This window comes from Pseudomonas sp. VEM90 (assembly GCF_054611535.1).
This window is the reverse complement of the sequence record NZ_JBTRAR010000013.1, coordinates 53,798-167,671: the sequence shown is the minus strand read 5'-3', so window position 1 is coordinate 167,671 and position 113,874 is coordinate 53,798. Positions and strand designations below refer to the sequence as shown.

Genomic DNA, 113,874 nt, shown 5'->3' with positions numbered 1-113,874 from the left:
ATATCCTTGATCATTCACCGTCGCAGCCGCCACCGCATTCGCGGGCAAGCCCGCTCCTACATCGACCGGTGGTGTCGCCACGTTGTAGGAGCGGGTTTACCCGCGAATAGGCCGGACCTGCCGGCCAATATCCTTGATCATTCACCGTCACAGCCGCCACCGCATTCGCGGGCAAGCCCGCTCCTACATCGACCGGTGGTGTCGCCACGTTGTAGGAGCGGGTTTACCCGCGAATAGGCCGGACCTGCCGGCCAATATCCTTGATCATTCACCGTCGCAGCCGCCACCGCATTCGCGGGCAAGCCCGCTCCTACATCGACCGGTGGTGTCGCCACGTTGTAGGAGCGGGTTTACCCGCGAATAGGCCGGACCTGCCGGCCACTATCCCTGGTCATTCACCGTCACAGCCGCCACCGCATTCGCGGGCAAGCCCGCTCCTACATCGACCGGTGGTGTCGCCACGTTGTAGGAGCGGGTTTACCCGCGAATAGGCCGGACCTGCCGGCCACTATCCCTGGTCATTCACCGTCACAGCCGCCACCGCATTAGCGGGCAGCTTGCCCGCGAACACCGGCGCAGCCGGTTTCATCCAACTCAGCGACCATCGACCTGTACGCAAACGTCTCTGCCATCGATTGCCATGCATGGCCAATTGTCGTTGATGTAATGATCCGGCTTAAAGCACACCCGTTCATCGTTGACCCAGAACATCTGCCAACCGGAGCCCGAGATCCTGAGCTTCGGGCACGACCAGTAGTCCTTTGCCGAAAGCGTGGCTGTGGTCAGCGCAATCATTGTCGGAGCAACGATAACCATCAGCACAACTGTCAGTTGCAGCGAGCGTAGCTGGAGCCCTTGCAGCCAAGAGGTTTTCGGTGGGTCAAACTTCCGACCGGTCCATGCGGCGATCAGGCTGGCAACGATCAGGCAAGGCCCCAGGGGAATGAATGCAATCATGAAGAAAGCTTTGAGTGGTGTTTCCACGACCGGGGCATTACGGTAGATCCGGCCGTAGAGGGGCACGATATCTGTCCATAAGGCGTACACCGCCAGTGCTCCCATGGCGAGCATGGACAGCATCAGACCGATGGCCGTAAGCCGGAAAAGAATAGGGGACCTTACGTAGAGTTCGGGATGGTCTTTCATGTGTGCCTGAGCATTCCCTGGCTGCCGCGGATCAAACCGGCATGGCTGAGCAACAGGTTCAGCACGTTATCACAGGACCAGGCACTGGACCTTTGCCGATGCCATGGTGCGCTGGTACCGGCAGGGTGAAAACCGCGTCAACGGCCGTTGCTTCGACATCGGCAATGTCACCCGCGCAGCCTTGGAAGGCTGAGAGGCCCAGGGGGCCTGACTGGATGGGCATCATCAAGGCCTCGACCGCAGGCAATGGTATCGTTGATACGCCAATGGCTCCGTTACCCAATTCATTCTCAAAGAAATCCCATGATCGATCTAAGAAGCTCAAACGCATTGCTGGCCGACTACGTGCGACGTTATGCGCATCTGTCGCCGGAGCCCTCCCGGCCGTTGCAGCAGCGGATGGACTCCACCTTGCAGCCTGATACGCCGGCGGCGCCGGCGGTCAAGCCAAGCTGGCTGCATTCCAGAGCCTGCACATTGACCGCGGAGCAGGCACTGGACCGCGCCAGGGGCGCGCTGCTTGGCCTGGCCATCGGCGATGCGGTCGGCACCACGCTCGAGTTCCAGGCCCGCGACAGGGGGCAGGTGAGCGACATGGTCGGGGGTGGCCCGTTCAACCTTGTTGCGGGTGAGTGGACTGATGACACCAGCATGGCGCTGTGCCTGGCAGACACGTATGTGAGCAAGGGCAAGTTCGATTACGCCACCTACGCAGATGCCTTGGTCCGCTGGTACCGGCGCGGGGAAAACAGTGCCAACGGTCGTTGTTTCGATATCGGCAATGCCACGCGCAATGCCCTTGAAGGCTGGCTGCGCGAGGGTATTACCTGGCAAGGCAACTATGACCCCTCGACGGCTGGCAATGGCTCCATCATCCGCCTTGCGCCTACGGCAATCTTCCGCCGGCACTCGCTGTCGGCAAGCTGGTGGGAAAGCGTCACGCAAAGCAGCGTGACCCACAACGCCGACGAGGCAGTGAACTGCTGTCAGCTGTTTGCGGCACAGCTGCATCTGGCGCTCAACGGTGCAGACAAGGAAGAGGCCCTGGCCCCAGCGGTGCGTTCGTTGCGGCCTCGCCCGATGATCATCAATGCGGGCGAGTACAGGCAAAAGAGCCGCGAACAGATCCGCTCCTCCGGCTACGTCATCGATACCTTGGAAGCGGCACTGTGGGCCGTATGGAACACCGACAACTTCAAGGACGCGATCCTCCTGGCCGCCAACCTTGCCGATGATGCCGACAGTGTCGCGGCCACCGCCGGCCAGTTGGCGGGTGCGCTGTACGGCGTGTCCGGCATGCCGCCGGAGTGGGTGGAGAAGATTGCGTGGTCGCAACATATCCAGGAACTGGCAGCCAAGCTCTTCGATCTCTCGCCGCAGCATGATGAACTGGACGCATTGCTTTATTGCCAGCCTTGACGGTTCGGGTAGAAACTGTGAAGTACGCCACGAATCGAAACCAGAGGAGCGCTTCGCGTCACGTACCTGAGGCAGGAGCCGTATGCGGTAGTTCCGCACGTACGGATCTGTGCGGGGGGTGGCAGCGAATCTTCTGCTTGACTGTTTCGGTGTTCATGGTCAGTCCTGATTGGGGTAAGGAACTGCACCACTTCACCGCAGCGTAAGAGGGCGCCACTCATTTGTTGGTAGGGTCAAACGGTCATGCAGTGTCGGATTTCGTCAGCATTTATCTATGTGGCACTAGATGGCCGTGCCCCGATTTTTTCCCGGCTTGATGATTAATAATTCATCAAGTTGTCTTTTGCGGCATTTTATCACGAAAGCCAGCGCCGCATCAGGATCATCCATGAAGGCATTAAATGTAGCTGGAGCAATGGCGTAATACTCTTCGTAGTCAACCATGCCGTTGCTGACGGGGAACGAAACGTAATACTGACTAGCGTCTTCTTCGATGCCGATTGAGTACATGTGCTGACGACTGATGAAAAGATCTTTGAATTTCATAGGGGGCCTTCAAAAAAGGGAGCGGTATTGAACCTCTTGGCGGCAATACTCGCCGCGTCTATGACGACTTCACTGTTGCCGTCAGGTAGCTTGCCACCAGGGATCCAGAATTCGTTAGCACCGGCTTCATTTCCCGATGGAATCCGCAGATTCAACTGCTTCGGATCAGGGATGTCTACCGGGACCAGTGCATTGGTATCAAGGAAATTCTCAGGCTAGCCAAGGGCTTGCTCCAACGCGAGCTTGTCACCTGCTGTCTTGGCAAGTAGTTCGGTTGCTTCGTGGCCTGGCATTATGAACGACGTACCATCTCTCTGTGCGATGCCGTAGTTCTCAAGGTTGGTCTGGGTCATGAAGCGTGAGGCGCCATTTTGGAATTGGGCCAAGTGTTGCGCGACATAATCTGGATCTAGATAGGTGGTGGGGGTCGGGCCTTTCGCCTTTGGCGATCGCAAGAATATCCTCTTCGGTGAATCTAGGTTTGTATCTGGGTTCTGGCGGCTCAACAGCCTTGTGCGATAGCTCGCGAGAGCGTTCGTTGGCAAGTAGTGGTTCAGTCTCTGCACGCCTGGCGCGCCTTGAGCTTGTGCAGGGTAGGGGGCTCGCCCCCGGACAGCTCGATACGAAACTCGGCGAAGGCGTGCTCGAGATCGGCATACTGCTGCAGCCCTTCTTCGGTGAACAGATAGCTTCCGGGGATGTCACGCCATTCCATCGGGGTGCGGATCCGCTGCTGCTTTGCCGCGTTCAACAAGAGCGTCAGCTCTACACTCAACTTCATGGCGGCCGGGTCGTGTGACTTCAGCCGGTCAATGATGACACGCAGCGCTATCGATTTTTGCCGGAGTGCGTAAATGTCCATCGTGGCTCAGTCTGCTGGGTGTAGGGTTTATAGCTTTCGTCAGTGACTGCGCCCGATGTTCAGTGGCTGGCCTGATCGAACGTCGGCAATCAATCGGGCAGTTGAATTTTGAGGCCACGAGCCGATTGGATGGCTACGTAATAGGCGTCTTTCAGTGCTCTGGCCAACTCGGGGTCATTTTCTTCGAATTCTTTCGAGGCAATGGCACCGATACTGAGTTGGTGGAGTTTCGATTTATCTTGCTCACGCCCTTCGAACACGGCTTTCACATAGTCAAGTTGGTTTAGTAGCATGCCATAAATGGGGTAAGCGGGGCAGGCCTTGTTCCGCTGCGCGGTTATGTCGATAGCCTTCTGTACATAGCCGAGGGGGGGTGGGTTTCATAATGCACCTGGTGTTATCAGTTTGAAGAGCTCGCGTTGGCCAGAGGTCATCTGCCGAGCACCGCCAATGGCGTTATAGGGTTGGGAAGGAACGGACCAGGTATCCAGTACCGGTGCCGAGGTGCTCCTCAGCAGCGTGACCTTCTCAGTGCTCTGATAGACGTTCACGATCTTGGGCACGATGGTTTCCGTTTTATAGATCTGGCCAAGCGGGTTGATCCCCAGTTGCCCTGGCACCACGTCAGGGGTAGGAGAGTACCGCATGCCTTGCCGGCCGCCGGGCATCTGGAATTGCCAAAGTGTCTTGCCCCGGTTGATTGTTTCCGTGAAGACTGGTTGAGTGAAGCCCAAGCCGTTCATGTAGCCTTCGTAGTCGGCAGGCTTATAGCCCTGTGACTTGAAGAAGTTTACAGCAGTATTTGCTCCATCTTTCTCTAATCGTGTTTTTTATTTTTGGCTTGGAATTTCTTAAAGGAACTCCACTCCTCTCCATCAATCAATGCCATGTAAAATTCTGCAAATAACTGACTGAGATTACGATCGTCCTGTAAGTTGGTTTCCGGTAAGTAGCGGTAACCAGGTATGTCTCTAGCCTCCATGGGGGCATGAATTTTTCCATTTTCAGCTTTTAATAAGAGGCCGCGTAGGGTGTTGAGCATCAGCTTCGCATCGGAATTTTGATCTTCGAGAGCCTCAAGTTTTTCACGAAGCGCTGTAGCGGTAGCCCTCAGTGTGTGCGTGTTCATTGTCTATCCTAGTTATCAATAGTGCCTATGAGCTTGGTGGCCGACCACTCATTACGGTTAGGGGTAAGATATTGAAGTGCGCCACCCACCCTGTCAATGTTACCTCCAAATTCGGTGGTAGGCGCGATCTTGCTGACAAAAACCTCTGTTGGTTTAAGTGGCGTCATTTCAAAAATTGAATATTTTGTAGCCTCACTGCCCAGCGGTAACCCTAGGCTATCAGCCAGGGTTCGGCTTCCCTGCGCAGCAGACTGCAGCTCCTCCATAGTGGTGAAAAATGGAGAGTAACGGCTTGGCTCTTGTCCCACTGGCACGATTTTCACGAGGGGCGAATCTATGATGGACAGTTTTGGAGTGTTACTGCCCGAGCCTATCTGGGAGATGGCTCGGCTGAAAATGTCCATGTCTGATGCTTTGGGGTCTGCGGCACGTAGCTTTTGCAGATATAGCTCACCATCAGGGGTGTCGAGATACTCATTAATCTGTTTGTTGCTAAGGCCTCGGGGTGCAAAAGTCTCTGCATATTTTAGTTGTTGATCGTGCGCTACAAAGTCAGGGTCCTGTTTCGCATAAAATTCTCGCAAGCTCTTTGGCTCGACCTGGCTGATGGGAGATGGTTCTTTAACTTGCAACTCCGGCTGCGCCAACAGCTTCTGCTCATTCTTCGCCAACCAGGCCGCCAGCTGCTTGTTGGACATTTCCGCCTGCAGCCGGGCACTGCGTATGGCGGGCGTTTCCATATTCCTCTGAATGCCCGCCTTTATCTGCCCGCGGGTCAGGTAGGTTACAATGGCCGTCAGCAGCAGCAACACCAGTTGCTCCTGGCCGCGGGCCAGTTGGCGCGCCGCACGCTCGACACGCTCCTGGGCCTGCGCCGCGGAACCGCCGCTCGGGTCCAGGCCAACGGGCTTGAGGCCATCCTCGGCGAACCAGGCCGTGGCCATGCCTTGCTGAAGGGTCGACAGGCAGGCCGGCAGGCCCTGATAAAAATACTCGGCGATGGCGGACAGCCCCAGGCCCATGAGGATCAGGTTGCCGACCTGCAGGCCAATGCCGGCGCCGGCCACCGCGCCCGGCGCCGCGCCGACGCCAAAGGCGAACGCCCCGGCCACGCCACCGGCGAGCGAGCCAACCGCCACACTGCCACCGAGGATCATCGACACCTCTTTGACCAGTTGCAGCAGTACCGGCAGGATTTGCTCGATACCTATCGAGGACCACTTGCGCTTGAGGTTGTCCTGAATGATCGGGTAGGACAGGGCCATGGCCTGGCGCACGTTGTCGATACGCTGGCCACCGAGGTAGCCATAGGCCTGGTTGGCGCCATTGCTCACTCGGCGGCTGAAACCGTCCCAGGCCTCATGGGCGCTGTTCAGGCCGCTGTCGACGCTCTGGTTGAGCTCGCTGAATTTCTGCTCGAGATTGCGTTCGATGTCTCCCCAACTGGGGATGTTGGCTAAAAGATCCATTTTCGCTTCACTGTCCATGGAAGTGGCGGCGCTCGGCGGCGAGCGCAGCATGTCGCGTCAGACCTCAGGATGGGTGTGAAGTCCGGCGGAGAGCCCATTGTTCTCATGACAGGCGTGCGCGGCAATGATGGCAATTGAGCATCGCTGCACGGCTTTGTGGCTGACCGCATCCCGCAAGTGCTATTACGGCCGCGTTCGCAATGGCCATTTGCCGGAATTGGCCAGTGGCGAAAAATTTGAACCAATCCACGTTATGAAACATTTTTCTCCGCCAGTGGACCTGATGCATCAGGTAGCGAGACAGTTCGAGTGGGAGCTGTCAGGCATGGGCGCTGATCGACACCTCAAGAACCTTCTGCGACGGGCCGTTCTGCGATTGTCGGGGGCGCTTCCGGGCGCCAGTGAGGAAGATGAGGGATGGCGATATGACATTGCCTTGCAGGGCTGTATTGCCCGGTTTTCCTAGGCCTGTAGTGAGTTGACAGGGCAGCTTTTGCCGGTGTTTCCTTTGGGCCTTTCTGCCTGCCTGGCATTCGGAAATGTGAACCCTGTCGCATTTATTTCAATGCATGATGGCACTTTCCTTTCTGCAGGCAGTCGCATGATTCCGCAAGCACGCGCGTTATGCGCGCATGCAGAATACGCCCGCAAGATCAGGGTTGCAGCTGAGCATCGCAAGCGCGTGCTGGCCGTGTTTTCAAGGAGATTTCGCATGATCATGGACTTGGCCTCCGCGCTGCTGTCGCCACAGAACCGCCGCCTGTTCAAGTTTCACAACCTGGCCAACCCCGAGCAGGAGCTGCTGCTGGAAACCTTCAAGGGCACAGAAGCCCTGTCGCGGGCGTTCAACTACGAACTGCTGCTGGTCTGCGAAGACTCCGGCGTGCCGCTCAAATCCATGATGGGCCAGCACGTCAGCATCGAGATCGAACTGGCCGAAGGCGGCCCGCGGTACATAACCGGCTACCTCACACGCTTTGCCAGCATCGGCAGCGACGGCGGCATGGCGCGCTATACCGCTACCCTCAACCCTTGGTTCTCGATGCTGAAGAACCGCTTCGACACGCGGATCTTCCAGGGCAACACGGTCGAGGAAGTGGTCACCGAAGTGTTTGCCCTGTGCCCGGCGTTTTCCCGCCACGAGTTTCGCCTGACCCGGCCACAGAAGCGCTACACCTACATCACCCAGTACCGCGAAACCGACTTCAACTTCGTCCAGCGCCTGCTGGAGGAAGAGGGGATGTTCTACTACTTCGAGCACACCGCCGAAGGCCACACCATGATCATCTGCGATGACTCCAGCACGCTGGTGGCCATCCCCGAGCAACCGCAAATCCGCTTCCACAGCGCCTCGGTCACCGAGACCGCCGACTCCATCACCCAGTGGAGCGGCAACCGTCAACTGCAATCCGGCAAGATGGCCACGCAAACCTTTGACTACCGCCAACCGAACAACCGCCTGCCGGTGGCGCTGAACAGCGTGAACAAGCAGGGCGATGTCGAGAACTTCGAGATCTACGACTTCCCCGGCCAGTACACCCACGGTACCTATGACGAAGGCGAAACCCTGCTGCGCCTGCGCATTGAGGCGCTGGAGCTGCGCGGCAAAAAGTTTGAAGGCGCCAGCAACTGCCGGGCCATGAAGCCGGGCTACACCTTCGAACTGCTGCAGCACTACATCCACGACCAGGGGCCGGTAGAAGACCGTCAGTTCCTGCTGATGAGCGTGGAAAGCGAAGGCCACAACAACTACCTTACCGGCCAGCAGGCCAGCTACTTCAACACCTTCAGTTGCGTGCGCAAGAAGATCCCGTTCCGCCCGCAGCTGAGTACGCCCAAACCGACCATTGCCGGCCCGCAGACCGCGATCATCGTCGGTCCACCGGGTGAGGAGATCTTCACCGACGAACTGGGCCGGGTGAAGATCCAGTTCCACTGGGACCGCAATGGCAAATACAACGATCACAGCTCTTGCTGGGTACGTGTCGCCCAATCCGGTGCCAGCGGTGGCTTCGGCAGCATCCAGATCCCACGTGTAGGCGACGAAGTGGTGGTGGTGTTCCTTGATGGCAACCCGGACCGGCCGCTGATCATGGGCAGCCTGTACAACAGCACCAACACCCCGCCATGGTCGCTGCCGGCGAACAAGACCCAGAGTGGGTTCCTGACGCGGTCGATGAAGGGCGACGGCGGTACCGCCAACTTCTTCCGCTTCGAGGACAAGGCCGGCGCCGAGCAGATCATCATGCATGCCGAGCGCAACATGGATACCGAGATCGAGCTGGATGAGACCCACGATGTGGGGAACAACCGCTCGATTACTGTTGGCGGTACGCACACCGAAACGGTCAAGAAAGACACCGTGGTGCAAGTGACCGAAGGTTCCTACACCCTGCAGGTCGACAACCAGTTCATCCAGGTGGCCGCCAAGCAGCACATCATCCTGCAGGTGGGCGACAGCAGCATCACGCTGACCCCGGAAGGCATCGAGATCAAAGGCAAGGTCATCGTGACCACCAGTACCGACACCACCCAGATCACCGGCGCCGCAGTGCGGATCAACGACTGAGGCAAGGTTTATGTACAAGCCCTCGATCTACGACCGCATCTCCGCCAGGCGCGAAGCGCAAGAGGAGGCTGTGCGGCTGGCCAGTCTGGCGGAAGCTGCTCATGTGCCGGAGCCTGTGCCCGAGCCGGAACCGGTGCCAGCCGTGTTGCAGGATGTCGCCAGCGCTTTCACCTTCGCAGGGTTCTCCTTGCAGTTTCCGCTCGGCTTTCGTTTTCGCGACATCCAGACCACCCTCGAGCATGAAGGCGAGCCGGTCAGCCTCAGCATCCGCCGCCGTGATGTACGCGCCAGGCAGCCGCTGGAGCAACTGTTCCAGAGCGCAGTCGAGGCTTTGCGCGAATTGAACCCGCAACTGCGCGTGATTCGCCAACGTGACTGCCTCCTGGCTGGGAACCCGGCCAAGGTCGTGGACTTTCACTTCAATGCCGGCCACGAGCCTCGGCACGGTCGCCTGGTCGGCGCACTGGTGCCCATCGCCGGCAGCGATTCGCTGCAATGGCTGGATATCTCCAGCGTGATCGACCCCAGCAAGCCCGGCCTGAGCCAGTGGCTGGCCGAGTTCGACCGCATGCTCGATGGCTTCGCGCAGGGCTGACCCCGATTTTTTCGCTATCAGGAATTTTCATCGCATGGATTACGAATTACAGGAAGGCGGCATTGCGCTGCCGGCAGGTTTCGAGGACCGCACGGTCAACATGTTCGTCTTGGGTGCCAGTGTTCCAGCACCCTTGAGCATCACCATCTCGCGTGACACCTTGCTGCCGGACGAAGCGCTGCAGGCCTATGTCGATCGCCAGGTCAAGCTGCTCACCTCCAAGCTGCGCGGCTACACCCGCATGGGCAACAAGGCCGTCACGCTCTCGGTTACCGCACCCATTGCCGGCATCCAGATCGACGCCTATTACATGAACCAGGGCCGCCCGCTGTACCAGCGCCAGGCCGCCTTCATCATCAGCCCCGGGCGTGCCCTGATCTTCTCCACCACTGCACAGGCCGACTTCAGTGCCCAGCAGAACCAGGACTGGGACAACCTGTTGGCCAGCTTCACCCCGCGTGCCCCGTCCGAGACCAGCGCCGAGTCCGGCGAACAGGAGTAACCCCTCATGTTCGAAGCGGCCAGGTTCGGCGACGAGATAGCGCACACCAGCGCGCTGGGGGGCTTCCTGATCGGGGCCGCCCTGGGGATTGCGCTGGTGGCCACGGTGGCCATCGCCACGTTCACCTGCGGGTTCGGCGTGGCCTTGCTGGCCGGCCTCGCAGCCGGCATCGGGGGCAGCTTGCTGACCGCCGCCGGAGAGGCGATAGGCAGTATGTTCTCGTCCCCCTCAGGGACGATAACCACTGCCTCACCCAACGTGTTCATCAACAGCCGCAAGGCCGCCCGCGTCGAAAAAAGCATCGGTGCCTGCGACAAGCACCCAGGGCCGGTGCAGATTGCCGAAGGCTCGACCAACGTCTTCATCAACAGCGTCGCCGCCGCGCGCAAGGGCGACAAGCTGACCTGCGGCGCCACCATTTCCGGTGGTTCGGACAACGTCATCATCGGCGGCGGCACCTACCGTTACCTGCCCGTGGACGATGAAGTCCCGGAGTGGCTGCGCACCACCGTGGATGTGCTGATGGCCATCGCCGGTGCCGCAGGCGGTATCGCCCAGCTGATCAAGGCGGGTACCCAGGCCGGCATGAAAGCCGTCATGCCTTGCGCCCTGAAGTTCACGGCCGGCTTCGTCGCCGGTGAGGTGGCCAGCCGTTACGTAGTCGAGCCCGTGGCCCGCAAGGCTATCGGCGGCCTGGTCGGCAACCCGGTCGACCTCACGACGGGCCGCAAGCTGATCCCCGATGAAATCGACTTCAGCCTGCCGGGTCTGATGCCGATCGAGTGGTCGCGCTTCTACGCCAGCGACCTGACGGTCGACAGCGTACTCGGCCGCGGCTGGGTGCTGCCCTGGGAGCAGAGCCTGCGCCGCCAGGGGACATTCATCTACCTCACCGACAACCAGGGCCGCGAAGTCCCGTTCGTGACCCTGCAACCGGGGCAGCGCATCTACAACCCGCACGAGCAGGTGTACCTGGTGTGCACCGAGGGCGGCCACTACATCCTGCAGACCCTCGACAACCTGTTCTTCTACTTCGGCGAAGTGCCAGACACCAACACCGAAGTACCGCTGCAGCGAATCGAGAACGTCCTCGGCCACTTCCTGCACTTCACCCGCACGCCCGACGGCACACTGACCGACATCAGCGCCACCGGCGGCACCCGCGTGCATCTGCACTACGATAACCCGCTGGGTCGCCTGACCGACATCAAGCGCGTGGTGAACAACGAAGCGGTGGAAACGCTTACCCAGTACCGCTACGACGAACACGGCCAGCTGAGCGCGGTGATCAACCGCAACGGCGACACCGTGCGCAGCTTCAGCTACGCAGACGGCCTGATGGTGACCCACAGCAACGCGCTGGGGCTGGGCTGCCACTACCGTTGGCAAACCCAGGGCGACAGGCCACGCGTAGTCGAACACTGGACCAGCGACGGCGAGCACTACCACTTCCGCTACGACCTCGATAGCCGCACCAGCTGGGCCACCGACGTACTTGGCCGCGAGTTGGAAGTGCAGTACAACGCCGACCACCGCGTGGTCGCCAGCCGCGACTATGGCGGCGAGCGTTACGCCATCGAGCTTGACGAACACGGCAATATGGTTGGCCTGACCTTGCCGGACAGTAACCGCCTGCAATTCAAGTACGACGAATTCTCCCGACTGCTCGAAGAGACCGACCCGCTGGGGCGCAAGACCGTTTACGAGTATCACCACCTGACCACGCTGGTGACTCAGGTCAGCTACCCGGATGGCAGCACTTGGCGAGCGCGCTACGACGACAAGGGCAACCTGCTCGCCGAATTCGATGCCCTCGGCCAGATGACCGAGTACCTGAACAGCGATGACGGCCTGCCGCACACGATCATCGATGCGACCTACAAGTCCAAGTACCTGTGGTGGAACACCCTGGCCCAGGTCGAGCGCTACCAGGACTGCTCGGGCAAGAGCACGTACTACCGCTATGACGAACGCCAGCACCTGGTGGCGGTGACCGATGCGCTGAACCAGACCACCACGCTGGCGCGCAAGCCCGACGGTGAAGTGCTGCGCATCAACCACCCGGACGGCACCACGGAAAGCTTTGCCTACAACGTCTACGGCCAGGTGCTCAGCCACACCGACGGCAAGGGCCAGACCACCCGCCTGATGCGCACCGCCCGTGGCCTGCCGAGCAGCCGCCAGGATGCCAAGGGCCAGCGGGTTCGCTACGAGTACGACAAGGCCATTCGCCTGACCGCGCTGGTCAACGAGAACAACGCCACGTACAGCTTTGCCTACGACGCTTCGGACCGGCTGAGCGAAGAAGTGCGGGTGGATAACCTGACCCGGCGTTTCAGCTACAACGTCGGTGGTCATCTCACACGACTGGATGAGATTGGCTATGGCGAAAATGCCGAACGGCCAGAGCGCCATACGCTGTTCGAGCGTGATGCCATTGGCCGCTTGGTCGCCAAGATCAATCGTGATGCGAGCCAGACATTCGCATACGACGACGGTGACCGCTTGCTGAGCATCGAGCGGCAACCAACCGAGATCGGCAAGCAGCTTGGGATCACGGAAGAAAAGCTTGAGTACACCTACGATCTGCTCGGCCGGCTGACCCAAGAAATCACCCCCGATGGGACGCTAGCCTACGAGTACGACCCACTCAGCAACCTAACCACGCTGACCCTGCCGGATGGCCGCAAGGTCAACCACCTGTACTACGGCAGTGGGCACCTGCACCAGTTGAACCTGGACGGCCAGGTCATCAGTGACATGGAGCGCGATGACCTGCACCGTGAGGTGTACCGCACTCAAGGCAAGCTCACCAGTTGCTTCGGTTATGACGCCATGGGGCGCAAGGCCTGGCAGTTTGCCTCGACCTTGCCGGCCGACAAGCTTTCGCAGGTGCACAACACCGGCATCAATACCTCGTTGCTGGTCGAGCACGCCTACAACCCGATCCACCGCCGTTACCAGTACGACCCGGCCGGTGAACTGGTGCGTACCCTCGACAAGCTACGCGGCGAGATCAAGTACGAGTACGAAGCCAACGGCCAATTGCGCAGTCGTGATACCGGCTCGTTGATCGGCAGCGAGGAATTCCGCTACGACCCGGCAGCCAACCGCCTGGACTTCAATGCGCGGCAGTTCGACAAGGTCAAGGACAACCGGATCAAACAGTGGCGGGATCAGGAGTACCGCTACGACCCGTGGGGCAATCTGGTCGAGAAACGCTCGGGGCACAGCAAGCTGCAGCACTTCAGCTATGACTGTGAGAACCGGCTGGTGCGGGCGGAGACGTTGGTCAATGGCAAGCTGGAAAGCCAAGGCGAGTATCGTTACGACAGCTTGGGGAGGCGAATAGCCAAGCAGGCTGAAATCAATGGCGAGGTCGAGCAGAAGCGCTTTCTCTGGCAAGGGCTAAGGATGCTGCGGGAGGAAACGCCTGGGCAGAGCATCTTGTACCTGTACGAGCCGGGTAGCTATGCGCCGTTGGCGCGGGTTGATCAGGTTGAAGGGGAAGAGCAGAAGGTCTATTACTTCCATACTGATCAGATTGGTACGCCGCTGGAGCTGACGGACAGCCTGGGTGAGGTTGTTTGGCAGGCGACGTACCGCTCTTGGGGGGCGGTAGAGCAACTGTCTGCTAGTAAGATTGAGCAGAACTTACGCTTTCAGGGTCAGTACTTCGATGGCGAAACGGGGCTTAACTACAACATCTACCGATTTTATGATTCTGAATCAGGTCGCTTTATTACTCAAGACCCGATCGGGCTAACGGGTAGTTTGAATCTATATCAGTACGCAGTGAATCCTATGATATGGATTGATCCTTGGGGATTGACATGCTCGACTGATGCTAAAGCACTTAGGGCTAATATGGTGGCAGCGGGTAAGTCCGAGCCTGCGTTTAAGAACTCGGCGCACCATATTGTCATGTCTAACTCGAGTGATGTGAGAATGGTGGCGCTTCAAACTAAAATGGAGCGCTTGAGGATAGATATCAATGCTGCGGAAAATGGCATTTTCCTACCCTCGAATAGTAAAGTTAAGCTTCCTCCTGGCAGCACCTTGCCCAATCATGCAAGCATTCACACCAATGCTTATAAGCAGAAGGTCTTTGATCGCTTGGGCGATATAAATAACAGTGGTGACTTCTTGAGTGAGTTGAACAAGATCAACTCTGAAATTGCCCTCGGAATATTCTAGGCTGGATAAAAGCATGAATAACTTAAAAGATCTTGAAAGAAAATATCTAGAAATTGAATCGCGAGCTGAGGAGGTCCTGTCTTCTTGTTTGTCTGAGGCTTTATACAGATCGAGAAGAATAGTAATAAGCAAGGGGCCGCTATATAACGTCAGCCCATATGAAATCGAGCGGGCCGGATTTAAAAAAGGAAAAGCCTTGAAGAAAATTCCAGCTCATATAAAAAATACTCATCTGTATCATTTGGATGAGTATGACAAAGTGGTTTTTGTGGAGATTTATGGGCAGTCTGAAAAAATTATCAATAAGGAATTCTACCGCTATAGCGGCGGAGGTATTGAGCGGGTCCATTTTACCAGCACCGGAAAACTTAGGAATATCTCGATTTCATTGCTTGAAGAGGGAGCGGTGGTGAAAGATATGAATTGGGGTCAGTACGGATGCAGTGAGTCAAATTATGTCTACGCTGATAATCGCCTAGAAAAAATACATGTTCGGCAAAAAGAGCATATTGAATCTGCATTTAGTGACTTTGAAGTGAGCTTTAAATATGAGTCCGGCGAGTTGGTGAGTATAATAAATGTCTTCCCTAATGGTTATGAAGAACAGCGATTTCCTTGACGTAAATGCAAGGTCCAGACCTCACGGTTGCAGTGTAGTTCGCGTGAACAGCCGCCAGCACGCCAAGAGCCAGTGGATTCGCTACTAGCATGACAAAGCGCAGCGCCTGACCGCACTGGTCAACGAAAACAACGCCACGTGCAGCTTTGCCTACGACGCTTCGGACCGGCTGAGCGAAGAAGTGCGGGTGGATAACCTGACCCGGCGTTTCAGCTACAACGTCGGTGGCCATCTCACACGACTGGATGAGATTGGCTATGGCGAAAATACCGAGCGGCCCGAGCGCCATACGCTGTTCGAGCGTGATGCCATTGGGCGTTTGGTTGCCAAGATCAACCGTGATGCGAGCCAGACATTCGCATACGACGACGGCGACCGGTTGCTGAGCATCGAGCGGCAACCGAGCGGGATCGGCAAGCAGCTTGGGATCACGGAAGAAAAGCTTGAGTACACCTACGATCTGCTCGGCCGTCTGACCAAAGAAATCAGCCCTGCCGGCACGCTCGGCTACGAGTACGACCCACTCAGCAACCTGACCACGCTGACCCTCCCGGATGGGCGCAAGGTCAATCACCTTTATTACGGCAGTGGCCACCTGCACCAGTTGAACCTGGACGGCCAGGTCATCAGTGACATGGAGCGCGATGACCTGCACCGCGAGGTGTACCGGACCCAAGGCAAGCTCACCAGTTGCTTCGGTTATGACGCCATGGGGCGCAAGGCGTGGCAGTTTGCGTCGACCTTGCCGGCCGACAAGCTCTCGCAAGTGCACAACACCGGCATCAATACCTCGTTGCTGGTCGAGCACGCCTACAACCCGATCCACCGCCGTTACCAGTACGACCCGGCCGGTGAACTGGTGCGTACCCTTGACAAGCTACGCGGGGAGATCAAGTACGAATACGAAGCCAACGGCCAGTTGCGCAGTCGTGATACCGGCTCGTTGATCGGCAGCGAGGAGTTCCGCTACGACCCGGCAGCCAACCGCCTGGACTTCAATGCGCGGCAGTTCGACAAGGTCAAGGACAACCGCATCAAACAGTGGCGGGACCAGGAGTACCGCTACGATCCGTGGGGCAACCTGATCGAGAAGCGCTCTGGGCACAGCAAGCTGCAGAGCTTTAGCTATGACTGCGAGAACCGGCTGGTGCGGGCGGAGACGTTGGTCAATGGCAAGCTGGAAAGCCAAGGCGAGTATCGTTACGACAGCTTGGGGAGGCGAATAGCCAAGCAGGCTGAAATCAATGGCGAGGTCGAGCAGAAGCGCTTCCTCTGGCAGGGGCTGAGGATGCTGCGGGAGGAAACGCCTAGGCAGAGCATCTTGTACCTGTACGAGCCGGGTAGCTATGCGCCGTTGGCGCGGGTTGATCAGGTTGAAGGGGAAGGGCAGAAGGTCTATTACTTCCATACGGACCAGATTGGGACGCCGCTTGAGCTGACGGATAGCGAGGGTGAGATTGTTTGGCAGGCAACGTATCGCTCGTGGGGGGCGGTAGAGCAACTGCCCGTTAGTAAGGTTGAGCAGAATCTGCGCTTCCAAGGCCAATACTTTGATCAAGAAACAGGGCTGCATTACAATACGTTTCGCTACTACGATTGTGAGCTTGGGCGCTTTGTTACACAAGATCCGATAGGTTTGGATGGAGGATTCAATCTCTATCGCTATGTTTCCAGCCCCTTCACAGGAGTTGATCCTTGGGGTTGGTGCGAGAAGAAAGGTATGGGGGTGAGCAAATCTGGACATCATGTGCCATCGGTGCGAAAGTCGAAAGGTAGACCTTTCGCCGTTTCTAGATCTGATAAAACGCGGCCAACACTATTCCCTAAAGGTGAAAACCCAGAGCATGAACATTGGCTTCTACATGAGGCAGAAAGAGGACCGGTCGGGCCTCGGCAAGGCGATTTCCCAGGTACAGATGATCAACTTTTTGCGGCATATCGTGAGGCTTATAAAGATTTGGATCATATCAAAGTTGATGTCGTTTCGCCGAACGGAGCCCATGTTCTTGGTGAAAATGTGACGCCGCGCGCAGCGGTCGATTTAATAGAAAATTGGCTTAAAGAGGGTGGGCTAAGATGAAAATAGACTCTTTGGATGATTTGAAGTGCATAATTCAGCGGGATGGTTTTTTTGAGGCTGTTGTGTCTAGTGTGAATGATTGGGATGAAGCATTAGATAGGCGTGATGACGATGTCTTCGACTCCGCATGGATCGCTGCATTTGAGGAGTTAAAAAAAATCGAGTACTCATCTGAAAGCGATGAAGAGGGTGTAAGTGATATACGAGAGTATGTGTTTAAGAAAGTATACGGGTTGGTTAATAGCTCGGATGTTGCAGGATATGTTTCGGATGATATAGGGCTGGTGGCTGAGTCGATATCTAAGGTGTGTGATTTTGAGTGGGTGAAAAAGTTATTTGATATTTATTGCGCTGGAGAATTCCCTAATTAACTGATTCTTGAGGCTTTGCGCGTTTTTTCGTTAAAAATCGGAGCGTGGAGGAACGGGTTGGCCAGCACCTGGTCGCGGTAACAGACGCGCTGAACCAGACCACCACGCTGGAGCGCAAGCCCGACGGCGAAGTGCTGCGCATCAGCCACCCGGACGGCACCACGGAAAGCTTCACCTACAACGTCTACGGGCAGGTGCTCAGCCACACCGACGGCAAGGGCCAGACCACCCGCCTGATGCGCACGGCCCGTGGCCTGCCGAGCAGCCGCCAGGATGCCAAGGGCCAGCGGGTTCGCTACGAGTACGACAAGGCCATTCGCCTGACCGCGCTGGTCAACGAGAACAACGCCACGTACAGCTTTGCCTACGACGTGTCGGACCGGCTGAGCGAAGAAGTGCGGGTGGATAACCTGACCCGGCGTTTCAGCTACAACGTCGGTGGCCATCTCACACGACTGGATGAGATTGGCTATGGCGAGAATGCCGAGCGGCCAGAGCGCCATACGCTCTTTGAGCGTGATGCCATTGGCCGTTTGATTGCCAAGCTCAATAGCGATGCGCGGCAAGACTTCGTCTACGACGACGGCGACCGGCTGCTGAGCATCGAGCGGCAACCGACCGGGATCGGCAAGCAGCTTGGGATCACAGAAGAAAAGCTTAAGTACACCTACGATCTGCTCGGCCGTCTGACCAAAGAAATCAGCCCTGACGGCACGCTTGGCTACGAGTACGACCCGCTCAGCAACCTGACCACGCTGACCCTCCCGGATGGGCGCAAGGTCAATCACCTGTACTACGGCAGCGGTCACCTGCACCAGTTGAACCTGGACGGCCAGGTCATCAGTGACATGGAGCGCGATGACCTGCACCGCGAGGTGTACCGGACCCAGGGCAAGCTCACCAGTTGCTTCGGTTATGACGCCATGGGGCGCAAGGCCTGGCAGTTTGCCTCGACCTTGCCGGCCGACAAGCTTTCGCAGGTGCACAACACCGGCATAATAAAAAATCTGTAGAAGCTGCCCTTTGGAGCCCGGGAGGTAAGCATGAAATGTTTCCTGTCTCTATAGCGGCGAAGGCAAAAGAACTAGGTTTTTACCGCTCAGGAGCTTAAGGAAATGACGGTGCCGACTAAAGATATTACTTTTGTGGGTGTAACAGACAAACATGGTAATCCTGTACCGGACGGTCCGCACCATGGTAGTAGAGCGGGAAGGCTGTTCTATAATAAGTTAATTGAAGATTTGAATGGCGCGCAAAGCAAAGCAAAGCAAAGCTCAAGCGCTTAGCGTGATCGATTCACATCACGGCAAGCACATGAAACTAGGAGCATGCTAAATGGATTCTTATGATATTGAGCGGTATGAAAAAGTTCATGTTTGGGTAGGTACAAATTTCTCTTCGGAGGATGACTATCTGCAGTATTTTGAGTTGGACTATTCTGTGGATTTGGATGATCCAGCATATAAGGTTTGTGGGTTTTGCAGAGATATTGGTGTGAGATGGTATGACGAGGATTTCATAGGGATTATACCAAGGAAAGCGGAGGAGGTGAGTCTAGATGAAATCTTGATTGAGTCTGCGGTTGATTTTAGTTGTATTGGAAATTTAAAGGCGGAGTGTTTGAGGCTTGGCATTACTAAGGCTAATGCAATTTTTTGGTATTCCGATGGTGGTACGAATATTTCCAAGCCTCTAAAATCGAATTATAATGGCTTGAAGTATGTGGGATTATATGAGGGTGAATGATAAGCTCGGCATAGGTCCCGAGGAGTTTGGGGTTGGCGTTCTGTGTCAGATTTTTTAGTGTTCGGATCTGATTTCGGATGTGCGGTCATGTATTTTTAACTTAAAGCCCTATTGCAGGCGTTAGATGCTAAAATCTGATCTTTAATAACTAATTGGTTAATTGCTAAGCTACGAGCCGAACTTCCAGGGGTTGAGTGAAGTGGCAAATATTTCAAAAGGAGCAAAGTATTTCACCGAGTGGGAGCTGTACAAGAAGGGGGATATTTTTGTTGGTCCGGCGTTTCGTTCTGCCATGGTAGATAAGGGCGCTAAATTAGAGCCGGAATTACAGCAATATATCAATGGTTTGCTTTTGGGCTATTGAGGTGATATGAAGATGAAATGGTCTGATTCTTTAAGGCTGCGTATTACAAGCGAGCTAAAGGGTTATGATGTGTATTTTTCAGTTGACGATGTTCCTCTTGAAGTCGACTTTCCCAAGCAGTGGCTTGGGTTTGGTTTTCTAGATGGTGAAAAAAGACATATTCCTGTGGAGTGGGCTGATTTTTCTGAGTTTTTGCCTTGGGTAAGCGCGTGGCTCGACAAATGTGTGCTAGGAACTGTTTTGGCAGTGAGTGATAGGCCGTATCTCATGTATGTATATGGCGAGGGTGGTGATTTGTATTTCTATATGGGCGGGGCTCCGCTAGGTGTTGAAGGGTCAGATCTCGATAGTTATCCCAGCCTTCCTACGAGCTTTAGGCAGTTTTATTCAAGATTGCATAATGGCTTTGGGTTTTATATTGGTTGTACTATGGGGCCATCAAGGTTGGAAGATTTTGTTCCAATCAAGGATTTGTGCGATGAAGATTATCCGACGCTTCCTGATATGCTAGGAGTTTTTTCTAGCGGGGCTGGTGATTATTTGGCTTTGGGTGAAGGCCCATTCAAAGGCGAGGCTTTTATCTGGTGGCATGAAAAGCCAGAAAGTCCCACAGAAGGAATCGATTTATGGAATGTGATGGACTCATGGATGTCAATTTTTTTGGAGAACTCTGACTCTAACGAGTATTGTTAGGTATAAATTTTTGCGAGAAGATTGAATACAGGCAGTGCATGCCGTAAGCCAGCGAGCCCAGGGGAAGCGGCTTTGCGCGAAACTTTCAGGTTAGGTGATGATTCGAAGACTATTTCTCGGCTAGCAGTTTCCAGTCGATTTCGTTTTCGCGACCTGATCGATAGAGCATGAGGGCGAGACGATGAATGAGGTTGGTATGTTCTCTAAAGGTGACTTATTGCAGTCCTTTTCTAGTGTAGATGAATTCGCTGGTTGCTATTTTTTTCAGCATAAGCTTCCCAAGGTGGTTTACGAGTATTGCTTGAAAAGCTCAGATGAGAAAGACCTGCTGGTTATATCTGAAGGCTTAAGTGACAGGGCATTTTCGGTGGAGGTTGTTGAGCAAGCGCCTCGCTCTTTGGGTCAGGGCGAAGTTATTATCTTCAATATTTCGCAAAATAAATATGGATTTACTCATGCGTTGGTAGTGCCCAATACATATCATGGCAGCCTGAAAGGACGACTGGAGTCCAAGCGAGATAATCTATTTCTTTGTATTCCGATCCATCGATGTGAGTTTTCGGGAGGAGAGTCTGAGGCTGAATTTAAAGAGATGATTCGGCGAAGCATTCCGGTCTTTCGTTGGGATAGAAACGTTTGCCCTAAAGTTAAAGTATATTTTGACAATCCTGGGGCCGAAGCAGGTACAGAAGAAGCAGGCGTGCTGATGAAGTACCCTACTCTGCTGTCAGAGATAGAGAGCCTCAATGGTGTGGTTAGTGGGTTTATTGAGATAACGAACTACAGAGGGGGTGTGGTGGAGGTCCTTTCACCAAAAAAAGAAGTATTCACTCTGATTCGCAATCGGAAAGATGAGCAGGTGCTCACTCACTCTCGATTGGTCGAGGCAGTGCACGATTTTGTTTTCGCTGGAAATTGAAACTGTTAGGTAGAGTTTCGCTCGCTAAACGGCATACCCTAAGCAACGACCGCTGGCTTTGAGGCGGTCGTATATTTTATTTTGCTCCAACACCGAGCTTGCCAGATCGCTAGTGACTCCTTCGTACCGCTCAAATCCATACTGGGCCAGCACGTCAGCATCGAGATCGAACTGGCCGAAGGCGGCCCGTGCTATACACCTATGTTGGGCAGCATGGCGTCTAGCCCAGCCACCCCGACGGCACCACGGAAAGCTTCACCTACAACGTCTACGGTCAGGTGCTCAGCCACACCAACGGCAAGGGCCAGACCACCCGCCTGATGCGCACGGCCCGCGGCCTGCCGAGCAGCCGCCAGGATGCCAAGGGCCAGCGGGTTCGCTACGAGTACGACAAGGCCGCCTGACCGCACTATTCAACGAAAACAACGCCACGTACAGCTTTACCTACGACTCCAACTCCACACCCATTCCGCTTCTCCCCCCCGACTGGTTCCGCTGGGCGGAACCACATTCGTTTGTGATCCCGCGTCACTCGCGTTTATCTGTGAGCCAAGCACGACCTGCCTCACCTGTCGTGACCTGAAGGCGAACAACAAGAACGGGAAACCACCCGCGCGAGGAGACTCCACATGTCCCGACATCAGCATATCCAGGCCTGGCTCGCCGACGTGGCCAGCGACCTGCACGCGATCCGTCACGATATCCACGCTCACCCGGAACTGGGCTTTGAAGAAAGCCGCACCTCGGCATTGGTCGCCCGACTGCTGGAGGAATGGGGCTATGAAGTGCACACCGGTATCGGCAAGACCGGCGTGGTCGGCGTGCTGCGCAATGGCAGCAGCCCCCGCCGGCTGGGCCTGCGCGCCGACATGGACGCGCTGCCCATCCACGAAGCCACGGGTGCGGCATACAGCAGCCAGCACCCAGGCTGCATGCACGCCTGTGGTCATGACGGGCACACTACCATGCTGCTTGGCGCCGCGCGCTACCTGGCGGCAACCCGGCAGTTCGACGGCACGCTGACACTGATCTTCCAGCCGGCCGAGGAGGGCCAGGGCGGTGCCGAGGCGATGCTGGCCGACGGCCTGTTGGAGCGCTTCCCATGTGATGCGCTATTCGGCATGCACAACATGCCAGGGCTGCCGGCCGGACACCTGGGGTTTCGTGAAGGGCCGATGATGGCTTCGCAGGACCTGCTGACGGTGACCCTGGACGGGGTGGGTGGCCATGGCTCGATGCCGCACCTGACCGTCGACCCGCTGGTGGCGGCCGCCAGTGTGGTGATGGCGCTGCAAACCGTGGTGGCGCGCAATATCGATGCGCAGGAGGCAGCAGTGGTCACCGTCGGCGCATTGCAGGCCGGCGAAGCGGCCAACGTGATCCCGCAACAGGCGCTGTTGCGCCTTAGCCTGCGCGCACTGAACGCCGAGGTGCGGGCGCAGGCCCTTGAGCGGGTGCGGGCAATCATCGTCAGTCAGGCCGAGAGCTTTGGCTGCCGCGCCAGCATCGAGCACCGCCCGGCCTACCCGGTGCTGGTCAACCATGCCGCTGAAAACGCCTTTGCCACCCAGGTAGGGGTCGAGTTGCTGGGCGCCCAGGCTGTGGATGGCAACACCCGCAAGCTGATGGGCAGCGAAGACTTCGCCTGGATGCTGCAGCGCTGCCCGGGGGCCTACCTGTTCATCGGCAATGGTGTATCGCGGCCGATGGTGCACAACCCGGCCTACGACTTCAACGACGACATCCTGCTGACCGGCGCCGCCTACTGGGGCGCGCTGGCAGAGCGCTGGCTGGCACCTGCCTGATTGTCCCTTTTTGACCACTGCCGCTGGAACCCGGGCGCGACTGCGCCTGGGCGATCACCCAATCATTGTGTGGAGTGTTCCCTATGCAGACTTCGAGCACCGGCGTGTCGCGTACCCGGCAAGTGGTGGCCGCCGTTATCGGCAACGCCCTGGAATGGTATGACTTTATCGTGTATGGCTTTCTGGCCAGCATCATCGCCCGGCAGTTCTTCCCGTCCGACGACGAGTACGCCTCGCTGCTGATGGCCCTTGCCACCTTCGGCGTCGGGTTTTTCATGCGCCCAGTGGGCGGCGTGCTGCTGGGCATGTATTCCGACCGCAAGGGCCGTAAGGCGGCCATGCAGATGATCATCCGCCTGATGACCGTGTCCATCGCCATGATCGCCTTCGCGCCCGACTACCTGGCCATCGGCATGGCTGCGCCGCTGCTGATCGTGGTGGCGCGCATGCTGCAGGGCTTTGCCACCGGTGGTGAATACGCCAGCGCCACGGCATTTCTGGTGGAAAGCGCACCTGCCCACCGCAAGGGCCTGTATGGTTCGTGGCAATTGGTAGGGCAGTGCCTGGCGGTGTTTTCCGGGGCGGCAATGGTGGCGTTGGTTACCCACCTGTGCTCGCCTGAGGCGCTGGACAGCTGGGGCTGGCGCATCCCGTTCGTGCTGGGCCTGCTGATCGGGCCGGTCGGGCTGTGGATTCGCAAGCATATGGAGGAGCCTGAGGCGTTTGTCGAGGCGCGTCGCCATGCCAAGGGCCAGTCGCCCGGCCTGTGGCAGGTGCTGCGTGAACACCGGCGCAGCCTGCTGGTGTCGATGGGGTTGGCCTGCGGCGCGACGGTATCATTCTACGTGGTGCTGGTGAACATGCCGACCTTCGCCCACAAAAGCCTAGGCCTGCCGCTGGACCAGGTGCTGCTGGTGCAGATGCTCGCCGTGGGGCTGATGACCCTCCTGATTCCGTTGTCCGGGGCGCTGTCTGACCGGCTGGGGCGGCGCCCGGTGCTGATGGCCTTCACCCTGGCGTTCTTCGTGATGGTCTACCCACTGTATGTGTGGATGGCCGCTGCGCCTTCCCTGGAGCGCCTGTTGGTCATGCAACTGCTGTTGTGCACGGCCATCGGTGGTTTCTTCGGCCCGGCACCTACTGCCCTGGCCGAACAGTTCCCGGTCCAGGTGCGTTCCACCGGCGTGTCGGTGGCCTACAACGTGGCGGTGATGGTGTTCGGTGGCTTTGCCCCGTTGATCGTGACCTGGCTCACCCAGGTGCTTGGCACCCCGGTGGCGCCGGCGTTCTATGTGCTGTTTGCCTGCCTGCTGACATTGCTGGGCACCTATTGCCTGAAAGAAGCACCGCGGGCAGTCAAACCTGCCGCCTTCAACCTTGGAGTAAAACCGTGAAGCCGCTAGCCATCGACCCCATTGTTGCCCTCGATGCCGAGGCACTGTCCCAGGCCATCCATGCCCGCCAGTTGTCATGCCGGGAGGTGATGCAGGCCTACCTGGGGCATATCGAGCGCTTCAATCGGCAGGTCAATGCACTGGTCTCGCTGCGCCCGGCCGAAGTGCTGCTGGCCGAGGCCGAGACGCGTGACCGCGAACTGGCCCGTGGCCACTCGCGCGGCTGGATGCATGGCATGCCGCAGGCAATCAAGGACCTCGCCGCCACGGCAGGGCTGCGTACCACGCTCGGCTCGCCGCTGTTTGCCGAGCAGGTACCCGAGCAGGATGCGATCAGCGTGGCGCGGGTGCGGGCGAGCGGGGCATTGATCATGGGCAAGAGCAATGTGCCCGAGTTTGGCCTGGGTTCGCAAAGCTACAACCCCTTGTTTGGCACCACCACCAACGCCTACGACCCGTCGCGGGTGGCGGGTGGCAGCAGCGGTGGGGCTGCAGCGGCGCTGGCCATGCGCTTGCTGCCGGTGGCCGACGGCAGCGACATGATGGGCTCGCTGCGCAACCCGGCGGCGTTCAATAACCTGTTCGGCCTGCGCCCATCGCAGGGCCGCGTGCCACATGGGCCGGCGCCCGAGCTGTTCGTGCAGCAGCTGGCCACAGAAGGGCCGATGGGCCGCAGTGTGGTCGACGTGGCGCGGCTGCTGTCGATACAGGCGGGTGTTGATGCCCGGGCGCCGCTGTCGCTAAGCGAAGGCCGGCGCGATTTTGCCGTTGGCTTGCCGCGTGATTTTCGCGGTGTACGGGTGGGCTGGCTGGGCGACTACAACGGCTATCTGCCGATGGATGACGGGGTAATGAGCCTGTGCGAGTCGGCGCTGGCCGACTTTGCCGAGCTGGGCTGCCGGGTCGAGGCCTGCCAGCCGGCATTCGACCTGGCGCGCTTGTGGCAATGCTGGCTGACCCACCGCCACTTCCTGGTGCATGGCAACCTCGGCGCAGCCTATGCCGACCCCGGCAAGCGCGCATTGCTCAAGCCCGAAGCACAGTGGGAGGTGGAAGGTGGCTTGCAGCTAAGTGCGGCGGCGCTGTACCAGGCTTCGTTGGACCGCAGTGACTGGTACCGCGCCATGGGCAAGCTGTTCGAGCGTTACGACTTCCTGCTGTTGCCCTCGGCTCAGGTGTTCCCTTTCGATGCACGCCAGCCATGGCCGACGGTGGTCGGGGGGCGGCCAATGGACACCTACCACCGCTGGATGGAAGTGGTGATCGGGCCGACCCTGGCCGGTTTGCCGAGCATCAGCGTGCCGGTGGGGTTCAATGCCGCCGGGTTGCCCATGGGCCTGCAAATCATAGGCCCGGCGCAGGCCGACCATGCCGTGCTGCAGCTGGCGTATGCCCATGAACAGCTCACCCGCTGGGTGGTGCGCTGCCCGCCACAACGCCTGCTTACGCCATGAAAGCATGGGCAGGCGCGGATCTTGCTGGCTATCCTGACCATCCCGCTACAAGGAGGTCATACCCATGGGCATCACGGCAGACAGCGGCGGCGTGCGTTCAGTGGAGCGGGCGCTGGCCATCGTCGACCTGCTGGGCGAACACCAGGCGTTGGGCCTGGAAGAACTGCACTACCTGACGGCGCTGCCCAAGGCCACGGTGTCGCGCATGATCGCCACCTTGCAGGCGCAAGGCTGGGTGTACCGCGGCCTTGCCGACCGGCGCTACCGGCTGTGCGCGCGACGCCTGTTCGGTGACCGCCAGTTGCGTTTCAAGCGGCGCCTGGTGGAAAGCGCAGCGCCCATGCTGCTGGAGCTGAGTGAGCGCACCGGGCTGGTCGCTGACCTGTCGTGTTTCGACGGCCAGCGGCTGGAGGTGATGGAAAGCGCCATTCCCCAGGTGCTGCGCAAGCGCTACCCGCACACCTGTCAGATCGTCGGGCAGCATGCCAGCCTGTTTCATTCGGCGATGGGGCGGGCGTGCCTGGGGGAGCTGGCGGTGGACGAAGTGCAGCGCCTGGCGGCCCATGAGCGGCTGGGTGACGACGGGTTGTTGCGCGATATCGAAGAACAAGCGCACAAGGGCTTTGGTCAGCGCACCGAAGGCTACTGGGAATACCCGGTGCGCCTGCCGTTCCTGATCCGCGCCATTGCCTTGCCGGTACATGCCGAAGGGCGCCTGGCCGGCAGCATTGCCTTGCAATGGCCGCTGGATCAGGCGCCGGTGGAGCGGGTGTCGAGCCTGCACCTGAGCAGCTTGGCGACCACTGTGAGTGAAGTGCAGCGGGCCTTGGCACCATGAGTGCTTCTGCACGGGCCTTTTAACAGCACGAGGCTGCTCCAGGCATGGCCACTCTTGACGCTCGGCAGGGGGGGCGAGAGGTACGACCTAGAGTTCGTGTTTGTGTCGAGACCGGGCGCCGCCCCTGCGGCACTCAGTCTCAAACACATCCCACATCTCAAGCCATACGCTCGATCAACGCCCACAACGCCGCATCATTGAAATCATCGACAACCAGCCTGGCGCCCGCTGCCAGCAACCGCTCCGGGGTCTGCGTCGTGGCCACGCCCACGGTAAAGATCCCCGCGCCACTGGCCGCGGCCGTCCCCGGCAATGAGTCCTCGAAGGCCAGCGCTTGCCCGGCCTCGGCACCCAGCCGCTGCAGGCCGGTGAGGTAGGGCAGCGGGTCCGGTTTGGGCCGTGCCAGCTCTTCGGCCACCAGCACATGTTCAAAGTGCTGGCCAAGGCCCATGGCGTTCAGCATGTGCTCGGCGTTCAGCCGCGGTGCGTTGGTCACCACACACATGCCGATGTCATGGGCCTGGGCATGCTCCAGCAGGCGCAACAGGCCCGGCATCGGTTCAAGCGACGGCGACATCGCGCGGAACAGCGCTTCCTTGCGGTCGGCCAACGCCTGGCACTGTTCGACACTGGCGCCGCTGAACAGCTCGGCGAACAGCTCGCCGTTGGCGCGGCCGCTGACCTGGGCATCGAACTGCGCCTGGCTCAGCTCGCGGCCGTCGTGTTCACGCAGCAGTTGGCGAAAGGCCTGCAGGTGCAGGGTGTCAGTGTCGGTGAGGGTACCGTCAAGGTCGAACAGCAGGGCGGTCAGCATGGGATATCCAGATGAAAAAACACAAGCCAGGGGATCATAACCAAAGCTGACGACGAAGGGGGCTGTTCAGCGTGCTCCGAAAAGAGTACAAATGTGCTCCATGGACACTCTTACCCCCAAACGCCGCGCCATTTTCGAATTCATCCGTGAGCGCATTGCCGAGCATGGTCAGCCGCCGAGCCTGGCCGATATCGCCACGCGCTTCGGTTTTGCCTCGCGCAGCGTTGCACGCAAGCACATCACCGCCCTGTGCCAGGCCGGTTACATCGATGTCACGCCAAACCAGGCCCGGGGCATACGCCTGGCCGAGCCGCTGCGCCGGCCGGAAATCCTCGAAATACCCGTGCTGGGCCAGGTGGCGGCGGGTGCCCCCATCGGCCCGGACCTGGACATCCACGAGCAGTTGCTGCTCGACCCCAGCCTGTTCCGCCGTACCCCCGACTACCTGCTGAAGGTACGGGGCGACTCGATGATCGACGACGGCATCTTTGACGGTGACCTGGTCGGCATCCTGCAACAGGCCGACGCCCGCGACGGGCAAATCGTGGTTGCGCGCCTGGACGGCGAAGTGACCATCAAACGCCTGCAACGCCAAGGCGGCACTTACCGGCTGTTGCCACGCAACCCGGCCTATGCGCCGATCGATGTGCAGCCCGAACAGGACTTTTTCATCGAAGGCGTGTTCTGCGGCTTGCTGAGGCGCGACTGATGGGCGCCGTGGTCGACCTCGACAGGCTGCTGGAGCAGCGCCGGGTATGGCGCGGCCGGCAGGCCCAGGCGCGGCCACTCGGGCTGCAGCCCACCGGCCATGCGGCCCTCGACGAACGTTTGCCGGAAGGTGGCTGGCCGGCGGCAGCACTGAGTGAGCTGTTGCTGGCCAACCCCGGCTGTGGCGAATTGCAGTTGCTGTGGCCAACCCTGGCCCGGCTGAGTGCAGAAGCCAGCAGAGTGGTGCTGGTGGCTCCACCCTTCATCCCTTTTGCACCGGCCTGGCAGGCAGCGGGGGTGGACCTGCGCTGGCTGGTACAGGTGGATGCCGAGCCTGCCGATGCCCTGTGGGCTGCGGAACAGTGCCTGCGCTCGGGCAGTTGCGCGGCGGTGCTGTGCTGGCCGGAACGTGCCGATGACCGCGCCCTGCGGCGCTTGCAGGTAGCGGCCGAAACCGGGCAGGCACTGGCGTTCGCCTGCAGGCCGCAGCAGGCGTCGCACAACCCTTCACCCGCAGCGCTGCGCATTGCAGTCGACACGCGCCCGGCGCAATGGCGCGTGCTGAAAAGCCGGGGGGGCATGCCTCCAGCGCTGCCTATTCCCTGCCCGGGGCGGGGCTGATGCACCATGCTCTGGGCCTGCATCCTGCTCCCGCAGCTTGCGTTGGACACCGTCCTGCGGGAGCGTGACGACCCTGACACACCCTTGGTGCTGATTGGCGGGCCGACCCAGCGTCGCGTGTTGCAGGCAGTCAACCCGGCGGCCGCCGCACTTGGCCTGCGGGCCGGGCAAACCCTTACCGCTGCGCGTGCCTTGGCCGATGGCTTCACCTGTGTCGAAGCCGACCCCAAACGCATCGATCAGGTGCAACAGCTGCTGGCGGCCTGGGCCTACCGCTTCAGTGCCCAGGTCAGCCTGCATTACCCACGGGCGCTGCTGCTGGAAGTGGGCTCCAGCCTGCAACTGTTCGGGCCCTGGCCTTTGTTCGAGGCGCGTCTGCGTCAGGAATTGGCAGAACTCGGCCTGCGCCAACGCATTGTCCTGGCCAGCAACCCGGTGGCTGCTCGCATGCTCGCCAATGGCCACGATGGCCTGGCCGTGGGCGATGTCGACGCCACCCGAGCGGCGCTGCTTGGCATGCCCATCACGCGCGTCGGCCTGCCGGCAGAGGCGGCCGAAGCGTTTGCCCGCATGGGCTTGCACCAGCTGGGCCAGGTATTGGCCTTGCCGCGCGATACCTTGGCCAGGCGCTTTGCGGCCCAGGTGCAGCTGCACCTCGACCAGTTGCTCGGCCTGCGCAACCTGGGGCTGGACTTCTACCAGCCACCGGACCGTTTCGAAACCCGGCTGGAACTCAATTTCGACGTCGAGTCGCACCAGGCGCTGTTGTTCCCGCTGCGGCGCATGCTCAACGACCTTGCTGCATTTCTGGCCGGGCGAGACTGTGGCGTGCAGCGCTTCTGTCTGCATCTGGAGCACGCCGAGGGGCCGGATACCCTGCTCAAGGTGGGCCTGCTGGCGGCCGAACGCGATGCTGCGATGCTGTTCGAGCTGGCCCGTGGGCGCCTTGAGCCGCTGCGCATACCCGCACCGGTGCGCAACCTGCGGCTGGTTGCCGAAGACTTGCCACCCTTCGTGCCACAGCATCAGGCGTTGTTCGACCCGCGGGCGCAACAGGCGCAACCCTGGGCGCAATTGCGCGAGCGGCTGCGCGCCCGGCTGGGGGATGAGGCCGTCAAGGGGCTTGGTGCAGCCGCCGATCACCGCCCCGAATGCGCCTGGCAGTTGGCGGAGCAGGGGGCCCAAGGCAACATGCCCGTTGCACCGGGCAGCCGCCCGGGGTGGCTGTTGTCGGCACCGATCGCGCTGGATGACGCCGCCTACCAGGTGCAGGGCTACGCCGAACGCATCGAATCAGGTTGGTGGGATGGCGGCGATGTGCGTCGCGACTACTACCGCATCGAAACCCGTGACGGCCTGCGCGGCTGGGCCTACCGCGACCTGAGCCAGGCCGGCCCGCTTTGGCTGCAGGGTTGGTTCGCATGAACACCCCGGGTTATGCCGAGCTGCATTGCCTTTCCAACTTCAGCTTCCAGCGCGGTGCATCGAGCGCCGACGAGCTGTTCCGGCGTGCGCGCGAGCAGGGCTACCAGGCTTTGGCGATCACTGACGAATGCACGCTGGCCGGTATCGTGCGCGCCTGGCAGGCAGCCAAGGTGCACCAGTTGCGGCTGATCGTTGGCAGCGAGGTGCAATTGTGCGACGGGCCCAAACTGGTGCTGTTGGTCGAAAACCTGACGGGTTACCAGAACCTGTGCGCCCTGATCACCCGTGCCCGGCGGCGGGCAGAGAAGGGGGCGTACCAGCTGTTTCGTGATGACTTGCTGCTGCACCACCAAGGCCTGCTGGCCCTGTGGGTGGCCGCTGACAGTGGCGATATCGCTACCGGCGCGTGGCTGCGCAGTGTGTTCGCTGAGCGCCTGTGGCTGGCCGTGCACCTGCATCGGGGCAGTGACGATGCCGTGCACCTGCAACGGCTGCGGGTACTGGCGGCTGATGTAGGCATTCGCACCGTGGCCTGTGGCGACGTGCACATGCACGTGCGTGGTCGCCGTGCCTTGCAGGACTGCATGACTGCCATCCGCCAGCATTGCCAGGTGAGCGAGGCCGGGCGCTTTCTGTTTGCCAATGGCGAACGGCACCTGCGCAGCCAGGCGCAACTGGGCGAGCTGTATCCGCTCGACCTGCTGGCCGAGACCCTGGTCATTGCCCGGCGCTGCCAGTTTGACCTGAGCGAACTGAACTACCAGTACCCACGCGAACTGGTGCCCGAGGGGCATACCCCGGCAAGCTGGTTGCGCGAATTGTGCGAGCAAGGCCTGCCGCTGCGCTGGCCAGGCGGGCCGAGTGGCAAGGTGCGGGATGTGCTTGCCAAGGAACTGGGGCTGATCGAAGAGCTGGGCTACGAAAGCTACTTTCTGACGGTGCACGACATTGTCGCCTTCGCCCGCAGCCAGCGCATTCTATGCCAGGGCCGGGGGTCGGCAGCCAACTCGGTGGTGTGCTTCGTGCTGGGCATCACCGAGCTTGACCCCATGAAACACCACCTGCTGTTCGAGCGCTTCCTGTCGCGCGAGCGCAACGAGCCACCGGACATTGACGTGGACTTCGAGCACGACCGGCGCGAGGAGGTGATCCAGTATGTGTTCCGTCGCTATGGCCGGCACCGGGCGGCGCTCACTGCGGTAGTCAACACCTACCATGCCGCCGGTGCGGTGCGGGATGTGGCGCGGGTGCTGGGGCTGCCTGCCGACCAGGTGGATGCCCTGGCCAAATGTTGTGGCCGCTGGAGCGATCGCATACCCGATGACCAGCGCCTGGCCGAGGCCGGTTTCGAAGCGGGCAGCCCTTCGCTGCGGCGGGTGCTGGTGCTGGCCGGCGAACTCATCGGCTTCCCCCGGCACCTGTCGCAGCATCCGGGTGGTTTTGTCATCTCCCAGCAACCGCTCGACCAGCTGGTGCCGGTGGAGAATGCCGCGATGCCGGAGCGTACGGTGATCCAGTGGGACAAGGATGATCTGGACATGGTCGGCCTGCTCAAGGTCGACGTACTGGCGCTGGGCATGCTTAGCGCCTTGCGCCGCTGCTTCGACCTGCTGCAACGCCACCGTGGCCGGCACCTGACCCTGGCGACCATCCCTAGCGAAGACCCGGCCACCTACGCCATGATCAGCCGTGCCGAAACCATGGGCGTTTTCCAGATCGAGTCACGCGCGCAAATGGCCATGTTGCCGCGGCTGCGGCCCCAAAAGTTCTACGACCTGGTCATCGAGGTAGCCATCGTCCGCCCTGGGCCGATCCAGGGCGACATGGTGCACCCGTACCTGCGCCGGCGCCTGAAGCAGGAACCGGTGACGTATCCGTCGCCGCAACTGAAGGAGGTGTTCGAGCGTACCTTGGGCGTGCCGCTGTTCCAGGAGCAGGTGATGGAGCTGGCGATGGTCGCGGCCGACTATACCCCGGGCGAGGCCGACCAGTTGCGCCGCAGCATGGCCGCCTGGAAGCGCCACGGCGGCCTGGAGCCGCACCGCGAACGGCTGGTGCAGGGCATGTTGCGCAATGGTTACACGCTGGCGTTTGCCGAGCGCATCTTCGAGCAGATCAAGGGGTTTGGCAGCTATGGCTTCCCTGAGTCCCATGCGGCCAGCTTTGCCTTGCTGTGCTATGCCAGCAGTTGGCTGAAGTGCCATGAGCCGGCGATTTTCACCTGTGCGTTGGTCAACAGTTGGCCGATGGGCTTCTACAGCCCTGATCAACTGTTGCAAGAGGCTCGCCGCCAAGGTATCGAGGTACGGCCGGTTGATGTCTGCCACAGCGACTGGGACTGCACCCTGGAGCCTGATGCTGAAGGCACCCTGGCCATTCGCATGGGGCTGCGGCTGGTGCGTGGCCTGGCCGAAGCCGATGCCAGGCGCGTGCAGCAGGCGAGGGCGCAGCGGCCGTGGCGCAACGTCGAAGACCTGTGCCTGCGCGCCGGCCTGGACGCTCGGGCCCGTGCCCGCCTGGCTGATGGCGGGGCGCTGCGCGCCTTGGCCAGCGATCGGCATCAGGCGCGCTGGCAGGTGGCTGCGGTGCAGCCGCAGCTGCCGTTGTTCGCTGATGTGCAGGCCTTGCCTGAAGAAACGGTGCAATTGCCCGTGCCAACCGTGGGCGAGGACCTGATGGCCGATTATCAAACCCTCGGCACTACGCTTGGCCCACATCCACTGGCCCTGTTGCGCGCTCGTCTGAGGGCACTGGGGTGTCGCAGCTCCAGTGAATTACAGGGTGTGGAGCATGGCGACAACATTGCTGTGGCCGGGCTGGTGGTGGGCCGGCAACGGCCTCAAACCGCCAGCGGTGTGACCTTCGTTACCCTGGAGGACGAACATGGCATGGTCAACGTGGTGGTGTGGCGTGCGCTGGCCGAACGGCAGCGGCGGGCGCTGGTGGGTTCGCAGTTGCTCAAGGTCAGTGGGCGGCTGGAGCAGGAGAATGGGGTGCGGCACCTGATTGCGCGGCGGTTGGAGGATGTGAGTCCGCTGTTGCAAGGGCTGGATGTGCGCAGTCGGGATTTCCATTGAAACCCCAACGCTCGGTACTTGCGCGGTTCCTTGTGGGAGCGGGCGAGCCCGCGAAGCAGGCACCGCGTTGCAAGGCACCGGCCTTGCCGGTGTTCGCGGGCATGCCCGCTCCCACAAAGGTCGCGTCTTGGGCCAGATTGCGCTTGGCGAACGGCAGCGGCGGGCGGTGGTCAAGGCTTGCTCAACGCTCGGTACTTGCGCGGTCTCCTGTGGGAGCGGGCGAGCCCGCGAAGCAGCCACCGCGTTGCATGGCACCGGCCTTGCCGGTGTTCGCGGGCATGCCCGCTCCCACAAAGGTCGCGTCCTGGGCCAGATTGCGCTTGGCGAACGGCAGCGGCGGGTGGCGCAGTTGCTCAAGGCTTGCTCAACGCTCGGTACTTGCACGGCTACCTGTGGGAGCGGGCGAGCCCGCGCAGCAGCCACCGCGTTGCAGGGCACCGGCATTGCCGGTGTTCGCGGGCATGCCCGCGCCCACAGAGGCCATCTACTGGTCCAGCTTGTGCTCGGCGGTTACACCATCGCCAACCGTTGCTTGTGCGTCGGCGCAGGGAACGCCCGGTCGATCGCCCCCAGGTCTTCGCTGGTCAAGGTCAGCGCTCCCGCTGCTGCATTGAGCTGCACGTGCTCGGGCGCCACCGCCTTGGGGATGGCGATCACGCCGTCATCGCGGGTCACCCAGGCCAGGCTGACCTGGGCCGGTGTGGCGCCATGGCGCTTGGCGATTTCCGCCAGTACCGGGTGCTGCAACAAGCGCCCGGCCTGAGCCAGCGGGCAGTAGGCCATGGTCGGCAAGCCACGTTTTTCGCACCACGGTAGCAAGTCGAATTCGATGCCACGCTGGGCCGGGTTGTACAACACCTGGTTGGTGGCACAATCAGGGTTGTGCAGTTCGCGCAGGTCGTCGACGTCGAAGTTGGACACGCCCCAGCGCTTGATCTTGCCTTGCTCGCGCAAACGCTCGAAGCCTTCGACGGTTTCCTCCAGCGGGTGCTGGCCACGCCAGTGCAGCAGGTACAAGTCGATGCAGTCGGTGTCCAGCCGGGTGAGGCTGCGTTCGCAGGCAGCCGCCATGCCGCGCAGGCTGGCATTGTGCGGGTAGACCTTGCTGACCAGAAATACCTGGTCGCGGCGCCCGGCAATGGCTTGACCTACGACCTCTTCTGCCCCCCCTTCGGCATACATCTCGGCGGTGTCGATCAGGTTCAGGCCCAGCTCGATGCCCTGTTGTAGCGCCGCGACTTCGGCAGCCTTGCGACCTGGGTCTTCGCCCATGTACCAAGTGCCTTGGCCGATGGCTGGAACACTCGTGCCTGCCAGATTTACGTATCGCATGTCACCTCCGGGATCCGGGTATTGGAAAGAAGCACCTCAAGCAGTGCTTGCGCTGCAGTGGAAAGCTTGTGCTCGCTGAGGGCAATCACGCCGATGCGCCGCTCGACAGTGGGCTCGACCAAGGTGACGCAGCGGGCACCCAGTTCCTGCATCTGGTTGATGCACAGCGCCGGCACGGCACTGACCCCCAGGCCGCTGGCAACCATGCGGCCGATGGTCGTCAGCTGGTGGCTTTCGAACGCTACTGCCAGCTTGCCGTGGCGGGCCGCCACATTCTGCTCCATCAGCAGGCGCACTGCCGAAGGGCGCTGCAGGGCCACGAAATCTTCGGCCATCAGCTGTGCCCAGCTGACCTGGGGCAGCAGTGCCAAGGGTGAGTCGGCGGCCACTACCGCAACGAAGCGGTCCATGTACAACGGATGGAAGTCCAGCCCATCGATGTTATCCGGCTCGAAGCCGATGCCCAGTTCGACGCGGCGATGGCGTACCAGTTCCTGTACCTGTTCGTTGATTACGTCATGCACGGTGACGTTGACCTTGGGGTAGCGCTGGCGAAACACCTTGAGCGCGTGGGGCAACAGGTTGCCGGCAAAAGCCGGCATGGCCGCCACCGACACACGGCCCAATTGCAGGGTGAAGCGCTGGCGCAGCATCTCTTCGGTGTCGTCCCAGTCGGCCAGCAGGCGGCGTGCCAGTGGCAACAGGACTTCGCCTTCGGCAGTCAGGCTGACGCTGCGCGTGGTGCGGCTGAGCAGGGCGCCGCCGAGGTTTTCTTCCAGCGCCTTGATGGTCAGGCTCAGTGCCGGCTGCGAAACGTGCAGGTGTTCACCGGCCTGGGCGAAGCTCTGGTACTTGGCCACGGCGACAAAGGCGCGCAATTGTTTGACGTTCATGTCGGGCCTATCGTTTATTTTGTAAAAATTATCAATCGATGACGAAAACAAAATTAACAAATCAGTCGCTTGCGGTGAAGATGTCTGCACACGCTCACCGACAGCCTCGTCGGTTAAACAACTACAAAAGGCGGATCAGCATGGCCGGACTGGACAAGCGCGTTGCAACCTATGAACAGGCCCTCGAAGGCCTGAGCGACAACATGACGGTACTGGCCGGTGGTTTCGGCCTGTGCGGCATCCCGGAAAACCTTATCAGCGAAATCAAGCGGCGTGGCGTCAAGGGCCTGACCGTGGTCTCCAACAACTGCGGTGTGGACGGTTTTGGTCTGGGCGTGCTGCTGGAAGACCGGCAAATTCGCAAGATGATCGCCTCCTACGTGGGCGAAAACGCCGAGTTCGAACGCCAGTTGCTCAGTGGCGAGCTGGAAGTGGAACTGACCCCACAGGGCACCCTCGCCGAGAAAATGCGCGCAGGTGGTGCCGGCATCCCGGCGTTCTACACCGCTACCGGCTATGGCACCCCGGTTGCCGACGGCAAGGAAGTTCGCGAGTTCAAGGGCCGCAAGTACATCCTGGAGGAATCCATCACCGGTGACTTCGCCATCGTCAAGGGCTGGAAGGCCGACCACTACGGCAATGTGGTGTACCGCAACACTGCGCAAAACTTCAACCCGCTGGCGGCCACCGCCGGCAAGATCACCGTGGTCGAAGTGGAAGAGATCGTCGAGCCCGGCGTGCTGCTGCCAAGCGAAATCCACACCCCGGGCATCTACGTGGACCGTGTCATCGTCGGCACCTTCGAAAAGCGTATCGAAAAGCGCACCGTCAAGGCCTGAGCGCCATCCACCCGAACAATAAAGAGATCCTGACCATGGCACTGACCCGCGAACAGATGGCGCAACGCGTTGCCCGTGAACTGAAGGACGGTTACTACGTCAATCTGGGCATCGGCATCCCCACCTTGGTGGCCAACTATGTACCCGCCGACATGGATGTGATGCTGCAATCGGAAAACGGCCTGCTCGGCATGGGCGAATTCCCCACCGAAAGCACCCTCGATGCCGACATGATCAACGCCGGCAAGCAAACTGTCACCGCCCGCCGCGGCGCCTCGATCTTCGATTCGGCACAATCGTTCGCCATGATCCGTGGCGGCCACGTCGACCTGACCGTACTGGGTGCTTTCGAGGTGGACGTGCAGGGCAACATCGCCTCGTGGATGATTCCTGGCAAGTTGGTCAAGGGCATGGGTGGGGCCATGGACCTGGTGGCCGGCGCCGACAACATCATCGTCACCATGACCCACGCCTCCAAGGACGGCGAGTCCAAGTTGCTGCCGCAGTGCAGCCTGCCGCTGACCGGTGCGGGCTGCATCCGCAAGGTGCTGACCGACCTGGCCTACCTGGAAATCGAAGACGGCGCCTTCATCCTGCGCGAGACCGCACCCGGGGTCAGCGTCGAGGAAATCATCGAGAAAACCGCCGGCAAGCTGATCGTGCCGGATGATGTGAAGGAAATGACATTCTGATTGCCCGCTACAGACTGCCCCTTGTAGGCACAGCTTTGTGCTGCGAAGGGGCCTGTTATGGGGTGGCCAACTCGCCACCCCTATAGCGCGAAGCTTTGCCTTACCGCCAGTGATGCCTTGATTCAAGGCCTCTGCAGGCTTGGCGTCAGCTTTCAGACGCGTATCATGGCTGCCTCAGCCTGGGAAACCCGCGTCACATGTCTATCCGATTGAAACTGCTGCGTAAGAAACTGGGGATGACCCTGGAAATGCTGGCCGAAAAGACTGGCATGACCAAAAGCTACCTGTCCAAGGTCGAGCGCGGCCTCAACACGCCCTCGATCGCCGCGGCGCTGAAACTGGCGAGAGCGCTGAACGTCAACGTCGAAGAGCTGTTCGCCGAAGAACAGGTTGGGCAGAGCCGCTACAGCCTGGTGCGCCATACCGAGCGCCAGGCCCTGGTTGGCGATGGGCAAGGGCCGGGGTACGCGGCCCTCACCAGTCAGGTTGGTCAGCGCAGCCTGCTGCCGTTTCTGATTCAGCCGCCGTCCGAGTTCAGCGACCCCACGTTCAAGGAACACCAGGGCGAAGAGTTCCTGTTTGTTCACGCAGGCCAGGTGGAAGTGGACTTCATGAGTGAGCGGGTGCTGCTGGAGCAGGGCGACGCCCTTCATTTCAACGCCCAGACGCCGCACCGGCTGCGCTCGGTAGGTGTCTCACCGGCGCAATTACTGGTCGTGGTTCACCACGCAGACGAGTGAAACATCAGGGGGGCAGGTATGCCCCTTGTTCTCAGCTGTGAAACGCCAGATCCATCGCACCAGCCCTCCCTTGCATAATCTGCATGTCGTTTTTTTGACGAATGCACCCATCGCCCATTGAATTTTATTATGGTGTCGGATCATTGACGTAGTGTCATTGTGCCCATAAGCTCAAATCAACAACGAAACAACTCCCGCAACACCGCGCCAATAACTAATTGATTTTCCTGTTTTTAGGAGGGGAGTATGCGCACGACTCTGATAATCAAATCCATGTTCTTGCTGGTGATGCTAAGTGGTGCTGCCCGCGCGGCAGATTCGTATATAAATCAAAACAGTATCATTCCTGTTTCAACTGCAGGCTGGTTCTTTGCCTTTGCTGTCGTCGGTTTTGTTGCTGTTGCCAACCGCAGAAAGATCTGAACCGGATACCTTGTACCTGAAGTGACTGCCCATTGCCGCGAGTCCACTGGCATGGCTTGTGAATTCTCCAACCGTTGCTATATTCCCAGTAGCCCGTAGGGCCAATGTTTACAGGGCGTTGCAGCCGTGCTTGCAGCGTCAAGGCAAAGGCCTCCAGGAAGGTCGAGGCCATCGCGGCAGCTGTGCGCCGTGAAGCGGAGCGAGAGTTGGTGTGTTGTTCTCATTCAGTGCTCTTTGTCGGGCCATTTGGCCGGAGGGACCCTCATGGTGCGTTCAATGTTTGCCGCTTTGTGCATGCTGACGGTGTGGTCCGGCGCCGCTAACGCCGACCAGAGTAGTGCTCCCTACCTGCTCAGCCCCGGCGATGTGGTGATGGTTTCGGTGTGGCAGGAAGACAGCCTGCGTCAAGAAGCCACCGTACTTCCCGATGGCAGTATCACCTTCCCCCTGGCCGGGCGCATCAATGTGGCCGGGCTGGACGTGACAGCGGTCGAAAAGCAGGTCGCTGCCAAACTCGAAAAATACCTCCCCGACCCTAACGTCAGCGTTGTCGTCAAAAGCATTGCCGGCAACATGGTCTATGTGCAAGGCAAAGTGATCAAGCCCGGGCCGGTGCAAATGGCAGGCCCCACTGCGGTATTGCAGGCGTTGAGCATGTCGGGTGGTCTGGACAAGTTTGCGGATGAAAGCGAAATCAAGGTGGTCCGCGGCACGGGTGCTTCCCAAAAAATCCTGCCCGTGCGATATAAGGACCTGGTGTCTGGGCGGGACATGTCCACCAACATCCAACTTCAGGCTGGCGATACGCTGGTCGTCCCTTGATCTTGCCTTTAATAAGAACATTTAATGCCTCTTCTTAGAACAACTCGCATTGCAACGGCAATCTTGGTCTTGCCGTTTACGGACGCGGTACTGGCGGCAAATTGGCAGTCTACGGTGGTGGTACCGACATCCGTCGAATACGACAGCAACCCATTGCTGCTGACCTCGGGGGAAAAGGGCGTAACGCGCACGATCATCGCGCCGGATTACACCCTGATCGGCACTTTTGACCGTGACGAATTGAGGTTGGGGCTTGGCATGCATGTGCTGCGCTCGTCCGATACGGATATCGTCGATGACCGTGAAGACCCTGATATAAGCCTGGGCTGGCAGCGCACTACCGAGCGGGGGCGTTTCGGCCTGGTGGCGCGCTACAACGAAAGCTCGACGTTGTCGGGGACAGTACTGGATACCGGGGTGATTACCACCGACGGTACACAAAAGCTTTACACCTTGACTGGCAACTGGAGCCAGGCGGTGACCGAGCGCAGTACCTTGAGCAACGAAACCACCTACAACCGTGCCCGTTACGACATCAGTACGCTGACGGGCTACGACGAACTGGCGAACGTCTTTACCTGGACTTACGCCTGGAGCGAGCGGGCTGATCTGTATAGCCGTTTTGGTGCCCGGCGCTATGAGCCCGAAGAGGACCTTACCGCGACCGCTTCCAACAGCTACACCCCGGCAGTCGGCATCAAATACCAGCTTGCCGAGGGCTTTAGCGCCGACGCCCATGTTGGCGTCAACCAAGTGTCAGGTGACGATGGCGGCCGACGCGGGGAGGGTGGGGTTGCGTTGCTGTACACCGGCCCGCGTGCCGTTGCCAGCCTCAGCGCCGAGCGCAGCACGGTGGCAAGCGCCGAAGGCGGTTTCGCTGAGCTGGACCAGGTGCGTGGTGTGTGGAGCTATGCGCTGACCGAGTTGTCCCGGGTGGGCGCGGACGCCGCGTGGCAAGACAGCAAGGGGCAGTCGCCCAACACGCTGCAGACTTACAGCGTATGGGCCAGCCGCCAGTTTTCGCCTTACTGGGACCTGCGCCTGTCGCTGATGTACAAGGAGCGGCAGCAGGACCATGTACCGGATGCAACCGCTACGATCGTTGGTTTGACGTTGACGTACAGGTACCCCGACATCTGAACTTCAGGCAGGTGGCCCTATGAAGTCTGACTACGAGCTCTCCCTCAGAGATTACATCGCCATTATCAAGGACAGAGCCCTGGTGTTAGGGGTGAGTGCCGCAGTCATTCTCGCCGCGACCGTGGCCGTCGCGTTGATGGTGCCGCCGATCTACCAGTCGACCGGCACCATTCTGGTTGAGTCACAGCAGATTTCGCCCGAGCTGGTGTCGACCAACAACACCAGTTTTGCCGATGAGCGCATCGAGGTGATCCGTCAACGGGTGATGACCCGCGAAAACCTGTTGCGCATCATTGGCAAGTACGACCTGTTCGCCGACAAGCGCTTCAGCGAAAGCGACAAGATCGACCAGATGCGCAACGCGATCGTGGTCGAAACCCTTACCACCTACGTGCGCGGTCGTGGTGAAGCGACCGTGGCGTTCAATGTGTCGTTCGAGCACAAGCAGGCACAAGTGGCCAAGGAAGTCGCCGACGAACTGGTGACGCTGTTCCTCAACGAAAACCTCAAGCAGCGCACCGAGCGGGCCAATGAAACCACCGAGTTCCTCACCCAGGAAGCCAACAAGCTGGGCGCCGAGCTGGCCAGCCTGGAGAACCAGCTGGCCGATTTCAAGCAGGCCCACGCCAATGCCTTGCCCGAGCACCAGACCCTGCGCATGAACATGTTGTCGCGTGCGGAGCTGGAGTTCCGTGAGGTCGACCGTGACTACAAGGCTGCCCAGGAAGAGCTGCGCTACCTGGAACTGGAGCTGTCTGCGGCCAATGCCGGCCTTGCCACCAAGGTTGCCGAAGGCACCCGGTCAACCCGTGCTGACCCGCCCGAGGACCTGCCAAGCCTGAAAGCCGAATACGCGCGGCTGATGACCCGCTACAAGGACGCCCACCCGGATGTGGTGGCGGTCAAACGCAAGATCCAGGCGCTCGAAGCCAGCGGTGGCCGCACTGCTGCAGCTTCTACGGTCAGCCTCGACGTGGCCCGTGTCCGCGCCAAAATGAGCGCCGCCCAGGTACGTATTGCCTCGCTGGCAGAGCAAAAGCGCGAGCTGACCCGGAAAATGGAAGGCTACGAAGCGGAGATCCTCGAGGCACCGCAGGTCGAGCGCGGCCTGGTGACTTTGATGCGTGACCACGACAACGCACGGAAGAAATACGAAGAGATTCGTGCCAAGGAAATGGGCGCAAAGATTACCGAAAGCCTCGAGCAGGAAAACAAGGCTGAACGCTTCGTACTGCTCGAGCCCCCCCTGTTGCCTGAGAAGCCGATCAAGCCTAACCGCAAGAAGATCGCTGCGCTGGGCCTGGTGTTGGCACCGGCCGGTGGCGGTGCGCTGGTGATGCTGCTGGAGATGCTCAATCAGCGTGTGCGCGGCGTTGGTGCCCTGGAAAGCCTGCTGGGCAAACGGGTGCTGATGGCACTGCCCTATATCGATACCCGGGCCGACGTGGCCCGACGCAGGCGCTGGCGCAATCGCCTGATCCTGGCGGCACTGGCGCTGGCAGCTATCATGATAGGGCTGGTGCACGTGTTCTACATGCCACTGGATGTGCTGTTGTACAAAGTCATGTCTCGGTTTGTATAGGGAAAGCAGTGATGGACAGGATCAAGCCGGCTGTTGGCAACAATATTCATCAGGTTACCCCGGGTACCCCCCAGGCACTGTCTCCCGCCCCCGGTACGGCGCTGGCAGAAGTGCCGGGGCAGTTCGATTACGTGAACACCAAAGTGGTACCACTGCGTCCAGACCACCTGGAGCGTAACCGCATCGTCGCGTACAACAAGAACTCCAACATGAACGGGCCGATCGACCTGTTGCGTACGCAGGTGCTCAGGGCCATGGACGAGAACGGCTGGCGTACCTTGGCCATCACCTCGCCAACGCCGGAAGCGGGCAAGACAATGTTGGCGATCAACCTGGCCATGAGCATTGCCCACCACACCACCAAGACCGCGTTACTGGTGGACTTCGACCTGCGCCGGCCCAAGGTCGGCAGCTACCTGGGCCTGCCCATGGAGCAGGCACTGAACGAGCTTCTGGCGGACAAGGCCGAGTTGCAGGACTGCCTGGTCAACCCCACCTTGCCGCGCTTTGTGGTGCTGCCGACGCGGGTACCCGTGCCCCTGTCGACCGAGATGCTGTCCTCGCCCAAGGTAAACAACCTGATTGGCGAGTTGCGCAACCGCTACGAGTCGCGCATCTGCATTTTCGATTTGCCACCGCTGCTCAGCTCGGACGATGCGATCACCGTCATGCCCAAGTTCGACTGTGTGTTGCTGGTGGTGGCCAACGGGATGAACAACAAGAAGGAAATCGAGGATTGCCTGCATCACCTGGCCACGGTGAACCTGATCGGGACAGTGTTGAACAAGGCTGACGAACAGCCGCGTACCTATTACTGAGCCTTCTGGCCGTCCGCCTGTAGGTGCGGCCTTGTGCTGCGCCTACAGGGAACGAGCCCACTCAGCGCTCCCAGGGATACTGCAACTCCCACTGCCACGCATGCCGCACAATCTCCTCCAGCGAAGCGAACGCCGGGCGCCAGCCCAGCACGTGCATGGCTTTGCTCGCATCCGCCACCAGCCGTGGCGGGTCGCCGACGCGGCGCGGTGCGTCAAGGGCATTGATCTGCCGCCCGGTCACTGCCCGGGCCGTATCGATCACCTCCTGCACCGAAAAGCCCAGGCCATTGCCCAGGTTGAACGCGGCACGCTCGCCACCGGCCCGTAAATAATCCACCGCCAGTGCATGGGCCGCCGCCAGGTCTGCAACATGCACGTAGTCGCGAATGCAGGTGCCATCCGGTGTGTCGTAGTCACGACCGAACACTGTCACCGCCTCGCGCCGGCCAGATGCAGCCTGCAGGATCAAGGGGATCAGATGGGTTTCCGGGTCGTGACGTTCCCCGAGCTGACCTTCCGGGTCAGCGCCCGCTGCATTGAAATAGCGTAGGCATACCGACTTCAAACCATAGGCCCGGTCGAAGTCCTCAAGAATCTGCTCGACCATCCATTTGCTCAATCCGTACGGGTTGATCGGCACCTTGGTGTGCGCTTCATCGATCGGCACGTACTGCGGGTTGCCGTAAACGGCGGCGCTCGAAGAAAACACCAGGTGCCTGATGCCGGCATTGACCATGGCCTGCAGCAGGGCAAGGGTGGCTGCGACGTTGTTCTGGTAGTACTTGCCGGGCGCGCTGACCGACTCGCCCACTTGAATGAACGAGGCGAAGTGAAACACAGCATCGAAGCGGCACACGCCAAACAGCACGTCCAGTGCGGCTTCGTCGGCGATGTCGAGCCTGGCCCACTGGATACCGGGGCCAGGTGAGACCAGGTCCGCGACCAGCACTTCATGGCCGGCGGCGAGCAGGTGCTTGACCATGTGCGAACCAATGTAGCCCGCACCACCCACAACCAGATATTTCATCCCCACCTCCTGGAATCTGCTGTTTACAGACGCAGTGAACACTCCCTGACACGTGCAGGTGGGATGATCATCTACAGGTGACCTGAGCGTAGATGGCCCTATGCTCTATTTCAAGAATAGCCAGTTGGACATGTAGGTGCCGTCGAAGGTAATGGTGTATTGCCCCTCCTTGTAGGCCACCGGCAGCGGTTTCAACTGCACCTGTGCATCGCGGGCGAACAGTTTCAGGCCGGCGGGTGCCTTGATGTTCAGGCTGCCTTCAAGGGGCTCCACATTGAACGGCGTCTTGTCATCGGCCTTGGGCATCGCACGGGTGCCCAGAGACAGCAGAAGCTCGCGCGACTGACCCAGTGGCTTGCCGTCCAGGCTCTGGACCACCACGCTGGCGTAAGGCGTTTTCGTATGTATCTGAATGGAACCCAGGTTGATCGGGCGGCCGCCCAGCCAGCCGCTGGCGGCCTGGGTCAATGGCGTGTCGATGGTGTAGATGCCTTGTTGCCAGTTGCGCCTGAGTTCGCCAGTGTCGGTCACCGACTCGGTGGCATCGGCGGCCAGCAGCGCTTGCCCCGGGTCGTGCAGCACCTGCGCGTCTGCCGGGATGGGTGCGGGTTTCAGCCAAGGCAATTCCGGCGTGTGTGGCAGGGCGATCTGCAACTGGCCCTTTTCCATGGCCGTGCGCAGCAGCGGTGAGTTACGCGGGGTGATCTCCTGGTTGTACAGGGTGGCAGGTGTCGGTGCGAACACGTAGCGAGTGGTGGCTGGTTTTACGTCCGCACGGCGATAGAGCAGGGCAGCGGCGGGCAGGGTGGCGATCATCGCTGGGTCGTTGTACGCGTGCCAGTTGTCCGCCGTGCGCCAACCCGGGTTGAACGCCTGTTGGCTGTAGGCGTATTGCAGCATGGCGTCCCAGCCTTGGTGGCTGGCGGTGCCGGCGATGTAAATCGGCAGCGAATGGCGGTCAGGCAGTGGGAAGGGCTCGGCGTTCCACTCGGTAACGGTCAGCGGTTTGCCGACGACCTGGGCGGCAGCAATCCAGTCGATCATGCCGTCGCTGGTCAGTGGGTTCTTCTCCAGTTGGCCTGTGTCGCCGTAGCTGTGGGCGTCGATGACATCGCCAACGCTCAGTGCCGGCAGTGCGCTAAGCCCATTGCCGCCCCAGGTGCTGGTGGTAGCAATGGGGACTTTCACGCCCACGCTGCGCAAGTGGGCGATCATGTCGGCATTGAAGCGTTGTTCCAGTTCGTTGAGCAACAGCTTCGACGGCCCATGCTCCCAGGCCCGCCAGGTCAGGTCGGCGGGCAGGTCAAACTGTTTGGCAAAGGCCTTGGCCGCCGTCATGTAGCGCGCGCTGTGGCGCGGTACATCCTTGTTCGGCATCAGGGCGTTGCCGTAATGCTGGGTCAGGTCATTCTCGTTGGTGATCAGCACGGCGGCGATGGCCGGGTCGTCCTTGTAGGCCAGGCCCGTGTATTCGTTCACATGGGTCAGGTACTGCTCGGCGAAGCGTTTCATCGCTTGCCGCATGCTGTCGTTCACGTAGGCGTAACCCTTCAGGTCGACGCGGCCGTCCTTTTCAGGCAGCTCCCTGATGTCTTCAATATTGTCGTTGGCGGTAAACCCACGCTGCACATGCATGTCCAGCCAGATGTAGATGCCTTCGTCCTTGAGTGACTTGATCCACAGGTCGAGCTTGCGCAGCGATTCGGCGCTGAGCTGCTGGGTATCGCGCACCAAGGTGCCGTCGCCAAATACGTTGGGGCTGACCCAGGGCGAGTCGTGGTGATGCAGACGCACCAGGTTGAAGCCCAGTGCCGAAAGGCGTTTGGCCTGTTGACGTATTTCGTCGTCGGGGCTTTTGAACAGCGAGTAGGCCGACAGGTTGGTGCCCCAGAAGCGTACCGGGGTGTTGTCGGCGAACATCAACTGGTCGCCAACCGCCTTGACGAAGCCACGCTTGCCGGCGGGTTTTTCTGCTGCGTTGAGGAACGACAGGTCCACCGGCGAGGTGCGCCAGTCCAGCTGGTCATCAGGCCAGTTGGCAGGGTCTGCCAGGCCGAAGCGCTCGCTGGGGGTAGGGCCGAGTTCGATGTCGCCGGTCACGTTGAGCACGGCCTTGAGCTGTTGGCGGCCGGCGCTGATCGGGTCCTTGTAGAGGAATGCGCGCAGCTCGGACGGGTTGCCGCGCTCGAAATAGACCTTGGCCAGTGGCGGGTCGAAACGCATTTCGATGCGTCGCCCCTGGTCGGCCTTGCCCCACGTCCAGCCGCGGTTGTCGGGCAGCAACTGCGGGGCTCCCATGTCGCCGGCGATTTGCGCCGGGTCGAACTGGAACACCATGCCGCCTCCCATGACACCGCTCTGGCGGCTGTGGGCGTCGAGGTCGAAGGCCCAGCTCAGGGTTTGCGCTTGTTCCTTACGGATGTCAGCCTGCAGGTCGAAGTCCAGTTCCTTGTTCTTGCCCTGCAGCGTGTAGTGGTAAGGGCCATTGACCTTGAAGTCGGTATGGAAACCGGTCCAGCTCCAGTTGGCAGCCCAGAAATCGAATTTGGCCTTCATGACCGGGCCACCGCCGTGTGTCACGATAGGCAAGCCATTTTGCTCATCGACACTGACCTGCCAGTCTGAAGCCCAGCTGGCCAGCGGCAGCAGGGCCAGGCCGGCAATGGCCGAAAGGCGCACATAATGACGCAGGGACAGCCTGTTCATGCACTTTACCTGAGTTGTAGGTCGGGTTCTGCCAGTTCCATGACCTGGCTGTTGTGCAGCCGGCGAACAATCTGGATGTAGGCCACGCCCAGGCCAGCAATAGACCAGTACACCACCGGGATGAAGGTGATGCTGCTGACCGTGAAGATGATGACCAGAATGCCGATCAGCGTTGCCAGCAACACCCGGCCGAGCTGTCGTCGCTCGTCGTCCTTGTCGGCGAAGCTGAGCATGGCTCTACGGATACCCAGCAGCACCACGGCAAAGAACGCCACGAACAGGCCTAGCCCGATCAGGCCGACCCGCAGCGCGAGGTTGATGTAGGTGTTGACAATGTCGATGATGCCATCGCCCTGGATCATCGCCTGCATTTCGGGTGTGTTGCGGAAGTCGAAGGAGCCGAACAACGGATTGCGCTGGATGACGATCCAGGAGTTGTCCATCAACCGCTCGCGGTAGGTGATGTTCTCTTTCTCGAGGTTGCCGATGAACGGCAGCAGGTCCAGCACCTTGTCGCCACCGGGCACCACGGTCAGCAAGGGCAACGCCAGCATGCCAGCCGCACCTAGTAGCGCCAGGCGCTTGAAGGCACCTTTGCCCAAGGCGATGAACACCACCACGATGACCAAGGTGCCGACCCACGGGCCGCGTGACAATGGCGCGAACAGCCCGGCGGCCAACAGCAGGGCACCCATGGCCCTGTGCAGTGGGCGTTGCACATAGCCCTGCACGAACAGGAACAGGCCGATGGCCACGCTCATCACGTAACCCAATACAATCGCCTGGCCGGTGGTGACGCTCGCCCGCAACGCACCGCCACGGCTGAGGTAGCCGGACATGCTCCAGGGTACGCCCATGGCGTCGACCAGGGCGCTGTACAGCAGCCAGTGGCGCACATACTCGGCCACGGCGATCAGTGCCATGACGAAAGAGGCGAGCACGAAGGCCAGCAGGGTGTCCTTGAAGTCGCTGATCTGGCGCAGGCCACGGCTGGCCACGTAATACGGCAGGAGTACGTCGACATACAGGTACAGCGCCTGGCGCAGCGTGTCGGTAAGGGTGGTTTCGCGCAAATAGAGCACGCTCATCAGCAGCAGGCCGGCCGCCAGCAATTTATCGGCCCAGGTGCGGCCAAAGCGCTGGGTGTCACTTTGCCGGCGCAGGTGCAGCGCGGCCGGCAGCAGCACGCAGAGGGTCAACAGGCGAATATGGTTCAGGTCGACCAGATAGTTGACCACGCCAAACCCGGGCACCTGTACCGAGGCTGGCGGTATCAGGAACAGCAGCATGTAGAACAGCGCCAAGGGGTTGTGCTCGCGGCGCCCGGCTAGCCAAAGGACGACCGCGCCCACACCCAGGTACAGCCAGAAGCTGTGCGAGAAAAAAGCCAGCAGCGTCAGCAGGAACCACAGATTGCGCCGGCGCTTGTAGTCGCTGAGCGGAATCAGGTCGGTGGCAGGCCGCCGCGCCATCAGGAAGACCACGCTCGCCAAAAACAGGATGACGATCAACGCACGAAAATGTTCAGGCATTGGCTATGTACACCTTTCCCTTGGTGGGCAACGGCTAGCATCATGGCTAATTGAAACTATAGTGACTTTTAGCCAATCAGTCAGAGATTGAAGTCATGCCGTCGATTGATGTGTCAGCCGCCGCGAGCCTGCGCAAGCGGGCCCTGAGAGCCGGGTCGTGGAACCTGGTCTCGCAGGTGGCTTCACAGGTGATGCGCCTGGGCGGCAATCTGATCATGGCCCGCTTGCTGCTGCCGGAAATGTTCGGGGTGATGGTCATTGCCACCACTGTTTCGATACTGCTGCATTTGCTTTCCGATGTCGGCCTGCGCCAGAACATCATCCAGAGCCACCGTGGTGACGATCCGGATTTTCTCAATACCGCCTGGACCGTGCAGATCATCCGCGGTTTCCTGCTGTTTGCCCTTACCCTGCTGCTGGCCCTGGGGGCTTGGTTGGCGCAACTGGCCGAGCTGTGGCCGGCCGACTCCACCTATGCCGCTCCCGTACTGCCGATGGTGCTGGCAGTAACCGGCTTGTCGGCGGCCATCTGGGGTTTCCAGTCCACCAAGATAGATGTGGCGGTACGAACTTTCCAACAAAAGCGCGTGGTGCTGGTCGACCTTGGCTCGCAGGTGGCCGGCCTGGTGGTCATGCTGGTACTGGGCTTGCTGACCCATTCGATCTGGGCGCTGGTGTTATCAGGCCTGGTTTCGGCGGTGGTCTGGACCGTGCTGGGGCATACCGCCCTGGAGGGGCCCACCAACCACCTGCGCTGGGACCGTTCGGCGCTGACCGAACTGATCGTGTTTGGCCGCTGGATCCTGTTGTCGTCGATGGTCGGCGTGCTGGCGATGTACGGCGACCGTATGTGGTTTGGTGCCAGCATGTCGGCGGCGCAGCTGGGTGTGTATTCGATCGCCGTGCTGATCCTGGGTGCGGTGCAGACCGCGCTCATGAAAATTGTCGGCGCGGTGGCGCTGCCTGCTTTCAGCGAAGCGGCCCGGGCCGACGACAAGCAGCGCCTGAAAGCGCTGTATTTCCGCTTTCGGCTGCTGGTCGACCTGCTGGTGCTGTTCATTTGTGGCGGGTTCCTGACCGCCAGCCCATTGCTGATTGGCTGGATGTATGACGATCGCTACCGCGAAGCAGGGCCGATGCTGGCGATTCTTTCGCTATCGTTCATCGTATTGCGCTATACCTTGGCTCATCAGGTGTGGATTGCCTTGGGCCTGACCAAGTACCAGGCCATGGACAACATCATCCGCCTGGTCTCGTTGTGGGGACTGTTGCCGCTGCTGCTGGCGATTGGCGGGGTGGAGTGGGCTATCTGGGGGGTTGCCCTGCATGCTGTGCCAACGCTGGTGCTGGTTGTGTACGTGAACTGCAAACTGGATATCTTCAGCCTCAAACGTGAGCTGGTGGTACTGCCGATGTTGCTGGTCGGGGCGCTGTGCGGGGCACTGCTGACGGCCTTTTTCAACTGGCTGTAGCGCAGTTTGCCGGGTGTAACTTTCATGGCTACAGGTCACGGGATCATGGGGAAGCTCACTTTTTGTACTGCGCAGTTGGGTCGTAGAGGCTTCCTCCAGAGCTGTGTCTTGCTCGGCGTGGGGGGCGCAGTGTTCGGCGCCTCGGCGGCCGTTGCTGGCAAGACCGTCGAAAAGCCCGGGTTCGTGGTAATCAACGGCTGGGTATTACCGTCCCGTTACTTCCGGAACGCGTCAGCATGATCAAGGACTTTCAGCAGCAGAAGGCGCTGCGCGACCACTACGATTTCGGCATCATCGGGGCCGGCCCGGCGGGTATAACCCTGGGCTTGCGCCTGGCAGCCGCCGGCTGGAGCGTAATGATCGCCGAAGGCGGGGGCCGCGAATATGCGGCGTACTCGCAAGACTTGTACGCGTGCTCATCCACCGGCCTGGAGCTGTATGCCGAGGAATCCCGCCTGCGTTACCTGGGGGGCACCTCCAATCACTGGGCTGGCCGGTGCAGGCCATTCACGCCTTCGGATTTTGCCGTTGCCCCGCCAGGCGACTTGCCGGGTTGGCCAATTCCCTACTCGGAGATCGAAGGCTTTCTGCCGGCAGCGATGGAGATTGTCGACCTGGTGCCTGGCGCGGAATTTCGCGCGATGAATACCGGCCTCGATGGCGGTGACTTCGAGGCGGACTGCTTTCTGCTCAGCACACCGACCCGTTTTGCGCAAAAGTACGCTACAGCACTGGAACAGACCCCAGGTCTGGACGTATTCATCCACTGTAATTGCGTTGACCTGGAGTTCGACAAGGCTTCCGGCCACTTGGCTGCGGTGGTTTTGTCCGACTATGAGCGCAATCGTCAACGCCTGGTGGCAAGCAACTTCATTCTGGCCGCAGGCGCCATCGAGAATGCTCGGCAACTGTTGAACAGCGAGACCCTGGTGGCCGCAGGCATGGTGAGCAAGGAAGGGCTGGTCGGCGGGTGTTTCATGGAACACCTGAACATCGAAATGGGCACTTTCATCCTCAAGTCCGGGCAGAGCCCGGAACCGCGCCAGTACTACACCACCGATGCTTTCGTCGACGAGTACAAGGCCGGTAAAGGCAATGTCACCGCCTCCTTGCTGGCTGATGTGCGAACCTATGGCCGCACTGCCGAGGTCAAGTATTTTCTCGAGAGCCTGGCCTGCGACATGGGGTTTGCCAGCAAGGTCGCCTTCGTCGCCAAGTTCAGCTGCCCCGGTGACGGCGTGATCGGCACCATGATCGAGCAGTTCCCCAACCTGCACAGCCGCATCTCGCTGCTGGACGAGAAGGATGCGCTGGGCGTGGCCAAGGTCAATGTCAATTGGGTGCTTAGCGCCGAAGACCGGCACACCATCAAGTGCATTGGCAGCGAACTGGCCAAGCAGTTCGCCGACATGGACCTGGGTTTCGTCAAGCTCAACGATTTCGTCTACGACACCTCGATACCGCTGAGAATGGCACCCCATGCCCATCACATGGGCACCACGCGTATGGCCGCCTCGCCGCAGTTCGGTGTGGTCGATGCCAACTGCAAGGTGTTCGGTACCGAAAACCTGTATGTCGCCGGCAGCAGCATTTTTGCCAAGGGCGGCGCCTCCAACCCGACCATGCCGCTGTTGCAATTTGCCTTGCGGCTGGCCGATCACCTCGATAACAAGATGAAAGCGGCCGGCAGCGCCGCAGCGTGATGCAGGTTGTACACGGGTGAGAGCGATGCGGTCAGCACCTAGAAGAACGAGACCGGAACGCCTCAGGACACTCCAGATTGTTCAGATCGCGAGGCCAGGCAGTATGAAGGGATGGATACGCAAGGCAGTGGCGCATTACGCCCATGCAACCGGGCGAGGTGGCAAATTCTACAGGAGGTTCTGCAACCCCTCTGGTCTTGAATGGGGGGCCTATCTGGCCCGATGGGGCAACTTTCATTCGGTCGGCAGCAATTTCTACGTCAATACAGGCTGCAAGTTTCTCGACCCGTCGCTGGTACGTATCGGTAACAGCGTGGGCTTGTCCGACTGCACGTTGATCGGTCACGACGGGGTGGTATTGCTGATCGAGCATCGCTTTGGCAAGCACCTGGATTCGGTCGGCTTCATCGACATCAAGGACAACTGCTTCATCGGCCATGGTGCGATCGTGATGCCTCGCGTGACCATCGGGCCTGAATCCATCGTGGCCGCAGGGGCGGTGGTGACCAAGGACGTGCCGCCAGGCACTGTCTATGGTGGTAACCCGGCTGTGTTCATCTGTACCACCGAGCAGCTGATCCAACGGGTCGAGGCACGTTGCGAAGCCTACCCATGGATCGATCTGGTGAAGGAGCGCAACGGTGCCTACGACCCGGAAGTGGAACCGCTGCTGATGGCGCAAAGACGTCAGTATTTCTTCGGGGACAGCTGAAATGGCTAGCAAACCTGTGGATGTCATGGTGGTCAACTTCAATACCGCTGGACTGCTGCAGCCGATGTTCGATGCGCTGCGCCGGGCCGACAGCGAGCGGCTGGCCAGTTACCTGGTGGTGGACAATGCCTCGCGCGATGATTCGGTGCAGCGCATGGCCCAGGTGTGCCCCGAGGCACTGCTGCTGAGCAACAAGCAGAACGTGGGTTTCGGCCGGGCCAACAACCAGTTGTTGGCGCACCTCAAGGGCAAGTATGCCTTGCTGCTCAATACCGATGCCTTCGTTGCCACCGACTCACTGCAGAAAACGCTCGACTACATGGACGCCCACCCGGAGTGCGGCGTACTGGGGGTGCGCCTGGAGGGGCGCGATGGCGACCTGCAGCCCAGTTGTCGCTACTTCCCCACGCCGCTCAATGTGTTCGTCGGGCGCACCGGGCTGGGGCGGTTCTTCCCAGGGCTGAAGATGGTCGACGACATGAACTGGGACCACGCTTCGGTGCGCGAATGTGACTGGTTGCCCGGCTGCTTCTACCTGGTGCGCCGCGAAGTGCTCGACAAGGTGGGGTTGTTCGACCCGCGCTACTTCCTTTATTACGAAGAGGTGGACCACTGCAAGCGGGTGAAGGAGGCGGGCTGGAAAGTGGTGTACTACCCGCATACCACGGTGGTGCACATCGGTGGCGAAAGTTCCAAGTCGGTGGCGGAGCTGGAGGCCGCCAGCCGGCAGATCTCGTCCTACCAGATCGAAAGCGAGCTGCTGTACTTCCGCAAGCATCATGGGGTGGCGGGGCTGGCCCTGCACATGCTGCTGGTCACGCTGGGCGACCTGGTGCTGGCACTCAAGGCGCTGTTGAAACGACGCGGCTGGGGCGCCATCCAAGCCTGCTGGCGTCATTGCCGGGCAACCTGGTCATTGCTGTTCAAGACCCGGTACGCCAGCCAACCGACAAGGTAGGTGGAGCCATGTTCGAGAATATTCGCGCCGACCTGCGTGCCCATGGCGGGGACTGGGGCGCCCAGGGCTTCTGGGTATTGCTGGTGTACCGCTTTGGCCGCTGGCGTTATACGCTGCGCCCGGCACTGCTGCGCAAACTGTGCTCGCTCATCTACAAGGTGCTGTTCAAGTTCGTCCAGATCATCACCGGTATCGAACTGCCTTGCGAGGTGGTGATCGGGCGCAACTTCGTCATCGATCATTTTGGCGGCATCGTTGTCAGCGGCTATGCCCGCTTCGGCGATGACTGCCGTATCCGCAACGGCGTGGTGGTGGGCCTGAAGAATGTCGACGAGCCGATTGCCCCGGTGTTCGGCAATAACGTCGACATTGGTACCGGGGCCAAGGTGCTGGGCAGTATTCGCATCGGCAACAACGTCATCATCGGCGCCAATGCCGTCGTGCTGGTAGATGTGCCTGACAATTCACTGGCAGTGGGGGTGCCGGCCATCATCAAGGCCCGGCAACCGGCCGCCACGGCATCGGTCGAGTGAGGCCTATGGCAACGGTGATCGGCGTGGTGGTGATCGGCCGCAATGAGGGCCAGCGTCTCGAGCGCTGCCTTGTTTCGCTGGCGCAGGGGGCGGACAAGGTCATGTACGTCGACTCGGGGTCCACCGATGGTTCGCTGCAATTGGCCGCCAACCTTGGCGTGGCAGTGCTGGCGCTGGACATGAGTATCCCGTTCACTGCCGCACGCGCCCGCAATGAAGGTTTTGCCGCCTTGCAGCGCCTGTTGCCATCGATGCAACTGGTACAGTTCGTCGATGGCGACTGCGAGGTGAATGCCACCTGGCTGCCCACTGCGCAGGCTTTTCTTGAGCAGCACCCCACAGTGGCAGTGGTGTGTGGTCGCCGGCGTGAGCGCTTCCCGCAGCGCTCGGTGTACAACTTGCTGTGCGACCTGGAATGGGATACCCCGGTCGGTGAGGCCAAGGCCTGTGGCGGCGATGCGCTGATGCGGGCAGACGCCTTTGCTGCCGTGGGTGGCTTCCGTCCTGACCTGATCGCCGGAGAAGAGCCGGAACTGTGCGTGCGTTTGCGGGCCAACGGCTGGAAAGTCTGGCGACTGGCTGCCGAGATGACGCTGCACGATGCCGACATGACCCGTTTCAGCCAGTGGTGGCGGCGTAGCCTGCGCGCTGGGCATGCCTATGCCGAGGGCGCCTACTTGCATGGCCAGCCACCCGAGCGGCACTGGCTGCGCGAGTCACGTCGGGCCTGGTTGTGGGGCCTGGGCATACCTTTGGTGATCGCGCTGGCCTGCCTGCTGCTGGGCGGCTGGGGCCTGCTCTTGCTGTTGATCTACCCACTGCAGGCCGTGCGTCTGGCCCGCCGCGGCGGCAAGTCGACGCGCGAGAACTGGCTGCAGGCTGTGTTCCTGGTGTTGGGCAAATTTCCGGAAATGCTCGGCCAGCTGAAGTTCCTGCGCCACCGTCTTGCGGCTGGCAAATCGGCTTTGATCGAGTACAAGTGAGAGAAACCCATGAAGCTCGGCACCCTCGTGAAAAGTGTGTTTATCTTGCAACCGGGATACTCGTTGCGGGCGTTGCACAACAAGTACAAGTTGGCGCGGCAGATCGCCAGGCAGTGGCCTGAGCTGAACGGGTTCATGCAGCGCATGACGGCGGCGCTGGGCCCCCATGGTCTGCAGCGTCTGGGTGTGGATTGTATCGGTGTCGTGCAATGGCCTTACATCAGCCGATGCTGGGAGGCGCCACAGCGTCTGGATGTGGTGGCTTCACACTTTGAACGGGTGGCGGGGCAATTCCCGGCGTTGCTGTTGCTGGGCCGCGACGAAAACCTGAGGCTGTGTGACCTGTCCAGCCATTCGCCGGGCTGCTGCCTGGTACTGGACCGGCCAATCTGGTTCAAGCGCGAAGGCGAACTGGTGCTTAACTTGTTCCAGGCCGACCTGCGTGTGGCATCCCTGGCCTTCACCCTGGGCCGCAGCCAGGGTGAGACAAGTCTGTTCATCGGTGCGGTGCAGGGCATCCACAAAGGCGTCGACAGCGAAACCTCGCTGGCCATCTACCGTGACCTGACCAAGGACTTCGAAGGGCTGCGGCCACGCAGCCTGTTGCTCGAAGCGTTGAAATGCCTGGGCAGGACCCTGGGTGTGACGCAGCTGTATGCCGTCAGCGACGCCTGCCGGCACCATCGCCATCCCTATTTTGGCAGCGACAAGGGCCAGGACCTGGCGGCCAACTACGACGTGATCTGGCAAGAACACGGTGCCACAGCGTCTGACCGTGAGGATTTTTTCAGCCTGCCATTAGCGCCGGCGCAACGGGCGGAAACTGACATCCCGGCCAAGAAACGGGCGATGTACCGCCGCCGCCAGGCATTGCTCGACGATGTTTTCACCCGTTTGCAGGCAGCATTGCCAAGCAGCAATCACAACCTTGGACTACAAGGAAAACAGGGGGATGCATTTGCTGTGAGTGCATCGGCAGTAGACGGACCGCCCGTAGTCGACAGCCTGAAGTGAAGGTTGCCAGGGAAGGTTGGTCATCAAGCGGGTTTGGATCTGGATTCGTATGCGCATTGCTTACTTCATCAATCAGTACCCGAAAGTCAGTCACAGTTTCATCCGTCGCGAAATTCTGGCGCTGGAGCGCCAAGGGGTCGAGGTGCAACGTATAGCCCTGCGTGGGTGGGACGCCGAAGTGCAGGATGCCGAGGACACAACCGAACGGGGCAAGACCCGCTACGTATTGCAAGGTGGGCTCAAGGGGTTGTTGGCACCGACGTGGCAGGTACTGCGTACGCAGCCGCGGCGGTTTTTCCAGGCGCTGTGGCTGGCCATGCGCCTCGGCTTGCGGGCCGACCGTGCCTGGCCCTACCACCTGGTCTACCTGGCCGAGGCCTGCCAGGTGCTGCAGTGGTTGCAGGCAGGGGAGGCGACACATGTGCACGCGCATTTCGGCACCAACTCTACTGAAGTGGTCATGCTGGCCAACGCCCTGGGCGGGCCGGCATACAGCTTTACCGTGCACGGCCCTGAAGAATTCGACAAACCACAGTTCCTGCACTTGGGTGAGAAAGTACGGCGCGCCGCCTTTGTCGCGGCGGTGAGCTCGTACGGGCGCAGCCAGCTGTACCGTTGGGTGGCGCACGAGCAGTGGGGCAAGGTGAAGGTGGTGCATTGCGGCCTGGAGCGTGGCTTTCATGAGGTGGCGCCGGTCAATGTGCCGCCGGCACCAAGGCTGGTGTGTGTCGGGCGCCTGTGCGAACAGAAGGGCCAGCTGCTGTTGCTGGAAGCGGCGCGCTGTCTCGCTGCCCAGTCGATCGCCTTCGAGCTGGTGCTGGCGGGTGACGGTGAAATGCGCAAGCAGATCGAGGCCTTGATTGCCCGGCACGGCTTGCAGCAGCAAGTGCGTATCACCGGTTGGATCAGCAGTGCGCAGGTACGCGAGGAAATCCTGGCCGCCCGTGCGCTGGTGCTACCCAGCTTCGCCGAGGGCTTGCCCGTGGTCATCATGGAGGCCATGGCCTTGCGCCGGCCCGTGCTGACCACCTATGTAGCGGGTATCCCCGAGCTGGTACGGCCTGGCGAAAACGGCTGGTTGTTCCCTGCCGGTGCCGTGGACGAGCTGGCAACAGCCATGGCCGACTGCCTGGCGCAACCGGCCGAGGTACTGCAGCGCATGGGCGAGGTGGCCTACCAGCGTGTAGTGCAACGGCATGACATCGACACCGAGGCGGCCAGGCTGGCCGGCTATTTCAAGGCATACGCATGATAAGTGTATTGGGTTGGTTACTGGGCCTGTTGGCGATCATCGTCCTGGTACCGGTGTCGGTGCTGGTGTTGCAAGTGTTGCTGGCTTGCCTGCCGGCGCGGTCGAGGCCCGAGGGCATTGGCGAGCGCCCGCGAGTGGCGGTGTTGGTGCCCGCCCACGATGAGGCGTTGGTCATTCGTGCGATGCTGGCCAGCGTTACGCCGCAGCTGCTGGACGGCGACCGCTTGCTGGTCGTGGCAGACAACTGTTCGGATGACACGGCCCGGTTGGCACGCGCGTCCGGCGCCGAAGTGGTAGAGCGCCGCGATACGCGCTTGCGCGGCAAAGGTTACGCATTGGATTTCGGCGTGCGCCACCTGGCTCAGCGGCCGCCCGAGGTGGTCATCGTGGTGGATGCCGACTGTCAGGTGGGCGAGGGGGCGATCGACTGCCTGGCGCGCCGCTGCCTCGAACTTGGGCGCCCGGTACAGTCGCTGTACCTGATGCGTGCACCGGCAGGTGCCGGGTTGAGAGTGCAGGTTGCCGAGTTTGCCTGGCGGGTCAAGAACCTGGTGCGGCCACGCGGCTGGGCGCGCCTGGGCCTGCCATGCCAGTTGATGGGCGCGGGCATGGCGTTCGGCTGGCACGATCTGAGCCTGATCAACCTGGCCAATGGTCATCTGGTCGAGGATGTGAAGCTGGGCCTGGACCTTTGCCAGCAGGGTAAGCCCCCGGCTTTCTGCCCCGAGGCACTGGTCACGAGCCAGTTCCCGCTCAGTCAGCAAGGCCTCAACAGCCAACGCACCCGCTGGGAGCATGGCCATCTGGGCTTGATGCTCGCCGACGCACCCAAACGGGCGAAGGCTGCAATCACCCAGCGTAACGCTAGCCTGGCGGCCTTGACCCTGGACCTGCTGGTACCGCCCCTGGCGTTGCTGGTACTGGCCTTGCTCGGGCTTAACCTGGTGACCTGGCTGGCGTACCTGCTGTGCGGCCTGGCGCTGCCCGCGTGGCTCGCCTTGTCCGGTTTGGCCTTGCTGGCCTTTGCCGTGGTGTTGGCCTGGGCGCGCTTCTGTCGTGAAGTGATACCGTTTTCGGTGTTGTTGTACGCGCCGTTCTACGCGGCCAGGAAAATTCCCTTGTACCTGAGCTTCCTGATCAAGCGCCAGGTTGAATGGGTGCGTTCAAAACGGGATGACGACTGATGGCTCAGTGGCAGAATCGCTGGAAGCGAGTGATCGACCAACTGGACGTGATCGCTGATGACGCCGCCGTGCAGCATCTGCTCGACCGCCTGGCCACGCCGGACACGGGCACCGTGCTGGGTTTCGTCAACGCCCATGCGATGAACCTGGTGGTGCGCGATGGTGGCTACAGCCAGGCACTGTCGGCCGCAGATGTGCTGCTGCGCGATGGCGCCGGCATGGCGATCCTGTATCGCGGCCTGGGCCTGGAGCCCGGGCTCAACATGAATGGCACTGACTTCATTCCCAGGCTCATGGCTGCTTACCGAGGGCGCAAGGTCGCCTTCTGGGGCACCCGGCAACCCTACCTGGACCAGGCTGCGCAGCGCTGTAAAGCCGAGTTTGGCATCGTGCCAGTGTCGGTTCACGATGGCTTTGCCAGCGTTGAAACCTATCTGCAGTTGGCCCGCAAGCAGCAGCCCGAGCTGATCGTGCTGGGCATGGGCATGCCCAAGCAGGAGGCGGTGGCAGCGGAGTTGGCAGCCACTGGTGGGCCATGCCTGATCGTGTGCGGTGGGGCGATCCTGGATTTTCTCGGCGGCAAGGTCAGCCGTGCCCCCGAATGGCTGCGGCGTTTGGGGGGCGAGTGGTTGTACCGGCTGCTGCGCGAGCCCAAGCGCCTGTTCATGCGTTATGTGGTGGGCAATCCGCTATTCCTGTTGCGCACCCTGTTGTACCGGAGGGCGGCGGTTTCGGCCAGGCGGGCCCTGTGAATCGGTCAAAATTCGCACAAGCCGTGATTCCGGATACGCCACTAGCGGGTGGCTGCTACAGTGATATCAATGGCTTGAAGGCTCCACGAACCTGCTGCACTGGCTTTGCATAAGTCTGTTTTCAAGACTTGCTGTTTGATGGAAGGCACTTGCTACGCTCATTTTGATGAGGTCTGAAATGGTTTTCGAACCCAGAAGCAGTCGTTCCTTACTCCAGAGAAGAAGCAGTGTCAGTAACGCCATCCAGGCCGGCCTCGATGGTATTGCCGTCACCGGTATTGCCTGGTACCTGATCTACGACCAGTTCGGCTATATCACATCCGATTACGTGATCATGCTGCTGTTGCTGATTGGCGCACTGGCAGTCATTTATGATCATTATGCGATCTACCGCACCAATGTCGGGCTTTCGATCAAGGCGTTCCGCCTGTTCAAGGCCTGGTCGGCAACGTTTTGCTTCCTGGTCGTCATGGCGTTCCTGACCAAACAGAGCGAAACCTATTCACGGCTATTGGTGGTGCAACTGTTCGTCATTGGTTATTTTGCCCAGTTATTCTTGCATTTTGCCGTGCGCGAACTACAAAAGCGCTTTAGCGCGCATGCGCGCCTGGACAATGCGCTGATCATCGGCAACGGTGACCTGGCCAACTTCCTGTATCAGAAAATCAGCAACAACCCGTGGTTCGGCGAGCGGGTGCTGGGGTGCGTGCTACTCGACAAAGGCGACGGGCAGGGGCTGGAGAGTGCCGAGGGCAAGCAGCGCCTGCCGGTGCTGGGGCATATTGGCGACCTCGACGAACTGGTGGCCCAGCACGGCATTCGTACGGTGTATCTGGTGACGCCACTGGGTGGCTCCGAGGTCATCAACGACGTGTATTTCAAGTTGCTCGACAAGTGCATTGCGGTGAACTGGGTGCCGGATATCTTCTCGTTGCGCCTGATCAACCACAGCGTGCGGGAAATTGCCGGCATTCCGGTGCTGACCTTGTCGGAGACACCCTTGACGGGCATGAGCCTGTTCTTGAAAAACCTTGAGGACCGGGTGCTGGCCGCGTTGATTTTGCTGTTTGCATCACCCGTGCTGCTGGCTGTTGCGCTGGCCATCAAGATCGATAGCCGCGGGCCGGTGTTCTTCCGCCAGGAACGTACCGGCTGGACAGGCGAATCGTTCCGTATCTGGAAGTTTCGCAGCATGCATGTTCACCAACCGGAAGAAGGGGTGGTCAAGCAGGCGCAGAAGAATGACCCACGGTTGACCCGGGTCGGTGCCTTCATCCGGCGTACAAGCCTTGATGAACTGCCACAATTGTTCAATGTACTGACCGGGGAAATGTCCCTGGTAGGGCCGCGGCCACACGCCTTGCAACATGACACCCTGTATTCGCAGGATATCGTCGACTACTTTGCCCGCCACAATATCAAGCCAGGCATGACGGGTTTGGCGCAGGTGCGCGGGTTCAGGGGGGAGACCAAGGATATCGAGCAAATGATCCAGCGGGTCGACTCGGACATCGAGTACATCAACAACTGGTCGTTGTGGCTGGACTTTGTGATTCTGGTGCGCACGCTCAATGCCTTTACGGGTAAGCAGGCTTATTGAGCAACGCCCGCCCGCATCGACCGTGTACCGCCAGTTAGTCCTTGTTCAACGGATGCAACTCCCTGAACCCCCGCGCTTCTTCCACCAGCCAGTCATGCACTGCCCGCGCACCCGGCTGGTTCAAGCCGCCTGGCGGGTAATGCACCACATAACGCTTGTGGTTGGCGATCGGTACACCAAACGGCACGATCAGTGCCCCGCGTTCCAGTTCATCATTGAGCAGCGTGCGCCGGGCAATCGCCACGCCGATCCCGGCAATCGCCGCCTCGATGGTCAGGTGGTTGCGGTTGAAGGTGTGCCCGCGCCGTACATCCAGGCCGGCGGCGCCGATGCCTTCCAGGTAGAACTCCCACTCGGCATATTCCGAACTGCCACGCCAGGCGGTGATGTCATGCAGCAGCGGGTAGTGCGCCAGGTCAGCCGGGCCGTGCAGCGGCGGGCGCCCGCGCAGCAGGGCAGGTGAGCACACCGGGAAGATCTGCTCGTCCAGCAGCGGCGTCGAGAGCATGCCTGGGTAACTGCCATCGTTCAGGTCGATGGCCAGGTCGAAGTCGCCCGGCGTCAGCGCCTGGGCACTGTCCTCAGCCACCAGGCGCAACTCGATGTCCGGGTAACGTTGTTGAAAACGCGGCAAGCGCGGCGTGAGCCATTTGGCCAGGAACGACGGGATCGAACGCACACGCAACGTGCCGCGGATTTCTCCCGCGTCCAGCCGCAGCAGTTCGGCCTCGATATTGCCGTAGGCCTCGGCCACCGTCTGGGCCAGGCGTTGCCCCTCGGCGCTCAGCTCCACGCCGCGCGCCCGGCGCAGGAACAGCCGGTAGCCCAGGCGCTCTTCCAGTTGGCGCATCTGCTGGCTGACCGCGCCCGGGGTGATATGCAGCTCTTCGGCACAACGGGTGAAGGACAAGTGCCGGGCTGCGCAGGCAAATACATGCAGCCAGACGAACATCTGACCATTGAGTTGTCGTCGCATCGTTTAGTACCACTAAAGGCTTGCTTAGGAAGTTTCGTTGGTCATCCGTGAGTCAGCGCGTCAGTATCGCGCAAAATCGTAATAACGCTCAATTTCTCCAGACAACCCTACCTTGGATGCATGTCAGGGCAGGGTCAGGCATTAGCATGGCTATCAGTGTTTTCGACCTTTTCAAAATTGGCATCGGGCCTTCCAGCTCCCACACCGTCGGCCCGATGCGGGCGGCGGCTACCTTTGCCCAGGCCCTGCGTGAGCAGGGGCTGCTGGCGCGGGTAACGCGCGTGGAAGTGCGGCTGTATGGCTCGCTGTCGGCGACCGGGGTTGGCCATGCCACCGACCGCGCGTGCCTGCTAGGCTTGATGGGCCAGTGGCCGGACCGTATCGACCCGGCCACCATCGAGTCGCGCATTGGCCAGGTGCTGCAGGAAGACTGCCTGATGCTCGACGGTAGCCATCCGCTGGCCTTCGACTATGGCCGTGACATGCTGCTGCTCGACGAGAGCCTGCCTTATCACCCCAATGCCATGAGCCTGGAAGCCATGGACGGGCAGCACAGCCTGTTGAGCCAGACCTATTTTTCGGTAGGCGGCGGCTTCATCGTCGAGCAAGCCGAGATCGATGCGCCGGCAAGCGAAGCGAATGCCGTGATGCTGCCTTATGAGTTTGACAGTGGTGCCCAACTGCTGGCGTTGTGCAAGGCCCACAACCTGAGCGTGGCGCAACTGATGATGGCCAACGAATGCGCCTGGCGCCCGGAGGCCGAGGTGCGCGAAGGCTTGTTGCGCATCTGGGCGGCCATGCGTGAGTGCGTGGCGAACGGCCTGCGCAACGAGGGCGTCCTGCCAGGCGGCTTGCACGTCAAGCGCCGCGCTGCGCGGTTGCACCGCAGCCTGCAGGAGTTGGGCAAGCCCAACGTGATCGGCTCAACCCTCAGCGCCATGGAGTGGGTGAACCTGTTCGCCTTGGCGGTCAATGAGGAGAACGCCGCGGGCGGGCGCATGGTTACCGCGCCCACCAACGGTGCCGCTGGCATTATCCCGGCTGTGCTGCATTACTACATGAAGTTCAACCCGACCGTTTGCGATGCCGATGTCGTCGATTTCCTGCTGGCGGCTGCGGCGGTCGGTATTTTGTGCAAGAAAAATGCGTCGATCTCGGGGGCAGAGGTAGGCTGCCAGGGCGAGGTGGGTTCGGCCTGTTCGATGGCTGCCGCCGGCTTGGCCCAGGTGCTGGGGGCGACGCCGCCGCAGCTGGAAAACGCGGCCGAGATTGCCCTGGAGCACAACCTCGGGCTCACTTGCGACCCCGTGGGTGGCCTGGTGCAGGTGCCCTGTATCGAGCGCAATGCAATTGCTGCAGTAAAAGCGATCAATGCCGTGCAGATGGCGCTGCGGGGGGATGGCGAGCACTTCATCTCGCTAGATCGGGTGATCCGCACCATGCGTGATACCGGGGCGGACATGCATGCCAACTACAAGGAAACCTCGCGCGGCGGTTTGGCGGTCGCTTTTGTCGAGTGCTGAGTTTCAACGCGGTCAACTGGAGCGGCCTTGTGTCTCGATGGGCCGCTCCTGAACCAGATTGCGTTGACCGGTTGGGTCAGAACTGAATCAGCGGCCTTTCTGCTTCGCTGCCAGGAAGCTCGCACGCATGTCCTTGGCCCAGCCATCCAGCACCGGCTTGACGTCGTTCAAGGTCAGCTTCTGGGTATCGTTTTCCAGCTCCTGGCCCGCGCCCTTGCGTACCACCTGGGCCAGCACCTTCTGGCTGGCACCGTCCAGGAACGCTGCCTCCACACCGACATCCACGTCCTGGTCGCGGCCACCCATGGCGGTATTCACTCCCGCCGCGATAAGCGCGATAGGGATCACCTCGTAAGGCCTGAGGCCCTCGTTACTGGTGGACACTGCCGTGATCGCCGGGCGTATCACGATCACGCCCGGGCCAGGCCCCTTGGCCAGAGGCATCACGCTGCTCATTTCCCTGCGCAGGGCCTCGTTGAAGTAGCGGGTGATTTCCTGCAGCGTCTGCTGCGAGATAACCGCTGTTGGCTGCGGTTTGGGGTAGAACTGGCTTGGCTCGACGAACACCTGGCTGTACTGGTTGATATTGACCTTGGGGTCGATCCAGCGCATCACCGGGTCACCCGACGGGCTCTTGGCCTCTTGCAGCCGGCTGTAATCCTTGAGGAAGCCGGAGTAATCCTTGGGGTCCACGCGGTTGCTGGAGCAGGCGGCCACGGCAAGCAGCGCGGCGCACAACAGGGTAATGCGAGGCAATGATTTCATGATGAAAAGGCATCCATGAGAGGTCGGCCTCAACAACGCTAGCACGTGCGAGGCAGTTGGCCAGTGGACGGGGCAATCCTCTTTGAAAAGTACAGAATGCGTGACCGGGACGCGCTCGCCCTGAGTGGCGCTGCAAACGTTGTTGCCCACTCAACCCAGGGCCTCACGCAAGCGGTACCACAGCATGCCCAGTGCCAGCAGGGGTGAGCGCAGGGCCTTGCCGCCGGGGAAGGTCAGGTGCGGCACGGCGCTGAACACATCCAGGCCGTGGCTATGGCCGAGGGCGATGCTTTCGGCCAGCAATTTCGCCGTCCAGTGCGTCACGTTCAGCCCGTGCCCGGAATAGCCTTGGGCGTAATACACGTTGGGGTGCTGGCCAAGGCGCCCGACCTGGGGGAACCGGTTGGCGGTGATGCCGATCATGCCACCCCACTGATAGTCGATGCGCACGTTGGCCAGTTGCGGGAACACCTTCAATACCTTCGGCCGCATGTACGCGCCGATGTCTTTAGGGTCGCGCCCGGAATAGTGGCAGGCGCCACCGAACAGCAGGCGGCGGTCTGCAGTGAGACGGTAGTAGTCCAGGCCGACCTTCTGGTCGCACAGCGCCATGTTCTGCGGGATCAGGCTGCTGGCCAGCGCTTCGGGCAAGGGTTCGGTGGCCACCACATAGCTGCCGGCCGGGAGCACCTTGCCACTCAGGCGCGGTTCCAGTTCATCGAGGTGAGCGTTGCAGCCCAGCACCAGGCTGCTTGCGCGCACCTTGCCGCGCGCCGTGTACAGCGTCAGCCCGGGCCCGTGCTCAATGCGCAGGACCGGGCTTTGCTCGAAAATGCGCACGCCCAGGCTGTGAGCCGCGCGGGCTTCGCCCTGTACCAGATCCAGCGGGTGCAGGTGGCCCGAGCCCATGTCTACCAGGCCGCCAGCGTACTGGTCGCTGGCGACGATCTCGTTCAACTGCCCGGCGCCGACCAGGCGTGTTTCATGGCGATAGCCCAGGGCGGCCAGGTCGTCCTGTTCATCCTTGAAAGCGGCGAACTGCGCATCGGTGTTGGCCAGTTCGCAGAAGCCCCAGCGCAGATCGCAGGCAATACCGTAGCGGGCGATGCGGTTGGCCACCAGTTCCACTGAGTCTATGCCGGCCTGTTTCAGGTAGCGCACACCGTCCTGCCCGACATGCCGGGCAAAGCCGCTGACATCATGGCCGATACCGCGAATCAGTTGGCCGCCATTGCGCCCACTGGCTCCCCAGCCGATGCGCCGGGCTTCCAGCAGCACCACCGAGAGGCCGCGCTCGGCCAGCTCCAGGGCGGTATTGACCCCGGTCAGCCCGCCGCCGATCACGCATACGTCGGCCGTCAGTTCACTGTCCAGGCTGGGGTAGGGTGCCGCGTCGCGCGCTGTGGCGGCGTAGTACGAGGCGGTGTGTTGGGTATTGAAAGACATGAGCGTTCTCGACTCAGCGGTTGGACTTGATCTTGCTCCAGGAGCGGGTCATGACGCGCATGATTTTCGGGCTCGGGGTGCTGGAGATGTACAGCTTGTCCAGCACCTCCTGGGGTGGGTAGATCTCGGGATTGTTCACCAGCGATGCATCCATGTAGGCCTTGGCGTCCGGGTTGGCATTGGCATAGCCGACCGTGGCGCTGACCTTGGCGATCACTTTGGGGTCGAGCAGGTAGTTGATGAACGCCAGGGCCTGCTCGGGGTTGTTGGCGTCCTTGGGGATGGCCAGCAGGTCGAACCACAGGTTGCTGCCTTCCTTGGGAATGCTGTAGGCGACCTTCACGCCGTTCTTCGCTTCTACGGCGCGGTTGGCAGCCTGGAACACGTCGCCGGAGTAGCCGAACGCTACGCAGACATTACCGTTCGCCAGGTCCGAGACGTACTTGGAGGAGTGGAAGTAGGTGATGTAGGGGCGCAGTTCGAGTAGCCGGGCCTCGGCCTTGGCGTAATCGCCCGGTTTTTCGCTGCGCGGGTCCAGGCCCAGGTAGTTGAGCACGGCCGGGAACAGTTCGTCGGGCGAGTCCATGAATGCCACGCCGCACTGCTTGAGCTTTTTCAGGTTCTCGGGCTCGAACAGCACCGCCCACGAGTCGATATGGTCCACACCCAGTGCCGCCTTGACCTTGTCGACGTTGTAGCCGATGCCATTGGTGCCCCACAGGTAAGGCACGGCGTACTGGTTGCCGGGGTCGTTCTGTTCAAGTTGCTTGAGCAGTTTGGGGTCCAGGTGCTGCCAGTTCGGCAACTTGCTGCGGTCCAACGGCAGGAAGGCCCCGGCCTGGGCCTGGCGGGCGAGGAAGTGGTTGGACGGTACCACCACGTCATAACCTGTGCGCCCGGCCAACAGCTTGCCTTCGAGGGTTTCGTTGGAGTCGAACACGTCATAGACCACCTTGATTCCGCTGCTGGCCTGGAAATCGGCCAAGGTGGTGTCACCGATGTAGTCGGTCCAGTTGTACACACTGACCGTGGGCGTGGCCTGGGTGGTGGTGGCGAACAGCAGGGTGAATGCAGCGGGGATCAGGACTTGCAGATGACGCATGGGAACACCTCGTTGGTCTTGTTCTTCGAGTTCGGAGCAGGCTTGCCTGTGCATGGGGTGCAAAGCACCCCCGCAGTGGATCAGACACTCAGCATCAGGAATTCACGCTCCCACGAGCTGATGACGCGCTTGTAGTTCTCGTGTTCGGCGCGCTTGACCGCCACGTAGCCCTGGACGAATTGCTTGCCCAGGTACTGCTGCACGGTTTCGCAGTCTTCCATGTGCTGCAGCGCATCTTCGATGGTGATCGGCAGGCGCAGGTTGCGTCGTTCATAGGCACGGCCCTGCACTGCTGCGCTAGGGTCGATCTGCTCGACCATGCCCAGGTAGCCGCACAGCAGGCTGGCAGCGATGGCCAGGTACGGGTTGGCATCGGCCCCCGGCAGGCGGTTTTCCACCCGCATCGCCTCCGGGCTGGACGTAGGCACGCGCAAGCCGGCGGTGCGGTTTTCTACACCCCACTCGACGTTGACCGGTGCCGAAGTATCCGGCAGGAAGCGGCGGAACGAGTTGACGTTGGGCGCGAACATCGGCAGCAGCTTGGGGATGTACTTCTGCAAGCCGCCGATGTGATGCAGGAACAGCGGGCTCATGCTGCCGTCTTCGTTGGCGAAGATCGGTTTGCCCGTGGCGATGTCGACCACGCTCTGGTGCAGGTGCATGGCACTGCCGGGTTCGTCGGTGATCGGCTTGGCCATGAACGTGGCGGCCACGTTGTGCTTGAGCGCTGCCTCGCGCATGGTGCGCTTGAACACGGTGATCTGGTCGGCCAGGTCCAGCGCATCGCCGTGACGGAAGTTGATTTCCATCTGCGCCGGGCCGTCTTCGTGGATCAGCGTATCCAGGTCCAGGCCCTGGATCTCGCACCAGTCGTAGACGTCTTCGAACAGTGGGTCGAATTCGTTGGCGGCATCGATCGAGAACGATTGACGGCCACTTTCAGCACGGCCGGAACGCCCCAGTGGCACCTGCAGTGGCAAGTCCGGGTCTTCGCAGCGCTTGGTCAGGTAGAATTCCATCTCGGGCGCGACGATTGGCTGCCAGCCCTTGTCGGCGTACAGCTTGAGCACCTTCTTCAGCACGTTGCGTGGCGAAAGCTCGATGGGGTTGCCTTGCTTGTCGAAGGTGTCGTGGATCACGATCGCGGTTGGCTCGATCGCCCACGGGATCTGGTAAACGGCAGTGGGGTCAGGGCGGCAGACCATGTCGATGTCGGCGGCGTCGAGCAGGTTGTAATAGATGTCATCATCGACGTAGTCGCCGGTGACCGTCTGCAGCAGCACGCTTTCTGGCAGGCGCATGCCTCGCTCATGGAGGAACTTGGCGGTGGGCGCGATCTTGCCGCGGGCGATGCCGGTCAAGTCGCTGATCACGCATTCGACTTCGGTGATCCGGTGTTCTTTCAGCCAGGTGGACAGCTGATCGAAGGGGGCGTTCATACAGACCTCTTGGTTGGGTTTTGGTGTGGGAGCGTGGACGCTTGCGAAAACCGTTCAACAGTTGCGAAGGCGTTACGCTTCCCAGGTGACGCGCTGGAGACTATCTTGGGCGCAGCCCCCCGGGGCGATCTATCCACTTTCTTCAGTATCGAATGCACCAAAAGAGTGCATACAGGATGATGTGTGACAACCGCCAATGCGTTGAAGGTCCAGGCTTTCCATACCACTGACGTCACCGAGCAAGTGCGCGCCACCCCTGGCTGGCAGCAGCAGTACCGGCAGATGTCACCCGGGTACTTCAGCGGTGAGCTGCGTTGTCTGGGGCTGGATGGCGTGGAGGTGTACGAAGAGCGCCTGAATACCCGTGTGGAGCAGTTTTTTCGCGCGCCAAGCGGCGCGTTGGCGTTTTGCTTCGACCGCAGCGAGAACAGCCTGTACCTGCTGAACGAACAAAGCCGCAATATCTGGATCACGCCGGAGAACTACCACGAGGTGGCGGTCGTGTTCGACCAGGCCTTCCTGGCCCGTCATGGGCTGGACCCGCAGCGCCTGGAGGGGTTGTTCATGGTGCCATTGGGCAGCGGCCAGAATGCCTTGTTCGGCAGTTGGCTGAGCGCCATCCTGACGCGCCTGGCCGAGGCCGGCAGCCCGCTGCAGGGGCCGGCCCTGGCAGAGCAACTGCTGGAGGACTGCCTGTTCATACTCGACAACGCCTGCCAGCGCTTGCAGGGTGTGGCCCTGGGGCGACGTGACGAGGAGCGGGCGATCATGCGCCGGGTCAGCGAATGGGCGGCCGACTGCCCGGAAGAAACGCTGAACCTGGTGGAGTTGGCGGAGGTTGCCGGGGTTTCATTGCGTCAGTTGCAACAGGCGTTCAAAGCGTTCACCGGCATGCCGCCTGCGCACTGGTTACGGCTGCGCCGTTTGAACGGCGCGCGGCGCGATCTTTTGCGGGGAGGAGGGGTGACCGTCGCCGAGGTAGCGATGCGTTGGTCGTTCTGGCATTTGGGAAGGTTTTCAGAGAGTTATCGGCAGTTGTTCAAGGAGTTTCCGAGCGAGACGTTGCGGCGGGGCAGGGGTTGAGGGGGCACGCCAAAACTGAACCCAGCATCCCGTGCCGAAAGTTGCTATCGTGCCGCCCTGATTTCACCCGAGGTGCCGATGTTCTACCTGCCTTTGCCCAGCGACCAGGCTGACCGCCTCGCCAGCGCGGCTGTAACCGAGTTCTTCACCACCGCCAGTGTGCTCGATGCCGCTGCCGTGCTGTTCGTGCAAAACCTGCCACGCCAGCCAGCCACCGCCTCGGCCGACGCGCAGGAGCGTCGTTTCGCTGAAATCGTGCGCATCGCCAACCAAGTCGAAGGTGTCGCCCCCGGGCGCTTCCAGGGCCAGGTAGCGCAGCACTTCGATCGCGAAGCGTTCGCCATGGGCCTGGGCATGCTGGGCGAAAATGGCATTGCACTGCTGTCGGCCGAAGTGGAATACCAGGCGGACGAGTTGCTGGATGACGAAGGCCAGTGGAACTTCCAGTTCGCCGACCGCTACCGCCAACGGGCCACGCCGCTGCACCCGGTGTACCTGCCGTCGCTGGCCAGTGACTTGATGCTCAGCGACCAGCAGAACCGCCTGCTGCGTGAATTCCTCAGTGGCATCGACGAGTCTGTGGCTGTGCAAGGTTTCGCCGGCACCGGCAAGACCTTCCTGATTCACCAGTTCGCCCGGCTGCTGGACCCCCAGCGCACATTGCTGCTGGCCTTGACCGAAGGGCAGTTGCGCGCGCTGCAGGCGCGGGTCAAGGACGCTGCCGCCTATACCGCGCTGACCTTCGGCCAATTGGCTGACGAGCTGCTCAACCGCGACCTCACCAGCAACGGCTGGCGACTGCGCGACCCATACCGCACCAAGCTGTCCTGGCGCCCCCAGGAAGCGCAAGTGGTGCGCTGGCTGGCCATCCCAGATATCGGCCCGCTCGCAGCGCGTGACGTGGTTGCCTTGTGTATCCGCGCCGTGCGCACGTTCTGCCACAGTGCCGATACCCAACTTCAGCTGCACCACTTGCCCTGGGCCGGGCCGGGCACTTCGCCGCTGGATCAGGAGGTGCTGCTGGAGAAGGCACGCCTGTACTGGCAAGAGCTGATTCGTCCGTCGGCGCGGGACATTCAGCTGCCGGTGCGTGACTACCACCGGGTCAAGCTGCTGTCGCTGACCGAGCATGTGATCGACAGCCGTTACACCCATGTCATCGTCGACGAGGCCCACGAGCTGTCGGCACCGATGCTGGCGGTACTCGATCGCAGTCCACAGTCGATCATTACCCTGGGTGACGAACTGCAAAACCTCAACGGCCTCAGCCCGCACCATGGCAGCTTCATCCGGCAACGCTGCATCGACCATTCACTGCGCGCCGGGCCGGCAATGGACAATGTGCTCAACCCGTTGATCCAGGCGCACCCGGCCACGATCCAGGCGGCCTTCAGTGGCAACGCCGAGCACTACACCCGGGTCAGCTTCTTCGATACGGTGATGGTGCCGGAACAGCCCACGGCGCTTATCGTCGATGATGAATGGGGGCTGTTTGGCTGGTTCCAGCGCCTGACGCATCAGGGTGTGCCGTTCTTGTTGCTGAAAAGCGCTCGCAAGGACTTTGAACTGTTCGTCGAGGACTGCATCGAGCTGTACCGCTACGGCACGCGGCCGCGCCACCCGATGCTGTTCCGCTATGCCAGCTGGCAGGCGCTGGAGCAGGACAAGGGCGATGACAAAGCGTTCGTCGCCGTGGCCAACATGCTGCGCAAGGGCTACACGCCGGAGCACTTTGCCAAGGCCAAGAGCCGTTACCGCTGGGACAAGGCGCCGAAGTTGTTCCTGGGGCGTGTACGGGATGTGAAGAACATGGAGTTTGCCCGGGTGATGGTGTCGCCGGAGCTGATGGTGGCGCCACAGGTGGCGGGTAACCGCAATGAACGGGCGCGTATGCTGGCGGGGTTGTATACCGCCTGTTCGCGGGCGCGGCATGAACTGATCGTGCCGGGGGGGATGCTGGACTGGGTCAAGGACCAGGTTCGGGATTGAAGCGCCTGGGGCTGCAAAGCAGCCCCAGGGTCATGGATCAGTTACGGTCCAGCCACACCGTCTGGGCATTGGTGAACTCGCGCACCCCAAAGTGCGACAGTTCACGGCCGAAACCGCTCTTCTTCACGCCACCAAACGCAACACGGGGGTCGGAAGCGCAGTAGCCGTTGATGAACACGCCACCGGTATCCAGTGCGGCGGTCATGCGTTCGGCCAGCGCATAGTCGGCTGTGTAGATGGTCGAGGCCAGGCCGAACTCGCTGTCGTTGGCCAGTTCCACGGCATGGTCGGCATCGCGTGCAGTGATGATCGCCGCTACCGGGCCGAACAGCTCCTGCTTGAACGCGGTCATGTCCGGGGTGACATTGGCGAACACGGTCGGCGCGTAGAAGTTGGCCACACCTTCGACCTTGTTGCCGCCCAGCAGCAACGTGGCGCCTTCGGCCAACGTCGCCTGAACCTGGCCGTCCAACTCGTCGCGCAGGTCGTAGCGGGCCATCGGGCCGATATAGGTGTCGTCCTCCAGCGGGTTGCCGATTTTCAGCTGGCGCGTGGCTTCAACGAACTTGTGGGTGAACGCGTCGACGATGCTGGCTTCCACGATCAGGCGCTTGGCGGCGGCACACACCTGGCCGGTGTTCTGGTAGCGGCCTATCACCGCAGCCTGAACGGCGGCATCCAGGTCGGCGTCAGCCAGCACGATGAACGGGTCGGAGCCACCCAGTTCCAACACGCACTTCTTCAGCGCGGCACCGGCCTGTGCACCAATCGCCATGCCGGCACGCACGCTGCCGGTCAGGGTCACGGCGGCGATGCGCGGATCGTTGATGGCGCGGGTAACGCCATCCGGGGTCACGTTCAGTACTTCGAACACGCCTTCCGGCAGGCCGGCATCCTTGAACAGCTCAGCCATCAGGTAAGCGCTGCCCATCACGTTCGGTGCGTGCTTGAGCACGTAGGTGTTACCCGCCAGAATCGCCGGCACGGCGCCGCGCAGCACCTGCCAGAGCGGGAAGTTCCACGGCATCACGGCCAGGATCGGGCCTAGCGGGCGGTATTCGATACGGGCTTTTTCGACCTGGGTCGGCTCGGCGGCGAGCATGGCCGGGCCGTGCTCGGCGTACCAGCGGCAAAGGCCCACACACTTGCTGACTTCACCGCGAGCCTGGGCGATCGGCTTGCCAATTTCGCGGCTGATCATGTGCGCGAAGGCTTCGGCCTTGGTTTCGAGGGTGCCGGCCAGGGCCAGCAGGTACTCGCTGCGCTGACCCAGCGACACCTGGCGCCACTGGCGGTAGCCAACCTTGGCACGTTGCAGCGCCGCTTCCAGTGCGGCGTCGGTGTCGAACGGGTAGGCGCCGATCTGCTCGCCGCTGTACGGGTCGAGGGAGATGGCGTGGGTCAGGCTGCTGATCGCGCTCATGGCGGGACACTCTCGTTGTTGTTAATCAGTGAGGCCAGACTAGTGGGCTATGGCTTTAATGAAAACTGAATAATAATGAGCGAAACATTCACGTTTGGAGAATGGCTGTGGACCTGGTGCAACTGGAGATCTTCAAGGCTGTGGCAGAGCAGGGCAGTATCAGCGCCGCCGCGCAGCACATCCATCGGGTGCCGTCGAACCTGACCACGCGCATCAAGCAACTGGAGGAGGACTTGGGGGTAGAGCTGTTCATTCGCGAGAAGAGCCGCCTGCGCCTGTCGCCTGCGGGTTGGAACTTCCTCGAATATACCCGGCGCATCCTCGACCTGGTCCATGAGGCGCGGCTGACCGTGGCGGGTGAAGACCCGCAGGGCACTTTTGCCCTCGGATCACTGGAGAGCACGGCGGCGGTGCGCATCCCCGCGTTGCTGGCGGCCTATAACCAGCGCTACCCCAAGGTTGACCTTGACCTGTCCACCGGGCCCTCCGGGACCATGCTCGAAGGCGTGCTGTCTGGTCGCCTGGTGGCTGCGTTCGTCGACGGCCCGGTGCTGCACCCGACGCTGGAGGGCATACCGGTGTTCGAGGAAGAGATGATGGTCATTGCGCCGCTCAACCATACACCGGTAACCCGCGCCCAGGACGTGAACGGTGAAAGCATCTACGCCTTCCGCGCCAACTGTTCATACCGCCATCACTTCGAAAACTGGTTCGTAAAAGACCAGGCGGTACCGGGCAAGATCCACGAAATGGAGTCGTACCACGGCATGTTGGCATGCGTCAGCGCTGGCGCCGGCCTGGCCATGCTGCCGCGCAGCATGCTCGACAATATGCCCGGGTGCAGCACCGTCAGCGCCTGGCCAATGTCGGAGGACTTCCGTTACCTGAAAACCTGGCTGGTATGGCGACGGGGTACGGTCTCGCGCAGTTTGAGCATGTTCGTGAAGTTGCTTGAAGAAGGACGCGCAAGCTGATGTTTTTTCTCGATAACAGTCGATATCCAGAATGCTCAGGGCCAGCCCGTGCTCAGCGTCAGCGATGCCGGGCCACTGCTGTATGTGCAGCTGCCTCCCGGCAAAGCACAGCGTTTCCAAGTGATTTAGCCAATAGTGGCAATACACTTCCAACTTTCTGATTATCTGGACAATAATCAGAAAAGTATTACTTCGTATGACCGGTTTGGATGCACCGGTCAGCGCATAACATCGAGGGGCCCAAGCCCCCGCTTGCCGTGTAGACCATCAGGAGAGTCGTTGATGAAAACCCGTCTAGCAGCTTCGCTGGCCGTTGCAGTGCTGGCCTTTGCCGGAGCCGATCTGGTCCAGGCTGCGCAGATATCAGGCGCCGTGGGCGCCACTGGCCAAGGTGACATGACCTACCGTATCGGCATGTCGTTCGACTGGGACAAGAAATGGCTGCAAAGCAGTGCCGGTCATGTGAGCGGTTACTGGGATGCGGCCTACACCTATTGGGAAGGTGGCGATGCCAGTGGTGCGCATTCGCTGTCGTTCAGCCCGGTGTTCACGTATGAGTTCAGCGGCTTTACCTACAAGCCTTACATCGAGGCAGGTATTGGCCTGGCAGCGTTTTCAAAGACCGACGTGGGCGACCAGCGACTGGGGTCGTCGGTCAACTTCGAAGACCGTATCGGCTTTGGCCTGAAGTTGCCGGGAGAACAGAAGGTAGGCATCCGTGCCATGCACTACTCCAACGCCGGGATAAAGCAGCCAAACGACGGCATCGAGTCGTACTCGCTGTTCTACAGCACAGCTTTCTGAAATTACGGGGCCGCTGCGCGGCCCCGGCAATTCAGAACGTATAGGAAACGCCGGCCTGCACCGTGCGCGGTGCGCCGGGGTATACGTAGCTGTTGAACGCCCCCTCGTCATACCCCTTGTTGAACACGTTCTTCACGTCCAGATTCAACCGCACGTGTTCGTTGACCTTGTAGAACGTCAGCAGGTCAACCACGGTGTACTGGTCCATGTTGTAGGTGACCGCCTCGGTCTGGCCATTGCGGTCATCCACATACTTCAACCCAAGCCCTAGCCCCAAACCTTTGGCAAAACCGTCCTGGAACTCATAAGTGTTGAGCAGGCTGAAGCTGTTGCGCGGGATGTTGGCCAGTCGCGTACCCGTCGGCAGGCGGTTGTCCTTGGTAACTTCGGCGTCGACATAGGCGTAGCCACCGATTACCCGCCACTCAGGCGTGATATTGCCGGCGATGTTGATATCCAGCCCGCGGCTGCGCACTTCCCCGGCGGCCAAGCTGTAGTTGGTATTCACCGGGTCGCGCGTCAGGACGTTCTCCTTGACGATGTGGTAGATCGCTGCGTCGACACTCAACTGGCGGTCGAGTGACTCCCATTTCACACCCAGCTCGTAGGACTTGCCTTTCTCTGGGTCGAAACCGCCGCCACTGGCCGGCGTGCCCGTATTGGGTTTGAACGAACGTGCGGTGTTGGCGTAGACCGCCAGGGTATCGGTCAGGTCGTAGATCAAGCCAAGGCGGGGTGTAACGCCGTTTTCGCCCTTGCTGAAATCGCCGGCATTGTTCAGCTTGTTGTCATAGTCATGCTCGAAACGCTCGAAGCGCACACTCGCCAGCGCCTTCAATCGCTCGGTCAGCGCTACCTGGTCCTGAATGAAGAACGCCCACGTCTGCAGGTTTTCCTTGTCCCAGGTGGTGGTGCGGTCCAGTGCCGGGCGCGGCTGGCCCAGTACCGGGTTGTAGATGTCGATCGGGTAGGCTGCCGAGGAACGCTGGATGATCGAGTTGTAGTCGTAGTTCTCGTATTCGACCCCGGTCAACAAGGTATGGCTGAAATTGCCGGTGTCAAAATGCCCGGTCAGGTTCAGCTGCCAGTCGCGGTCGGTCCACTCCAGCTTGCGGTAGTTGAAGTTGCGCTGCAGCGTGCGTCCATCTGCCGGTGCGCCGTCGGCTTCGACAGCGTTGCCTTTGAGCGAGCCATCGAGGAACTGGAACCCGCCAGCCAGCGTCCAGTTGTCATTGAGCAGGTGCTCGAAACGCAGCTGCGCCATGTTGTTGTCGTTATGCAGCAGGTTGTCGCTGCCTTTTTCCCAGATATAGGTATCGCGCGAGGCGCTGCCGGTCTGGGTGGGGTAGCGGGTCAGGCCGCGATCGAGGGGGTGGTTGTTGCGCATGAAATCGCCTTCGAAGGTGATCTTCGTGGCGTCATTGACCTGCCAGCTGATGACCGGGGCGACATCGTAGCGTTCGCTTTCGACATCGTCGCGGAAGCTGTCGCCACCTTCACCCAGTATGTTCAGGCGGTAGGCCAGCGAGCCGTCCTGGCTCAGCGGCCCGGTGGCATCGAGGGTGGCACGGTGCATGCCTTGGTCGTCGAACTGGCTGCCAAGGGTGACCTTGGACTCAGGCAACGGCTGCTTGCTGACCACGTTGAACGTACCGCCAGGGTCGCCACGGCCGTACAGGCTGCTGGCCGGGCCACGGATGACCTCCAGGCGCTCGACGGTGTTGGCGTCCGGGGCGTTGGGGTAGCCGCGGTTGATCGGAAAGCCGTTGCGATAGAACTCGCCGGTCGTGAAGCCACGCACGGTGAAGGTTGTCAGGCCCTGGCCGCCGAAGTTGTTGGCGCGGCCGACACCACCGGCGTAGTCCAGGCCGTCCTGCAGGCGCGTGGCGCCCGTGTCTACCAGCACATCCTTGGGTACCACGCTGACCGATTGCGGGGTTTCGTGCAGCGCCGTGTCGGTGCGGGTGGCACTGGCCGAGCGGGTGGCCTTGTAGCCTTCGACCGGGCCGTCGGCGCGTTCGCTGTCGGCAGTACTGGTGATGCTCAGGGCCTGGAGTTCGATCTGGTTAGGGTCGCTGAGCGGTTCAGGCTCGGCAAAGGCCAGCGGGGAGACAGCATGAAGCACACAAAGCGAAACGAACGTGCGGCGCATCGACGGTACGGTCCTTGAATAGGGCGCTAAGGGGCTGGGTCGGGAGATGCCGCGAACATACTACGAATCATTATCAAATGCATTAGTTTTGAGTGGCACTGGTGTACCAGAAACCAAGGGGGAAGAAGTTACGGTCACAGTAGTGCCTGCAGGAGCAACCTTGTGCTGCGAAGGGACCGATAGGTCAGAAGCTGCTCTGTGGGTGGAATTGCCTCTTCGCAGTACAAGGTCGTCCTAGCCTGGCCCCTGGTCAGTCTGATGAAGCTCAGCGAATCGCCTTGATCGCCAACACATTGCACAGCGGGTGTTCCAGCACATGCGCCGTTGTCCCGCCCAGGAATGTCTGCATGGCGTCATGCCGATGGCTGCCCATGACTATCACGTCCACCCGGTTGTGGCCGACGAACTGGGCAATTGCCCTGGTCGCAGCCCCTTCGAGGAAGTGCCGGCGCTCCAGCGGAATCTGGTGATGGTCGCCCAGGCGGTTGAACGCCGCCCGCTGCGCGGTACGCACGCTGCCATCGAAGCCGGGCATGGTGACCGCACCGGCACCGAAGTCGGCGATGTGGGTCTTGGCCGCATCGCACACATGCAGCAGGTGCAGCTCGGCGTTGCACTGCAGGGCCAGGTCATGGGCGCAGTGGATGACTTGCTCGTCCAGGTGTTCGCCAGCGCCGTGGCTGTTCAGGTCCACCGCGGCAGCGATCTGCCGTGGCAGGGGCAGGCGAATGTCGCTGACCAGATGCACGGCGACCGGGCTGTCCTTGAGCAATTGCCAGTCCAGCGGCGTTACCAGCAGGCGTTTGAGTACGGGTTCGTGCTGTACGTCCTTGACCAGCAGATCGCAGCCCAGCCGTTCGACCCGCTCTAGTACGCTGCCCAGCGGGTCGCGGGTCAACAACAGCTCGGTGGACACGTCCAGGCCGGCATCGCTCAGCTGTTCGGCCTCATCCGCCAGCCATTGGCGGTTGTCGCTGAGCAGCCGTTCACGCTCACGGCCATCGCTCATCAAGCCAAAGGTGTCGACGTCGTCGACGAATACATTGATATCCAGCAGGGCACCGCTGGATTCCGCCAACGCCGCAGCGCGTTGCAGCGCAGGCGTATGACGCATTTGCGGGCCGAGCATGACGAACAGACGTTTGAACTGGCTCATCGCACACCTCCACGTGTGGCAGCCCCCCGGTGATCTGGTCATGTTCAGTCTAGACTGCCGCAACGTACACCGGGGCGATGTGTCGGGTATGATGCGTGCCCCATCATTGTCACGAGGCCCGCCCCATGTCCCTGAGTGCTGAACAGATCGTTGAGTATCGCGCCTTTGCCGAGCAATTGGCCGATGCTGCCGCTGCAGCGATCGCGCCGTACTTCCGCGCCAGCCTGGATGTCGAGGACAAGGGCGGGCGCCTGTACGACCCGGTGACCGTGGCCGACAAGGCCGCCGAGGATGCCATGCGTGAGTTGATCCAGGCTCGGTATCCCGAACATGGCATTCTCGGTGAAGAGGCCGGCGTTGCAGTGGGCAGCAGCCCGTTGACCTGGGTGCTGGACCCGATCGACGGCACCCGGGCGTTCATTACCGGCCTGCCACTGTGGGGCACCCTGATTGCCCTGAATGACGGCACCCGCCCGGTGCTGGGCGTGATGAACCAGCCGTTCACCGGCGAACGTTTTGTGGGTACCCCGGCAGGCGCCTGGCGCAGTGGCACGCCGCTGAAGACGCGTGCCTGCACCGACCTGGCTGCCGCCACGCTGATGTGCACCACGCCGGACATGTTCGACACCGCCGAGCGCAAGGCAGCATTCGAAGCGGTCGCCGGCAAGGCGCGGTTGATGCGTTATGGCGGTGATTGCTATGCCTACTGCATGCTGGCCTCGGGCTTTGTCGACGTGATTGTCGAAGCGAGCCTTCAGCCGTATGACGTACAGGCGCTGATGCCGATCATCGAAGGGGCGGGTGGCGTCATCACGGCGTGGGATGGTAGTTCGGCGCAGGATGGCGGCTGCGTGGTGGCCTGTGGGGACCCTGCGCTGCATGCGCAGGTGGTGGAGATGTTGCGCCACGCCATGTGATCCGGGTTCGTCGCGCCTAGCCTCTTCGCGGGCGAGTCCCTTCTTGTGGGAGCGGGTTCACCCGCGAAGAGGCCGCCACAGGTTTCCATTCTCTCCAGCCACCGCACTTTTTCCCATTTTCGGGCTCTATGCTTGGCCAGGCCGCGCTGACTCCCGGCGCAGCCGCCGAATATCGACCCGGTACCGATGGTTGCAAGCTACCCGAATTTCCTCCCCCGCCTGCTACTGACAGGTGCCCTGGCATGCCTGTGCGCCTGCACGCAGCAGCAGGGCCGTGACATGGTCAACCAGCTCGGCAACGGCAAACCCAGCGAGCTGTTCCAGACCAGCGTCGACCGCCTGGCCACGCTGTCGATGCGCGACAACCTGCAAAGCCTGTACCTGCTGATGAACAAGCTGTACCTGCGCAACCCCAGCCAGTGGAAAGTGTCTGGCTACCTTGACGCCGCCACCGCCGAGCGACAGATCCGCATCGCCATCGAACAGCGCCGGCCGCTGCCGCAACTGGGCAACCGCCGTGACCTTGCAGCCTTGAGCTACGCCCTGAGCCCCGAGTTTCGCGGGGACCGCGTCGGAGCCTTCATCTACGCCATTGGCAGCATGCTGATCACCGCGCATGGTGGGCGTACCGAGTTCTACATGACCGATACCATCGACCCGCTGTTCGTCAACAACGCCGCGCGCAATATCGAGAAGGCAACATGGATGCTCAGCCAGCGGCAAGATGCCAATGGGGTGTTGCTGCTGTTCTCGAACGAGATCTCGGAGGAGGGCACCAACCTGAGTTTTGCCGTGGAGTTCGGCAAGATCGTCGCGCGGCTGGACTTGCTGGCCGAGTTGCTGGATGAGCGTTATCGGCGCATAGGCTTGAATTACGCGCAGAGCCTGTTGCTGATGAACTTCCTGCCGGTGCAGTGAATGACGGTCGTTGCAGGAGTGCTGATCCGGCGCCATGTGCAGGCCACGTGAGTGCTGAAAGATACTGTTCGATAAACGAACACACATGACGCCGGACCTGTCCGCTATCCGCCCAGCCAATCCCATCGTTGCATTGCCCAACCCCCGCCTTTTTGCTGTAGTGTCCCCTATCCGCCGGCTGTCGCCTGCCCCTGCGACGCGCTGCCAGCCCGATAGAATGACCGTGATGACCGCAACCACAGCCGACAAGGCGGTAGGGCGCGGCGACCAGAACAATAACGATACCGAGTGCCTTGCCTATGGAAAGCCGCCTGCTGAGCGAGCGCAGTAGCGTGTTTCACCACGCCGACCCTTACGCTGTGTCCGATTATGTGAACCAGCATGTAGGCCAGCATTGCATCGGTCTGTCCCGCACCACCCACCCCCAGGCCAGCCTCAGCCATCGCAAGTTCGCCGAGCTCGACCTGTGCCGTATCAGCTATGGCGGCAGTGTTCGCGTGACGTCGCCCGCGCTGGAAACCATCTACCACCTGCAAGTCTTGCTCAATGGCAACTGCCTGTGGCGCGGGCACAAGCGCGAGCAGCACCTGGTACCGGGCGAGCTGCTGCTGATTAACCCGGACGACCCGGTTGACCTCACCTATTCGGAAGACTGCGAGAAGTTCATCCTCAAGGTGCCAACCCGGCTGCTGGACTCGATCTGCGATGAACAGCGCTGGCAGCGGCCTGATGGGGGCGTGCGGTTCTTGCGCAATCATTACCGGCTGGATGAGCTGGATGGCTTCGTGAACCTGCTGGCCATGGTTTGCCATGAGGCGGAAGTGGGCGATTCACTGCCCAGGGTGCAGGGCCATTACAGCCAGATTGTCGCCAGCAAGCTGCTGACCCTGATGAGCACCAATATTCGCCGTGAGAGCCTCAGCTCAGCGGGTGCAAGCCTGGAGCGGATCATCGACTACATCGACCGCAACCTTAAGTCCGAGCTGACAGCGGAGACGCTGGCGGAGCAGGCATGCATGAGCCTGCGCTCGTTGTATGCGCTGTTCGACCGGCACCTGCAGACCACACCCAAGCAGTACGTGCGACAACGCAAGCTGGAACAGGTGCGTGCCTGCCTGGGCGATGTCAGTTGCTCGGTACGCAGCGTGACCGAACTGGCCATGGATTATGGTTTTCTGCACCTCGGGCGTTTTTCCGAGGTGTATCGACAGCAGTTTGGCGAATTGCCGTCCGAAACCTTGCGCAACCGGCGTTGAACCCTACCGGTCTCTCGCGGGTACGCCCGCGAAGAGACGCTTGAACCTGTTACCTCAACCTGCACAAAACGGATAGCACCCCGCACAAACCGGATATTGCGACCCAATCCCAGCCTCTAACCTGACCAGGTCTAAACAATAACAAGGGAGACCCTGGCCATGTCCCTGGGATTCGACTACCTCGATGCCATGCTCGAGGACGACCGTGAAAAGGGCATCTACCGCTGCAAGCGGGAGATGTTCACCGACCCACGCCTGTTCGACCTGGAGATGAAGCACATCTTCGAGGGCAACTGGATCTACCTGGCCCACGAAAGCCAGATCCCCGAGAAGAATGACTTCCTCACCCTGACCATGGGGCGCCAGCCGATTTTCATCGCGCGCAACAAGGACGGTGAGCTCAATGCCTTCCTCAACGCCTGCAGCCACCGCGGTGCCATGCTGTGCCGGCACAAGCGCGGCAACCGTTCCAGCTATACCTGCCCGTTCCACGGCTGGACGTTCAACAACAGCGGCAAACTGCTGAAGGTGAAAGACCCCAGCAACGCCGGCTACCCCGACAGCTTCAACTGCGACGGCTCCCACGACCTGACCAAGGTGGCACGCTTCGAGTCGTACCGGGGCTTCTTGTTCGGCAGCCTGAACGCCGATGTGAAGCCGCTGGTCGAGCACTTGGGCGAGTCGGCGAAGATCATCGACATGATCGTCGATCAGTCGCCTGAAGGCCTGGAAGTGCTGCGCGGTGCCAGCTCGTACATCTACGAAGGCAACTGGAAGCTCACCGCCGAAAACGGTGCTGACGGCTACCACGTAAGCTCCGTGCACTGGAACTACGCTGCCACCCAGAACCAGCGCAAGCAGCGCGAGGCGGGTGACGAGATCAAGACCATGAGCGCTGGTGCCTGGGCCAAACAGGGCGGCGGTTTCTATTCCTTCGACCACGGCCACCTGCTGCTGTGGACGCGCTGGGCCAACCCCGAAGACCGCCCGGCCTACGAGCGCCGCGAGCAGCTGGCGGCCGATTTCGGCCAGGCGCGCGCCGACTGGATGATCGAAAATTCGCGCAACCTGTGCCTGTATCCCAACGTGTACCTGATGGACCAGTTCAGCTCGCAGATCCGCGTCGCCCGGCCGATTTCGGTGAACAAGACCGAAATCACCATCTACTGCATCGCGCCGAAAGGCGAGAGCGCCGATGCTCGCGCCAAGCGTATCCGCCAGTACGAAGACTTCTTCAACGTCAGCGGCATGGCCACCCCGGACGACCTGGAAGAATTCCGCTCGTGCCAGACCGGCTATGGTGGCGGCACGGGCTGGAACGACATGTCTCGCGGCGCGAAACACTGGGTCGAAGGCGCCGATGAGGCGGCCAGGGAGATTGAGCTCGAACCCCTGCTGTCTGGCGTGCGTACCGAAGACGAAGGCCTGTTCGTGCTGCAGCACAAGTACTGGCAAGACACCATGATTCAGGCCCTCAAGGACGAACAGCAGCTGATCCCCGTGGAGGCCGTGCAATGAGCCTGTATGAAACCGTGCGCGACTTTCTCTACCGCGAAGCGCGCTATCTGGACGATGCCCAGTGGGACCAGTGGCTGGAACTGTACGCCAGCGATGCCAGCTTCTGGATGCCGAGCTGGGACGATGACGATACCCTCACCGAAGACCCACAAAGCGAAATCTCGCTGATCTGGTACGGCAACCGTGGCGGCCTGGAAGACCGCGTGTTCCGCATCAAGACTGAGCGCTCCAGTGCGACCGTGCCCGACACCCGCACTTCGCACAACATCAGCAACATCGAGATCGTCGAGCAGGGCGAGGGCAACTGCCAGGTGCGCTTCAACTGGCACACCCTGAGCTTCCGCTACAAGACCACCGACAGTTACTTCGGCACCAGCTTCTACACCCTCGACCTGCGCGGCGAGCAGCCGCTGATCAAGGCCAAGAAGGTGGTGCTGAAAAACGACTACGTCCGCCAGGTCATCGACATCTACCACATCTGATACAGGGTATTGCGAGCATTGCCCGGTGCGTCTTGTGACGCGCCGTGGCCTGGCTCGCCCGCGAGGTGCAACATGAGCTACCAGATCGCACTGAATTTCGAAGACGGGGTTACCCGTTTCATTGAAGCCACCGGTCAGGAAACCGTGGCCGACGCCGCTTACCGCCAGGGTATGAACATCCCTCTGGACTGCCGCGACGGTGCTTGCGGTACCTGCAAGTGCAAGGCTGAGTCCGGTCGTTATGACCTTGGCGACAACTTCATCGAAGACGCCTTGAGCGAAGATGAAATCGCCGAAGGCTACGTGCTGACGTGCCAGATGCGCGCCGAAAGCGACTGCGTCATCCGCATCCCGGCTTCGTCGCAGCTGTGCAAGACCGAGCAGGCCACTTTCGAGGCCGCCATCAGCGATGTGCGCCAACTCTCGGTCAGCACCATTGCCCTGTCGATCAAGGGTGAGGCCCTGAGCCGTCTGGCCTTCCTGCCGGGGCAGTACGTCAACCTCAAGGTGCCAGGCAGCGAGCAGAGCCGGGCCTACTCGTTCAGCTCGCTGCAGAAGGACGGTGAAGTCAGCTTCCTGATCCGCAACGTACCGGGTGGGCTGATGAGCAGCTTCCTGACCAACCTTGCCAAAGCCGGCGACAGCCTGAGCCTGGCCGGGCCGTTGGGCAGCTTCTACCTGCGGCCGATCCAGCGCCCGCTGTTGCTGCTCGCGGGTGGTACCGGGCTGGCACCGTTCACCGCGATGCTGGAGAAGATCGCCGAGCAAGGCAGTGAACACCCGCTGCACCTGATCTATGGCGTGACCAACGACTTCGACCTGGTCGAACTCGACCGCCTGCAAGCGTTGGCGGCACGCATCCCCAACTTCACCTACAGCGCCTGCGTCGCCAACCCGGACAGCCAGTACCCGCAGAAGGGCTATGTCACCCAGCACATCGAGCCACGCCACCTCAATGACGGCAATGTGGACGTATACCTGTGCGGGCCGCCACCCATGGTGGAAGCGGTCAGCCAGTACGTGCGCGAACAAGGCATTACCCCGGCCAACTTCTACTACGAGAAGTTTGCGGCTGCGGCCTGACAGCCCCTCTGATTCAAAGCAATACGCCGACCCTGTGGGAGCGGGCGAGCCCGCGAAGCAGGTTGCGCGGTGGATGGCACGGGCTTCGCCCGTGTTCGCGGGCAAGCCCGCTCCCACAGTGATCGCGCAGCCTTTCAGGCTTTGAGCAAGACAGTTGCAGCCACAGGGTCTCTCGCGAACTGGAGATTTGCATATGAACAACAGATTCCAAGGCAAGGTCGCCCTGGTCACCGGTGCCGCCCAAGGCATCGGCCGGGGCGTGTGCTGGCGGCTCAAGGCCGAAGGCGCACACGTGGTCGCGGTAGACCGTTCCGAGCTGGTCCACGAGCTGGCGGGCGAAGGCATGCTTACCCTCACCGCCGACCTGGAGCAACACACCGATTGCACCCGGGTCATGGCCAGTGCGGTGGAAACCTTCGGCCGCCTCGACATCTTGGTCAACAACGTCGGCGGCACCATCTGGGCCAAGCCTTTCGAGCACTACGAAGTCGAGCAGATCGAGGCCGAAGTGCGCCGTTCGCTGTTCCCGACACTGTGGTGCTGCCATGCCGCGCTGCCTTACATGCTTGAACGTGGCAGCGGCGTCATCGTCAACGTTTCTTCCATCGCCACCCGTGGCGTCAACCGTGTGCCCTATGGCGCGGCCAAAGGCGGCGTCAACGCGCTCACTGCCTGCCTGGCCTTCGAAACCGCCGGCCGGGGCATCCGCGTCAACGCCACTGCGCCAGGCGGCACTGAAGCGCCGCCCCGGCGGGTACCGCGCAACAGTGCCGAGCAAACCGAGCAGGAAAAGCGCTGGTACCAGCAGATCGTCGACCAGACCCTGGGCAGCAGCCTGATGCACCGTTACGGCAGCATCGACGAGCAGGTGGGGGCCATTCTGTTCCTCGCTTCCGACGAAGCCTCGTACATCACCGGCGTGACCCTCCCGGTAGGGGGCGGCGACCTCGGCTGAACTGCAACCTCAAGGCAAAAGCTTTCTTCCACAACAAAAACAAGAGCGACAGATGCCATGCGAACCCTTGACGTACACCCGATCATCGACAATGCGCGCTTTACCTCGTTTCACTGGATGGTCATGGCCTGGTGCGGCCTGCTGCTGATTTTCGACGGCTATGACCTGTTCATCTACGGTGTGGTACTGCCGGTCATCATGAAAGAGTGGGGCCTGACCCCGTTGCAGGCCGGCGCGTTGGGCAGCTATGCGCTGTTCGGCATGATGTTCGGCGCCCTGGTCTTCGGCAGCCTGGCCGACCGCATCGGGCGCAAGAAGGGCATTGCCATCTGTTTTGCCTTGTTCTCGGGGGCGACCATCCTCAATGGCTTCGCCAGCAGCCCGAGCGAGTTTGGCATCTACCGCTTCATCGCCGGCCTGGGCTGTGGCGGCCTGATGCCCAACGCCGTGGCACTGATGAACGAATACGCGCCCAAGCGCCTGCGCAGCACGCTGGTGGCGATCATGTTCAGTGGCTATTCGCTGGGCGGCATGCTGTCGGCAGGTGTCGGCATCTTCATGCTGCCGCGTTTTGGCTGGGAGTCGATGTTCTTCGCCGCAGCGGTGCCACTGCTGCTGTTACCGGTGATTCTCTACTACCTGCCTGAATCCATCGGCTTCCTGGTGCGCCAAGGCCGTGTCGAGGAAGCACGCACGCTGCTCAAACGGCTGGACCCGGACTGCGATGTCCAGGCCGATGACATGCTTCAGGCAACCGACCGCAAAGGCAGCGGCGCTTCGGTGCTGGAACTGTTCCGCAATGGCCTGGCGATTCGCACCTTGGCGCTATGGGTTGCGTTCTTCTGCTGCCTGCTGATGGTCTACGCACTGAGTTCCTGGCTGCCAAAACTGATGGCCAACGCCGGCTACAGCCTGGGCTCAAGCCTGTCGTTCCTGCTGGCACTGAACTTTGGCGGCATGGCCGGGGCGATCCTCGGTGGCTGGCTGGGTGATCGCTACAACCTGGTCAAGGTGAAGGTGGCGTTCTTCATTGCCGCGGCACTGTCGATCAGCCTGCTGGGGTTGAACAGCCCGATGCCGGTGCTGTACCTGCTGATCTTCATCGCCGGCGCCACCAGCATTGGTACGCAGATTCTGCTGTATGCCGGCGCTGCCCAGATGTACGGCCTGTCGGTGCGCTCTACCGGCCTGGGCTGGGCCTCGGGCATCGGCCGTAATGGCGCCATCGTCGGCCCGTTGCTGGGTGGTGCGCTGATGGGCATCAACCTGCCACTTCAACTCAATTTCATCGCCTTCGCCATTCCTGGCGCTATCGCCGCGCTGGCCATGGCCGTGCACCTGGCCAGTGGTCGGCGCCACGCCCAGACCCTTGCCGCGCAGGCCTGAACCGAACAGAACAAGACGAGGTAACCCCCATGACGGTGAACATTTCCCATACTGCCGAGGTACAGCAGTTCTTCGAGGAGGCTGCAGGTTTTGGTAATGCGGCCGGCAACCCACGCCTCAAACGCATTGTGCAGCGCCTGCTACAGGATACCGCGCGGCTGATCGAAGACCTGGACATCAGCGAAGACGAGTTCTGGCACGCCGTCGATTACCTCAACCGCCTGGGCGGTCGCGGCGAAGCCGGGCTGCTGGTGGCGGGGCTGGGCATCGAGCACTTCCTCGACCTGCTGCAGGATGCCAAGGACCAGGCGGCAGGACGCGTTGGCGGTACCCCACGCACCATCGAAGGCCCGTTGTACGTGGCTGGCGCACCGATTGCCCAAGGTGAAGTGCGCATGGACGACGGCAGCGAGGAGGGCGTCGCCACGGTGATGTTCCTGGAAGGCCAGGTGCTGGACCCGCACGGACACCCGCTGCCGGGTGCCACGGTCGACCTGTGGCATGCCAATACCCGTGGTACCTATTCGTTCTTCGACCAAAGCCAGTCGGCGTACAACCTGCGTCGGCGCATCGTTACCGATGCCCAGGGGCGGTACCGCGCGCGCTCCATCGTGCCATCGGGCTATGGCTGCGACCCGCAGGGGCCAACCCAGGAATGCCTGGACCTGCTGGGCCGTCATGGCCAGCGCCCGGCGCACGTGCACTTCTTCATCTCGGCGCCAGGGTACCGGCACCTGACCACGCAGATAAACCTGTCGGGGGACAAGTACCTGTGGGATGACTTTGCCTATGCCACACGGGATGGGCTGGTCGGGGAGGTGGTGTTCGTCGAAGGGCCGGATGGTCGGCATGCCGAGTTGAAGTTCGACTTCCAGTTGCAGCAGGCCCAGGGCGGTACCGATGAGCAGCGCAGCGGGCGGCCGCGGGCTTTGCAGGAGGCCTGATCCACCGCGTGGGCTGTTTCGCGGGCATGCCCGCTCCCACAGGTGAAGCCTGTGCAGTCGTTGTTGGAGCGGGCATGCCCGCGAAGCAGACAACCCCCAAACAAGAGCCCGCCACAAAGGCCGGCCGCTGCCTTGCGAGACGCTTCATGAAAACGCTGATCAAGGACTGTTCTGTGTCGGCCATTGTCGCCGGCTGCATTGCCACGACGATCTCCTACGCCGGCCCGTTGGTGATCATTTTCCACGCCGCCGAAGCGGCCGGCCTGTCGCACCAGCAGTTGTCGTCCTGGGTCTGGGCCGTGTCCATGGGCAGTGCGGTGCTCGGTGCGCTGCTCAGCCTGCGCTACCGCGTGCCGGTAGTGATCGCCTGGTCGATCCCGGGGTCGGCGCTGTTGGTCACTGCCTTGCCGCAACTGGGCCTGGAGCAGGCCGTGGGTGCCTACCTGGTGGCCAACCTGGTCCTGCTGCTGATCGGCATCAGCGGGGCCTTCGACCGCATCATCGCGCGCCTGCCGGGCTCTATCGCTGCCGGCATGCAGGCCGGGATCCTGTTCAGCTTTGGCATCGAGGTGTTCCGCGCCTTGCCGGTGCAACCGCTGCTGGTACTGGCGATGTTCGTCACCTATGTGCTGATGCGCCGGGTGCAGCCGCGCTATGCCGTGGCTGCGGTGCTGGGCGTAGGCATGCTGGTGACCGTGGTCAGCGGTACGTTGCGCAGCGAGGCACTGGTGCTGGAATTGGCCTCACCTCAGTGGGTCACCCCCCAGTTCAGCCTGTCGGCGGTATTCAGCCTGGCGCTGCCGATGGTGCTGGTGGCGCTGACCGGGCAATTCATGCCGGGTATGGCGGTACTGCGCAACGCTGGCTATCCCACGCCGGCCAGCCCGCTGATCAGCGCCAGTGCCCTGGTCGGTGCGCTACTGGCGCCGTTCGGTTGCCACGGGCTGAACCTGGCGGCGGTTACCGCCAGCCTGTGCACCGGCCATGAGGCCCATGAAAACCCGCAACGGCGTTATGTGGCAGCGGTGGCTGGCAGTGCGTTGTACCTGCTACTGGGCATTGCCGGGGCCACCTTGATGTCGCTGTTCGCCGCCTTTCCCGCCGTACTGATCGCTGGCCTGGCCGGTTTGGCCCTGTATGGCGCCATCAGCGAAGCCTTGGTCCGCAGCCTGGCAGAGCCGGCCGAGCGCGATGCCGGGCTGTTCACCTTCCTGGTCACCGCTTCGGGGGTGGCTTTCCTGGGCCTGTCGGCAGCGTTCTGGGGGCTGCTGTTCGGTCTGCTGGCCCACGCGCTGCTGAGGCTGCGCCAACCAAGTGCCCGGGAGGTGCTGCGCCGTACACCATGAACTGTCGTGTTTCCAACGCTTTACCCATAAAAACAAGATCAAGAGAGCTTCGAAATGAACCACACCCCTTGCGTTGCCCTGGGCCTGACATTGCTCAGCCAGCCACTGCTGGCTGCCGAAGGCGGCTTCTTCGAGGATTCGAAGGCCAGCCTGAGTGCCCGTAACTACTACTTCAGCCGCGATTTTTCCGACATTGTGGGGGCCAACAAACAGTCCAAGGCCGAGGAGTGGGCCCAGGGTTTCATCCTCGACTTCAAAAGTGGCTACACCCCGGGCCCGGTCGGCTTTGGCGTAGACGCCCTGGGCTTGCTGGGGATCAAGCTGGACAGCAGTCCAGACCGTACCAACACCGGCCTGTTGCCGGTGCATGGCGACGGCCGCGCTGCCGATGAGTACAGCCGTCTGGCGCCTACCTTCAAGGCCCGGCTATCGAAAACCGAACTGCGTGCAGGTGAACTGCAACCGAACCTGCCGGTGCTGACCTTCAGTGATATTCGCCTGTTGCCACCCACCTATCAGGGCGTGAGTCTGAGTTCGTCGGAAATCGACGGGCTGACCATGCAGGCCGGGCACTTGAAAAGCACCCATCTGCGCAACGAAGGCGGCGACGGCAAGATGAACGCGATGCTCGGCCATGTGCCGATGCGGCAGGCCGAAAGCGACGCGTTCAACTATGTGGGTGGGGACTATGCGTTCAATGCCAACCAGAGCAGCGTCAGCCTTTGGTACGGTCAGCTGGAGGACATCTACCAACAGGGCTTTGTTGGCCTGAAACACAGCAAACCGGTCGGGGACTGGGTACTCAGCGCCAACCTGGGTTATTTCTCCGCGCGTGAAGACGGTGGTGCGCTGCTGGGCAATATCGACAACCAGGCGTTCTTCTCGATGTTCACCGCCCGGCATGGCGGGCACAGCTTTCATGCCGGCTACCAGGGTATTTATGGCGATAGCCCGTTTCCACGGGTATTCGCCAACATCTCGCCGCTGGGCAACGAGGTGCCGACCTATGAGTTTGCCTACACGGACGAACGCTCGTACCAGGTGCGTTACGACTACAACTTCGCCGCCATGGGCGTGCCGGGCCTGACAGCGACCGTGCGCTACATAACCGGTAACAATGTCGATACCGGGCTGGGTTACGAAGGGCGTGATCGCGAGCGTGATCTGGATATCGGCTATGCGGTGCAGAGCGGGGCGCTGAAAGGCTTGGGGATACGGGTGAGGAACGCCATGGCGCGCTCCAACTACCGCAGTGATATCGACGAGAACCGCCTGACGCTGGTGTACACCTGGCAGCTGTTCTAAGCCATTCAGTAGAATTGCGCATCAGGGGTGTATGAGGGTAGCTTGCGGAAACGACTCTTTCAGGAATCCCCCCTTGGACTCCATCACCCAAGCCGTACTCGGCGCGGCGCTGCAAGGGACCGTGCTCGGGCGCATCCAGGGCCGACGCTCGCTGCTGTACGGTGCAGCACTGGGCACGTTGCCGGACCTGGATGTGATCATTCGCTACGCCGACCCGGTGTCGCAGATGACCTACCACCGTGGTTTTTCCCACTCGCTGTTCGTGCTAACGGGGCTGGCCTTGCTGCTGGCCTGGCTGGTCAACAAATGCTGGCCTGGCAAGGGCTATACCTTGCCACGGCTGTTCCTCGCATTCTGGCTGGTACTGGTTACCCACCCGTTGCTGGACGCCTTTACGGTCTACGGCACGCAGCTGTTCTGGCCACTGCAAGGCACCCCGCAAAGCTGGGCGGCGGTGTTCATCATCGACCCGGTCTATACCGTGCCACTGCTGCTGGCGGTCATCTACGCCATCGCCAAGGGCGTGACTGCCAGGGCTAAACGCCTATTGACCCTGGCGCTGGTATTCAGTACCGCTTACCTGGGGTTTGGCCTTGCCGGGCGCATGGCGGCCGAGCAGCGCTTCGAGGCGGCGCTGCACCAGCGCGGTATCGCTACCAACGAGGTCCGCGCCGTGCCGATCGCGTTCAACAGCCTGGTCTGGCGGGTGCTGGCCAAGACTGCGGAAGGGGATTACTACGAAGGCATCAGCAGTGCATTCGACCGGCAAGCGCCCGAGATGCAACGCTTGTCACGTAACCTGCAGCTTGCCCAAGCGCTGAACGATGATCCCCTGCACCAGCGGTTGCGCTGGTTCACCGATGACTGGCTGCGATACGACCAGATCGGTGATGCGCTGGTGGTCACCGACCTGCGTATGGGTATTCCAGGCAACTACACCTTCCGTTTCAACATGGCCCACCGTGACAACCAGGGGCGCTGGATTGTCGATGTGCCTTCGATGTTCCAGGGCGCTGGCCCAGGTTCGATGTTCAGTGGTGCAGACCTGGCGTTGATCTGGCGGCGCATTATCGAACAGCAACCACCCTTGCCTCTGGCAGTGTGGACCGAACGCTACCTGGGCGTCAGCCCCGTAGAGCGCGAGCGCTAGCGCTTGCGCTCGGCCGGGCTGGATCTGGTCAAATGGACGGCGATGTTGACCATGGTCGTCGATCACTTGCGTTTTTTGTGGCCCGAGGCCGATAGCCTGTTCGTGTTGGGGCGGCTGGCGTTTCCGCTGTTCTGCCTGGCGATTGCAGTGAATGTGGGACGAGCCCGTGCGGGGGCGTTGTATACCCGTGGCAACCTGCGCTACCTGGCGCTGATGCTGATGTTCGCGGTGCTGTCCGAGCCTGCGTATCGTTGGCTGGACAGTGGCTCGCAGACATTCAGCGTGATGCCGACCTTGTTATTGGGGTTGGTGGTTGCCTGGGGTGTGCATCACCCCTTGATATCGGCACGCGTGCTCGGCATCGCCGGCCTGCTGGCGGGTTGGTTGTTGCGTGAGCAGCTGATGTATGGGTTGCCGGGGGTGTTGCTGCCGGGCGCCTGGTTGATGGCGCGCAGGCAGGGTGGGGTTGTCGGGTTGTTGCCTTGCCTGTTGGCTGCGGGCGGCAATCTGACCAATAGCTGGTTGCGCGAGCACCTGTTGGCGCCGTTCACGGTGCTGACACTGACTGCTGCGACTCTGGCGATTCCGCTCGGGGTGCTGTTGTTACGGCATGATGAATGGCGGGTGCCCGTAGTGGGGCGCTGGGGTTACCTGTTCTATCCGCTGCATTTGCTGGTCATCAAGGTCCTGTCATGAGCCAGGCATCGGGCCGCGGTGATCAAGGGGGGCGGGAGCCCCGCGTCGGGCCCCCATTGCCCGCGAAGAGGCCAGTACAGCAAGACGCTCAGCTGCGTGCCAACCGCCCACTCACATAATGCGCGACATCATTGAACCCTGGGGTCGACGCATGCCCCGGCGTCACCAGTGAGTCAATGAACGCCTCGTCCTCTGCGGTGATCTTCACCGCCAGCGCACCGCCATAGGTCTCCCACTGTTCCTCGGTGCGAGGCCCTACGATAGCGGAACTCACCAGCTGGTTGTTCAATACCCAGGCAATGGCAAACTCGACGATCCCCACACCTTTGGCCTCGACATAGGCCTGGATCTGCCGGGCAATCGCCAGCGATTCCTGGCGCCACTCCACCTCCATGATGCGCTTGTCCTGGCGCCCGGCACGGCTGCCAGCGTCCGGCACCGCCCCGGGCGCGTACTTGCCGCTGAGCACGCCTCGCGCCAGCGGGCTGAACGGCACCACGCCCAGACCGTGCGCGGCCGCAGCAGTGAGTTGCTCTGGCTCGGCCTGGCGGTTGACGATGTTGTACAGTGGCTGGCTGACTACCGGCTTGGGTACGCCAAGGCGCTCGGCAATATGACAGACCTCGGCAATGCGCCAGCCACGGAAATTGGACACCCCCCAGTAGCGGATCTTGCCTTGGCGCAACAAGTCGCCAATGGCCTGCACGGTCTCTTCCAGCGGTACCTTGTGGTCTTCGCGGTGCAGGTAGTAGATGTCCAGGTAGTCCATGCCCATGCGGGTCAGCGTGGCATCCACGGCATTGAAGATGTGCTTGCGCGACAACCCGCTGCGGTTGGGCAGGCCGTCGGCCGGGCCGAAGCCGACCTTGCTGGCGACCACCCAGTCATGGCGATGGCGCGCCACGGCTTCACCGACGATTTCTTCCGAGCGCCCGGCGTTGTACACGTCGGCGGTGTCGATGAAGTTGATGCCTTGGTCCCAGGCCTTGTCGATGATGCGCAGGGCATCATCGGTACTGGTCTGCTCGCCGAACATCATGCTGCCCAGGGTAAGGGCGGAAACCTGCAGGCCACTGTGGCCGAGGGGGCGGTAGATCATGCGCGTGGGTCCTTGTGCAGTCGGCTGACCTGCCTGTTTTACACACAACCGGGAAGCATTGAAAGGCACCGCTCAGCCAATGAGCGCCAAAGCCTCCTGCAGGCTTAACGGGCGCTTCAGGCGTTGCGACAGTGTCGCCATGGCATCGGAATAACCTTTGGCGATAACGGCCTCGACGCGCTCATCCACACACTGCAGGGCAACGAAATCGCCTTTTTCCGGCTCCCCGACGAATTCGATCCGGTTCCAGTCCCTGGCATGACCCAGCACTTCATAGGTACGGCCGTGCTGGTAGGTCCAGAAGAAGGGTACATCGGCATAACGGCGCTGTTCGCCAAGCATGTTGGCGGCGGCGATAACCCCGTGTTGCTGGGCCAGGCGCCAGTGTTCGATGCGCACCGGGCGCCCCGTGAGCGGGAACGTGGCAATGTCACCTGCGGCCCACAAACCGTCAGCTGCGCGCATTTCTGCGTCGACCCTCACCGATTTGTCTTCGCCAAGCGGCACACCTTGAAGGAACGCGGTGGCGGGTTTTACCCCGGTGCCGAGCAGGACCAAGGGGGTCTGCAGCCGTTCACCATTGGCCAGTTTCACCGCTTCGGCCTTGTCCTGGCCTTCGATCCGCTCGACCTCGGTAGGGCCATGGAAGGTGATCCCTTTTCGTTCATGCAGCGCGCGAATGCAGCGCCCGATCCGCTCACCCAACTGTCGGGCCAGAGGGACTTCGTGGCGTGTGACCACGTGCACCTGCAAGCCATATTTGCGCAATGCCGAGGCTGCCTCCAGGCCGATGAAGCCGTCACCGACGATGACCACCGGCTGGCCAGGCTCGGCTGCATCGAGCAGCTGTGCAGCATCTTCCAGTGAGCGGAGGGTGAACACCCCGGGCAAGTCGGCACCGGGAATGTCTGGGCGCAGTGCTTTACCGCCGGTTGCCAGCAGGCAGGCGTGGTAATCGATCTGCTGACCATCGGCGAGGGTGACCTGGCGCTTCTGGCTGTTCAGGGTGCGCACCTTGCCGCACTTGCGTTCCAGCTGGCCCTTGCGCAGGGCGTCGGCTTCGAGCAGCGGGGGGACCTCATCGGGCGGCATCTGCCCGGCAATCACGAATTTGCTCAGTGCTGTGCGGTCGTAGGCCGGCTGGCGTTCCTGATCGATCCATACCAACCGGCCAGCGAAGCCATGAGCCAGCAGGGTGGCGACGGCGGCGCTGCCGGCGGCACCGGCGCCGACTACCACGAAACAGCGGGCATCGCTGTGCCTGGGCGGTTCGGTTGCCGGCAGGGGCTGGTCATCGACCCAGACTTCATCGCCCTTGATCCACGCCCTGTAGCGGCGCAGGTCGGCCAGCGCAGGCGGCTCACAGACCACGCCGTCGTCAACCGCGAACGCAGCTTTGTGCCATGGGCAGACCAGCAGGCCACCGCAGACTACGCCTTCGTCGAGTGGGGCTCCGGCATGGGGGCAGTTGCCTTGATAAGCGTGTACCTGCTCCCCTTGACGGACGAGGATGAGTTCTTCGCTACCGGCTTGGACGCGCAGGGGGCGGTGTTCGTCGAGCTGGGCCAAGCGTGCCACGGCGTGCTGGGTCATGGGGGGCTTCTCCAAAGGGGCCTTTGGAATCATTTGACGCCAGGGGCGGGTAGGGGGGGCGTTGAGCTGACGATCGGTGGAGGGGATGAATTTCGTGCGGCGTGGGTGGACCTCTTCACAGGCTCGTGGAAGTGGCCTTATTGCTGCGCCTCGAACATGGCAATGAAGTTGGCCAGCGCTGGCGAAGCATTCTGGGCGCTCCATTTCATGTACAGCCCAAGCCCCGGGGTGGGCTGGTCCTGGATAGGGCGGATCGGGCAAAACCGCACACGTTCGCGCGGGGTCGAGCGGACGAACGACTCCGGCACCAGGGCCACGCCAAAGCCGCAGGCCACCAGGCCAAGCAGGGTGTGGATCTGCGCCGCCTCCTGCACGACCCTGGGGTAGAACCCGGCCGATTCGCACAGCGCAACCAACTGCGCGTGGTAGCCCCCGCCCAGCGCTTGCGGGGTGAACACGAAGTCCTCATCGGCAAACTCGCGCAAGTCGACAACTTCGTGCCGTGCCTTGGGATGGCTGGCGGGCAACGCCATGACGATCTGCTCGTCAAGCAGCAAGCGTGCCTCCAGGGTGCCGACTGGTAGCGGAAGCCTGCGCATGAAGCCAATATCCGCCTCACCGGCCAGCAAGGCCTTGGCCTGAGCGGCGGATGGCATCTCGCGGATGGTCAGTTGCACGTTCGGATAGGTTTCCCGAAAGCGGCGCAAGCGGTTGAGCAGCGAGTCGTAATAGGCGATGGAAATGGCCGTGATGGTCAATTTGCCGCTGACCCCCGCAGAAACGTTGCGCGCGTACTCGATCCCTTGTTCCAGTTCGGCAAGCGTGCGGTAAGCGGTGTCGAGAAACGCTGCACCCGCTGCAGTCAGACGCACCTCGCGCTTGTTACGCAGAAACAGGCCAAAGCCGAGCTTTTCTTCAAGCCGGTTGATCGCCTGGCTCAGCGGTGGCTGCGCCATGTGCAGGCGCTGGGCGGCCTTGTGAAAGTGCAGCTCTTCGGCCACGGCGATGAACTGCCTGAGCAAACGTGTTTCGATCATCCAGCATTCCTGCAGCGTGGCGACACGGCGGTGATATCCATGGGATATCAAAGTTGCATGCTTTTAATATTAAGTCATTGATTTTTTTGTTGATATCGTAAAAAAGGAGAATTGAAGGTAGCCAGAAATGCCCGTTACTCACCTGGCCGGTGCGCTGTGCCATCACACTCATGACAGCGATGGCCAGTACACCGCCACGCGCTTCAACAAAGACAGCGGCGTCAGCTATCGTCTTGACCTCGGCCGTGTGCAGACCAGCGACCTGGCGCAGGTGGCCGAGCGTAGGAGACGCATCAAGGAATGCAACTACGTGCCAGTCAAAGTTGCCAACGCACGCGCGGACCTTGGTGAAAGCCTGGTCTGGGATGAAGGCAGTGGCGTGCTGTACTTTGTCGATATCTCTGGCGGGCGCATCAACTGCCTGGCACCTGATGGCGAAGTCGATTGCCTTTACGAGTCTGCCGCGCGCATTGGCGCCCTGGCGCTGACCGACCGAGGCAACCTGATTTTCACCGAGGATGCCAGCGTGGCCATCTTCGATGTGCCAACGCGCAAGGTGCGCCAGCATTCGGCATCGGTTCATCCGCGCTCGACTTTCCGCTTCAACGATGGCGCCTGCGACCCGCAGGGACGCTTCGTCACCGGCCTGATGGACGAGGCCCCCAGTGGCAATACCGGGGCGCTCTTTCGCTTTGACTGGCAATTGAGCGACCAGGTGATTCACGATGACATGGCTTTGCCCACCGGCCTTGCCTGGTCGCAGGACGGCCACACGGTGTACTTCGTCGATTCGGCGGCGCGTGCGATCTACCGCGCCGAGTACCTCATCGAAGGCCGGCTGGGCGCTGTTACGCTGTTTGCCGAAACCCCCGCCGAACTGGGCCGGCCGGATGGCCTGGCGCTGGACCGCGAAGGCGGGCTGTGGGTGTGCCAGTACCATGGCAGTTGCCTGCTGCGCTACGACCGCCACGGGCACCTGACCGACCAGGTGTTGATGCCAGTACCGTGCCCCACCAGCTGCTGCTTTGGCGGGCCCGGGATGAACACCTTGTACATCAGCACCGCGCGTTACGACATGATGCCAGAAGACCTGCACCATTATCCGGACGCTGGCGACCTGTATGCCATCCGCCCGGAAACGGGCGGCGTCGCCAGGCACAGCTTCAAGGAATAAGCGGTTGCACCTGACTGGCCGGTAGCACGGCCAGTTCGCCAAAGCGTTGCGCCGAGTCGATGTAGCGCAGCGCCGACTTGGCATCTTTCCAGCCCACATAGCTCATCAGCGATTTCAGTTCCCAACCATTGGCGGTTGCCCAGGTGGCGAAGCCACGCCGTAGCGAGTGGCCGGTATACAGCGCCGCCGGCACCCCGGCGCGTTCCAGCATGCGCCGCAGCAGGCCGACCAGGCTGTTGCTGTTGAGCGCGCTGTCGCCAAGGTTGCCCCAGCGGTCGAGTTTGCGGAACACTGGTCCATGGGCAATACCGGCGACTTCAAGCCATTGCAGGTAGGCAGTGACAGGGCACAAGGCCTTGAGGGCAGGGGTGCGGTGCTGCACGCCCAAGGCTTCGCGGTCGCCCTTGCTGCGTGGCAGGAAAAGCGTAATGCCGACACCGGCTTCGGCCTGGATGTGTTCGATGCGCAGGCGTGCCAGCTCATCGCCGCGAAAACCACGCCAGAAACCCAGCAACAGCAAGGCGCTGTCACGGCGAGCCCGGCGCAGGGCTGCCAAATCGTGGTGCTCTCGGGCTTGTCGGGCTTCTTCTTCAAAACACGTCACAGCAGTTTGCAGGTGTTGCAGCAACAGCGGGGCGGCCTGTTTGGGTGGCGTCGGGTGCAGGGTGCGGATGCCGCGCAGCACCTGACGCACCAAGGGTGCCTTGGTCGGGTCGGGGAAACCTTGGGCGACGTGCCATTGGCTGAGCGCGGCCAGGCGTTGACGCAGGGTGCTGACGGCATGCTGGTCGGCATGATCGGCCAGGTAGCGGGCGATACTCTCGGCAGTGGCCGGGAGAAAACCGCCCCAGTGGCTTTCGAAATGTTCGATGGCGGCCTGGTAGCTGCGCCGGGTGTTGTCACGGGTGGCGGCGCGAAGGTAGCGCTCGATATCGGTCATGGTGCGGGTGTCGGTGTGTGATCGGTACACGATAAACCGAAATGCGTTGCCTGTCCTTGCCCAACGCCATCGGCAAGCCTGCCGTTGCGCTCAGTACACGCATGCCTTGTCCTCGATACCGTTGAAGGGCGGGTAAACCCACAGCTGCGGCAGCGACAGTGGCCGGCTGAAGTGGTAGCCCTGGGCGATATCGCAGCCGGCAAGCTTCAGATACACCACCTGTTCACGGGTTTCCACCCCCTCGGCCACCACTTCCAGGCCCAGACGCTTGGCCAGGATGATGGTGGAGGACACGATAGGGCTGTCGTCATGGCTGTTGGACAGCGCCGCGATCAGCGAACGATCGATCTTCAGCTTGCTCAGGGGCAGTGAATGCAGGTGGGCAAAGCCGGCGTAGCCACGGCCAAAATCGTCCAGACTGATACCCAGACCTGCGCCGCGCAACGTATGCAGGTGCGCCACCGCCGTGCCTTCGGGGTCGAGAATGGTGGTTTCGGTAATTTCCAGCTCCAGCTGCTGGGGCGCGATGCCATGATGCTGCAACTTGCTCAGCAGCCGGTCAGCAAAATCGGCTTGACGCAGCTGCAGGGCGGAGACATTGACGGCCAGCCGTGTCTTGCGGCCTTGGGCATTCCAGCTCGACAAGGCTTCACAGGCCAGCTGCAGTACTTCCCAACCCAGCTCGACAATGAAACCACTGCGCTCGGCCAGGCCGATGAAGCGGTCCGGGTACAGCAGGCCGAACTCGGGGTGGTCCCAGCGCACCAGCGCCTCGTAGCCCAGCACCTGGAGGGTGTCGAGGCGCATCTGCGGCTGGTAGTGCAGCACGAACTGGCGTTCGGCCAAGGCACTGCCGAACGCCTGTTCAAGGGTAAACGCCTGGATATCGGCCAGGTTCAGCGAGGGGTCGAAAAAGCGATACTGCGCGCGCCCTGCCTGCTTGGCCGAGTACATCGCCGCATCGGCGCTGCGTATCAGGCTGTCGATGTCCTGGCCATCACGCGGACAGATGCTCACCCCTACGCTGGGGCTGGTGTTGACCTCTTGGCCATCCAGGGCGTAGGTGGCCGACAGTTTCTGCACCAGTTCGTGGACCCAGGCGTTGATCTGCTCCTCGCTGCGCTCGCCGGCCAACAACACCACGAACTCGTCGCCGCCAAAGCGCGAAGCCTCATCGCCCGGCTCCAGCAGGCGCTGGATACGCCCGGCCACAGCCTGTAGCAGCAGGTCACCAATCTTGTGCCCGAGCGAGTCGTTGATCGACTTGAAGCGGTCCATATCGATGAACAGGATCGCCATCAGTCGGCGCTTGCCACGTTGCCGAGTCAACGCCTGGCTGGCCACCTCGACGAACTGGCGGCGGTTGTGCAGGCCGCTGAGGTGGTCGGTGGCGGCGGCGTGGCTACTGCGCCGGTGTTCGTCCTCCAGGCGCACGATCAGCTGCTGATTGACCTGCTGGGCATGTTCCAGCGCATCGAATGCCTCCTGGCGCTTGCGTAGCAGGCGCAAGGTCCATAGCAGGCTGGCCAGGATCATCAGGGTCATGCTCAGGTTCAACCAGAATTGCCGGGAATAGGCCAGCGTCGAGGGTGTGAGGATTTCTGCCTGGCGCTGGCTGACCACCACGCTGAAGCCTTGCTCGGGTACATGGCGGTACACGCTTTGGTAGGCATCACCCGCTACGTACTGGGTCAGCATGCCCGCTTCGGTGTTTAGCGCCGGCAGCGGGGGCTGCAATAGGTCGCCGGCAGTCACCGTGCCGCTGTTGTCGATGCGCAGCCGCTCCAGGCCGTCATCCTGCAGCAGACGCACCAGGCCACTGTTGCCCAGGTCGATAGGCTGGAACAGCACCGCCAGGTAGCCGACGTCCAGTTGCACCGCCAAAATGTTGTCGATTTCCCGGCCGGTCGAATTGGTCAACGGCAGCAGGAAGGGCAGGCGCCAAGTGGGAAGGGCAGCGGTTTGGTTGACAGGCTGAATGCTTGGCAGGAAAGGTTTGAAACCGTAGCGGTCAATGTGCCGTTGCAGTTGGCGCAACCAGTCTGCCGGCAACTCGGCGGCCTCATCGGTATGGCTGGCCGACAGCAGCCGGCCTTGTCGGTCGTACAGGCTCAAGCGCTTGAAAACTGGGTCTGCTACCAGGCTGGGTGCCAGGCGGAAGTTGCCCTGACGCAGCGCTTTCATATCGTCCTGGGTAACACGACCCACCGCCTGGGCGCGGTCGACAAGCTGTCGCAGGCTTTCGCCCAAGATGTTGGCCAGGTTCAGGTGCTCGATGGCCTTGGCCGACAGTGCATCCTGTCGGGCGGCGGCTTTCTGCGTGACGTGCAGCCCCCAGAGAAAGGCCAGGGTCGCTGCACAGAGTATCAGGATCAGCAGTCGCAGAAGGCTGGATGAGGAAAGCGAACGGCGAATCACTGCTGATAGTTCCCGACCCTGGGTGATGCTCGGAAAATACGACAGCGAGATGACAGCCTGATGACTGATGACTGATGGCTAATCGCCTTTAGGGGATTCCCCTATTTGCAACGGGAGTCTGCAGGCGTGCCGTTTCTTCTTCGAGGTAGCTTATCAATGCGCTGACTTCGGCATCGCCCAGGCGCATGTTGGGCATGGCCAGGCGGTTGTATTGCTCGAACAGCAGCATGGCCAGGGGGTCTTTCTCGGCCAGCATCTGGTCGGGCGCCTTCAGCCAGCGGACCAGCCAGTTGGCGTCACGCTGACGGGTCACGCCCAGCAGGTCGGGACCGATGCCTGGCGGGCCTGGCTCGGTATTGCCCACGGTGTGGCAGGACGAGCAACGGGTGCGGAAGATCTGCTCGCCGCTGCTGGGTGCGCGCATCTGCGGCGCTTGAGCGTAGTCATTGGTCATGGCGCTGGCCTGCTTCCAGTTGTGCAAGCTGTTGCCGAGGCGGTCGGCGAGGATGTACGGGCTTTCGAAAGGCGAGGCTTTCATCCAGCGGCCGGTGGCCTGGTTGCCGATGATGAGGCTCAGGTTATGGTCTTTGGAGCGGCCGTTTTCCAGGCCATCGATCCATAGCCCCAGGCTGCGGCGTAGTTGCTCGATATCGTCAGGTTCGCCGGTCAGCAAGGTCCAGCCTGGGCCGATGCTGAACTTTTCGGCATAGCGCTTGAGGGTGGCGGGGGTGTCGTTATAGGGGTCGATGCTGATGGCGTAGAGGAAGATATCCTTGCCGACCCGGTCACCGAGGATTTTCTGTACCTGGCGCAGGCGTGCGGTTTCCACTGGGCAGGAATCGGAGCAGCCGGTAAAGATGAAGTTGATGGCAACCACCTTGTCCTTGATAAGGTCGTCGAAGAAATGCACTTTTTCGCCATCCTGGGTGAGCAGGGGGATGTTGGGGAAGTAGTTGGCCCCCCAGGGAGAGGCAGCTGCTTCGGCCACCGTTTGTTGGGGGTGCAGTGGCCAGAACGGTATGCTGGCGGCGAACAACGCAAGTACCAGCAGGAAACGCCATGAGCCGGGCATGATGCGGTCCTCGTGGGTTGGCTGAGCGGGGCCGCATAGGGGTCCCCGCTTTGCACTCACTTGTATTTGACTGGCGCTGTCACCGTCTGGCCCAGTGCCGATTTCACCGTGACCGTCGCTGGCGTGGCCGGGCCAAAGCCGGTGGTGGTCACCGCTACCCGCCAACGGGCCCCCGTAGTCGTGGCAGTCAGCGTCGCGTTCCCCAGGCTTACCGGACCACCGGTGGTTGCTGCAGTCACACTGATGCTGTTGCCCGTGGCCACCGTGGTAGTCCCCTGCACATCCCAGGTGAAACGGTTGCCGCTGCGTTCCTGCACCGTGGCACTGGTGACCTTGAGTTCGTCGGCCGCCGCTGCTGCGGTTACGGCGATGCTGACCGTGGCCGGGGCCACCGACTCGGCACCCTTGGTATCACGCGCCGTGTAATTGAAGCTGGCCGTGAATGGCGTGGCGACCGCAGCGGGCGGGCTGTACGTTACGGTGGTGCCGTCAGTGCTGACGGCACCCTGGCCGGAGTCCGGCTGGCTGAGGCCGGTTACCGTGAGCGGTACATTGCCGTCCGGGTCACTGTCGTTGGCCAGCACGTTCAGGGTGATCGGTGTGCCAGCCGTCGTTGCGGCACTGTCATTGGCCGCGACGGGTGGTTTGTTGGCCGGGTCGTCATTGTCGTCGTGGGTTTTGGTGCGGAACGTTGGCAGGCCTACCGAGGCCATGTAGTGCACGCCATCCCATCCCGGAAGCGGGGTCGGCATCACCTGGAACTGCCCCGGGTGTTCAATGTCCCAGCGCAGCAGCATCGAAGTGTCCTCGTGCTGGGTGTTGTGGCAGTGCTCCATGTAGGTGCCGGCAAACTCGCGGAAGCGGATGGCCATTTCCACCTCTTTGGACGAATCAGGTTCCTGCCCGATACGGTACACATCCTTGCGCGCCCATTTTTCCCATTCTGGCGGGGCCTTGCCGTCGCGGCTAAGAATCACGCCTTCCTCGAAGTGCACGTGTACCGGGTGGCTCCAGCCATTGCCGCCGTTGACAATCTTCCACACTTCCAGGGTGCCGTCGCCGCTGAAACCAGCGTCGGTGGACTGGTTGGCCAATTGTGGCGCGGCACTGATGCGGCGCGGGTCCATGCTGTAGCCAAAGCCGCCGTCGGTCTTGATGGTCCACGGGGTGGTGTCCGTGCCGTCGGAGCGGCCAAAGATGAACTCGCGGTGTCGGGCATCCTTGAGTTTGGCCTGGTCCGCTGCGGCATCGCGGTCAATGGGCAGGGGCAGCATTTTCAGGCCGGCCGCCTTGCCTGGCTTGGCCGGCTCATAGGCTACCGGGTCCATGCTCAGGTCCTGGCCGGTGTACGGCTGCACCCACAGTTGCAGAAACTTGCCGACTGCCGGATCGCCGTTGTCCCACTGCGGGCCTTTGCTGGTCTGCTTGATCACCGCCTTGTATTTTTCCGACAGCACGTCGGCCAACGGGATAGCTTGCTTCGGACCTTTGCCGGAGTCGTGCTCCATCAGGTTGACGAAGTACAGCTTGTCGCCTGCCTTGATGCCGTTCCTGGCGAAGTTGATGATGATGTCGTAGCGCTCGGCAATGGCCTGCACCGGCAAGACGCCGTTGTTGTCTTGCCGGTTGCCGTCACCATTGAGGTCCATCGTGCCGTCGAATGGCACCGCGTGTTCCATGATGTTGCCGTCGTTGGCGATCATGTGGAATGGTACCCGCGCATACGACAGGTTGGAGCCGGACGGGCCTTTGAACTCACCGCTGTTACCGGCAATCTCCCGCACCACGGCGAACTTGAAGTAGCGCGACACCGAGCCGTTGAGGAGACGGAAGCGGTAGCTGCGCGCGCGCACCTTGAGCCTGGGCTTGTACTGCCAGTTGACCAGAATCTGGTCAGCGAGGAAGCCGTCGGTGTTGAACGGGTTGAACCACAGCTGGCCATTGGCATCCCAGGCTTTGTCGGCAATCACCAGGTTGACGTCATAGTCACGGTTACCCCAAGGCATGGCTGAACCGCTTGGGAAGCGCAGGTTGACACCGTCCTGCAGGGCTTCGTTGCCGCGGTCCAGGGCACTGTAGTAGTTCATCATCACGGCGTTGCCCTTGTAGACGTTCTGCGCCGTGAAATCCATCATGTGGTCGTGGAACCAGTGGGTACTCATGGTTTCGCGCCAGTCGCCACGAATCTTGATGCTGCCGTTCTCGCAGGTTTTCAGGCCCGGTGTGCCATCGTTGACGAACAAGGTTTCACCCGGCGAGCAGGGGAAAGCTGCTCGCGGGTCCTGGGCACGGGTGTTGATGGTGTCGTAGCCTGCCAGTTGCACCGGCCAGCGGTAGTCGTAGTACTGGCCGGGGAAGAAGTACGCGTTGGCAAAGCCGTCGCTTTCGGCCGGGGAGTGGCCGTTGTGCTCGTGGGTCGAGATGGTATGCAGGCCAAAGCCACCGTTGGCCGACGGGTCAATCGGCAGGGCGTTGTAATGGCGCATCAGGATTGGCTGGCCGTAGCGCACCATCAGCAGCTTGGGCGGGAAAGTGCCGTCGAAGGTCCACAACGATTTGTGGTTTTGCAGCGGCATGTTTGGGTGGAAGCGTATGTCGATACCCTTGGTGGTGCCCAGCGTGGTCGGAATGTCGGAGGTCTGGTAGTACAGGCCTCCCGGGGCGAATTCACCGACGGCATAGTTGTGCAGTTGCTTGCGGTCGCGCAGACCGAGGTTGATGCGCGCACCGGCCTGGGCGGTCTTGAACGCTGCCTGCGGGTAGAACTCGTTCCAGCGCTGGTGCGACCAGCCTTTTCCTGGTGGCCGGCCTTCAGCGGGCGAGCCGACCGGCTGGCGGTTGAGGAACATCTCGATCTGCGCCTTCCATGGGTTGCGGTCCAGCACGTTGGCGTACTGGGTCGGGAACGGGTACAGGCCGGGTTGCTTGAGGAACGCTTCCAGTGCGCTGCCACTGGGTCCGCTGCGTGCCACCACGTTGGGGTCTTGCGCGGGGGCCGCGCCGAGGGTGGGGACCGGGAAGGTCAGATCGGGCGCCGGCGTGGTCGGGTCGAGCATCTCTGGCCCGAACTCTTCGAACAGCAACAGTTGCTGGGTGAAAGGTTGCGCACCGAACAACGGGCTGGGTTTGCCGTTGGTAGGGTACTTGTCCGACGTTTGCAGGGCAGGCGGCAGCACGTTGTCGGTGCGTACCGTGCTGCGGTCGCCATACACGCCATCGGTCAGCTCCAGCGCGCCCTCGTTGGCCTCGGGCAAGGTTTTCAGCTCAAGCAAGGCAGCGGTCGGGTCGTCCGGCTGGTCGGTGTAGGCCGACGGGTCGGTCGGCGGTGGCGGGCTGTTGTCGTCGAGGGGGGCTGCCATGGCCGTGATCAACCCCAGGCTGATAATCAGCGCAGTGACGGAGGACAGATGGAACGCGCGCCTGGACGCGTGGCTCATGGCGGATGTTTTCATTGGCTTAAGCCTCTGTTGCGGCCTTACGGCCTTAAGCCATCAATGGCGTTCTGCCCGTTAAATGGCCATGAGCAACAGCTATGCCAACAGATATTTCAGTAATGCTTTGACATACAAAACCTTGCAGCGCCTGGCGTGCACTAAACGATGGCGCGTCAAGAATGGGGGCAGATACCCATTAGCGGGTCACAATTGCCCACAGTTTGGGGAGTTGGAGAGTAGTGACAGGCGCGGCGCCCTCGGGTATACCTGAACGCCACCAAGGGGAGCCCGGCAATGGGCTGAGAAACCGCTGAACGCTACAGCGCGGTGACCCTTCGAACCTGATCCGGATCATGCCGGCGAAGGGATGGGGCTTGTAACCTGCCTTTTTGCCGGCCTCACTGCGAGGCCAGTCCATGCCAACTTTCAAGGTCTCGCTGTCACCCTCATCAAGGACAGCAACATGACCGAACGTTTCAGCCAGTCCCTGCGCCGCCAGTGCGAGCCGACCTGGTCGGCGGCCGTTGGCCACCGTTTCGTGACCCAATTGTGCGACGGCAGCCTGCCTGACCCGATCATGGTCAGCTACCTGGTTCAGGACCACCGTTTTCTCGACAGCTTCCTGACCCTGCTGGGCGCGGCGATCGCCACCGCTGACACGTTTGAAGCCCGCCTGCGCTTCGGCCGCTTTGCCGGGATGATCTCCAGTGACGAGAACACCTATTTCCTGCGTGCCTTCGAGGCCCTGGGTGTCAGCCCGGCGCAACGCAGTGAACCGGCCGATACCGCGCCTACCGCAGGTTTCAAGGCGATCATGCGCGAAGCGGCAGCCACCCGTTCCTATGCAGCGGCACTGGCGGTGCTGAACGTTGCCGAAGGCCTGTACCTGGACTGGGCGCTCAAGGCGCCGAAACCGATGCCGGACAACTTCGTCCATGCCGAGTGGATTACCCTGCACGACAACCCGGCGTTCCAGGCATTCGTCGCTTTCCTGCAGGCCGAACTGGACCGCGTCGGCCCGCAGGAGGCCGCATTGGCCAGTGACTTCTACCAGCGCACCGCGGCGCTGGAGCTGGCTTTCTTCGATGCAGTGTACCCGGAGGGCAAATGAGCATGGATATCTTCGAGCGCCTCAAGGCCGCCGCCACGCCACAATGGAACAGCTACGTAGACCATGACTTCGTGCGGCAGATGGGCGAGGGCACGCTGAGCGAGGAAGCGTTCCGAACCTACCTTGTGCAGGATTACCTGTTCCTGATCCAGTTCGCCCGCGCCTGGGCGCTGGCCGCCTACAAGAGCCGCCGCCCGACCGACATTCGCGCGGCGCAGGCCGGGCTGGCGGCGATCCTGGATGAAACAGAGCTGCACTTGCGCCTGTGCGCGCGCTGGGGCTTGACCCAGGCAGACATCGAAGCCGCGCCAGAGCACCAGGCCACGGTGGCATACACCCGTTACGTGCTGGACTGCGGCGCTGCCGGCGACCTGCTGGAGCTGCATGTGGCACTGGCACCTTGCGTGATCGGCTATGCCGAAATCGGCCGGACCCTGGCCGAGCGCATTGGCGACTTGAGCAATCACCCCTACCGCGAGTGGATTGGCGAGTATGCCGGGGAGGGCTACCAAGGGGTGGCCGCAGCAGCGCGCAAGCACTTGGACGAACTGGCAGCGCGCAGCATGACCGAGCAACGGTTCGCCGAACTGGCAGGGATTTTTGGCCAGGCCTCCAGCCTGGAGGCTGATTTCTGGCAGATGGGGCTGGACGGCATCGTGTAAACCGCCGTGGGCTGGGTGATTACTACCCAGCCTGAGCCTGCTTTGGTGCATGAACGCCTCAAAATAAGTCGTCCCGCACACTTCAAATCGTCAGGTCGCGGCTTTAATGTGCACAGTGCATATGGATTTCTGGGCGACCAGCCCGATTTTTCCGGGTGGCGGCGCAGTAAAAAAAGCGGCCCGCATATTGCTCTTTCTGCTCCCGACTACAAACCCGGAGCCCCCGTGCAATGAGCTCACCCAGCGAATTCCCCCTCAGCGAAGCCCCGCAGTCCGCCCGTAGGGGCCTGCTGCCGATCGCGATGGTCTTGTTCAGCTTCACCTTCTTTACCGGCACGATGTTCGCCGGCGGCAAGCTGGGCATGGCATTCAGTTTTGTCGACATGCTGTGGGTGGCTACCCTCGGCAACAGCCTACTGGCCTTGTATGCCGCAGTGCTGGCCTTCATCGCCTCGCGCAGCGGGCTGAACACCGTGCTGATGGGGCGCTTCTGTTTCGGTGAAGCGGGGAGCCGGCTCTCGGATTTTCTGCTGGGTTTTGCCGAACTGGGCTGGTATGCCTGGGGCACGGCCACGGTGGCCATCGTGCTGGTCAAGCTGCTGGGGCTGGCGGATGGCTTCGGCATGCCTTTGATGGTGCTGTTCGGGCTGGGTTTCAGCATTACGGCCATCATCGGTTTCAAGGGGCTGGATGTGTTGTCGCGGGTGTCGGTGCCATTGATGTTCGTGCTGCTGTTGGTGTCCATGTACATCGCCACCCGTGATGCCGGTGGCTTTGCCGGCCTGGCTGCAGTCGTCCCGCATGAAACCATGACCTTTTCGGCGGCAGTCACCATGGTCTTCGGCACCTTCGCCAGCGGCGCCACCCAGGCCACCAACTGGACACGGCTGGCACGCAGTGGCCGGGTAGCGGTGACTGCCAGCGTGGTGGCATTCCTCCTTGGCAACGGCCTGATGGTGGTGGCCGGAGCGTGGTGCGCGATGGTTTACCAGCAGGCCGATATCGTCGACGTGATGATGCTGCAGGGTCTGTCGTTCGCAGCGGTGGTGATGCTGTGCCTGAACCTGTGGACCATTCAGGGGCCGACCATCTACAACGTGTCGGCCGCCGCCTGCCATTTGTTGCGCAGTGAGCGCCGGCGCACGGCAACCCTGGTGGCGGCCGGAGTTGGGATTGTGCTGGCGATGGGTGGCATGTACGAAATGCTGATCCCGTTCCTGGTGCTGCTGGGGTCGATCATTCCGCCGGTGGGTGGGGTGATCATGGCTGACTTCTGGTATCGCCACCGCGGCAAATACCCGGCGCTGGGTGTGGCAAACCTGCCACGCTACAACCTCACCGGGCTGTTTGCCTATGCCGTGGGCGCTGTACTGGCCTATGCCTCACCGTGGGTCGCGCCGCTGGTGGGCATCGCCGCCTCGGCAGTGTGCTACATCGTCATTCTAGAGCTGGGCGCACGCCGCCGGGCGCCACGCCAGGCGGGTGTCGAGCCGTGAGCCTGGCGCTGGACGAGATCCTGCATTTGCCCGGCCTGCACGAAATGCATGTGCGGGCCGGGGCGCGCAACCTGCAACGGCGGGTACGCTGGCCTTACGTGGCGGAGAACGAGGGTATCGCCGAATGGGTGATGGGCGGTGAACTGGTGTTCGTCACTGGCATCAACCACCCGCGCGGCGAAGCCAACCTGCTGAGCCTGGTGGAGGATGGCGACGCCGTGGGCATTGCCGGCATGGTGATTCTCACCGGCGGCAGTTTCATCCAGAGCATCCCGGCGCCCGTGATCGCGCGCGCCGAGCAACTGGGCTTGCCGCTGATCGAACAGCCCTACGCGCTGAAGATGGTGGTGGTCACCCACCTGATCGGCACTGCACTGGTGCAGATGAGCCAGGTGCGCCGCTCGCGCAACGACATCCTTGGTCAACTGCTGACGGGCGACTACCCGAGCCTGGCGATTGCCCGGCAGCGTGCAGCGCACCTGCAACTGGCGCTGGACAAGCCTCGGCGCCTGCTGGCGTTGCGCCTGACGGGCGTGGACGCCTTGTTCGAGCGCCAAGGGCTGGCCCACGGCGAGCGTACCTGGCAAGCCACCCGGCAGGCCCTGGAAGACCAGCTGGAAGCCTGGTGCCGCCAGCGGCCTGACAGTGTGACAGCGCAACTGCCGGGCGACCTGTTCGTGGTGCTGCTGGCCGATACGCACGACTTACCCGAGACGTTGGGTGCGCTGTACCGGCAGTTGCAAGCCGCGACAGGTGAACTGGGCCTTTACATGGGCCTGTCGAGCCTCGCTGACGATTGCGCGCATTACCGCCAGGCCCTCAACGAGGCACGCCAGGCGCTGGATGTAGCGCAGCATCTGCGCCCGGTTAACGGCTATTGCAACTTCAGCGAGCTTGGCGTCCTGCGCTTGCTGCAAGGTATTGTCGACCGCTCGCTGATCGACGATTTCGTCAGCCGCACCCTCGGCCCGCTGATCGCCCCCGGGCGCAAACACGCCAATGCCCTGGTGCATACCCTCGACGCCTTGCTCATGGAAAATGGCAACGGGCTCAAGGCCGCACAACGCCTGGGGCTGCACCGCAACACCATCAATCAGCGCATTCAGCGCATCGAACAACTGAGCGGGCAGTCGCTGGACGACCCGCTTTTTCGCATGAATGCTTCGGTCGCCATGCTGGTATGGCGCATGAGCGAAATCCACGGCAAGGAGTAACAGCATGAACATTATCAACGCACGCCTGCGCGGCAAGCCTGGCCTGTTCCGCGTCGAACTGAACGGCGAGCGCATTGCCGCCATCGTGCCCCAGACCGACGCCGTGGCGCCCGCTACGGTCAATGACCTGGACGCCGGGCAAAACCTGGTGGTCGCGCCCTTTGTCGAGCCGCACATTCATCTGGATGCCACGCTGACCGCTGGTGAGCCGAAGTGGAACATGAGCGGCACGTTGTTCGAAGGCATTGAGCGCTGGTCCGAGCGCAAGGAAATCACCACCCACGACGACATCAAGACCCGTGCGAAAAAAACCATCGGCATGCTGGTGGACCACGGTATCCAGCATGTGCGCACCCATGTCGATGTGACCGACCCGAAACTCACCGCGCTCAAGGCCATGGTCGAGGTGCGTGATGAAGTGCGTGAGCTGATCGACCTGCAGATTGTCGCCTTCCCGCAGGAGGGCATCGAGTCGTACGCCAACGGCCGGGCGCTGATGACTGAAGCCGTGGCGATTGGCGCTGACGTCGTCGGCGGCATTCCGCATTTCGAAAATACCCGCGACCAGGGTGTATCGTCGGTGAAGTTCTTGATGGACCTGGCCGAGCGTACCGGCTGCCTGGTGGACGTGCACTGCGACGAGACCGACGACCCGCAATCGCGCTTCCTCGAAGTGTTGGCCGAAGAAGCGCGGGTACGCGGCATGGGGGCCCGGGTCACGGCTAGCCACACCGTGGCCATGGGCTCGTATGACAATGCGTATTGCTACAAGCTGTTCCGCCTGCTCAAGCTGTCGGGCATCAACTTTGTGTCGTGCCCGACCGAGAGCATTCACCTGCAAGGGCGCTTCGACAACTACCCGAAACGTCGTGGCGTTACCCGCGTGGCCGAGATTGACCGCGCCGGCATGAACGTGTGCTTCGGCCAGGATTCCATCGTCGACCCGTGGTACCCGCTGGGCAATGGCAACATCCTGCGCATTCTCGAAGCAGGCCTGCACATCTGCCACATGCTCGGCTATGAAGACCTGCAGCGCTGCCTGGACCTGATTACCGACAACAGCGCCCGCACCCTGAACCTGGGCGAGCGCTATGGCATCGAGGTGGGGCGGCCGGCGAACCTGTTGCTGCTGTCGGCGCCGGATGATTACGAGATGGTGCGCAGCCAGGGGCACGCTTTGGTATCGGTACGCAATGGCAAGGTACTGATGCAGCGCACGCCAGCGCAGGTGCAACGTTTGCGCTGACGCTGTTGTCGCCTCAGGTGCACAGGGCGGCCAGGGCGTAGCTTGCGACTTGTGCATCCTGCACTGCCACACCGGTCAGGTCCGCCAGGGTAATCTGGCTGTCGTGCTCACGCCCCTGGGCGCGGCCAGCCAGCAGCGTACCCAGCTCGATCAGCTGGTTAGCGTCGATCCGGCCGCTGCCGAGGGCATGGGCCACTTCGCCGTACTGGCTGCACTGCGCGATGGAGTCGACGATGATACGGTCTGCCCTTGCCACCAGTGCTGGGTCCAGTTCCTGCTTGCCGGGCGCATCGGCACCGACGGCGGTGATATGCGTACCCGGCTGGACCCAATCGCTGTGCAACAGCGCCTGGCGAGAAGGCGTGGTGCAGACGATCAGATTTGCAGCACCCGCAACCTCGGCCGCATCCTGCGTGCTGCGAACCCCGAAGCCCAGCTCGCGGGCAAATGCGGTATAGGCCGCAAGCCCGCGCTCATGCCGGCCCCAGACAATCACCTGGCGGCAGTCGGTCACAGCGCGAAGCTGCTCAAGCTGCATCTGCGCCTGCATGCCGGTGCCGAGGATGCCAATGGCCTTGACGTGGGATGGCGCCAGCAGCTGGGCGGCGATACGCCCGGCCAACGCGGTGCGCATGGCAGTCAGCCAGCCTTGGTCCTGCAGCAGTGCCAGCGGCTGACCGGTGTGTGCAGACAGCACAAGCATCAGGCCGTCATTGCTCGGCAGGCCCTTGGACGGATTGTCGTAGAAGCCTGTCGAAAGCTTGACGGTGAAGGTCGGGCTGCCTTCGATGTAGGCCGACTTCACGCAACAGTCACCGTTCGCGCCCTTGAATGCGAAGCCCTGCACGGGCGGCACCTGCACCTTGCCTTCGGAGTAGGCGATGAAGCCTTCCTCCAGCTGGCTTACCGCCAGCTCCGGGTTGAAGTGGGCGATGATCTGCGCCTTGCTGAAGACCTTCATTGAACGGCCTCGAGGAACTTTTCCAGCAGGATGTTACGGCCACACAGGATCACCGCGACACGCTTGCCCTGATAGCGCTCGGCGAGCTTTTGCATGCCGGCGACCGCCACCGCTGCAGCGCCTTCGATGATCCAGCGCTCACTGCTGGCGATCTCGCGCATGGCACAGCGGATTTCGTCCTCGCTGACCAGCACGGTATCGGTGAGCAGTGCCTGGCAAAGCGGGAAGGTGACCGAACCTGGCTCGACGCCGCCAGCCGTGCCATCGGACAGCGTTTCGCAGGCATCCACTTCGATGATTTCACCGGCCTTGAGCGATTGCTGCAACGTCGGGTCATTCGCCGGCCAGCAGCCGATGATCTCGATGCCCGGCTTGAGTACGCGCAAGGCGGCGCCGATGCCGGAAATCATCCCGCCACCGCCCACGGCAACGAACACCGCATCCAGGTCTGGCGCCTGCTCGAACAGCTCCATGCCGATGGTGCCCTGGCCGGCAATGACTTGCAGGTCGTTGTAGGGTGACACGAAGGGGACGCCCTGGGCCTTGGCTTGCCTGGCTGCTTCCAGCTCTGCACTCAGCGGGTCGGTGGGCAGGCAGACCACTTCGGCGCCCAGCGCGCGCATTGCCTCTGTTTTGTATGCCGACGCGCCCGTGGTGGTGTAGACCTTCACTGGCACGCCAGCCATCTTGCCGGCGAGGGCCAGGGCCTGCCCATGGTTACCGGAAGAGGCGGCTATCACCCCCTGCTTGCGCGCCTCGGCCGGCAGCAGGCGCACCTTGTTGCTGGCGCCGCGAAACTTGAATGAACCCGTGTGCTGCAGGTGTTCGCATTTGAGCAGCACTTCACAGCCGGTCAGTGCTGACAAACGGGCGCTGCGAGTCAGCGGCGTGATGCTGACGGCGGGGCGCAGCGCGCCGTGGGCTTCCTTTATGGACGTGTACAGTGCATCGAGGTATCGGGCATCGACAATGGTCGGTGAAACAGTCGCGACTGGCATGCTGCGCTCCTTGTGGAATATTTATCCACAGTAGAATATTCATCCACTCAAGGCAAGTGGGCGAGCGCCACCACTGGCAACACCCTGACAGGCTGCCAGATCGGCCAAGCGACGGGGGGTTAGCCCTTGAGCTCTTTCAGGTATTTGTAAACGGTGGCCCGACCCATGCTCAGAACGTTGGCGACATAGTCAGCACCACTTCGCCCTTCGAACGCGCCTTCAGCGTACAGCGCCTGCACAAGGCTGCGTTTGTCCTTCATCTGTAAGGTCTGCAGCGACAAGCTGCGCGCTTGCAGCCAGGCATGCAGGAAGGTGTTGATACGTTCCTGCCAGTCGTTGCGGAACAGCGAGTCAGGTTGCGGTACCAGCCGGCTCATCTGGAAGAACGCATCGAGCGCCACGCGGGCTTGCTCCAGTACCGACACGTTCAGATTGATGCACATCAGGTACTCGGGTTCGCCCTGCGAGTTGCGCAGTACGGTACTGATAGAGCGGATCTTCTGGCCGTTCCAGTTGAGCTTCTCGTAAGGGCCCAGGTTGGCACCGCCAAGTACATCGTCCAGTTCGTGATCGATTGCCGAATCATCGCCCAGCTTGCGCCGGGAAAAGTTGTTGGCGATGTGCACGACCGTCTGGCTGTGCAGTTCATGGACGATGACTTCAGCGTGCGGATACAGCAGCAGGGCGATGCTGTCGGCGATTGCCTTGTAGTTTTCCAGGGTCATTTTCTGTCGGTGATCGGTGCTGGACGTCCATGGTGGCGGCAAAGCGTTAACGGCACAAGATGGCGAGCCGGCAGCTTCCGTACGGGTGTGCGGGTTCAAAACAAGACCAATTTGCCTATCACATGCGATAAGCCGTGATTATTCCACCTAAGGAAATGTTTGCAGGGGTGGTTTGATATTGCCATAATTGGTACGTAATTACATGTTACATAACACAGTACAAAATCGTAGGAGCAAGCATGGCCCGTGGCGGTATCAACAAGGTGGTAGTGCAGCAGGCGCGTCAGGCGCTGATTGCCCGGGGCGAAAACCCCAGCATCGATGCCATACGTATCGAGTTGGGCAATACCGGCTCCAAAACCACGATTCACCGCTACCTGAAGGAACTGAACGGCCAGCAGCCGGTGGCTTCCGAAGGCGGGGTCGCGCTGAGCGATGTGCTGAGCCGCCTGGTTGGGCAACTGGCAACCCAGTTGCAGGACGAGGCCGACCTGAAGATCGAGCAGGCCGAGAGCACCTTCACGCAACAGCGCGAGACGCTTGAGGCGCAGCTGGAAATCGCCCAGCAGGCACTGGCAGCAGCGCACCAGCAACACAAGATCGATGCCGCGGCATTGGCGGCCGAGACAGAAAAACTGCTGTCCACACAAAGCACGCTGCAGGCCGAACAGCTGCGCAGTGCCAGCCTCAACCAGGCGCTGGGTGAGTTGCAGGTGCGCCTGGCTGACAAGGACGAGCAGGTCAAATCGTTGGAAGACAAGCACCGCCATGCCCGCGACGCCCTGGAGCACTACCGCAATGCCAGCCGTGAACAGCGCGAGCAGGAACAGCGCCGCCATGAAGCGCAGTTGCAGCAGATGCAGGTGGAGTTGCGCCAGTTGCAGCAGGGCATGATCGTCAAGCAGGACGAACTTACCCGTTTGCACCGCGACAATGAGCGTTTACTGGGAGAGCACCGTCAGGCGGCCAGTGAATGCCGGGCACAGGATGAGTTGCTGGAGCAGCGCGATGCGCAGATCCAGGGCCTGCGCACGATCCTGGCCCAGGCACAAGGTGCCAGCGAAGAGATGCGCCGCCAGCTCGATGTGCAAGCCCAAAGTCTGGAAGCCAGGCGCGACCTGTGCGCCGAGCAGGCGCGGCAGCTGCAGCGGCTTGAGGAGCAACTGCAGGCGCGTGATGAGGCGTTGGCACAGTGTCGGGCGCAGTTGGCCCCGGGCGCAGATTAATCAAACTTTTCCTGGCGGGTGGTTTCTTCCCTAGACACTCACCGGAGACAACGCCATGCCGGGATCTCAACCACCACGCAAAGAGGGGCCTCACTCGACCGAGCAGGCCGATAAAAAGACGGACCTTGGTTTCGACCCCGATTCCCCGGATGTCGAAGACCCTCAAGTCGACCCACAGGGGCCGGCCAGGCCGCCTGGAGACATTGAGAAAAAGGAGTGAGCCACGGCCTTGATGACTGGCCTCATCGCCGGCAAGCCATGCGCTATCCCTCGGGGCGGGCTTGCTGGCGACAAGACCAGACCAGGCAAGTGTCAGCCCTCGGCGCGCCTGGCGGCCTCTACGCCCGCCGCCGACAGCTTGATCGGATAGTGCACGCTGATCTGGTGATCACTGCTTACTGCCACGCTCCCGTCGTGAATCAAACCGGCTTCCTGCAGCGTCTTGAGCATGCCGGCCACCGCCTTTTCGCCGCGGTAGTTGTCCAGCACTTCCTTGCCCAGCCCTTCGGGGTGCGCATGCAACAGGCGGGTAAGTACTTCGGTCTTCAATGCATCGTTACTCATGTGCGGCCTCACTTGCCGTGCTTGGATTGGAGGGCTTTTGCCTGC

98 protein-coding genes, 4 pseudogenes and 1 riboswitch (1 of these 103 running past the window's edge) are annotated in these 113,874 nt (G+C 61.4%); of the genes and pseudogenes, 69 read left to right on the top strand and 33 right to left on the bottom strand.

Annotated elements, in window-relative coordinates; all coding sequences use genetic code 11:
• Positions 1–594: 594 nt before the first annotated feature.
• Positions 595–1,146, bottom strand: a complete 552-nt coding sequence (locus ACYCCG_RS14725; protein WP_339443093.1) for a hypothetical protein — start codon at positions 1,144–1,146, stop codon at positions 595–597.
• A gap of 303 nt (positions 1,147–1,449) precedes the next feature.
• Here ACYCCG_RS14725 and tri1 point away from each other — a divergent pair, with 303 nt between their 5' ends.
• Entirely contained in the window at positions 1,450–2,565 is a 1,116-nt protein-coding gene (tri1, locus tag ACYCCG_RS14720; protein WP_339536215.1) for an ADP-ribosylarginine hydrolase Tri1, read from the top strand.
• Between the two features lie 282 nt (positions 2,566–2,847).
• On the opposite strand, the gene ACYCCG_RS14715 is transcribed toward tri1, so the two are convergent.
• The 6 genes and pseudogenes from ACYCCG_RS14715 to ACYCCG_RS14690 all read right to left on the bottom strand — a co-directional run bounded on the left by ACYCCG_RS14715 (position 2,848) and on the right by ACYCCG_RS14690 (position 6,571).
• Positions 2,848–3,111: a hypothetical protein gene (locus ACYCCG_RS14715; RefSeq protein ID WP_252458799.1), complete on the bottom strand. Its 264-nt coding sequence runs from the start codon at positions 3,109–3,111 to the stop codon at positions 2,848–2,850.
• 553 nt (positions 3,112–3,664) lie between these two features.
• Entirely contained in the window at positions 3,665–3,973 is a 309-nt protein-coding gene (locus ACYCCG_RS14710; protein ID WP_176684533.1) for a hypothetical protein, read from the bottom strand.
• 89 nt (positions 3,974–4,062) lie between these two features.
• Entirely contained in the window at positions 4,063–4,314 is a 252-nt protein-coding gene (locus tag ACYCCG_RS14705) for an immunity protein Tsi6 family protein (RefSeq protein ID WP_370844348.1), read from the bottom strand.
• Between the two features lie 39 nt (positions 4,315–4,353).
• Positions 4,354–4,767: pseudogene (locus tag ACYCCG_RS14700) on the bottom strand (polymorphic toxin type 46 domain-containing protein); the annotation flags it as partial.
• A 23-nt stretch (positions 4,768–4,790) separates the two neighbouring features.
• Positions 4,791–5,102 carry a hypothetical protein gene (locus tag ACYCCG_RS14695; RefSeq protein ID WP_459670923.1) on the bottom strand — a complete coding sequence of 104 codons (312 nt, stop codon included), beginning with the start codon at positions 5,100–5,102 and terminating at the stop codon, positions 4,791–4,793.
• Positions 5,103–5,110: 8 nt separating this feature from the next.
• Complete coding sequence (locus ACYCCG_RS14690; RefSeq protein ID WP_459670928.1) at positions 5,111–6,571, bottom strand: DUF6861 domain-containing protein; 1,461 nt, start codon at positions 6,569–6,571, stop codon at positions 5,111–5,113.
• Between the two features lie 124 nt (positions 6,572–6,695).
• Between ACYCCG_RS14690 and ACYCCG_RS14685 the strand changes: the two genes are divergently transcribed.
• From ACYCCG_RS14685 to ACYCCG_RS14595, 19 genes and pseudogenes are all read left to right on the top strand, one after another.
• A complete protein-coding gene (locus ACYCCG_RS14685; RefSeq protein WP_459670921.1) occupies positions 6,696–7,037 on the top strand; it encodes a hypothetical protein in 342 nt (113 codons plus the stop codon).
• A gap of 246 nt (positions 7,038–7,283) precedes the next feature.
• On the top strand, positions 7,284–9,140 hold the full coding sequence (locus ACYCCG_RS14680) for a type VI secretion system tip protein TssI/VgrG (RefSeq protein ID WP_103444332.1): 1,857 nt from the start codon (positions 7,284–7,286) through the stop codon (positions 9,138–9,140).
• Positions 9,141–9,150: 10 nt separating this feature from the next.
• Entirely contained in the window at positions 9,151–9,735 is a 585-nt protein-coding gene (locus tag ACYCCG_RS14675) for a hypothetical protein (protein WP_108191089.1), read from the top strand.
• A gap of 34 nt (positions 9,736–9,769) precedes the next feature.
• Positions 9,770–10,237 carry a DcrB-related protein gene (locus ACYCCG_RS14670; protein WP_003248404.1) on the top strand — a complete coding sequence of 156 codons (468 nt, stop codon included), beginning with the start codon at positions 9,770–9,772 and terminating at the stop codon, positions 10,235–10,237.
• 6 nt (positions 10,238–10,243) lie between these two features.
• Positions 10,244–14,434 carry an RHS repeat-associated core domain-containing protein gene (locus tag ACYCCG_RS14665; protein WP_459670918.1) on the top strand — a complete coding sequence of 1,397 codons (4,191 nt, stop codon included), beginning with the start codon at positions 10,244–10,246 and terminating at the stop codon, positions 14,432–14,434.
• A gap of 13 nt (positions 14,435–14,447) precedes the next feature.
• Positions 14,448–15,053: a hypothetical protein gene (locus tag ACYCCG_RS14660; protein ID WP_080756798.1), complete on the top strand. Its 606-nt coding sequence runs from the start codon at positions 14,448–14,450 to the stop codon at positions 15,051–15,053.
• A gap of 46 nt (positions 15,054–15,099) precedes the next feature.
• Positions 15,100–17,133 (top strand): annotated as a pseudogene (locus tag ACYCCG_RS14655) (RHS repeat-associated core domain-containing protein); the annotation flags it as partial.
• Positions 17,130–17,504 (top strand): hypothetical protein, encoded by a 375-nt coding sequence (locus tag ACYCCG_RS14650; RefSeq protein ID WP_459670916.1) that lies wholly within the window; start codon positions 17,130–17,132, stop codon positions 17,502–17,504. The pseudogene ACYCCG_RS14655 and the gene ACYCCG_RS14650, both read left to right, overlap by 4 nt.
• Positions 17,505–17,566: 62 nt before the next feature.
• Positions 17,567–18,514, top strand: a pseudogene (locus ACYCCG_RS14645) (type IV secretion protein Rhs); the annotation flags it as partial.
• Positions 18,515–18,619: 105 nt separating this feature from the next.
• On the top strand, positions 18,620–18,790 hold the full coding sequence (locus tag ACYCCG_RS14640) for a hypothetical protein (RefSeq protein WP_274094761.1): 171 nt from the start codon (positions 18,620–18,622) through the stop codon (positions 18,788–18,790).
• Positions 18,791–18,839: 49 nt separating this feature from the next.
• Positions 18,840–19,250 (top strand): immunity 22 family protein, encoded by a 411-nt coding sequence (locus ACYCCG_RS14635; RefSeq protein ID WP_339443206.1) that lies wholly within the window; start codon positions 18,840–18,842, stop codon positions 19,248–19,250.
• Between the two features lie 199 nt (positions 19,251–19,449).
• Positions 19,450–19,614: a hypothetical protein gene (locus ACYCCG_RS14630; RefSeq protein WP_339443207.1), complete on the top strand. Its 165-nt coding sequence runs from the start codon at positions 19,450–19,452 to the stop codon at positions 19,612–19,614.
• A gap of 12 nt (positions 19,615–19,626) precedes the next feature.
• The gene (locus ACYCCG_RS14625; protein WP_459670913.1) at positions 19,627–20,307 is read left to right on the top strand and encodes a hypothetical protein; all 681 of its coding nucleotides are present in this window, start codon (positions 19,627–19,629) and stop codon (positions 20,305–20,307) included.
• A gap of 181 nt (positions 20,308–20,488) precedes the next feature.
• On the top strand, positions 20,489–21,226 hold the full coding sequence (locus ACYCCG_RS14620) for a hypothetical protein (protein WP_459670911.1): 738 nt from the start codon (positions 20,489–20,491) through the stop codon (positions 21,224–21,226).
• Between the two features lie 227 nt (positions 21,227–21,453).
• Positions 21,454–21,683 (top strand): annotated as a pseudogene (locus ACYCCG_RS14615) (sugar-binding protein); the annotation flags it as partial.
• Between the two features lie 172 nt (positions 21,684–21,855).
• Positions 21,856–23,031 carry a M20 aminoacylase family protein gene (locus tag ACYCCG_RS14610; RefSeq protein ID WP_060545162.1) on the top strand — a complete coding sequence of 392 codons (1,176 nt, stop codon included), beginning with the start codon at positions 21,856–21,858 and terminating at the stop codon, positions 23,029–23,031.
• A gap of 83 nt (positions 23,032–23,114) precedes the next feature.
• Positions 23,115–24,425, top strand: a complete 1,311-nt coding sequence (locus tag ACYCCG_RS14605) for a citrate-proton symporter (protein ID WP_459670909.1) — start codon at positions 23,115–23,117, stop codon at positions 24,423–24,425.
• Positions 24,422–25,879: an amidase gene (locus ACYCCG_RS14600; protein ID WP_339533430.1), complete on the top strand. Its 1,458-nt coding sequence runs from the start codon at positions 24,422–24,424 to the stop codon at positions 25,877–25,879. Before ACYCCG_RS14605 ends, ACYCCG_RS14600 begins: the two co-directional genes overlap by 4 nt.
• Before the next feature lie 64 nt (positions 25,880–25,943).
• On the top strand, positions 25,944–26,717 hold the full coding sequence (locus tag ACYCCG_RS14595) for an IclR family transcriptional regulator (RefSeq protein ID WP_459670907.1): 774 nt from the start codon (positions 25,944–25,946) through the stop codon (positions 26,715–26,717).
• Positions 26,718–26,874: 157 nt separating this feature from the next.
• On the opposite strand, the gene ACYCCG_RS14590 is transcribed toward ACYCCG_RS14595, so the two are convergent.
• Complete coding sequence (locus ACYCCG_RS14590) at positions 26,875–27,531, bottom strand: HAD family hydrolase (RefSeq protein WP_339443214.1); 657 nt, start codon at positions 27,529–27,531, stop codon at positions 26,875–26,877.
• 91 nt (positions 27,532–27,622) lie between these two features.
• Here ACYCCG_RS14590 and lexA point away from each other — a divergent pair, with 91 nt between their 5' ends.
• The 4 genes from lexA to ACYCCG_RS14570 are packed head-to-tail and all read left to right on the top strand — an operon-like array spanning position 27,623 to position 33,362.
• Positions 27,623–28,240 (top strand): transcriptional repressor LexA, encoded by a 618-nt coding sequence (gene lexA, locus ACYCCG_RS14585; RefSeq protein ID WP_012052394.1) that lies wholly within the window; start codon positions 27,623–27,625, stop codon positions 28,238–28,240.
• Positions 28,240–28,860, top strand: coding sequence for a translesion DNA synthesis-associated protein ImuA (gene imuA, locus ACYCCG_RS14580; protein ID WP_004374214.1), 621 nt, complete (start codon positions 28,240–28,242; stop codon positions 28,858–28,860). The genes lexA and imuA overlap by 1 nt, the downstream gene beginning before the upstream one ends.
• Before the next feature lie 6 nt (positions 28,861–28,866).
• Positions 28,867–30,285 carry a Y-family DNA polymerase gene (locus ACYCCG_RS14575; protein WP_004576292.1) on the top strand — a complete coding sequence of 473 codons (1,419 nt, stop codon included), beginning with the start codon at positions 28,867–28,869 and terminating at the stop codon, positions 30,283–30,285.
• A complete protein-coding gene (locus tag ACYCCG_RS14570) occupies positions 30,282–33,362 on the top strand; it encodes an error-prone DNA polymerase (RefSeq protein ID WP_459670904.1) in 3,081 nt (1,026 codons plus the stop codon). The genes ACYCCG_RS14575 and ACYCCG_RS14570 overlap by 4 nt, the downstream gene beginning before the upstream one ends.
• 510 nt (positions 33,363–33,872) lie before the next feature.
• Here the strand turns inward: ACYCCG_RS14570 and ACYCCG_RS14565 are convergent.
• On the bottom strand, positions 33,873–34,694 hold the full coding sequence (locus tag ACYCCG_RS14565) for an aldo/keto reductase (protein WP_459670903.1): 822 nt from the start codon (positions 34,692–34,694) through the stop codon (positions 33,873–33,875).
• A complete protein-coding gene (locus ACYCCG_RS14560; protein ID WP_176684304.1) occupies positions 34,682–35,587 on the bottom strand; it encodes a LysR family transcriptional regulator in 906 nt (301 codons plus the stop codon). Before ACYCCG_RS14560 ends, ACYCCG_RS14565 begins: the two co-directional genes overlap by 13 nt.
• Positions 35,588–35,727: 140 nt before the next feature.
• Here ACYCCG_RS14560 and ACYCCG_RS14555 point away from each other — a divergent pair, with 140 nt between their 5' ends.
• From ACYCCG_RS14555 to ACYCCG_RS14520, 8 genes are all read left to right on the top strand, one after another.
• Positions 35,728–36,426: a CoA transferase subunit A gene (locus ACYCCG_RS14555; RefSeq protein ID WP_020192902.1), complete on the top strand. Its 699-nt coding sequence runs from the start codon at positions 35,728–35,730 to the stop codon at positions 36,424–36,426.
• A gap of 35 nt (positions 36,427–36,461) precedes the next feature.
• Positions 36,462–37,118 carry a CoA transferase subunit B gene (locus ACYCCG_RS14550; RefSeq protein WP_004576290.1) on the top strand — a complete coding sequence of 219 codons (657 nt, stop codon included), beginning with the start codon at positions 36,462–36,464 and terminating at the stop codon, positions 37,116–37,118.
• A gap of 197 nt (positions 37,119–37,315) precedes the next feature.
• Positions 37,316–37,858 (top strand): helix-turn-helix domain-containing protein, encoded by a 543-nt coding sequence (locus tag ACYCCG_RS14545; RefSeq protein ID WP_176684303.1) that lies wholly within the window; start codon positions 37,316–37,318, stop codon positions 37,856–37,858.
• Positions 37,859–38,104: 246 nt separating this feature from the next.
• The gene (gene eppA / locus ACYCCG_RS14540; protein WP_004374238.1) at positions 38,105–38,281 is read left to right on the top strand and encodes an EPS-associated small membrane protein EppA; all 177 of its coding nucleotides are present in this window, start codon (positions 38,105–38,107) and stop codon (positions 38,279–38,281) included.
• Between the two features lie 264 nt (positions 38,282–38,545).
• Positions 38,546–39,103: a polysaccharide biosynthesis/export family protein gene (locus ACYCCG_RS14535; protein ID WP_176684302.1), complete on the top strand. Its 558-nt coding sequence runs from the start codon at positions 38,546–38,548 to the stop codon at positions 39,101–39,103.
• A 24-nt stretch (positions 39,104–39,127) separates the two neighbouring features.
• On the top strand, positions 39,128–40,243 hold the full coding sequence (locus tag ACYCCG_RS14530) for a hypothetical protein (protein WP_176684301.1): 1,116 nt from the start codon (positions 39,128–39,130) through the stop codon (positions 40,241–40,243).
• Between the two features lie 19 nt (positions 40,244–40,262).
• Positions 40,263–41,825, top strand: coding sequence for a GumC family protein (locus ACYCCG_RS14525; protein WP_209966226.1), 1,563 nt, complete (start codon positions 40,263–40,265; stop codon positions 41,823–41,825).
• A gap of 11 nt (positions 41,826–41,836) precedes the next feature.
• Entirely contained in the window at positions 41,837–42,643 is an 807-nt protein-coding gene (locus ACYCCG_RS14520) for a CpsD/CapB family tyrosine-protein kinase (RefSeq protein ID WP_176684299.1), read from the top strand.
• 61 nt (positions 42,644–42,704) lie between these two features.
• On the opposite strand, the gene galE is transcribed toward ACYCCG_RS14520, so the two are convergent.
• The 3 genes from galE to ACYCCG_RS14505 form a co-directional block, all read right to left on the bottom strand.
• Positions 42,705–43,670 (bottom strand): UDP-glucose 4-epimerase GalE, encoded by a 966-nt coding sequence (gene galE, locus ACYCCG_RS14515; protein ID WP_339533431.1) that lies wholly within the window; start codon positions 43,668–43,670, stop codon positions 42,705–42,707.
• Between the two features lie 105 nt (positions 43,671–43,775).
• Complete coding sequence (locus ACYCCG_RS14510; protein WP_459670896.1) at positions 43,776–46,376, bottom strand: glycoside hydrolase 5 family protein; 2,601 nt, start codon at positions 46,374–46,376, stop codon at positions 43,776–43,778.
• Between the two features lie 5 nt (positions 46,377–46,381).
• Complete coding sequence (locus ACYCCG_RS14505) at positions 46,382–47,908, bottom strand: O-antigen ligase family protein (RefSeq protein WP_459670894.1); 1,527 nt, start codon at positions 47,906–47,908, stop codon at positions 46,382–46,384.
• A gap of 95 nt (positions 47,909–48,003) precedes the next feature.
• On the opposite strand from ACYCCG_RS14505, the gene ACYCCG_RS14500 reads away from it, so the two are divergent.
• The 11 genes from ACYCCG_RS14500 (at position 48,004) to ACYCCG_RS14450 (ending at position 60,071) form a co-directional block, all read left to right on the top strand.
• On the top strand, positions 48,004–49,380 hold the full coding sequence (locus ACYCCG_RS14500) for an oligosaccharide flippase family protein (RefSeq protein ID WP_176684295.1): 1,377 nt from the start codon (positions 48,004–48,006) through the stop codon (positions 49,378–49,380).
• Between the two features lie 236 nt (positions 49,381–49,616).
• Positions 49,617–51,083 (top strand): GMC family oxidoreductase, encoded by a 1,467-nt coding sequence (locus ACYCCG_RS14495; protein ID WP_339533432.1) that lies wholly within the window; start codon positions 49,617–49,619, stop codon positions 51,081–51,083.
• A 103-nt stretch (positions 51,084–51,186) separates the two neighbouring features.
• Positions 51,187–51,795 (top strand): acyltransferase, encoded by a 609-nt coding sequence (locus ACYCCG_RS14490; RefSeq protein ID WP_176684293.1) that lies wholly within the window; start codon positions 51,187–51,189, stop codon positions 51,793–51,795.
• A gap of 1 nt (position 51,796) precedes the next feature.
• Positions 51,797–52,753 carry a glycosyltransferase family 2 protein gene (locus ACYCCG_RS14485; protein ID WP_176684292.1) on the top strand — a complete coding sequence of 319 codons (957 nt, stop codon included), beginning with the start codon at positions 51,797–51,799 and terminating at the stop codon, positions 52,751–52,753.
• Between the two features lie 8 nt (positions 52,754–52,761).
• Positions 52,762–53,286 (top strand): serine O-acetyltransferase, encoded by a 525-nt coding sequence (locus tag ACYCCG_RS14480; protein ID WP_054888344.1) that lies wholly within the window; start codon positions 52,762–52,764, stop codon positions 53,284–53,286.
• A 5-nt stretch (positions 53,287–53,291) separates the two neighbouring features.
• Positions 53,292–54,269, top strand: a complete 978-nt coding sequence (locus tag ACYCCG_RS14475) for a glycosyltransferase family 2 protein (protein ID WP_209966219.1) — start codon at positions 53,292–53,294, stop codon at positions 54,267–54,269.
• A gap of 9 nt (positions 54,270–54,278) precedes the next feature.
• Positions 54,279–55,283, top strand: coding sequence for a VirK/YbjX family protein (locus ACYCCG_RS14470; protein WP_176684290.1), 1,005 nt, complete (start codon positions 54,279–54,281; stop codon positions 55,281–55,283).
• A 49-nt stretch (positions 55,284–55,332) separates the two neighbouring features.
• A complete protein-coding gene (locus ACYCCG_RS14465; protein ID WP_459670891.1) occupies positions 55,333–56,535 on the top strand; it encodes a glycosyltransferase in 1,203 nt (400 codons plus the stop codon).
• Positions 56,532–57,719, top strand: a complete 1,188-nt coding sequence (locus tag ACYCCG_RS14460; RefSeq protein ID WP_459670889.1) for a glycosyltransferase family 2 protein — start codon at positions 56,532–56,534, stop codon at positions 57,717–57,719. The genes ACYCCG_RS14465 and ACYCCG_RS14460 overlap by 4 nt, the downstream gene beginning before the upstream one ends.
• Positions 57,719–58,471 (top strand): WecB/TagA/CpsF family glycosyltransferase, encoded by a 753-nt coding sequence (locus tag ACYCCG_RS14455; protein WP_339443220.1) that lies wholly within the window; start codon positions 57,719–57,721, stop codon positions 58,469–58,471. Before ACYCCG_RS14460 ends, ACYCCG_RS14455 begins: the two co-directional genes overlap by 1 nt.
• Before the next feature lie 178 nt (positions 58,472–58,649).
• The gene (locus ACYCCG_RS14450; protein WP_339443221.1) at positions 58,650–60,071 is read left to right on the top strand and encodes an undecaprenyl-phosphate glucose phosphotransferase; all 1,422 of its coding nucleotides are present in this window, start codon (positions 58,650–58,652) and stop codon (positions 60,069–60,071) included.
• A gap of 34 nt (positions 60,072–60,105) precedes the next feature.
• Here ACYCCG_RS14450 and ACYCCG_RS14445 read toward each other — a convergent pair whose 3' ends face one another.
• Positions 60,106–61,047 (bottom strand): LysR substrate-binding domain-containing protein, encoded by a 942-nt coding sequence (locus ACYCCG_RS14445; protein ID WP_176684285.1) that lies wholly within the window; start codon positions 61,045–61,047, stop codon positions 60,106–60,108.
• 146 nt (positions 61,048–61,193) lie between these two features.
• Between ACYCCG_RS14445 and ACYCCG_RS14440 the strand changes: the two genes are divergently transcribed.
• On the top strand, positions 61,194–62,570 hold the full coding sequence (locus ACYCCG_RS14440) for an L-serine ammonia-lyase (RefSeq protein ID WP_339443222.1): 1,377 nt from the start codon (positions 61,194–61,196) through the stop codon (positions 62,568–62,570).
• Positions 62,571–62,657: 87 nt separating this feature from the next.
• Here the strand turns inward: ACYCCG_RS14440 and ACYCCG_RS14435 are convergent, their stop codons facing one another.
• From ACYCCG_RS14435 to ACYCCG_RS14420, 4 genes are all read right to left on the bottom strand, one after another.
• Positions 62,658–63,335, bottom strand: a complete 678-nt coding sequence (locus ACYCCG_RS14435; protein WP_176684283.1) for a DUF3313 domain-containing protein — start codon at positions 63,333–63,335, stop codon at positions 62,658–62,660.
• 150 nt (positions 63,336–63,485) lie between these two features.
• Positions 63,486–64,781, bottom strand: a complete 1,296-nt coding sequence (locus ACYCCG_RS14430; RefSeq protein ID WP_459670885.1) for an NAD(P)/FAD-dependent oxidoreductase — start codon at positions 64,779–64,781, stop codon at positions 63,486–63,488.
• A gap of 13 nt (positions 64,782–64,794) precedes the next feature.
• Positions 64,795–65,883 carry a polyamine ABC transporter substrate-binding protein gene (locus ACYCCG_RS14425; RefSeq protein WP_339443224.1) on the bottom strand — a complete coding sequence of 363 codons (1,089 nt, stop codon included), beginning with the start codon at positions 65,881–65,883 and terminating at the stop codon, positions 64,795–64,797.
• An 80-nt stretch (positions 65,884–65,963) separates the two neighbouring features.
• Positions 65,964–67,322 (bottom strand): glutamine synthetase family protein, encoded by a 1,359-nt coding sequence (locus tag ACYCCG_RS14420; RefSeq protein ID WP_021785086.1) that lies wholly within the window; start codon positions 67,320–67,322, stop codon positions 65,964–65,966.
• Between the two features lie 183 nt (positions 67,323–67,505).
• Here ACYCCG_RS14420 and ACYCCG_RS14415 point away from each other — a divergent pair, with 183 nt between their 5' ends.
• A complete protein-coding gene (locus ACYCCG_RS14415; RefSeq protein ID WP_209966207.1) occupies positions 67,506–68,405 on the top strand; it encodes a helix-turn-helix domain-containing protein in 900 nt (299 codons plus the stop codon).
• 78 nt (positions 68,406–68,483) lie between these two features.
• Positions 68,484–70,394, top strand: coding sequence for an AAA family ATPase (locus ACYCCG_RS14410; protein WP_209966205.1), 1,911 nt, complete (start codon positions 68,484–68,486; stop codon positions 70,392–70,394).
• Positions 70,395–70,431: 37 nt separating this feature from the next.
• Here the strand turns inward: ACYCCG_RS14410 and ACYCCG_RS14405 are convergent, their stop codons facing one another.
• Positions 70,432–71,817, bottom strand: coding sequence for an aldehyde dehydrogenase family protein (locus ACYCCG_RS14405; protein WP_459670882.1), 1,386 nt, complete (start codon positions 71,815–71,817; stop codon positions 70,432–70,434).
• A 107-nt stretch (positions 71,818–71,924) separates the two neighbouring features.
• On the opposite strand from ACYCCG_RS14405, the gene ptrR reads away from it, so the two are divergent.
• Together ptrR and ACYCCG_RS14395 are read left to right on the top strand one after the other, a co-directional pair.
• The gene (gene ptrR / locus ACYCCG_RS14400) at positions 71,925–72,791 is read left to right on the top strand and encodes a putrescine utilization regulator PtrR (RefSeq protein WP_028697444.1); all 867 of its coding nucleotides are present in this window, start codon (positions 71,925–71,927) and stop codon (positions 72,789–72,791) included.
• Between the two features lie 282 nt (positions 72,792–73,073).
• Positions 73,074–73,595: an acyloxyacyl hydrolase gene (locus tag ACYCCG_RS14395; RefSeq protein WP_459670880.1), complete on the top strand. Its 522-nt coding sequence runs from the start codon at positions 73,074–73,076 to the stop codon at positions 73,593–73,595.
• Positions 73,596–73,626: 31 nt separating this feature from the next.
• Here the strand turns inward: ACYCCG_RS14395 and ACYCCG_RS14390 are convergent, their stop codons facing one another.
• Both ACYCCG_RS14390 and ACYCCG_RS14385 read right to left on the bottom strand, forming a co-directional pair.
• On the bottom strand, positions 73,627–75,747 hold the full coding sequence (locus tag ACYCCG_RS14390; RefSeq protein ID WP_209966201.1) for a TonB-dependent siderophore receptor: 2,121 nt from the start codon (positions 75,745–75,747) through the stop codon (positions 73,627–73,629).
• 265 nt (positions 75,748–76,012) lie between these two features.
• On the bottom strand, positions 76,013–76,903 hold the full coding sequence (locus ACYCCG_RS14385; RefSeq protein ID WP_176684275.1) for a universal stress protein: 891 nt from the start codon (positions 76,901–76,903) through the stop codon (positions 76,013–76,015).
• Between the two features lie 125 nt (positions 76,904–77,028).
• On the opposite strand from ACYCCG_RS14385, the gene hisN reads away from it, so the two are divergent.
• The 13 genes from hisN to ACYCCG_RS14320 all read left to right on the top strand — a co-directional run bounded on the left by hisN (position 77,029) and on the right by ACYCCG_RS14320 (position 90,859).
• Entirely contained in the window at positions 77,029–77,820 is a 792-nt protein-coding gene (gene hisN / locus ACYCCG_RS14380) for a histidinol-phosphatase (RefSeq protein WP_176684274.1), read from the top strand.
• A 186-nt stretch (positions 77,821–78,006) separates the two neighbouring features.
• Positions 78,007–78,738 (top strand): hypothetical protein, encoded by a 732-nt coding sequence (locus ACYCCG_RS14375; RefSeq protein WP_176684273.1) that lies wholly within the window; start codon positions 78,007–78,009, stop codon positions 78,736–78,738.
• Between the two features lie 299 nt (positions 78,739–79,037).
• Positions 79,038–79,994: a helix-turn-helix transcriptional regulator gene (locus tag ACYCCG_RS14370; protein WP_209966199.1), complete on the top strand. Its 957-nt coding sequence runs from the start codon at positions 79,038–79,040 to the stop codon at positions 79,992–79,994.
• A 159-nt stretch (positions 79,995–80,153) separates the two neighbouring features.
• On the top strand, positions 80,154–81,512 hold the full coding sequence (gene benA / locus ACYCCG_RS14365; protein ID WP_209966197.1) for a benzoate 1,2-dioxygenase large subunit: 1,359 nt from the start codon (positions 80,154–80,156) through the stop codon (positions 81,510–81,512).
• Entirely contained in the window at positions 81,509–81,994 is a 486-nt protein-coding gene (gene benB, locus ACYCCG_RS14360; RefSeq protein ID WP_209966195.1) for a benzoate 1,2-dioxygenase small subunit, read from the top strand. Before benA ends, benB begins: the two co-directional genes overlap by 4 nt.
• 72 nt (positions 81,995–82,066) lie before the next feature.
• Positions 82,067–83,077 carry a benzoate 1,2-dioxygenase electron transfer component BenC gene (gene benC, locus ACYCCG_RS14355; RefSeq protein WP_209966193.1) on the top strand — a complete coding sequence of 337 codons (1,011 nt, stop codon included), beginning with the start codon at positions 82,067–82,069 and terminating at the stop codon, positions 83,075–83,077.
• A gap of 193 nt (positions 83,078–83,270) precedes the next feature.
• Positions 83,271–84,032, top strand: coding sequence for a 1,6-dihydroxycyclohexa-2,4-diene-1-carboxylate dehydrogenase (locus ACYCCG_RS14350; RefSeq protein WP_209966191.1), 762 nt, complete (start codon positions 83,271–83,273; stop codon positions 84,030–84,032).
• 57 nt (positions 84,033–84,089) lie between these two features.
• The gene (locus ACYCCG_RS14345) at positions 84,090–85,418 is read left to right on the top strand and encodes an MFS transporter (protein ID WP_209966189.1); all 1,329 of its coding nucleotides are present in this window, start codon (positions 84,090–84,092) and stop codon (positions 85,416–85,418) included.
• A gap of 29 nt (positions 85,419–85,447) precedes the next feature.
• Complete coding sequence (gene catA / locus ACYCCG_RS14340) at positions 85,448–86,362, top strand: catechol 1,2-dioxygenase (RefSeq protein WP_459670876.1); 915 nt, start codon at positions 85,448–85,450, stop codon at positions 86,360–86,362.
• A gap of 146 nt (positions 86,363–86,508) precedes the next feature.
• Entirely contained in the window at positions 86,509–87,708 is a 1,200-nt protein-coding gene (locus ACYCCG_RS14335) for a benzoate/H(+) symporter BenE family transporter (protein ID WP_339443226.1), read from the top strand.
• A gap of 54 nt (positions 87,709–87,762) precedes the next feature.
• Positions 87,763–89,013, top strand: coding sequence for an OprD family porin (locus ACYCCG_RS14330; RefSeq protein WP_209966183.1), 1,251 nt, complete (start codon positions 87,763–87,765; stop codon positions 89,011–89,013).
• Between the two features lie 73 nt (positions 89,014–89,086).
• On the top strand, positions 89,087–90,163 hold the full coding sequence (locus tag ACYCCG_RS14325; protein ID WP_339443227.1) for a metal-dependent hydrolase: 1,077 nt from the start codon (positions 89,087–89,089) through the stop codon (positions 90,161–90,163).
• A gap of 3 nt (positions 90,164–90,166) precedes the next feature.
• Positions 90,167–90,859: a TraX family protein gene (locus tag ACYCCG_RS14320; RefSeq protein ID WP_459670873.1), complete on the top strand. Its 693-nt coding sequence runs from the start codon at positions 90,167–90,169 to the stop codon at positions 90,857–90,859.
• Positions 90,860–90,947: 88 nt separating this feature from the next.
• On the opposite strand, the gene ACYCCG_RS14315 is transcribed toward ACYCCG_RS14320, so the two are convergent.
• From ACYCCG_RS14315 to ACYCCG_RS14305, 3 genes are all read right to left on the bottom strand, one after another.
• The gene (locus tag ACYCCG_RS14315) at positions 90,948–91,958 is read right to left on the bottom strand and encodes an aldo/keto reductase (RefSeq protein ID WP_176684263.1); all 1,011 of its coding nucleotides are present in this window, start codon (positions 91,956–91,958) and stop codon (positions 90,948–90,950) included.
• Between the two features lie 72 nt (positions 91,959–92,030).
• A complete protein-coding gene (locus ACYCCG_RS14310) occupies positions 92,031–93,551 on the bottom strand; it encodes an FAD-dependent oxidoreductase (protein ID WP_339443228.1) in 1,521 nt (506 codons plus the stop codon).
• A 137-nt stretch (positions 93,552–93,688) separates the two neighbouring features.
• Positions 93,689–94,588 (bottom strand): LysR substrate-binding domain-containing protein, encoded by a 900-nt coding sequence (locus tag ACYCCG_RS14305; protein WP_209966175.1) that lies wholly within the window; start codon positions 94,586–94,588, stop codon positions 93,689–93,691.
• A gap of 127 nt (positions 94,589–94,715) precedes the next feature.
• Here ACYCCG_RS14305 and ACYCCG_RS14300 point away from each other — a divergent pair, with 127 nt between their 5' ends.
• The gene (locus tag ACYCCG_RS14300; RefSeq protein ID WP_209966173.1) at positions 94,716–95,762 is read left to right on the top strand and encodes an SMP-30/gluconolactonase/LRE family protein; all 1,047 of its coding nucleotides are present in this window, start codon (positions 94,716–94,718) and stop codon (positions 95,760–95,762) included.
• Here the strand turns inward: ACYCCG_RS14300 and ACYCCG_RS14295 are convergent.
• The 4 genes from ACYCCG_RS14295 to ACYCCG_RS14280 all read right to left on the bottom strand — a co-directional run bounded on the left by ACYCCG_RS14295 (position 95,752) and on the right by ACYCCG_RS14280 (position 103,644).
• Entirely contained in the window at positions 95,752–96,702 is a 951-nt protein-coding gene (locus ACYCCG_RS14295) for a site-specific integrase (protein WP_176684259.1), read from the bottom strand. The two genes, ACYCCG_RS14300 and ACYCCG_RS14295, sit on opposite strands and share 11 nt — an antisense overlap.
• Before the next feature lie 90 nt (positions 96,703–96,792).
• Complete coding sequence (locus ACYCCG_RS14290; protein WP_459670869.1) at positions 96,793–99,120, bottom strand: putative bifunctional diguanylate cyclase/phosphodiesterase; 2,328 nt, start codon at positions 99,118–99,120, stop codon at positions 96,793–96,795.
• 88 nt (positions 99,121–99,208) lie between these two features.
• Positions 99,209–100,192 carry an SCO family protein gene (locus ACYCCG_RS14285; RefSeq protein ID WP_459670867.1) on the bottom strand — a complete coding sequence of 328 codons (984 nt, stop codon included), beginning with the start codon at positions 100,190–100,192 and terminating at the stop codon, positions 99,209–99,211.
• Positions 100,193–100,248: 56 nt separating this feature from the next.
• The gene (locus tag ACYCCG_RS14280; RefSeq protein WP_459670866.1) at positions 100,249–103,644 is read right to left on the bottom strand and encodes an Ig-like domain-containing protein; all 3,396 of its coding nucleotides are present in this window, start codon (positions 103,642–103,644) and stop codon (positions 100,249–100,251) included.
• Positions 103,645–103,896: 252 nt separating this feature from the next.
• Positions 103,897–104,011: riboswitch (TPP riboswitch) on the top strand.
• Between the two features lie 78 nt (positions 104,012–104,089).
• Between ACYCCG_RS14280 and ACYCCG_RS14275 the strand changes: the two genes are divergently transcribed.
• The 5 genes from ACYCCG_RS14275 to codA all read left to right on the top strand — a co-directional run bounded on the left by ACYCCG_RS14275 (position 104,090) and on the right by codA (position 109,355).
• The gene (locus ACYCCG_RS14275; RefSeq protein ID WP_209966164.1) at positions 104,090–104,737 is read left to right on the top strand and encodes a TenA family protein; all 648 of its coding nucleotides are present in this window, start codon (positions 104,090–104,092) and stop codon (positions 104,735–104,737) included.
• Positions 104,734–105,399 carry a thiaminase II gene (tenA, locus tag ACYCCG_RS14270; protein WP_176684254.1) on the top strand — a complete coding sequence of 222 codons (666 nt, stop codon included), beginning with the start codon at positions 104,734–104,736 and terminating at the stop codon, positions 105,397–105,399. The genes ACYCCG_RS14275 and tenA overlap by 4 nt, the downstream gene beginning before the upstream one ends.
• 230 nt (positions 105,400–105,629) lie before the next feature.
• Entirely contained in the window at positions 105,630–106,895 is a 1,266-nt protein-coding gene (codB, locus tag ACYCCG_RS14265; protein WP_209966163.1) for a cytosine permease, read from the top strand.
• On the top strand, positions 106,892–108,109 hold the full coding sequence (locus ACYCCG_RS14260) for a PucR family transcriptional regulator (protein ID WP_209966161.1): 1,218 nt from the start codon (positions 106,892–106,894) through the stop codon (positions 108,107–108,109). Before codB ends, ACYCCG_RS14260 begins: the two co-directional genes overlap by 4 nt.
• Positions 108,110–108,113: 4 nt before the next feature.
• Positions 108,114–109,355, top strand: coding sequence for a cytosine deaminase (gene codA / locus ACYCCG_RS14255; RefSeq protein ID WP_339443231.1), 1,242 nt, complete (start codon positions 108,114–108,116; stop codon positions 109,353–109,355).
• Between the two features lie 13 nt (positions 109,356–109,368).
• On the opposite strand, the gene ACYCCG_RS14250 is transcribed toward codA, so the two are convergent.
• From ACYCCG_RS14250 to ACYCCG_RS14240, 3 genes are all read right to left on the bottom strand, one after another.
• Positions 109,369–110,316: an ornithine cyclodeaminase family protein gene (locus ACYCCG_RS14250; RefSeq protein ID WP_459670862.1), complete on the bottom strand. Its 948-nt coding sequence runs from the start codon at positions 110,314–110,316 to the stop codon at positions 109,369–109,371.
• Complete coding sequence (locus ACYCCG_RS14245) at positions 110,313–111,314, bottom strand: threonine/serine dehydratase (RefSeq protein WP_459670860.1); 1,002 nt, start codon at positions 111,312–111,314, stop codon at positions 110,313–110,315. Before ACYCCG_RS14245 ends, ACYCCG_RS14250 begins: the two co-directional genes overlap by 4 nt.
• A 119-nt stretch (positions 111,315–111,433) precedes the next feature.
• On the bottom strand, positions 111,434–112,039 hold the full coding sequence (locus ACYCCG_RS14240) for a helix-turn-helix transcriptional regulator (RefSeq protein ID WP_209966153.1): 606 nt from the start codon (positions 112,037–112,039) through the stop codon (positions 111,434–111,436).
• A 239-nt stretch (positions 112,040–112,278) separates the two neighbouring features.
• Between ACYCCG_RS14240 and ACYCCG_RS14235 the strand changes: the two genes are divergently transcribed.
• Together ACYCCG_RS14235 and ACYCCG_RS14230 are read left to right on the top strand one after the other, a co-directional pair.
• A complete protein-coding gene (locus ACYCCG_RS14235; protein ID WP_209966151.1) occupies positions 112,279–113,265 on the top strand; it encodes a DNA-binding protein in 987 nt (328 codons plus the stop codon).
• Positions 113,266–113,320: 55 nt separating this feature from the next.
• Complete coding sequence (locus ACYCCG_RS14230) at positions 113,321–113,485, top strand: DUF6021 family protein (RefSeq protein ID WP_339443234.1); 165 nt, start codon at positions 113,321–113,323, stop codon at positions 113,483–113,485.
• 92 nt (positions 113,486–113,577) lie between these two features.
• Here ACYCCG_RS14230 and ACYCCG_RS14225 read toward each other — a convergent pair whose 3' ends face one another.
• Both ACYCCG_RS14225 and ACYCCG_RS14220 read right to left on the bottom strand, forming a co-directional pair.
• A complete protein-coding gene (locus ACYCCG_RS14225) occupies positions 113,578–113,829 on the bottom strand; it encodes a hypothetical protein (RefSeq protein WP_004374436.1) in 252 nt (83 codons plus the stop codon).
• An 8-nt stretch (positions 113,830–113,837) separates the two neighbouring features.
• Positions 113,838–113,874, bottom strand: the final stretch of a protein-coding gene (locus tag ACYCCG_RS14220; RefSeq protein WP_209966149.1) for a DUF4142 domain-containing protein. It continues 464 nt past the right edge of the window; 37 of the gene's 501 nt are visible here — the last part of the coding sequence; the start codon falls outside the window, past its right edge; it ends in the stop codon at positions 113,838–113,840.

Excerpts from the sequence above, each read along its gene's own strand:
- ACYCCG_RS14345 (WP_209966189.1), top strand. The coding sequence starts at position 84,090 with ATGCGAACCCTTGACGTACACCCGATCATCGACAATGCGCGCTTTACC.
- ACYCCG_RS14715 (WP_252458799.1), bottom strand. The coding sequence starts at position 3,111 with ATGAAATTCAAAGATCTTTTCATCAGTCGTCAGCACATGTACTCAATC.
- ACYCCG_RS14505 (WP_459670894.1), bottom strand. The coding sequence starts at position 47,908 with ATGCCTGAACATTTTCGTGCGTTGATCGTCATCCTGTTTTTGGCGAGC.
- ACYCCG_RS14450 (WP_339443221.1), top strand. The coding sequence starts at position 58,650 with ATGGTTTTCGAACCCAGAAGCAGTCGTTCCTTACTCCAGAGAAGAAGC.
- hisN (WP_176684274.1), top strand. The coding sequence starts at position 77,029 with ATGTCCCTGAGTGCTGAACAGATCGTTGAGTATCGCGCCTTTGCCGAG.
- ACYCCG_RS14390 (WP_209966201.1), bottom strand. The coding sequence starts at position 75,747 with ATGCGCCGCACGTTCGTTTCGCTTTGTGTGCTTCATGCTGTCTCCCCG.
- ACYCCG_RS14420 (WP_021785086.1), bottom strand. The coding sequence starts at position 67,322 with ATGAACGCCCCCTTCGATCAGCTGTCCACCTGGCTGAAAGAACACCGG.
- ACYCCG_RS14595 (WP_459670907.1), top strand. The coding sequence starts at position 25,944 with ATGGGCATCACGGCAGACAGCGGCGGCGTGCGTTCAGTGGAGCGGGCG.
- ACYCCG_RS14610 (WP_060545162.1), top strand. The coding sequence starts at position 21,856 with ATGTCCCGACATCAGCATATCCAGGCCTGGCTCGCCGACGTGGCCAGC.
- ACYCCG_RS14435 (WP_176684283.1), bottom strand. The coding sequence starts at position 63,335 with ATGAAATCATTGCCTCGCATTACCCTGTTGTGCGCCGCGCTGCTTGCC.
- ACYCCG_RS14350 (WP_209966191.1), top strand. The coding sequence starts at position 83,271 with ATGAACAACAGATTCCAAGGCAAGGTCGCCCTGGTCACCGGTGCCGCC.
- ACYCCG_RS14465 (WP_459670891.1), top strand. The coding sequence starts at position 55,333 with ATGCGCATTGCTTACTTCATCAATCAGTACCCGAAAGTCAGTCACAGT.
- benB (WP_209966195.1), top strand. The coding sequence starts at position 81,509 with ATGAGCCTGTATGAAACCGTGCGCGACTTTCTCTACCGCGAAGCGCGC.
- eppA (WP_004374238.1), top strand. The coding sequence starts at position 38,105 with ATGCGCACGACTCTGATAATCAAATCCATGTTCTTGCTGGTGATGCTA.
- ACYCCG_RS14385 (WP_176684275.1), bottom strand. The coding sequence starts at position 76,903 with ATGAGCCAGTTCAAACGTCTGTTCGTCATGCTCGGCCCGCAAATGCGT.
- ACYCCG_RS14660 (WP_080756798.1), top strand. The coding sequence starts at position 14,448 with ATGAATAACTTAAAAGATCTTGAAAGAAAATATCTAGAAATTGAATCG.
- ACYCCG_RS14395 (WP_459670880.1), top strand. The coding sequence starts at position 73,074 with ATGAAAACCCGTCTAGCAGCTTCGCTGGCCGTTGCAGTGCTGGCCTTT.
- ACYCCG_RS14275 (WP_209966164.1), top strand. The coding sequence starts at position 104,090 with ATGACCGAACGTTTCAGCCAGTCCCTGCGCCGCCAGTGCGAGCCGACC.
- ACYCCG_RS14225 (WP_004374436.1), bottom strand. The coding sequence starts at position 113,829 with ATGAGTAACGATGCATTGAAGACCGAAGTACTTACCCGCCTGTTGCAT.
- imuA (WP_004374214.1), top strand. The coding sequence starts at position 28,240 with ATGGGCGCCGTGGTCGACCTCGACAGGCTGCTGGAGCAGCGCCGGGTA.
- codB (WP_209966163.1), top strand. The coding sequence starts at position 105,630 with ATGAGCTCACCCAGCGAATTCCCCCTCAGCGAAGCCCCGCAGTCCGCC.
- ACYCCG_RS14675 (WP_108191089.1), top strand. The coding sequence starts at position 9,151 with ATGTACAAGCCCTCGATCTACGACCGCATCTCCGCCAGGCGCGAAGCG.
- ACYCCG_RS14550 (WP_004576290.1), top strand. The coding sequence starts at position 36,462 with ATGGCACTGACCCGCGAACAGATGGCGCAACGCGTTGCCCGTGAACTG.
- ACYCCG_RS14520 (WP_176684299.1), top strand. The coding sequence starts at position 41,837 with ATGGACAGGATCAAGCCGGCTGTTGGCAACAATATTCATCAGGTTACC.
- ACYCCG_RS14510 (WP_459670896.1), bottom strand. The coding sequence starts at position 46,376 with ATGAACAGGCTGTCCCTGCGTCATTATGTGCGCCTTTCGGCCATTGCC.
- ACYCCG_RS14460 (WP_459670889.1), top strand. The coding sequence starts at position 56,532 with ATGATAAGTGTATTGGGTTGGTTACTGGGCCTGTTGGCGATCATCGTC.
- ACYCCG_RS14240 (WP_209966153.1), bottom strand. The coding sequence starts at position 112,039 with ATGACCCTGGAAAACTACAAGGCAATCGCCGACAGCATCGCCCTGCTG.
- ACYCCG_RS14430 (WP_459670885.1), bottom strand. The coding sequence starts at position 64,781 with ATGTCTTTCAATACCCAACACACCGCCTCGTACTACGCCGCCACAGCG.
- ACYCCG_RS14300 (WP_209966173.1), top strand. The coding sequence starts at position 94,716 with ATGCCCGTTACTCACCTGGCCGGTGCGCTGTGCCATCACACTCATGAC.
- ACYCCG_RS14455 (WP_339443220.1), top strand. The coding sequence starts at position 57,719 with ATGGCTCAGTGGCAGAATCGCTGGAAGCGAGTGATCGACCAACTGGAC.
- ACYCCG_RS14605 (WP_459670909.1), top strand. The coding sequence starts at position 23,115 with ATGCAGACTTCGAGCACCGGCGTGTCGCGTACCCGGCAAGTGGTGGCC.
- ACYCCG_RS14490 (WP_176684293.1), top strand. The coding sequence starts at position 51,187 with ATGAAGGGATGGATACGCAAGGCAGTGGCGCATTACGCCCATGCAACC.
- ACYCCG_RS14555 (WP_020192902.1), top strand. The coding sequence starts at position 35,728 with ATGGCCGGACTGGACAAGCGCGTTGCAACCTATGAACAGGCCCTCGAA.
- ACYCCG_RS14475 (WP_209966219.1), top strand. The coding sequence starts at position 53,292 with ATGGCAACGGTGATCGGCGTGGTGGTGATCGGCCGCAATGAGGGCCAG.
- galE (WP_339533431.1), bottom strand. The coding sequence starts at position 43,670 with ATGAAATATCTGGTTGTGGGTGGTGCGGGCTACATTGGTTCGCACATG.
- ACYCCG_RS14235 (WP_209966151.1), top strand. The coding sequence starts at position 112,279 with ATGGCCCGTGGCGGTATCAACAAGGTGGTAGTGCAGCAGGCGCGTCAG.
- tenA (WP_176684254.1), top strand. The coding sequence starts at position 104,734 with ATGAGCATGGATATCTTCGAGCGCCTCAAGGCCGCCGCCACGCCACAA.
- ACYCCG_RS14295 (WP_176684259.1), bottom strand. The coding sequence starts at position 96,702 with ATGACCGATATCGAGCGCTACCTTCGCGCCGCCACCCGTGACAACACC.
- ACYCCG_RS14245 (WP_459670860.1), bottom strand. The coding sequence starts at position 111,314 with ATGCCAGTCGCGACTGTTTCACCGACCATTGTCGATGCCCGATACCTC.
- ACYCCG_RS14635 (WP_339443206.1), top strand. The coding sequence starts at position 18,840 with ATGGATTCTTATGATATTGAGCGGTATGAAAAAGTTCATGTTTGGGTA.
- ACYCCG_RS14640 (WP_274094761.1), top strand. The coding sequence starts at position 18,620 with ATGACGGTGCCGACTAAAGATATTACTTTTGTGGGTGTAACAGACAAA.
- ACYCCG_RS14495 (WP_339533432.1), top strand. The coding sequence starts at position 49,617 with ATGATCAAGGACTTTCAGCAGCAGAAGGCGCTGCGCGACCACTACGAT.
- ACYCCG_RS14250 (WP_459670862.1), bottom strand. The coding sequence starts at position 110,316 with ATGAAGGTCTTCAGCAAGGCGCAGATCATCGCCCACTTCAACCCGGAG.
- ACYCCG_RS14315 (WP_176684263.1), bottom strand. The coding sequence starts at position 91,958 with ATGATCTACCGCCCCCTCGGCCACAGTGGCCTGCAGGTTTCCGCCCTT.
- ACYCCG_RS14335 (WP_339443226.1), top strand. The coding sequence starts at position 86,509 with ATGAAAACGCTGATCAAGGACTGTTCTGTGTCGGCCATTGTCGCCGGC.
- ACYCCG_RS14565 (WP_459670903.1), bottom strand. The coding sequence starts at position 34,694 with ATGCGATACGTAAATCTGGCAGGCACGAGTGTTCCAGCCATCGGCCAA.
- ACYCCG_RS14575 (WP_004576292.1), top strand. The coding sequence starts at position 28,867 with ATGCTCTGGGCCTGCATCCTGCTCCCGCAGCTTGCGTTGGACACCGTC.
- ACYCCG_RS14560 (WP_176684304.1), bottom strand. The coding sequence starts at position 35,587 with ATGAACGTCAAACAATTGCGCGCCTTTGTCGCCGTGGCCAAGTACCAG.
- ACYCCG_RS14670 (WP_003248404.1), top strand. The coding sequence starts at position 9,770 with ATGGATTACGAATTACAGGAAGGCGGCATTGCGCTGCCGGCAGGTTTC.
- ACYCCG_RS14695 (WP_459670923.1), bottom strand. The coding sequence starts at position 5,102 with ATGAACACGCACACACTGAGGGCTACCGCTACAGCGCTTCGTGAAAAA.
- ACYCCG_RS14425 (WP_339443224.1), bottom strand. The coding sequence starts at position 65,883 with ATGCGTCATCTGCAAGTCCTGATCCCCGCTGCATTCACCCTGCTGTTC.
- ACYCCG_RS14620 (WP_459670911.1), top strand. The coding sequence starts at position 20,489 with ATGAATGAGGTTGGTATGTTCTCTAAAGGTGACTTATTGCAGTCCTTT.
- ACYCCG_RS14410 (WP_209966205.1), top strand. The coding sequence starts at position 68,484 with ATGTTCTACCTGCCTTTGCCCAGCGACCAGGCTGACCGCCTCGCCAGC.
- ACYCCG_RS14685 (WP_459670921.1), top strand. The coding sequence starts at position 6,696 with ATGATGGCAATTGAGCATCGCTGCACGGCTTTGTGGCTGACCGCATCC.
- ACYCCG_RS14625 (WP_459670913.1), top strand. The coding sequence starts at position 19,627 with ATGAAATGGTCTGATTCTTTAAGGCTGCGTATTACAAGCGAGCTAAAG.
- ACYCCG_RS14375 (WP_176684273.1), top strand. The coding sequence starts at position 78,007 with ATGGTTGCAAGCTACCCGAATTTCCTCCCCCGCCTGCTACTGACAGGT.
- ACYCCG_RS14440 (WP_339443222.1), top strand. The coding sequence starts at position 61,194 with ATGGCTATCAGTGTTTTCGACCTTTTCAAAATTGGCATCGGGCCTTCC.
- ACYCCG_RS14310 (WP_339443228.1), bottom strand. The coding sequence starts at position 93,551 with ATGACCCAGCACGCCGTGGCACGCTTGGCCCAGCTCGACGAACACCGC.
- ACYCCG_RS14470 (WP_176684290.1), top strand. The coding sequence starts at position 54,279 with ATGAAGCTCGGCACCCTCGTGAAAAGTGTGTTTATCTTGCAACCGGGA.
- codA (WP_339443231.1), top strand. The coding sequence starts at position 108,114 with ATGAACATTATCAACGCACGCCTGCGCGGCAAGCCTGGCCTGTTCCGC.
- ACYCCG_RS14485 (WP_176684292.1), top strand. The coding sequence starts at position 51,797 with ATGGCTAGCAAACCTGTGGATGTCATGGTGGTCAACTTCAATACCGCT.
- ACYCCG_RS14445 (WP_176684285.1), bottom strand. The coding sequence starts at position 61,047 with ATGCGACGACAACTCAATGGTCAGATGTTCGTCTGGCTGCATGTATTT.
- ACYCCG_RS14535 (WP_176684302.1), top strand. The coding sequence starts at position 38,546 with ATGGTGCGTTCAATGTTTGCCGCTTTGTGCATGCTGACGGTGTGGTCC.
- ACYCCG_RS14230 (WP_339443234.1), top strand. The coding sequence starts at position 113,321 with ATGCCGGGATCTCAACCACCACGCAAAGAGGGGCCTCACTCGACCGAG.
- ACYCCG_RS14680 (WP_103444332.1), top strand. The coding sequence starts at position 7,284 with ATGATCATGGACTTGGCCTCCGCGCTGCTGTCGCCACAGAACCGCCGC.
- ACYCCG_RS14330 (WP_209966183.1), top strand. The coding sequence starts at position 87,763 with ATGAACCACACCCCTTGCGTTGCCCTGGGCCTGACATTGCTCAGCCAG.
- benC (WP_209966193.1), top strand. The coding sequence starts at position 82,067 with ATGAGCTACCAGATCGCACTGAATTTCGAAGACGGGGTTACCCGTTTC.
- tri1 (WP_339536215.1), top strand. The coding sequence starts at position 1,450 with ATGATCGATCTAAGAAGCTCAAACGCATTGCTGGCCGACTACGTGCGA.
- ACYCCG_RS14280 (WP_459670866.1), bottom strand. The coding sequence starts at position 103,644 with ATGAAAACATCCGCCATGAGCCACGCGTCCAGGCGCGCGTTCCATCTG.
- ACYCCG_RS14690 (WP_459670928.1), bottom strand. The coding sequence starts at position 6,571 with ATGGATCTTTTAGCCAACATCCCCAGTTGGGGAGACATCGAACGCAAT.
- ACYCCG_RS14525 (WP_209966226.1), top strand. The coding sequence starts at position 40,263 with ATGAAGTCTGACTACGAGCTCTCCCTCAGAGATTACATCGCCATTATC.
- ACYCCG_RS14725 (WP_339443093.1), bottom strand. The coding sequence starts at position 1,146 with ATGAAAGACCATCCCGAACTCTACGTAAGGTCCCCTATTCTTTTCCGG.
- ACYCCG_RS14500 (WP_176684295.1), top strand. The coding sequence starts at position 48,004 with ATGCCGTCGATTGATGTGTCAGCCGCCGCGAGCCTGCGCAAGCGGGCC.
- ACYCCG_RS14650 (WP_459670916.1), top strand. The coding sequence starts at position 17,130 with ATGAAAATAGACTCTTTGGATGATTTGAAGTGCATAATTCAGCGGGAT.
- ACYCCG_RS14665 (WP_459670918.1), top strand. The coding sequence starts at position 10,244 with ATGTTCGAAGCGGCCAGGTTCGGCGACGAGATAGCGCACACCAGCGCG.
- ACYCCG_RS14285 (WP_459670867.1), bottom strand. The coding sequence starts at position 100,192 with ATGCCCGGCTCATGGCGTTTCCTGCTGGTACTTGCGTTGTTCGCCGCC.
- catA (WP_459670876.1), top strand. The coding sequence starts at position 85,448 with ATGACGGTGAACATTTCCCATACTGCCGAGGTACAGCAGTTCTTCGAG.
- ACYCCG_RS14405 (WP_459670882.1), bottom strand. The coding sequence starts at position 71,817 with ATGAGCGCGATCAGCAGCCTGACCCACGCCATCTCCCTCGACCCGTAC.
- ACYCCG_RS14545 (WP_176684303.1), top strand. The coding sequence starts at position 37,316 with ATGTCTATCCGATTGAAACTGCTGCGTAAGAAACTGGGGATGACCCTG.
- benA (WP_209966197.1), top strand. The coding sequence starts at position 80,154 with ATGTCCCTGGGATTCGACTACCTCGATGCCATGCTCGAGGACGACCGT.
- ACYCCG_RS14305 (WP_209966175.1), bottom strand. The coding sequence starts at position 94,588 with ATGATCGAAACACGTTTGCTCAGGCAGTTCATCGCCGTGGCCGAAGAG.
- ACYCCG_RS14590 (WP_339443214.1), bottom strand. The coding sequence starts at position 27,531 with ATGCTGACCGCCCTGCTGTTCGACCTTGACGGTACCCTCACCGACACT.
- ACYCCG_RS14370 (WP_209966199.1), top strand. The coding sequence starts at position 79,038 with ATGGAAAGCCGCCTGCTGAGCGAGCGCAGTAGCGTGTTTCACCACGCC.
- ACYCCG_RS14530 (WP_176684301.1), top strand. The coding sequence starts at position 39,128 with ATGCCTCTTCTTAGAACAACTCGCATTGCAACGGCAATCTTGGTCTTG.
- lexA (WP_012052394.1), top strand. The coding sequence starts at position 27,623 with ATGTGCTCCATGGACACTCTTACCCCCAAACGCCGCGCCATTTTCGAA.
- ACYCCG_RS14570 (WP_459670904.1), top strand. The coding sequence starts at position 30,282 with ATGAACACCCCGGGTTATGCCGAGCTGCATTGCCTTTCCAACTTCAGC.
- ACYCCG_RS14480 (WP_054888344.1), top strand. The coding sequence starts at position 52,762 with ATGTTCGAGAATATTCGCGCCGACCTGCGTGCCCATGGCGGGGACTGG.
- ACYCCG_RS14710 (WP_176684533.1), bottom strand. The coding sequence starts at position 3,973 with ATGGACATTTACGCACTCCGGCAAAAATCGATAGCGCTGCGTGTCATC.